Annotated in this window: 122 protein-coding genes, 1 other RNA gene and 1 riboswitch (1 of these 124 running past the window's edge); of the genes, 111 read left to right on the top strand and 12 right to left on the bottom strand. The window is 39.1% G+C overall.

Annotated elements, in window-relative coordinates:
- Positions 1 to 42 precede the first annotated feature (42 nt).
- The 5 genes from AWM68_RS12325 to AWM68_RS12305 all read left to right on the top strand — a co-directional run bounded on the left by AWM68_RS12325 (position 43) and on the right by AWM68_RS12305 (position 5,210).
- Positions 43 to 759 carry a response regulator transcription factor gene (locus tag AWM68_RS12325; RefSeq protein WP_066241957.1) on the top strand — a complete coding sequence of 239 codons (717 nt, stop codon included), beginning with the start codon at positions 43 to 45 and terminating at the stop codon, positions 757 to 759.
- Positions 756 to 2,555 (top strand): ATP-binding protein, encoded by a 1,800-nt coding sequence (locus AWM68_RS12320; protein ID WP_156488397.1) that lies wholly within the window; start codon positions 756 to 758, stop codon positions 2,553 to 2,555. The genes AWM68_RS12325 and AWM68_RS12320 overlap by 4 nt, the downstream gene beginning before the upstream one ends.
- 108 nt (positions 2,556 to 2,663) lie before the next feature.
- A riboswitch (cobalamin riboswitch) is annotated at positions 2,664 to 2,847 on the top strand.
- 378 nt (positions 2,848 to 3,225) lie between these two features.
- The gene (locus AWM68_RS12315) at positions 3,226 to 3,630 is read left to right on the top strand and encodes a DUF4430 domain-containing protein (RefSeq protein WP_156488396.1); all 405 of its coding nucleotides are present in this window, start codon (positions 3,226 to 3,228) and stop codon (positions 3,628 to 3,630) included.
- The gene (locus tag AWM68_RS12310; protein WP_082820688.1) at positions 3,623 to 4,153 is read left to right on the top strand and encodes an ECF transporter S component; all 531 of its coding nucleotides are present in this window, start codon (positions 3,623 to 3,625) and stop codon (positions 4,151 to 4,153) included. Before AWM68_RS12315 ends, AWM68_RS12310 begins: the two co-directional genes overlap by 8 nt.
- A 244-nt stretch (positions 4,154 to 4,397) precedes the next feature.
- Positions 4,398 to 5,210: a histidinol-phosphatase gene (locus AWM68_RS12305; RefSeq protein WP_066242497.1), complete on the top strand. Its 813-nt coding sequence runs from the start codon at positions 4,398 to 4,400 to the stop codon at positions 5,208 to 5,210.
- Positions 5,211 to 5,276: 66 nt separating this feature from the next.
- Here AWM68_RS12305 and serA read toward each other — a convergent pair whose 3' ends face one another.
- Both serA and AWM68_RS12295 read right to left on the bottom strand, forming a co-directional pair.
- A complete protein-coding gene (gene serA, locus AWM68_RS12300; protein ID WP_231868420.1) occupies positions 5,277 to 6,851 on the bottom strand; it encodes a phosphoglycerate dehydrogenase in 1,575 nt (524 codons plus the stop codon).
- A 192-nt stretch (positions 6,852 to 7,043) separates the two neighbouring features.
- Positions 7,044 to 7,292, bottom strand: a complete 249-nt coding sequence (locus AWM68_RS12295) for a ferredoxin (protein WP_066241951.1) — start codon at positions 7,290 to 7,292, stop codon at positions 7,044 to 7,046.
- Positions 7,293 to 7,521: 229 nt separating this feature from the next.
- Here AWM68_RS12295 and AWM68_RS12290 point away from each other — a divergent pair, with 229 nt between their 5' ends.
- From AWM68_RS12290 to AWM68_RS12270, 5 genes are all read left to right on the top strand, one after another.
- Positions 7,522 to 8,592 carry a helix-turn-helix domain-containing protein gene (locus AWM68_RS12290; protein WP_066241948.1) on the top strand — a complete coding sequence of 357 codons (1,071 nt, stop codon included), beginning with the start codon at positions 7,522 to 7,524 and terminating at the stop codon, positions 8,590 to 8,592.
- A complete protein-coding gene (locus AWM68_RS12285) occupies positions 8,570 to 10,075 on the top strand; it encodes a RecQ family ATP-dependent DNA helicase (RefSeq protein ID WP_066241946.1) in 1,506 nt (501 codons plus the stop codon). The genes AWM68_RS12290 and AWM68_RS12285 overlap by 23 nt, the downstream gene beginning before the upstream one ends.
- Positions 10,072 to 10,698: a CPBP family intramembrane glutamic endopeptidase gene (locus tag AWM68_RS12280; protein ID WP_066241944.1), complete on the top strand. Its 627-nt coding sequence runs from the start codon at positions 10,072 to 10,074 to the stop codon at positions 10,696 to 10,698. Before AWM68_RS12285 ends, AWM68_RS12280 begins: the two co-directional genes overlap by 4 nt.
- Positions 10,679 to 10,987 carry a hypothetical protein gene (locus AWM68_RS12275; protein ID WP_066241942.1) on the top strand — a complete coding sequence of 103 codons (309 nt, stop codon included), beginning with the start codon at positions 10,679 to 10,681 and terminating at the stop codon, positions 10,985 to 10,987. Before AWM68_RS12280 ends, AWM68_RS12275 begins: the two co-directional genes overlap by 20 nt.
- Before the next feature lie 181 nt (positions 10,988 to 11,168).
- Complete coding sequence (locus AWM68_RS12270; RefSeq protein WP_066241939.1) at positions 11,169 to 11,621, top strand: DUF2663 family protein; 453 nt, start codon at positions 11,169 to 11,171, stop codon at positions 11,619 to 11,621.
- Positions 11,622 to 11,624: 3 nt separating this feature from the next.
- Here the strand turns inward: AWM68_RS12270 and AWM68_RS12265 are convergent, their stop codons facing one another.
- A complete protein-coding gene (locus AWM68_RS12265) occupies positions 11,625 to 11,840 on the bottom strand; it encodes a hypothetical protein (protein ID WP_066241936.1) in 216 nt (71 codons plus the stop codon).
- A 173-nt stretch (positions 11,841 to 12,013) separates the two neighbouring features.
- Here AWM68_RS12265 and AWM68_RS12260 point away from each other — a divergent pair, with 173 nt between their 5' ends.
- The 6 genes from AWM68_RS12260 to AWM68_RS12235 all read left to right on the top strand — a co-directional run bounded on the left by AWM68_RS12260 (position 12,014) and on the right by AWM68_RS12235 (position 18,535).
- Positions 12,014 to 12,766 carry a metallophosphoesterase gene (locus AWM68_RS12260; protein WP_066241932.1) on the top strand — a complete coding sequence of 251 codons (753 nt, stop codon included), beginning with the start codon at positions 12,014 to 12,016 and terminating at the stop codon, positions 12,764 to 12,766.
- Positions 12,767 to 12,831: 65 nt separating this feature from the next.
- Positions 12,832 to 13,743 carry a MerR family transcriptional regulator gene (locus tag AWM68_RS12255; RefSeq protein WP_066241928.1) on the top strand — a complete coding sequence of 304 codons (912 nt, stop codon included), beginning with the start codon at positions 12,832 to 12,834 and terminating at the stop codon, positions 13,741 to 13,743.
- Between the two features lie 98 nt (positions 13,744 to 13,841).
- Positions 13,842 to 14,432 carry a genetic competence negative regulator gene (locus AWM68_RS12250; RefSeq protein ID WP_066241926.1) on the top strand — a complete coding sequence of 197 codons (591 nt, stop codon included), beginning with the start codon at positions 13,842 to 13,844 and terminating at the stop codon, positions 14,430 to 14,432.
- Positions 14,433 to 14,703: 271 nt separating this feature from the next.
- Positions 14,704 to 15,621: a D-alanine--D-alanine ligase family protein gene (locus AWM68_RS12245; RefSeq protein WP_066241923.1), complete on the top strand. Its 918-nt coding sequence runs from the start codon at positions 14,704 to 14,706 to the stop codon at positions 15,619 to 15,621.
- Positions 15,622 to 16,158: 537 nt separating this feature from the next.
- On the top strand, positions 16,159 to 17,442 hold the full coding sequence (locus AWM68_RS12240; RefSeq protein ID WP_066241921.1) for a Glu/Leu/Phe/Val family dehydrogenase: 1,284 nt from the start codon (positions 16,159 to 16,161) through the stop codon (positions 17,440 to 17,442).
- A gap of 100 nt (positions 17,443 to 17,542) precedes the next feature.
- Entirely contained in the window at positions 17,543 to 18,535 is a 993-nt protein-coding gene (locus tag AWM68_RS12235) for a YpdA family putative bacillithiol disulfide reductase (RefSeq protein WP_156488395.1), read from the top strand.
- Between the two features lie 107 nt (positions 18,536 to 18,642).
- On the opposite strand, the gene AWM68_RS12230 is transcribed toward AWM68_RS12235, so the two are convergent.
- Positions 18,643 to 19,611, bottom strand: coding sequence for an asparaginase (locus AWM68_RS12230; RefSeq protein ID WP_066241919.1), 969 nt, complete (start codon positions 19,609 to 19,611; stop codon positions 18,643 to 18,645).
- A 92-nt stretch (positions 19,612 to 19,703) separates the two neighbouring features.
- Here AWM68_RS12230 and prsW point away from each other — a divergent pair, with 92 nt between their 5' ends.
- From prsW to AWM68_RS12020, 43 genes are all read left to right on the top strand, one after another.
- A complete protein-coding gene (prsW, locus tag AWM68_RS12225; protein ID WP_066241915.1) occupies positions 19,704 to 20,384 on the top strand; it encodes a glutamic-type intramembrane protease PrsW in 681 nt (226 codons plus the stop codon).
- A gap of 116 nt (positions 20,385 to 20,500) precedes the next feature.
- Positions 20,501 to 21,376, top strand: coding sequence for a spore cortex-lytic enzyme (gene sleB / locus AWM68_RS12220; protein WP_066241913.1), 876 nt, complete (start codon positions 20,501 to 20,503; stop codon positions 21,374 to 21,376).
- Positions 21,377 to 21,393: 17 nt separating this feature from the next.
- A complete protein-coding gene (gene ypeB / locus AWM68_RS12215; protein ID WP_066241910.1) occupies positions 21,394 to 22,743 on the top strand; it encodes a germination protein YpeB in 1,350 nt (449 codons plus the stop codon).
- A 179-nt stretch (positions 22,744 to 22,922) separates the two neighbouring features.
- Positions 22,923 to 23,588: a flagellar brake protein gene (locus AWM68_RS12210; RefSeq protein ID WP_066241907.1), complete on the top strand. Its 666-nt coding sequence runs from the start codon at positions 22,923 to 22,925 to the stop codon at positions 23,586 to 23,588.
- Positions 23,589 to 23,646: 58 nt separating this feature from the next.
- Complete coding sequence (locus tag AWM68_RS21460) at positions 23,647 to 23,823, top strand: DUF5359 family protein (protein ID WP_156488394.1); 177 nt, start codon at positions 23,647 to 23,649, stop codon at positions 23,821 to 23,823.
- A 134-nt stretch (positions 23,824 to 23,957) separates the two neighbouring features.
- Positions 23,958 to 24,632 carry a (d)CMP kinase gene (gene cmk / locus AWM68_RS12205; RefSeq protein WP_066241904.1) on the top strand — a complete coding sequence of 225 codons (675 nt, stop codon included), beginning with the start codon at positions 23,958 to 23,960 and terminating at the stop codon, positions 24,630 to 24,632.
- A gap of 1 nt (position 24,633) precedes the next feature.
- Positions 24,634 to 25,215: a lysophospholipid acyltransferase family protein gene (locus AWM68_RS12200; RefSeq protein ID WP_066241902.1), complete on the top strand. Its 582-nt coding sequence runs from the start codon at positions 24,634 to 24,636 to the stop codon at positions 25,213 to 25,215.
- An 83-nt stretch (positions 25,216 to 25,298) separates the two neighbouring features.
- Entirely contained in the window at positions 25,299 to 26,438 is a 1,140-nt protein-coding gene (gene rpsA, locus AWM68_RS12195; protein WP_066241899.1) for a 30S ribosomal protein S1, read from the top strand.
- A gap of 95 nt (positions 26,439 to 26,533) precedes the next feature.
- A complete protein-coding gene (locus AWM68_RS12190) occupies positions 26,534 to 27,136 on the top strand; it encodes a YphA family membrane protein (RefSeq protein WP_066241896.1) in 603 nt (200 codons plus the stop codon).
- Between the two features lie 130 nt (positions 27,137 to 27,266).
- Positions 27,267 to 28,580: a ribosome biogenesis GTPase Der gene (der, locus tag AWM68_RS12185; RefSeq protein WP_066242486.1), complete on the top strand. Its 1,314-nt coding sequence runs from the start codon at positions 27,267 to 27,269 to the stop codon at positions 28,578 to 28,580.
- Positions 28,581 to 28,586: 6 nt separating this feature from the next.
- Entirely contained in the window at positions 28,587 to 29,168 is a 582-nt protein-coding gene (gene plsY, locus AWM68_RS12180) for a glycerol-3-phosphate 1-O-acyltransferase PlsY (protein WP_066241893.1), read from the top strand.
- A gap of 18 nt (positions 29,169 to 29,186) precedes the next feature.
- Complete coding sequence (locus AWM68_RS12175; RefSeq protein ID WP_066241891.1) at positions 29,187 to 30,212, top strand: NAD(P)H-dependent glycerol-3-phosphate dehydrogenase; 1,026 nt, start codon at positions 29,187 to 29,189, stop codon at positions 30,210 to 30,212.
- A 114-nt stretch (positions 30,213 to 30,326) separates the two neighbouring features.
- Entirely contained in the window at positions 30,327 to 30,587 is a 261-nt protein-coding gene (locus tag AWM68_RS12170) for a stage VI sporulation protein F (RefSeq protein ID WP_066241889.1), read from the top strand.
- Positions 30,588 to 30,843: 256 nt separating this feature from the next.
- Positions 30,844 to 31,044 carry a DUF2768 domain-containing protein gene (locus AWM68_RS12165; protein ID WP_066241886.1) on the top strand — a complete coding sequence of 67 codons (201 nt, stop codon included), beginning with the start codon at positions 30,844 to 30,846 and terminating at the stop codon, positions 31,042 to 31,044.
- 13 nt (positions 31,045 to 31,057) lie between these two features.
- The gene (locus tag AWM68_RS12160; RefSeq protein ID WP_066241883.1) at positions 31,058 to 31,768 is read left to right on the top strand and encodes a hypothetical protein; all 711 of its coding nucleotides are present in this window, start codon (positions 31,058 to 31,060) and stop codon (positions 31,766 to 31,768) included.
- Positions 31,769 to 32,030: 262 nt separating this feature from the next.
- Positions 32,031 to 33,509: a stage IV sporulation protein A gene (gene spoIVA / locus AWM68_RS12155; RefSeq protein ID WP_066241881.1), complete on the top strand. Its 1,479-nt coding sequence runs from the start codon at positions 32,031 to 32,033 to the stop codon at positions 33,507 to 33,509.
- A 342-nt stretch (positions 33,510 to 33,851) separates the two neighbouring features.
- Positions 33,852 to 34,124 carry an HU family DNA-binding protein gene (locus AWM68_RS12150; protein WP_066241877.1) on the top strand — a complete coding sequence of 91 codons (273 nt, stop codon included), beginning with the start codon at positions 33,852 to 33,854 and terminating at the stop codon, positions 34,122 to 34,124.
- 239 nt (positions 34,125 to 34,363) lie between these two features.
- A complete protein-coding gene (folE, locus tag AWM68_RS12145; RefSeq protein ID WP_066241875.1) occupies positions 34,364 to 34,930 on the top strand; it encodes a GTP cyclohydrolase I FolE in 567 nt (188 codons plus the stop codon).
- Positions 34,931 to 34,950: 20 nt separating this feature from the next.
- Positions 34,951 to 35,169: a trp RNA-binding attenuation protein MtrB gene (mtrB, locus tag AWM68_RS12140; RefSeq protein ID WP_066241872.1), complete on the top strand. Its 219-nt coding sequence runs from the start codon at positions 34,951 to 34,953 to the stop codon at positions 35,167 to 35,169.
- Positions 35,170 to 35,318: 149 nt separating this feature from the next.
- On the top strand, positions 35,319 to 36,026 hold the full coding sequence (locus AWM68_RS12135; protein ID WP_066241870.1) for a heptaprenyl diphosphate synthase component 1: 708 nt from the start codon (positions 35,319 to 35,321) through the stop codon (positions 36,024 to 36,026).
- Between the two features lie 4 nt (positions 36,027 to 36,030).
- Positions 36,031 to 36,735 carry a demethylmenaquinone methyltransferase gene (locus AWM68_RS12130; RefSeq protein ID WP_066241866.1) on the top strand — a complete coding sequence of 235 codons (705 nt, stop codon included), beginning with the start codon at positions 36,031 to 36,033 and terminating at the stop codon, positions 36,733 to 36,735.
- A gap of 16 nt (positions 36,736 to 36,751) precedes the next feature.
- Complete coding sequence (locus tag AWM68_RS12125) at positions 36,752 to 37,615, top strand: UbiA-like polyprenyltransferase (protein WP_082820686.1); 864 nt, start codon at positions 36,752 to 36,754, stop codon at positions 37,613 to 37,615.
- On the top strand, positions 37,612 to 38,202 hold the full coding sequence (locus tag AWM68_RS12120; RefSeq protein ID WP_066241863.1) for a UbiX family flavin prenyltransferase: 591 nt from the start codon (positions 37,612 to 37,614) through the stop codon (positions 38,200 to 38,202). Before AWM68_RS12125 ends, AWM68_RS12120 begins: the two co-directional genes overlap by 4 nt.
- 6 nt (positions 38,203 to 38,208) lie before the next feature.
- The gene (locus AWM68_RS12115; protein ID WP_066241861.1) at positions 38,209 to 39,036 is read left to right on the top strand and encodes a menaquinone biosynthetic enzyme MqnA/MqnD family protein; all 828 of its coding nucleotides are present in this window, start codon (positions 38,209 to 38,211) and stop codon (positions 39,034 to 39,036) included.
- A 22-nt stretch (positions 39,037 to 39,058) separates the two neighbouring features.
- The gene (locus AWM68_RS12110; RefSeq protein WP_066241856.1) at positions 39,059 to 40,024 is read left to right on the top strand and encodes a polyprenyl synthetase family protein; all 966 of its coding nucleotides are present in this window, start codon (positions 39,059 to 39,061) and stop codon (positions 40,022 to 40,024) included.
- 84 nt (positions 40,025 to 40,108) lie between these two features.
- The gene (gene ndk, locus AWM68_RS12105; protein ID WP_066241851.1) at positions 40,109 to 40,552 is read left to right on the top strand and encodes a nucleoside-diphosphate kinase; all 444 of its coding nucleotides are present in this window, start codon (positions 40,109 to 40,111) and stop codon (positions 40,550 to 40,552) included.
- Positions 40,553 to 40,859: 307 nt separating this feature from the next.
- On the top strand, positions 40,860 to 41,639 hold the full coding sequence (locus AWM68_RS12100; RefSeq protein ID WP_066241848.1) for a CheR family methyltransferase: 780 nt from the start codon (positions 40,860 to 40,862) through the stop codon (positions 41,637 to 41,639).
- A gap of 353 nt (positions 41,640 to 41,992) precedes the next feature.
- Complete coding sequence (trpD, locus tag AWM68_RS12095) at positions 41,993 to 43,021, top strand: anthranilate phosphoribosyltransferase (protein ID WP_066241846.1); 1,029 nt, start codon at positions 41,993 to 41,995, stop codon at positions 43,019 to 43,021.
- On the top strand, positions 43,011 to 43,787 hold the full coding sequence (gene trpC / locus AWM68_RS12090) for an indole-3-glycerol phosphate synthase TrpC (protein ID WP_066241844.1): 777 nt from the start codon (positions 43,011 to 43,013) through the stop codon (positions 43,785 to 43,787). Before trpD ends, trpC begins: the two co-directional genes overlap by 11 nt.
- Entirely contained in the window at positions 43,771 to 44,421 is a 651-nt protein-coding gene (locus tag AWM68_RS12085; RefSeq protein WP_066241840.1) for a phosphoribosylanthranilate isomerase, read from the top strand. The genes trpC and AWM68_RS12085 overlap by 17 nt, the downstream gene beginning before the upstream one ends.
- Positions 44,399 to 45,601 carry a tryptophan synthase subunit beta gene (gene trpB / locus AWM68_RS12080; protein WP_066241837.1) on the top strand — a complete coding sequence of 401 codons (1,203 nt, stop codon included), beginning with the start codon at positions 44,399 to 44,401 and terminating at the stop codon, positions 45,599 to 45,601. Before AWM68_RS12085 ends, trpB begins: the two co-directional genes overlap by 23 nt.
- Positions 45,598 to 46,404 carry a tryptophan synthase subunit alpha gene (gene trpA, locus AWM68_RS12075; protein ID WP_066241836.1) on the top strand — a complete coding sequence of 269 codons (807 nt, stop codon included), beginning with the start codon at positions 45,598 to 45,600 and terminating at the stop codon, positions 46,402 to 46,404. Before trpB ends, trpA begins: the two co-directional genes overlap by 4 nt.
- A gap of 14 nt (positions 46,405 to 46,418) precedes the next feature.
- Positions 46,419 to 47,525 carry a histidinol-phosphate transaminase gene (gene hisC / locus AWM68_RS12070; protein ID WP_066241831.1) on the top strand — a complete coding sequence of 369 codons (1,107 nt, stop codon included), beginning with the start codon at positions 46,419 to 46,421 and terminating at the stop codon, positions 47,523 to 47,525.
- A gap of 276 nt (positions 47,526 to 47,801) precedes the next feature.
- Positions 47,802 to 48,674 (top strand): hypothetical protein, encoded by an 873-nt coding sequence (locus tag AWM68_RS12065; protein ID WP_066241829.1) that lies wholly within the window; start codon positions 47,802 to 47,804, stop codon positions 48,672 to 48,674.
- A 36-nt stretch (positions 48,675 to 48,710) separates the two neighbouring features.
- Positions 48,711 to 49,964, top strand: coding sequence for a tetratricopeptide repeat protein (locus AWM68_RS12060; RefSeq protein WP_066241826.1), 1,254 nt, complete (start codon positions 48,711 to 48,713; stop codon positions 49,962 to 49,964).
- Positions 49,965 to 50,055: 91 nt separating this feature from the next.
- Complete coding sequence (locus tag AWM68_RS12055) at positions 50,056 to 50,607, top strand: ReoY family proteolytic degradation factor (RefSeq protein ID WP_066241823.1); 552 nt, start codon at positions 50,056 to 50,058, stop codon at positions 50,605 to 50,607.
- 273 nt (positions 50,608 to 50,880) lie between these two features.
- Positions 50,881 to 51,345, top strand: coding sequence for a YpiF family protein (locus tag AWM68_RS12050; protein WP_066241820.1), 465 nt, complete (start codon positions 50,881 to 50,883; stop codon positions 51,343 to 51,345).
- Positions 51,346 to 51,464: 119 nt separating this feature from the next.
- A complete protein-coding gene (locus AWM68_RS12045; RefSeq protein WP_066241817.1) occupies positions 51,465 to 51,968 on the top strand; it encodes a ubiquinol-cytochrome c reductase iron-sulfur subunit in 504 nt (167 codons plus the stop codon).
- Positions 51,969 to 51,971: 3 nt separating this feature from the next.
- Complete coding sequence (gene qcrB, locus AWM68_RS12040; RefSeq protein ID WP_066241815.1) at positions 51,972 to 52,643, top strand: menaquinol-cytochrome c reductase cytochrome b subunit; 672 nt, start codon at positions 51,972 to 51,974, stop codon at positions 52,641 to 52,643.
- Positions 52,644 to 52,691: 48 nt separating this feature from the next.
- Entirely contained in the window at positions 52,692 to 53,459 is a 768-nt protein-coding gene (locus AWM68_RS12035) for a menaquinol-cytochrome c reductase cytochrome b/c subunit (RefSeq protein ID WP_066241812.1), read from the top strand.
- A gap of 61 nt (positions 53,460 to 53,520) precedes the next feature.
- Complete coding sequence (locus AWM68_RS12030; protein WP_066241810.1) at positions 53,521 to 54,087, top strand: DUF1405 domain-containing protein; 567 nt, start codon at positions 53,521 to 53,523, stop codon at positions 54,085 to 54,087.
- Positions 54,088 to 54,170: 83 nt separating this feature from the next.
- Complete coding sequence (locus AWM68_RS12025; protein ID WP_066241808.1) at positions 54,171 to 54,962, top strand: sporulation protein YpjB; 792 nt, start codon at positions 54,171 to 54,173, stop codon at positions 54,960 to 54,962.
- Between the two features lie 84 nt (positions 54,963 to 55,046).
- Positions 55,047 to 55,727 carry a zinc metallopeptidase gene (locus AWM68_RS12020; protein WP_066241807.1) on the top strand — a complete coding sequence of 227 codons (681 nt, stop codon included), beginning with the start codon at positions 55,047 to 55,049 and terminating at the stop codon, positions 55,725 to 55,727.
- 398 nt (positions 55,728 to 56,125) lie between these two features.
- Here AWM68_RS12020 and AWM68_RS12015 read toward each other — a convergent pair whose 3' ends face one another.
- Entirely contained in the window at positions 56,126 to 56,998 is an 873-nt protein-coding gene (locus tag AWM68_RS12015; protein WP_066241804.1) for a YitT family protein, read from the bottom strand.
- Between the two features lie 142 nt (positions 56,999 to 57,140).
- On the opposite strand from AWM68_RS12015, the gene AWM68_RS12010 reads away from it, so the two are divergent.
- The 12 genes from AWM68_RS12010 (at position 57,141) to AWM68_RS11955 (ending at position 68,961) form a co-directional block, all read left to right on the top strand.
- Positions 57,141 to 57,482 (top strand): nucleotide pyrophosphohydrolase, encoded by a 342-nt coding sequence (locus tag AWM68_RS12010; protein WP_066241802.1) that lies wholly within the window; start codon positions 57,141 to 57,143, stop codon positions 57,480 to 57,482.
- Positions 57,479 to 58,282 (top strand): 4-hydroxy-tetrahydrodipicolinate reductase, encoded by an 804-nt coding sequence (dapB, locus tag AWM68_RS12005; protein ID WP_066241799.1) that lies wholly within the window; start codon positions 57,479 to 57,481, stop codon positions 58,280 to 58,282. The genes AWM68_RS12010 and dapB overlap by 4 nt, the downstream gene beginning before the upstream one ends.
- An 11-nt stretch (positions 58,283 to 58,293) precedes the next feature.
- Complete coding sequence (gene mgsA, locus AWM68_RS12000) at positions 58,294 to 58,710, top strand: methylglyoxal synthase (protein WP_066241796.1); 417 nt, start codon at positions 58,294 to 58,296, stop codon at positions 58,708 to 58,710.
- Positions 58,707 to 59,399, top strand: coding sequence for a bacillithiol biosynthesis deacetylase BshB1 (gene bshB1, locus AWM68_RS11995; RefSeq protein ID WP_066241794.1), 693 nt, complete (start codon positions 58,707 to 58,709; stop codon positions 59,397 to 59,399). Before mgsA ends, bshB1 begins: the two co-directional genes overlap by 4 nt.
- 10 nt (positions 59,400 to 59,409) lie before the next feature.
- Entirely contained in the window at positions 59,410 to 60,549 is a 1,140-nt protein-coding gene (gene bshA / locus AWM68_RS11990) for an N-acetyl-alpha-D-glucosaminyl L-malate synthase BshA (RefSeq protein WP_066241791.1), read from the top strand.
- Positions 60,546 to 61,727 carry a CCA tRNA nucleotidyltransferase gene (locus AWM68_RS11985; protein ID WP_066241788.1) on the top strand — a complete coding sequence of 394 codons (1,182 nt, stop codon included), beginning with the start codon at positions 60,546 to 60,548 and terminating at the stop codon, positions 61,725 to 61,727. The genes bshA and AWM68_RS11985 overlap by 4 nt, the downstream gene beginning before the upstream one ends.
- Positions 61,715 to 62,701 carry a biotin--[acetyl-CoA-carboxylase] ligase gene (locus AWM68_RS11980; RefSeq protein ID WP_066241785.1) on the top strand — a complete coding sequence of 329 codons (987 nt, stop codon included), beginning with the start codon at positions 61,715 to 61,717 and terminating at the stop codon, positions 62,699 to 62,701. Before AWM68_RS11985 ends, AWM68_RS11980 begins: the two co-directional genes overlap by 13 nt.
- Before the next feature lie 454 nt (positions 62,702 to 63,155).
- Entirely contained in the window at positions 63,156 to 63,995 is an 840-nt protein-coding gene (gene panB / locus AWM68_RS11975) for a 3-methyl-2-oxobutanoate hydroxymethyltransferase (protein WP_066241781.1), read from the top strand.
- Positions 63,992 to 64,876, top strand: a complete 885-nt coding sequence (gene panC / locus AWM68_RS11970) for a pantoate--beta-alanine ligase (RefSeq protein WP_066241779.1) — start codon at positions 63,992 to 63,994, stop codon at positions 64,874 to 64,876. The genes panB and panC overlap by 4 nt, the downstream gene beginning before the upstream one ends.
- A complete protein-coding gene (panD, locus tag AWM68_RS11965; protein ID WP_066241776.1) occupies positions 64,861 to 65,244 on the top strand; it encodes an aspartate 1-decarboxylase in 384 nt (127 codons plus the stop codon). The genes panC and panD overlap by 16 nt, the downstream gene beginning before the upstream one ends.
- A 39-nt stretch (positions 65,245 to 65,283) precedes the next feature.
- Positions 65,284 to 68,091 carry an ATP-dependent DNA helicase DinG gene (gene dinG / locus AWM68_RS11960; RefSeq protein WP_066241773.1) on the top strand — a complete coding sequence of 936 codons (2,808 nt, stop codon included), beginning with the start codon at positions 65,284 to 65,286 and terminating at the stop codon, positions 68,089 to 68,091.
- Positions 68,092 to 68,685: 594 nt separating this feature from the next.
- Positions 68,686 to 68,961 (top strand): AbrB/MazE/SpoVT family DNA-binding domain-containing protein, encoded by a 276-nt coding sequence (locus AWM68_RS11955; RefSeq protein WP_066241771.1) that lies wholly within the window; start codon positions 68,686 to 68,688, stop codon positions 68,959 to 68,961.
- Positions 68,962 to 69,104: 143 nt separating this feature from the next.
- On the opposite strand, the gene AWM68_RS11950 is transcribed toward AWM68_RS11955, so the two are convergent.
- Positions 69,105 to 69,683 carry a DUF421 domain-containing protein gene (locus tag AWM68_RS11950; RefSeq protein WP_066241768.1) on the bottom strand — a complete coding sequence of 193 codons (579 nt, stop codon included), beginning with the start codon at positions 69,681 to 69,683 and terminating at the stop codon, positions 69,105 to 69,107.
- Between the two features lie 368 nt (positions 69,684 to 70,051).
- Here AWM68_RS11950 and AWM68_RS11945 point away from each other — a divergent pair, with 368 nt between their 5' ends.
- From AWM68_RS11945 to AWM68_RS11905, 10 genes are all read left to right on the top strand, one after another.
- Positions 70,052 to 70,594: an AAA family ATPase gene (locus AWM68_RS11945; protein ID WP_066241765.1), complete on the top strand. Its 543-nt coding sequence runs from the start codon at positions 70,052 to 70,054 to the stop codon at positions 70,592 to 70,594.
- 310 nt (positions 70,595 to 70,904) lie between these two features.
- Positions 70,905 to 73,430, top strand: a complete 2,526-nt coding sequence (locus tag AWM68_RS11940) for a cyanophycinase (protein WP_066241762.1) — start codon at positions 70,905 to 70,907, stop codon at positions 73,428 to 73,430.
- Positions 73,431 to 73,895: 465 nt separating this feature from the next.
- A complete protein-coding gene (locus AWM68_RS21065) occupies positions 73,896 to 74,066 on the top strand; it encodes a YpmA family protein (RefSeq protein ID WP_082820684.1) in 171 nt (56 codons plus the stop codon).
- A gap of 12 nt (positions 74,067 to 74,078) precedes the next feature.
- A complete protein-coding gene (locus AWM68_RS11935; RefSeq protein WP_066241759.1) occupies positions 74,079 to 74,564 on the top strand; it encodes a DUF5590 domain-containing protein in 486 nt (161 codons plus the stop codon).
- Positions 74,565 to 74,588: 24 nt separating this feature from the next.
- The gene (locus tag AWM68_RS11930) at positions 74,589 to 75,779 is read left to right on the top strand and encodes a pyridoxal phosphate-dependent aminotransferase (protein WP_066241756.1); all 1,191 of its coding nucleotides are present in this window, start codon (positions 74,589 to 74,591) and stop codon (positions 75,777 to 75,779) included.
- A 68-nt stretch (positions 75,780 to 75,847) separates the two neighbouring features.
- On the top strand, positions 75,848 to 77,140 hold the full coding sequence (asnS, locus tag AWM68_RS11925; protein ID WP_066241752.1) for an asparagine--tRNA ligase: 1,293 nt from the start codon (positions 75,848 to 75,850) through the stop codon (positions 77,138 to 77,140).
- A gap of 321 nt (positions 77,141 to 77,461) precedes the next feature.
- Positions 77,462 to 78,175 carry a DnaD domain-containing protein gene (locus AWM68_RS11920; protein WP_066241748.1) on the top strand — a complete coding sequence of 238 codons (714 nt, stop codon included), beginning with the start codon at positions 77,462 to 77,464 and terminating at the stop codon, positions 78,173 to 78,175.
- 58 nt (positions 78,176 to 78,233) lie between these two features.
- Entirely contained in the window at positions 78,234 to 78,905 is a 672-nt protein-coding gene (gene nth / locus AWM68_RS11915) for an endonuclease III (protein WP_066241745.1), read from the top strand.
- 156 nt (positions 78,906 to 79,061) lie between these two features.
- Positions 79,062 to 79,415 (top strand): YpoC family protein, encoded by a 354-nt coding sequence (locus AWM68_RS11910; RefSeq protein WP_066241742.1) that lies wholly within the window; start codon positions 79,062 to 79,064, stop codon positions 79,413 to 79,415.
- A gap of 55 nt (positions 79,416 to 79,470) precedes the next feature.
- On the top strand, positions 79,471 to 80,733 hold the full coding sequence (locus AWM68_RS11905; RefSeq protein WP_066241739.1) for a glycosyl hydrolase family 18 protein: 1,263 nt from the start codon (positions 79,471 to 79,473) through the stop codon (positions 80,731 to 80,733).
- 65 nt (positions 80,734 to 80,798) lie between these two features.
- Here AWM68_RS11905 and AWM68_RS11900 read toward each other — a convergent pair whose 3' ends face one another.
- From AWM68_RS11900 to AWM68_RS11890, 3 genes are all read right to left on the bottom strand, one after another.
- Entirely contained in the window at positions 80,799 to 83,393 is a 2,595-nt protein-coding gene (locus AWM68_RS11900; protein ID WP_066241736.1) for a transglycosylase domain-containing protein, read from the bottom strand.
- Positions 83,394 to 83,482: 89 nt separating this feature from the next.
- Positions 83,483 to 84,088: a Holliday junction resolvase RecU gene (gene recU / locus AWM68_RS11895; RefSeq protein ID WP_066241733.1), complete on the bottom strand. Its 606-nt coding sequence runs from the start codon at positions 84,086 to 84,088 to the stop codon at positions 83,483 to 83,485.
- A 69-nt stretch (positions 84,089 to 84,157) separates the two neighbouring features.
- A complete protein-coding gene (locus AWM68_RS11890) occupies positions 84,158 to 84,403 on the bottom strand; it encodes a glutaredoxin family protein (protein WP_156488392.1) in 246 nt (81 codons plus the stop codon).
- Between the two features lie 131 nt (positions 84,404 to 84,534).
- On the opposite strand from AWM68_RS11890, the gene AWM68_RS11885 reads away from it, so the two are divergent.
- A complete protein-coding gene (locus AWM68_RS11885; protein WP_066241730.1) occupies positions 84,535 to 85,491 on the top strand; it encodes a DUF2515 domain-containing protein in 957 nt (318 codons plus the stop codon).
- Between the two features lie 35 nt (positions 85,492 to 85,526).
- Here AWM68_RS11885 and AWM68_RS21455 read toward each other — a convergent pair whose 3' ends face one another.
- Complete coding sequence (locus AWM68_RS21455) at positions 85,527 to 85,667, bottom strand: hypothetical protein (RefSeq protein ID WP_156488391.1); 141 nt, start codon at positions 85,665 to 85,667, stop codon at positions 85,527 to 85,529.
- 213 nt (positions 85,668 to 85,880) lie between these two features.
- Here AWM68_RS21455 and racA point away from each other — a divergent pair, with 213 nt between their 5' ends.
- From racA to AWM68_RS11850, 7 genes are all read left to right on the top strand, one after another.
- Positions 85,881 to 86,396, top strand: a complete 516-nt coding sequence (racA, locus tag AWM68_RS11880; RefSeq protein WP_082820683.1) for a chromosome-anchoring protein RacA — start codon at positions 85,881 to 85,883, stop codon at positions 86,394 to 86,396.
- Positions 86,397 to 86,620: 224 nt separating this feature from the next.
- Positions 86,621 to 86,983, top strand: a complete 363-nt coding sequence (locus AWM68_RS11875; RefSeq protein WP_066241723.1) for a YppE family protein — start codon at positions 86,621 to 86,623, stop codon at positions 86,981 to 86,983.
- A 57-nt stretch (positions 86,984 to 87,040) separates the two neighbouring features.
- Positions 87,041 to 87,580, top strand: a complete 540-nt coding sequence (locus AWM68_RS11870; protein WP_066241720.1) for a hypothetical protein — start codon at positions 87,041 to 87,043, stop codon at positions 87,578 to 87,580.
- Positions 87,577 to 88,800 carry a DEAD/DEAH box helicase gene (locus tag AWM68_RS11865; RefSeq protein ID WP_066241717.1) on the top strand — a complete coding sequence of 408 codons (1,224 nt, stop codon included), beginning with the start codon at positions 87,577 to 87,579 and terminating at the stop codon, positions 88,798 to 88,800. The genes AWM68_RS11870 and AWM68_RS11865 overlap by 4 nt, the downstream gene beginning before the upstream one ends.
- A gap of 62 nt (positions 88,801 to 88,862) precedes the next feature.
- Positions 88,863 to 89,159, top strand: a complete 297-nt coding sequence (locus AWM68_RS11860; protein WP_066241714.1) for a YciI family protein — start codon at positions 88,863 to 88,865, stop codon at positions 89,157 to 89,159.
- Positions 89,160 to 89,378: 219 nt separating this feature from the next.
- Complete coding sequence (locus AWM68_RS11855; protein ID WP_066241710.1) at positions 89,379 to 90,158, top strand: TerC family protein; 780 nt, start codon at positions 89,379 to 89,381, stop codon at positions 90,156 to 90,158.
- Between the two features lie 202 nt (positions 90,159 to 90,360).
- A complete protein-coding gene (locus tag AWM68_RS11850; RefSeq protein WP_066241707.1) occupies positions 90,361 to 92,409 on the top strand; it encodes a molybdopterin-containing oxidoreductase family protein in 2,049 nt (682 codons plus the stop codon).
- A gap of 4 nt (positions 92,410 to 92,413) precedes the next feature.
- On the opposite strand, the gene AWM68_RS11845 is transcribed toward AWM68_RS11850, so the two are convergent.
- Together AWM68_RS11845 and AWM68_RS11840 are read right to left on the bottom strand one after the other, a co-directional pair.
- Positions 92,414 to 92,620, bottom strand: coding sequence for a hypothetical protein (locus tag AWM68_RS11845; protein WP_066241704.1), 207 nt, complete (start codon positions 92,618 to 92,620; stop codon positions 92,414 to 92,416).
- Between the two features lie 207 nt (positions 92,621 to 92,827).
- Complete coding sequence (locus AWM68_RS11840; protein WP_231868418.1) at positions 92,828 to 93,604, bottom strand: LysM peptidoglycan-binding domain-containing protein; 777 nt, start codon at positions 93,602 to 93,604, stop codon at positions 92,828 to 92,830.
- 147 nt (positions 93,605 to 93,751) lie between these two features.
- Between AWM68_RS11840 and AWM68_RS11835 the strand changes: the two genes are divergently transcribed.
- The 22 genes from AWM68_RS11835 to AWM68_RS11730 all read left to right on the top strand — a co-directional run.
- Complete coding sequence (locus tag AWM68_RS11835) at positions 93,752 to 94,270, top strand: ankyrin repeat domain-containing protein (protein ID WP_066241702.1); 519 nt, start codon at positions 93,752 to 93,754, stop codon at positions 94,268 to 94,270.
- A gap of 94 nt (positions 94,271 to 94,364) precedes the next feature.
- Entirely contained in the window at positions 94,365 to 95,288 is a 924-nt protein-coding gene (locus AWM68_RS11830; protein WP_066241698.1) for a rhodanese-related sulfurtransferase, read from the top strand.
- 274 nt (positions 95,289 to 95,562) lie between these two features.
- Positions 95,563 to 96,198, top strand: a complete 636-nt coding sequence (locus tag AWM68_RS11825) for a phosphatase PAP2 family protein (RefSeq protein WP_066241695.1) — start codon at positions 95,563 to 95,565, stop codon at positions 96,196 to 96,198.
- A gap of 65 nt (positions 96,199 to 96,263) precedes the next feature.
- Positions 96,264 to 96,452 (top strand): hypothetical protein, encoded by a 189-nt coding sequence (locus tag AWM68_RS11820; protein WP_066241693.1) that lies wholly within the window; start codon positions 96,264 to 96,266, stop codon positions 96,450 to 96,452.
- Positions 96,453 to 96,580: 128 nt separating this feature from the next.
- Positions 96,581 to 96,772 (top strand): alpha/beta-type small acid-soluble spore protein, encoded by a 192-nt coding sequence (locus AWM68_RS11815; RefSeq protein WP_066241690.1) that lies wholly within the window; start codon positions 96,581 to 96,583, stop codon positions 96,770 to 96,772.
- A 154-nt stretch (positions 96,773 to 96,926) separates the two neighbouring features.
- Positions 96,927 to 97,709, top strand: coding sequence for a metalloregulator ArsR/SmtB family transcription factor (locus AWM68_RS11810; RefSeq protein ID WP_066241687.1), 783 nt, complete (start codon positions 96,927 to 96,929; stop codon positions 97,707 to 97,709).
- A 10-nt stretch (positions 97,710 to 97,719) separates the two neighbouring features.
- Positions 97,720 to 98,157, top strand: a complete 438-nt coding sequence (locus AWM68_RS11805) for an SRPBCC family protein (RefSeq protein ID WP_066241684.1) — start codon at positions 97,720 to 97,722, stop codon at positions 98,155 to 98,157.
- A gap of 125 nt (positions 98,158 to 98,282) precedes the next feature.
- Positions 98,283 to 99,131 carry a tryptophan 2,3-dioxygenase gene (gene kynA, locus AWM68_RS11800; protein WP_066241682.1) on the top strand — a complete coding sequence of 283 codons (849 nt, stop codon included), beginning with the start codon at positions 98,283 to 98,285 and terminating at the stop codon, positions 99,129 to 99,131.
- A gap of 91 nt (positions 99,132 to 99,222) precedes the next feature.
- Positions 99,223 to 100,026 (top strand): DNA-formamidopyrimidine glycosylase, encoded by an 804-nt coding sequence (gene mutM / locus AWM68_RS11795; RefSeq protein WP_066241679.1) that lies wholly within the window; start codon positions 99,223 to 99,225, stop codon positions 100,024 to 100,026.
- Positions 100,027 to 100,204: 178 nt separating this feature from the next.
- Positions 100,205 to 102,487 (top strand): DEAD/DEAH box helicase, encoded by a 2,283-nt coding sequence (locus tag AWM68_RS11790; protein ID WP_066241676.1) that lies wholly within the window; start codon positions 100,205 to 100,207, stop codon positions 102,485 to 102,487.
- On the top strand, positions 102,471 to 103,736 hold the full coding sequence (locus AWM68_RS11785) for a ribonuclease H-like domain-containing protein (RefSeq protein WP_066241673.1): 1,266 nt from the start codon (positions 102,471 to 102,473) through the stop codon (positions 103,734 to 103,736). Before AWM68_RS11790 ends, AWM68_RS11785 begins: the two co-directional genes overlap by 17 nt.
- 417 nt (positions 103,737 to 104,153) lie before the next feature.
- Positions 104,154 to 104,717 (top strand): DUF1273 domain-containing protein, encoded by a 564-nt coding sequence (locus AWM68_RS11780; RefSeq protein WP_066242474.1) that lies wholly within the window; start codon positions 104,154 to 104,156, stop codon positions 104,715 to 104,717.
- Between the two features lie 78 nt (positions 104,718 to 104,795).
- On the top strand, positions 104,796 to 105,110 hold the full coding sequence (gpsB, locus tag AWM68_RS11775; protein ID WP_066241670.1) for a cell division regulator GpsB: 315 nt from the start codon (positions 104,796 to 104,798) through the stop codon (positions 105,108 to 105,110).
- 77 nt (positions 105,111 to 105,187) lie between these two features.
- Positions 105,188 to 105,592, top strand: an RNA gene (rnpB, locus tag AWM68_RS11770) — RNase P RNA component class B.
- 137 nt (positions 105,593 to 105,729) lie between these two features.
- Positions 105,730 to 106,878 (top strand): THUMP domain-containing class I SAM-dependent RNA methyltransferase, encoded by a 1,149-nt coding sequence (locus AWM68_RS11765; RefSeq protein WP_066241668.1) that lies wholly within the window; start codon positions 105,730 to 105,732, stop codon positions 106,876 to 106,878.
- Positions 106,879 to 107,276: 398 nt separating this feature from the next.
- Positions 107,277 to 107,456, top strand: a complete 180-nt coding sequence (locus AWM68_RS11760) for a hypothetical protein (protein WP_066241665.1) — start codon at positions 107,277 to 107,279, stop codon at positions 107,454 to 107,456.
- Between the two features lie 96 nt (positions 107,457 to 107,552).
- Complete coding sequence (locus AWM68_RS11755) at positions 107,553 to 109,073, top strand: carboxypeptidase M32 (protein ID WP_066241660.1); 1,521 nt, start codon at positions 107,553 to 107,555, stop codon at positions 109,071 to 109,073.
- 119 nt (positions 109,074 to 109,192) lie between these two features.
- Positions 109,193 to 109,600 carry a CoA-binding protein gene (locus AWM68_RS11750; RefSeq protein ID WP_066241658.1) on the top strand — a complete coding sequence of 136 codons (408 nt, stop codon included), beginning with the start codon at positions 109,193 to 109,195 and terminating at the stop codon, positions 109,598 to 109,600.
- 226 nt (positions 109,601 to 109,826) lie between these two features.
- Positions 109,827 to 111,767: a DNA topoisomerase IV subunit B gene (gene parE, locus AWM68_RS11745; protein ID WP_066242472.1), complete on the top strand. Its 1,941-nt coding sequence runs from the start codon at positions 109,827 to 109,829 to the stop codon at positions 111,765 to 111,767.
- 13 nt (positions 111,768 to 111,780) lie between these two features.
- On the top strand, positions 111,781 to 114,225 hold the full coding sequence (gene parC / locus AWM68_RS11740) for a DNA topoisomerase IV subunit A (RefSeq protein WP_066241656.1): 2,445 nt from the start codon (positions 111,781 to 111,783) through the stop codon (positions 114,223 to 114,225).
- A gap of 334 nt (positions 114,226 to 114,559) precedes the next feature.
- Positions 114,560 to 115,066: a metal-dependent hydrolase gene (locus AWM68_RS11735; protein WP_066241652.1), complete on the top strand. Its 507-nt coding sequence runs from the start codon at positions 114,560 to 114,562 to the stop codon at positions 115,064 to 115,066.
- 85 nt (positions 115,067 to 115,151) lie between these two features.
- On the top strand, positions 115,152 to 115,343 hold the 5' end (the start) of the coding sequence (locus AWM68_RS11730) for a type 1 glutamine amidotransferase domain-containing protein (protein ID WP_066241649.1). The gene runs 318 nt beyond the window's last position; only the first 192 of its 510 coding nucleotides appear in the window; the start codon lies at positions 115,152 to 115,154; its stop codon lies off the right edge, out of view.

The following is a 115,343-nucleotide window of genomic DNA, read 5'->3' as shown; positions in this document are numbered from 1 at the left end:
TATAAAAGACGTGGTTATCAGATTTGATATGGAGGATTGAATATGGATACAGAAGCTAAAATTCTGGTAGTTGATGATGAAGAAAGAATTCGCAAACTATTAACGATGTATCTGGAACGGGAAAACTATGAAGTACATGAAGCAGAAAATGGTGAGGATGCTCTTCAGATGGCAGTATCTATTAACTTTGATCTTATCTTGCTTGACCTCATGCTTCCAGGAATGGATGGCATCGAAGTGTGCGAGAAGTTAAGAGAAAAGAAAGCTACACCGGTCATCATGTTAACAGCAAAGGGTGAAGAACTTAACCGTATTCAAGGGTTTGAAGCAGGTACGGACGATTACATCGCAAAGCCTTTCAGCCCGAGGGAAGTCATCTTACGCGTGAAAGCACTTTTAAGAAGGTCTTCCCCTACTAAGTTTCTTCAAACAGAAACGGTTGCTAAGAATGTAGTCGTATTTAAACACCTTACGATCGATCATGATGCACACCGTGTAACAGCAGGAGGCAAAGAGGTGAATCTAACACCTAAAGAATACGAGCTTTTGTATTATTTAGCAAAAACACCTGACAAAGTATATGCACGTGAGCAATTATTAAAAGACGTTTGGAATTATGAGTTTTTTGGAGATCTTAGAACAGTCGATACACATGTCAAAAGACTTCGAGAAAAACTTAACAAGGTTTCTCCTGATGCAGCCTCAATGATTGCAACTGTATGGGGAGTAGGCTACAAATTTGAGGCGGGCAATGAATGATTTGGAGAAGTGTAGTTGGTAAGCTATGGATAACGATTTTATTGTTAGTATCTGTTGTACTAACGCTATTAACCATCCTGCTCACACAGTTCTTTGAAACGTTTTACGATGACCAGGCACGTGAACAGTTGACGAAGATGGCAGACCGGCTGGTACTCATTATGGAAAGTGATGAAAATAGGGAAGAAGCAATCCGCATTACAAGCGAGATGGCTGAAGCCTATTCGATGTCCATCATGATCATTGATGAAAACCAAGATTCTTTCATGTCTAAAAACGTGTATGATAATTCGCCATACATCCCAGTCTCCGTATTTAACCAAAATGATCAGCTGTCTGCCGTTACGGAAAATGAAAAGAAGATCTATGTGAATGGAGAGTTTCCAGTACTTGACCAAAATGATGAGTCTATGCAGACGATGATCATTTACGGGGAACCGTACGGAGCCGGAAATACAAAAGGCGGCGTATATGTTTATCAGTCGATTGAAAATGTGAAAAAGACAACCAATCATACAAAATATTTAATCTTCTTAGCTGCAGGAATAGCGATCATCTTAACTACCGTTTTTGCGTTCTTCCTATCAACCCGGATTACAGCGCCATTAAGAAGAATGCGAGAAGCCGCAACATCTGTAGCCAAAGGTGAATTTGATATGAAAGTGCCGATCTTAACACATGATGAGATCGGGGAACTCGGAATGACGTTCAATCGTATGGGGCGTCAATTAAAAAACAACATCACAGCACTGAATCAAGAAAAAGAACAGCTAACAAGCGTGCTAAGTTCTATGGCAGACGGTGTGATTACCTTTGACAGGAAGATGAACATTTTAGTTACTAACCCACCTGCAGATCGTTTTTTACAAGCATTTTACTATGAATCAGGGATGAAGACTGAAGTAAAAGGAAATGTTCCTGAAGCTGTCAGACAGCTATTTCAGCAAGTTGTCTCACTTGAGAGTGAGCAGATGACAGAGATTGCGATCCAAGGCCGGTCATGGGTAGTTGTGATGACACCTTTATATGATCAATCACTTATCAGAGGTGCTGTTGCCGTACTTCGTGATATGACCGAAGAACGCCGAATGGATAAATTGAGAGAAGATTTTGTTGCCAATGTTTCACATGAGCTGAAAACACCGATTGCGATGCTGCAAGGATATAGTGAAGCGATCGTAGACGATATCGCCGAATCAGAAGAAGAGAAAAAAGAACTTGCCGGCATCATTTTAGATGAATCAAAACGAATGGGAAGGCTTGTTAACGAGCTGCTCGATCTCGCAAGGCTAGAAGCTGGACACATGAAGCTTCACTATGCTTCTCTTGCCATTGTACCTTTTGCCGAAAGAATTGTCCGTAAGTTTCAAGGACCTGCCAAAGAAAGAGATATTCAATTAAATCTTTCTATAAGAGGTAACCTGGACGCTGATCAAGATCAAATAGAAGTAGATCCTGATAGAATTGAACAGGTGTTAACCAACTTAATCGACAATGCGATTCGCCATACGGCACAAGGTGGATTTGTAAATCTGTCGATCGATGTGAATGAACAAAACGTTAAGTTTTACGTGAGTGACAATGGTTCGGGTATCAAAGAAGAAGATCTGCCGTTTGTATTTGAACGCTTCTATAAAGGCGATAAAGCGAGAACGCGAGGGAAATCTGGTGGTACTGGTCTGGGACTAGCCATAGCTAGAAATATCGTTGAAGCACATGGCGGGCAGATCAGTGTTCACAGTAAAAATAATGAAGGTACGACATTTTCCTTTGTTATTCCGCGAATGTTGAAATAAATTAGCAATACATCCCGATTAATCTTGTTTCATAAGGAACAATAAGTGAAGTAAATAAAGATTTCACAAATTTCTCCATTAGGCTATAATAAGAATTGTGATTTCAAATTTCATAAGTGTTAAACAGGTGCAGTCCATTTTTGGATGAGCTTAATAGGGAAAACGGTTAAATGCCGTTGCGGTCCCGCCACTGTAATTGTGAGAATCCTAAAGTATCGCCACTGTGAAAACGGGAAGGTGTTAGGAGACGATGATCAAGAGCCAGGAAACCTGCCTGTTTGTTACATGACATGACCTACGAGGATAGGGGGATGTTTAACAGTGCCGGAGGGCCGGCTGCTGTTGACTGCCTGTATACTATTAATCTCCTTCGTAGACGAAGGGGATTTTTTTAGTTGTACGAAAATTTACTTGAATATATGGCTTTTTTTCTAAAACAACTGTTGCTTTAATTTTTAATTTATCACCTTCATTGAAAAGTTGATTGTAGTGGAAGGTGCGAGACTCCTGCAAGACGAGTGGGGCAGGTGAGACTCCTAGGGTGCAAAGCGGCAGGAGGCTCACCGCACGCCCTGCCGAAAGCGAAGCACCTGAAACGGAAATCTACTCTTTCAAAAGCAACATAGACTTGAGGAAAGCCTTGATTCAAGAAAGACAAGAAAGAGGTAAAATGATGAAAAAACTACTCTTAGTATTAACCACAATGATTATGATGCTCGTAGGCTGTGGAACGAGTGAAGTAAAGGAAACAGCGGATCAGCCAAAACAAGAGGAAACAAAAAAAGAACAAGTAACGGTTCAAATTACGAAAGACAATGGAAAAGAAAAGGTAACAGAAAAGAAAGTTGATATAACAGATGGTGCTACAATAATGGACGTTATGCAAGATAACTTTGACATCGAAACTCAATATGATGGTGCTTTTATCAGCAGCATTGAAGGAATTGAAGGAAATGAAAAGGATAAAACATCATGGTTCTTTTCTGTCAATGGAGAAGAAGCAATGAAGGGTGCAAAGGAAATCACTTTAAAGCCGGGAGATTCATTAGAGTTCGATTTCCATAAATATGAATAACCTCAGTATAAGAAGAATGACGATCATTGCCCTGTTAGCAGCTCTTTTAACTGTAGGACGAATCTGGTTTGCAATGATACCAAACGTTCAGCCAAACACAACGATACTCATTCTGGCTTCATTTGTACTGGGTCCTATTCACGGACTGCTGCTTGCTATCTTGAGTACACTAACAACAAACCTAGTGTTAGGTCATGGCTTATGGTCGTTCGGCCAGATGATGGCTTGGGGGCTTATTGCCGTGATGAGCGGTCTGATCGGTCGATACCGTCACAAAATACCGTGGATGGTCTTGCCTATATATGCTGGTTTCTGCGGATTTTTATTTGGCTTCATCATGTCAGTGTTAATGGGCGGAATACTCACGCAAAAATTTTGGCCGTATTATATAGCTGGTCTGCCGTTCGATTTAAATCATGCGATTGGGAATGTTGTATTCTTTGTCGTACTATACAAACCGCTTCTCTACGTAATGGAAAAACAAATAAATAAAGATATGAACAAGAAAGCTGCCTATGAATAGGGAGCTTTTTTTTCTGAAAAAAATGGTTCAAAAAAAATCAGATTTGAATAGGATGATAAAGTTGATTTAACTTTTCTTAAGGAGGACAAAATGAGAGACTATTTAAACCGTTTTTTTGCAGTGATGTTTTTAATGATGTGCCTTAGCGTATTATTTATTGGAGTTAAATTAGGAGCATAAACTCTTGATTGAAACAGCTATTCATGATACATATGGTAAAACGTTTTTAAAAAAGGAGATTAATATGTTAACGGATTACCATTCTCATCTGGAAAAAGGCACTTTAACGATTGACTATCTAAAGCAGTTTGTAGACAACGCAAGAGAAAAAGGGATACAAGAGTTTGGGATATCAGAACACGCTTATCACTTTTATGAAACAAAGAACATTGTATCAAAACCTTGGATGGAAGAAAGACGTTATTACAAGATGGACGATTATGTCAACTTGTTTAAACAAGCTGATCAACGTGGGATGGACGTGAGAATGTCAATTGAAATGGACTATACTCCTGGTCGTCATGACGAAATGGCTGCGTTCATCAAATCCTATCCATTTGATTATGTGATTGGTTCTGTTCACTGGGTAGATGATTTTGGAATAGATCTGGCAGAGTACCGAAAAGAATGGGACCGACGTGATCTTCATGAAACGTATCGTGCTTATTATGATCAAATCGTTACACTTGCAGAGAGTAACTTATTTGATATCGTGGGGCACCTTGATCTTGTGAAGATATTTAACTATGTTCCTAAAGATCAGGAATTTTTACTCGAACAATACGACCGTGTAACAGATGCTTTAAGCCGTTCAAAGACATGTGTGGAAATCTCATCTGCAGGGCTGCGGAAACCAGTTGGCAGGCTGTATCCTGAACCTGAACTCCTTTCTCTCTGCTACAAGAAAGGAATACCGATCGTGCTATCTTCAGACGCCCACGAACCTCATCAAGTTGGAGAAAACTATGAAGCATCGATTCAGTTAGCAAAAGAGACAGGATACACGAAACTAATGACGTTTAAAGGCGGAGAGAGGAAAGTAGTAGAGTTAGGGTAACAGAGTTTTCAAAGAAACAACTAAAAATAAAAGCTCTGCATGAAGCAGAGCTTTTATCATGTGAATTTATAGATCAAGTGGTTTACATACGAGAAGATCATCAATACTTGCAAGTTCTTTTTGAGTAGATTCCGGGAGCTGAGTGTCAAATGTTAAGACCATCATTGCTTCTCCGCCAGCGGATTTTCTTCCAACGTGCATCGTTGCAATGTTAATATTCCTTTCACCTAAAAACGCTCCAACTTTACCTATGATTCCTGGAGTGTCTCTGTGTTCAATATATAGAAGTGAACCTTGAGGAACAAAGTCTACCGTGTAGCCGTTCAATTGGATAATACGGCCGCCAAAACCTTTAACGAGTGTTGCAGAAAGGGTAAACGTTTTGTTGACACCTGTTACTTTTACATGAATGATGTTTGGATAACCATGATCAGCAGTTCCGTGTTTTTCACCAACAACAATGCCTTGCTCTTTTGCTGCAACCATACTGTTAACATCATTAACTGGACGGTCTAGCCTCTTCTTTAAAAACCCGCAGAGAAAGCTGCGTGTGAGCGAAGTTGTGTCAGCATCAGCTAAAGAGCCTCCATATCCTAAGGAAATCTCTGAAACAGGTTCTTTGAAGAATTGAGTAGTGAACGAGCCTAGCAGGTTGGAGAAATCATAATAAGCAATCAGCTTTTCATAAGTATCTTTAGATAATGATGGAAAATTAACAGCGTGTTTTAAGGGTTGGTTTAAGAGATAAGATTTAATTTCGTCACTAGCCATATATGCAACATTTTTTTGTGCCTGTACCGTTGAAGCTGCAATATGCGGGGTTACAATGACATTCGGATGATCAATCAACGAACGGCTTACTGGCGGTTCTTGTTCAAAAACATCCAGTGCACAGCCAGAAAGGTGATCGCTATCTAGATAATGAAGAAGTGCTTCTTCGTCAATAATGCCACCGCGTGCGCAGTTTAGAACAAATGCACCTTTTTTAGCATGTTTTAAGTTATCATAATTTAGTAGTTTACGGGTATCGTTTGTAAGCGGGGTATGAACGGTCATGATGTCGCTTTGTTGGATAAGTGTATCAAGATCAACCGAAGTAACAGATAGCTCTTTTTGCTTTTCCGCAGAAAAATACGGGTCAAAAACAAGAACGTTCATGGAGAAGCTTTTCGCACGTTTTGCAAGTTCTGAACCGATCCGTCCCATACCAATTATACCGAGTGTTTTTTGGTACAGTTCCTGTCCGGTATACTTCTTGCGATTCCATTCACCTTGTTTAACGGATTGATTTGCTTGAGGAATATTTCGTACTAAAGACATCATCATTGCCCAAGTGTGTTCAGCAGTTGAAATCGTGTTTCCTTCAGGTGCGTTTACGACAAGAACACCCCTTGAAGTAGCAGCGTTAATATCAATGTTATCTACTCCTACACCAGCGCGAGCAACGATCTGAAGTCCAGGTAATTTTTCTAAGACTTCCTCAGTGACCTTTGTTGCACTTCTTACCATAATGCCTTGAATGTTCTCAGGATGCTCGATATCTTCAAGCTTTCCAAATATAAGTTCTACGCCTTCAAGTTTTACTAATGGTTCAACTCCATCACTCGTAATGCCATCACATACTAATATGGTTGCTGTCACAGTTCCACCCCTTGATTATTCGTATATAAGTAGTATCAATATTTTGATAATTTAACACATTCTGAAGAAGGGCACAACCATGTTTTTTAAGATAGCGGTTTCATAATCAATAAAACTAATTGACAATGAGAATCATCCTTAATAAAATATAGAAAAAACCCTCTAAAAAGAGGGTTTGATGGAAACTTATAACTATTCGTATTTTAAAGCATCACCATCGAATGGATCTTCAGCAACTTTGATGGAGTCTGTAGGACAACCTTCAAAAGCGTCTTGCATGTCTTCTAACAATACATCTGGAATTTCAACGATTCCTTGGTTATCGTCTAGAGTAACAAACGCAATTCCTTCATCGTCATAATCGTAAATGTCTGGTGCTGCAGCTCCGCATGCTCCACATGCGATGCACGTTTCTTTGTCAACAATCGTATACTTTGGCATAATGAATACCTCCTAAGGAATTGAAAAATATCCGCTAATACAAAATTAACCATTTTAAATTAAGGGTCTACTAATCATATTGTAATAAGTATCCCTCTACTTTTCAATAGAAAATTAGTATCCTCATCTTATCTTTTATTCCCAACCTTCCTCAAAATATAACACTTTTACTCTTAAATTACCTTAAATCTGATAAGATAGATTATATGATATTGCGTGGTGATTTATTATGGATATTTGTCATGTTGTTATCTTAGATGTATTGCATAAAGTAAACGGCAGCAGAAGAAGTTCAGGCATTTATTACATCCTTACAGGAAAGAAAACCTCTCAATCTTTGTCAGATAGTCAATGGTTTGGTGTTGAACACTATTACGCAGCATTAAAAGGGTTAACGTATGCTGATTTTACAGAAAAGATAGAGAATCTTTTGAACGAAAAATGGGTTACTTCAATTGAAGATCAAGTATATAAAGTTTCAAGACAAGGGGAACAAGTCCTTTTAATTGAAAAGAAGAAACTTTCATTCTTAAAAAATTTGAATGGCTTAAAATACACTTCTATAGAGTCTCTATGCTGGCATGTACTTACTCTATATGTGCAGGCACTCTCAAATTCTTTATATGGCAATTTAGAATACTCTCCAATCGTTCGGGATCATAGGGCTGTCCAAAAGGTAAAAAGTATATTTCCACGATCAAAAACGGAGAGAAAAGAAAAAGCGGAATCACTTTATCGGGAAATGTCTCAATTACTCTTAAATCTTGACCGTCTTTCTGTAGATGTTTTTGTGAGGAAGCTGTCCGGATACAATCGGATCGGAAGCACTTTTGAACAAATAGCTCGCGAGACAGACATCAGTCAAAGAGAAACGATTCTTCGTTTTCGTTCCGTACTGCATGCTATTATTTATAACTCTGTTGTAAAACATCAGGAATTTCCAGTATTCCATTCCTTGTTTTGTTCATTTACAGACCTTCCAGCACTTACGAAATCTGCGTTGCGTACATATGAAATGCTGAACAATGGAAAGACACTTCAACAAATCATGGAGTTAAGAAACATTAAGGCCAGTACAATTGAAGATCACCTTGTTGAGTTTGCGCGTGAGATTTCCGAATTTTCCATTCATCCTTTTATAGATGAAGAAGAGATTCAAGAAGTAAAAAAGTTTTATAATTCAACTAAAGAAAATAGACTCCGGCCGTTTAAAGATGCATTTCCTCATCTCTCGTACTTGCAAATAAGGCTGGTATTGGCTAAAGAAGGTGGAAACTATGCAGCTGGAAGCAGCGCTTAAACAACTATACGACTTTTCAGAGTTTAGAACTGGACAAAGAGAGATCATTTCGGACTTGCTTAAAGGTCACGATGTGTTAGGGATGCTTCCAACAGGTACTGGGAAAACACTGATCTATCAGATGGCAGCCCATCTATTAAAAGGAAGGGCGCTCGTTGTATCCCCGCTCGTATCGCTCATGCAAGACCAAGTTGATCAGTTTAAACAAGCGGGCTTTAAAAGGACGGTTGCTCTGAACAGTTTTTTAACTCACGATGAGAAACAAGCAATCTTAAAACAAATAAAAGACTACCAATTTGTGTTTGTAAGTCCGGAGATTATCCAAAATCCTTTTATCCGCTCCATCCTGTTATCGGTAGAATGGTCATTATTTGTAGTTGACGAGGCACACTGTATTTCACAATGGGGGCATGAGTTTCGTCCCTTTTATCTGGACTTGGCTGGTATGAAAAAAGAGATGGGAAAACCTCTCTGTCTTGCGCTAACAGCAACTGCTACACCAAAAGTCCGAACTGATATCCTACACCATTTAGACATGAATGATGCGAAGATACATGTTCATAGTATCAATCGTCCTAACATATCAATCTTTGTTGAGTATTTTGAAGAATATGAACAAAAATTTGAACGTGCTATGAAACTTGTAGAAAAACTAAAAGGACCTGGAATTATCTACACGAATACGAGGAATGCAGCTGAACAGCTCGTTATGCTATTGCAAGAGCATGGAGTGAACGATGTTGCATATTATCATGGTGGCATGGATCCAGATGAAAGGCTGCTTGTGCAAAAGCAGTTTCTTCAATCTCAATTGAATTTAATTGCTTGTACAAATGCATTTGGAATGGGAATAAATAAAGCTGACATTCGTTTTGTTATTCATTTTCACACTCCTTCTTCAATAGAAGGTTATATACAAGAGATCGGAAGAGCAGGAAGGGACTCAAAACAATCTGTTGCAATACTTTTATATCATCCAGCAGATCTTGAAATTCCGTTTCATTTTATTGATCATGAATTGCCAGATGCTGCACAGATTGATTATCTGTTTTCAGATCACATGCAAAAGGATCATCATACATTTTCAGAAAAATTGCAGCTTGCGGGACTATCAGAAACAGGTTACCGCTTTATGGAGTATCATTTGAATAAAAACGGCCTTTTGAACAAATCAGGCATCTCAGTCGATGAGAAAACAGCTTTCAAGTTAAGACTGAAACAGAAGATCGAACAAAGAAAAGCCGAAAAAATAAAGTCCCTGCGAATGATTGAAACGTGGGTAACAGATATCGATTGCAAACGAAAGGGATTGCTCAATTATTTCGGTGAGAATGAGTTTGAACAAACAGATTTTTGCTGCAGCAATTGTGAAGCTGAAATCTCTTTCTTTTATGGAAGCCATGATCAACGAAACACTTTCTATGAACATTGGGAAGAAGAATTAAAACGATTATTCAGACAGGAAGTGTACAAACAAGCATGAGCAAACCTGCAAAGAACAACTGGATCGATCAGATCACACATAAAGAGCTTGTACTGAATGTTTATCTTTCACAGAGTTTATTCATAGCGGCCTCATTAGGCGCAGCCTATTTATTTAACGTACCGTTTCCTTGGGACTTTAACCAGCTTTCACTTTCTCTAAACGAGTGGTTAATCGCTTTTGGAACAGGTTTGTTTTTACCTTTTCTATCGATCCAACTAAAAAAACGGCTTCCCCCTGAAGCTTTAGATGACGGTGGAATAAACGAAAAAATATTCAGTTCACTTTCTTATCTGCATATTCTGATTCTGACAGGAATTATCGCTTTTGCTGAAGAATGGTTATTTCGTGGAGTCCTACAACCTTTAGTCGGCTTGACTTTCACAAGTATTATATTCGCTCTATTGCATGTCAGGTATATAAAAAAACCGATTCTATTTAGCATCGTTACGGGTCTTAGTTTTTGGCTTGGGATCCTCTATGAATGGACAGAAAATATTTGGGTTCCTTTTTTTGCACATTTTTTAATTGATTTTATATCAGGTTGCTGGATTGCGAGACAAAGTAAAAACAATGACAGCGAGATATGGAGTGTGAATCAGGATGACGAAGGATCAGGCTGAAAACTTAAGGGGAAAAGTGGAGAAAAGTCAACTTGCAGGTAAACAAAACACTGAACCATTGCCGTCTAGGAGTGAAGTGCACGGGAAAAGAAGGGAAAGTCTAAAAAACCAAAAGGGAGCCAAAAGAGAAAAAAGAAAAACCATATTTTGGACCACACGTCTCCTTCTAGGAGCGTTTATCCTTTTGATCGGAATTACATTAACTTATAAACTGTGGTCCAAAGATATCTATATCCCTGTTCATAGTGAAGATAAAAAGGGGATCGAGGAAGTAGAGATCGAACAATAAAGACCGTCAGAAAAATGACGGTCTTTATTGTTTTTTTAGTTAATTTTATAAAGGTTCTATACTAAAGAATTTGTAATCTTGTCTCTTTTGTTCTGCATATTCCATTTATAAAGACAACCTTTTATTAAAAAAGCATGAATCTGCTTGTATAGGCATAGTTATTTTACAGGAGGTTATGCGCATGAATGCATTGAATCATTGGAAGATAAAGCCCTTTGTAAATGAGTTGACAAGTATGGTGTTAGGGCAGCTTGTGGACAAAAAAGCAGAGAAAGACAGATGGAAAAAAGCAATAAATCAATGGGGATTATCTATGATCTTTGTTGTGGTAGCTACCTTCGTTTATCTTTATTTGTATAAACTTCCCACAGCTTCAATGTTTGCAAATCCTTTAACTTTATTGTTTTCTGATGAGATGGTATGGATTTGTACAGGTTTTCTTATCTTTTCTAGCTTTTATATGATCTGGATGAAAAAGAAGTACAAAAAAGCAGACGATGATTTTGAAGCGATCAGAAAAGATTTTATAGATCGTAATGAAGAATGGTGGAGTGATGAGGATCAATGGGATCAGAGGCATGTTGTTTTTGAGTTTATGAAAAAAGAATATAATATTAATATACTTCACAAGTAATTCTTATTGACAAGGACAGCCGAAAAATAAACATGATTCTCGGTCGTGGCACTGACCTTGTATAACCACTGTCATTTCACTAAAGTGATCAATTCTCCCAAAGGCAAGTGTTTCATGTTTTTCAGTGCAGTATACTTCAATCGGAAGTCCAAGGCGCATGCTATAAGATAAATCCAGGTCTGTCACGAGAGACTTATTCTTCAATTTAGTTAATGTCATGATGTTTTTCCTCTCCTATCTTTTGGTTAATCATGTAAATTAATCATACGGTAAATTTACAATTTTTTCAACTAACATTTTTTAAATATTCAAAAAATTTAAAGGGGATTCTTCTACTTAGGAAGGTTCTAAAATAGTATGATATGATCATTTAAACCCTAAAGGAGGTCGTAATGATCTTTATATATATATTTATCTCTGCAGTTTTTCTCCTGTTACTCTATATGTATATTGAAGCGCACCGAAATCGTGTCATATTTGATTCGGTTAAGATTGACAAGCTTCCAAAACCTTTTGAGAATTTTAAAATTTTCTTTATTTCAGATATTCATAAACGAAAAATATCTAAAGACATTGTTCTTACAGCACAAAAAGCTGATCTGGTCATAATCGGAGGAGATCTTGTTGAAAAAGGAGTTCCGATGAACAGGGTAGAAGATAACATTAAGCTGCTCTCTAAATTGGGTCCTGTTTACTTTGTGTGGGGAAATAACGATTATGATGTAGAACCTCTACACCTTGCGGATACGATTATTAAACAGGGAGCGCGAATTCTAGACAACTCAAGCTTCAGCATAAAAAAGAATAATGAAGAAATAGATATCGCTGGCGTAAACGATATTTCCTTAGGCTATTCTTCATTAGAAGATGCATTGCATGATTGCAAGTCTTCGTGCAGAATTTTAGTTAGTCATAATCCTGATATATCAAAAAGTATAATAACGGATCACAAAATCCAGCTCGTTTTATCCGGCCATACACATGGTGGACAAATACGCATAGGACCTTTTGGAATAGCGAAGAGAGGCGGCTGGTATAAAGAGGATACACACATTCTTTTAGTGAGTAACGGCTATGGTGCTACCCATCTACCTCTCAGATTAGGTGCACCAAGTCAAACGCATTTACTTTCACTTACAAGGTAAAAAGTTTACAGTATAATGATTTATTAGATATACTCTTCTTAACCTATTTATTGGAGGAAGAACGGATGCCTAGTGAAGGGAAATATAACATTAAAGCGGTTTCTAAGATGCTTGGCATTCAAGCGGGTACATTAAGAGCTTGGGAAAGACGCTATTCTATTGTTAAGCCGAACCGTAACGAAGCTGGCCATAGATTATACACCGACGAACAAGTATACATATTAAAATGGCTAGTAAATAAAGTGGATCAGGGGTTTACGATCAGTCAAGCGGTTGACGTTGCGCAAAATGGGGAACTTTATAAAGAAGCTGCTCCATTTGCGGCAGAAAATACAGATCGAGCAGCTGAAATGGGTAACATGATCTTAGAAGCCCTGTTATCGTTTCAAGAAAAAAAAGCAAACGATCTTTTGAGTCAAGCGTTTAGTATGTATAATTTGGAAAAAGTCATAATTGATATTTTGGGCACATTATTAGTACGCGTAGGTCACCTATGGGAAGAACAAAAAATCACAGTAGCGCACGAACATTTTACTTCATCCTTTTTAAGGAATAAAATTGGACAACTTATTCAATGGCTTCCATCTGACCCTTATCTGCCAAAGGTGATTGCCGCATGTGGCTTAGATGAAGAACATGAATTGGGTCTTCTGATGTTTACTTTGTTTTTAAGAAGAAAAGGATTTGAAGTTATATACTTAGGTCATGGAATACCAAAAGAAGATTTTGAGGTTGTTATAAATGAAGTAGAACCTAAAATGGTGTTTTTCTCGTGTACGATTGAAAATAATTTAACAAAAACACTTCAATGGGTCGAGGGGATTAAAGAACAGTTCCCAAATATCGCATTCGGTGTAGGAGGTTCGGCTATTAGCCAATTACCTTCAGATATCCAGAAAAATTATGAAACATTTCTAATTGGGAGTACAAAATTGGAATGGGACGACTGGATTTCTGAGAAGCTGAGAAAACATTAGCTTTTAGTAATATATTCTCGGATGTTTATCACCAACTTTTTACAAACTCATATATTGATATTAAGACATAATAGCGCCGATCGTAAGGGGGACCAGAGATGCGGGTAGAACGGTTAACCTATAACAAAATAAAAATCTTCCTAACTTTTGATGACCTGAATGAACGTGGTATTTCTAAGGAAGAAATATGGCAGGATATTCCGAAAGTTCATCAGCTTTTCCGTGATATGATGACTGAAGCTGATGATGAAGTGGGATTTAAAGCTGATGGTCCTATTGCGGTTGAGGTCTTTTCACTTCCAGCTCAAGGTATGGTTGTAATTGTTACTAAAGGAATCAATGAGTATGAACTTGAAGAAGAATATGATGAAGATTATATAGAAATGCAGGTTACCTTAGATGAGAATGATGAAATTTTTTACGAGTTCTCTTCTTTTGAAGATGTCATTTTGCTTGCAAAACGTCTTCACTCACTAGAGATTAAGGGTGGAAGTCTGTATTCTTTTAATAATCACTTTTACTTAAAGTTTGAAGAAGAAGAGATCAAACCAGTAGACCTTGATCTATTCATAGCTCTTCTTGCTGAGTTCGGCAGTTCCTCAACAATTACAAGCTACAGAGTGATTGAGTATGGGAAACAGTTGATGAAAACAAATGCAATCAGTGAACTGTACCGTTATTTTAAGTAAAAAGAGGGCGCAATTTTTTGCGTCCTTATTTATTTTGGCTCTTTCTATAGGCCAGTCACAGGCTTTTAGAGCTCAAACGAACAAATAGGTACTTATTCTAGTTAATCCTTATTTCAGCAGATGACAGAATTTATTTTTATCATGTAGATATCATTGTGAAATCGAAGAGTAAACGTGTTATGATTATTAATATTTTTTCATCTTCTGAACCGTTATGACGGCAGGGAATATAATATCTACATAAACTTTTGGGCTAGGAGTGACCATAAAAATGAAAATTGCAGTCTTATATGGCGGTGTGTCTGCTGAACGTGAAGTATCATTATCAACCGGAAAACAAATCATTTCTGCGCTTGAAAGCAAAGGGCATGAGGTAGAAGGGATCGATTTCCACCCTTCGCGGTTAAATGAACTGCTAAATCTAGACGCAGATGTTGTTTTCTTAGGACTTCATGGGAAATTTGGTGAAGACGGCAGATTGCAGGGGCTGTTAGATATGCTTGAGATTCCATACGTAGGATCAGGTGCTTTAGCATCAGGTATTGCCATGGATAAAGCTAAATCCAAGCAGTTCTTCAAAGATGCTGGTATAAATATCGCTAAAGAGAAGGTTCTTTACCGAAAATCATATGATGAGAATCAATTGGAGCTTTCCTTTAATTTTCCAGCAGTAGTTAAGCCGAACAGAGAAGGATCTACAATAGGTCTGACCATTGCACAAAATCATGAAGAACTTCTAAAAGGTATTGCTGAAGCATTCCTACACGATGATACGATTCTCGTTGAGCAATTTGTAAGCGGGAAAGAGGTTACTGTAGCGGTAATGGGGGAACATGGTAACTATAAAGCTCTTCCTGTTGTCGAAATCGAACCGAAAAATGCGTATTATGATTATGAATCAAAATACGCAGAAGGTGGAAGTATCCACTATGTTCCTGCACGACTTGATGAAAAAACAACCACTTTATTGCAGAAACAGGCTGTTCTTGCTCATGAGGTGCTAGGTTGTGAAGTATATTCACGTGTTGATTTTATCGTTCCACATGACGGTTCTGAACCTGTCATCTTAGAAGTGAATACACTCCCAGGTATGACACCGACAAGTCTGTTTCCTGATGCTGCAAAAGAGATTGGTATGGATTATCCATCAATGATTGAAAAATTAATTGAATTATCACTTAAGAAATAAGAAATTTTTTAAAGTATGGAGAATCTAAGTTCCCCGTTTTCAATAGAAAGCGGGGAAACATAAAAATGGACATGCCGTTTACTCACATTTATAAAATCATTGAAGGTGAATGGCACCAAAGTCTTTTTAATAACCATTAAAGTATGTTAACGATTAAACAAAGTATACATTTTTTTGTTTTTGTTTCTTATGGAAATCATATAAAAAAGGTCATAAAAGATATGTATGGGTATACATTCTTGTCATTATGGTTCCTGTGTACGATAGCCACAATACTATCACGTAGAAACACTAGTTTAAAGCCTTAAAATTCAGTTAATTTCTATTGTTGAAAGACCATGGTTATTAATTACCTACGCAATAAAATTAATAGAGGCGTATAGATATAAAATCCTATTAAAAATTAACGAAAATAGCTTGATTTAGTTCAATTTATTCACTATAGTAAAGGTGTTTCATGGAAATGAAAGCGTTATACAAATAGGATGTAAGAAGCTTGAATAAACTCTAGAGGTGACGAATATGGGAGGTAAACAAATGACAGCCCAAAATACTACAGACCAAAAATCCGACAATCATCATGAAAATGACAATGTGCTCCAATCCACGCAATCCGTAATTGCGGATGCGCTCGATAAATTAGGATATTCTTCCGAAGTTTATGAGTTATTAAAAGAGCCGATTCGTATGTTGACTGTTCGAATTCCGGTAAAAATGGATGACGGTAGCACAAAAATTTTTACAGGATATCGTGCTCAGCACAATGATGCTGTTGGTCCAACTAAGGGCGGCGTTCGTTTTCATCCGAATGTATCAGAAACAGAAGTAAAAGCGCTCTCAATTTGGATGAGCTTAAAAGCTGGAATTGTAGATCTGCCATACGGCGGAGGAAAAGGCGGAATCATTTGTGATCCGCGAACAATGTCTTTTAGAGAACTTGAGAGATTAAGTCGTGGGTATGTAAGAGCAATCAGCCAATTAGTTGGACCTACAAAAGACATTCCTGCTCCAGATGTATTTACAAATTCACAGATTATGGCATGGATGATGGATGAATATAGCAGAATTAGAGAGTTCGATTCTCCAGGATTCATTACAGGAAAACCACTCGTTTTAGGTGGGTCTCACGGGCGTGAAACAGCAACTGCTAAAGGTGTTACAATTTGTATACGTGAAGCTGCAGCAAAAAAAGGCTTTCAACTTGAAGGTGCTCGTGTAGTTGTACAAGGATTCGGAAACGCAGGAAGTTTCCTTGCTAAATTCATGCATGATGCTGGAGCAAAAGTCATTGCTATTTCAGATGCATACGGTGGTTTATATGACCCAGAAGGCTTAGATATTGATTATCTGCTTGAACGCCGTGACAGCTTCGGAACAGTAACAAAATTATTTAAAGATACAATTACGAATCAAGAGCTATTAGAACTTGATTGTGACATTTTAGTACCGGCAGCTATTGAAAACCAAATTACAGAAAAGAACGCAAATCAGATCAAAGCGACGATTGTTGTTGAAGCTGCAAATGGACCGACGACTCTTGAAGCGACAAGGATCTTATCAGAAAGAGGAATTCTATTAGTTCCAGACGTTCTAGCTAGTGCTGGCGGTGTAACCGTTTCTTATTTCGAATGGGTTCAGAACAACCAAGGGTACTATTGGACAGAAGAAGAAGTTGAAGAAAAATTAGAAAAAGTAATGGTAAAATCCTTTGAGACGGTATATACCACTGCAATGAACAGAAAAGTAAACATGAGACTAGCTGCATATATGGTTGGTGTTCGTAAGATGGCTGAGGCTTCTCGCTTCAGAGGCTGGATTTAATTTTTTGCAAACTCATACCAAATCTCCTATCATTGATGATAGGAGATTTTTTTTGGCATGATAATAAAGAACATTAGCAGTTTTTTGGAGTGGTGAAGTAGTGAATATTGAGGTTTGTATTATTGGTGGAGGGCCTTGTGGGCTTGCTGCTGCAATGGCAATGCAAAAGAAAGGCATATCCTATTGTGTGATTGAAAAAGGTAATGTGGTAAACACCATCTATCAATATCCAACACATCAAACGTTTTTCAGTTCGAGTGAAAAGCTTGAGATTGGTGATTTTCCTTTTGTACATGAACAGAGAAAGCCAAAAAGAATACATGCTTTAACCTATTATCGTGAAGTGGTAAAAAGAAATAAACTTCATGTTCGGACATTTGAAAAAGCAGAATCCGTAATAAAGAATCCAGATGGATCGTTTACCGTACAAACGATTAATCACAAAAATGAGAAAGTATTATACGATGCTAAGTGGGTTGTTATCGCAACAGGCTATTATGATAACCCTAATTTTATGAACATAGAAGGAGAGGACCTGCCTCACGTTTATCATTATTTTAAAGAAGGTCATCCCTTTTATGACCTGGATGTTGCGGTGATCGGCGGAAAAAATTCAGCCATTGATGCAGCGCTAGAACTGGAAAAAGCAGGTGCGAGACCTCATGTTTTTTATCGGGGAAGTGAATATTCTAAAAGCATCAAACCATGGGTACTTCCTGAATTTGAAGCAGGTGTAAAAGCAGGCAGTATAAAAATGACGTTTAATGCATCTGTGAAAAAAATAACAGAAGATGGGATACTGGTTAATGATTTAGAACGTGAGACATTCCATCCGGCTCACGCTGTTTTTGCCATGACAGGATATCACCCGGATCATACGTTTATCTCAAAAATGGGTGTGACGATTGATGGTGAAACGGGTCGGCCGTTATTTTCAGAAGATACGATGGAGACAAACGTTGAAGGTCTGTTTATAGCAGGTGTTATTGCTGCAGGTAACAATGCGAATGAAATTTTTATTGAAAATGGAAGATTTCACGGTGATAGGATCGCTCAAACGATTGAAGAAAGGCAAAAAACCGATAATCTTTAAGGGATTATCGGTTTTTTATTACACTCTTTTAAAATTGTTGCTTGTGCAAGGTGTGACGCACCTGTATTAAAGAAAGCGAGTCACATAAACAAAGCTCGAAAATTATGTTATTCAAGGAAAAGCTGCTGCAGTTGATTAGGATCACTCATATTTTCTAAAGCGATCATAAGCTTTAGTCTTGCTTTTTGTCCATTTAAGCCATTTGAGAAGATGGCACCTAGTTCTTTCAGGTGTTTTCCTCCACCTTCATAAGAATATATATCTTGTGCTATTCCATTAAAGCATCTGGAAACGAGGACAACTTGTACTCCCTTTGCGATGAGTTCTTGTAATGCAGGGACAGTTGCAGGGGGCAAGTTGCCTTGTCCTAAAGCTTCGATTACGACACCGTCTGCAGCGTTTGTTGCAGCTTTGATCAAACTGCCGTCCATACCTGCATATGCTTTTAATAAGATAACGTTTTTGGAAAATTTCTTAACATGAAATGAGCTGGATTTCAGTGGTGTATGATGAAATAGGACACCTCTTTTTGTGACGATTCCGATCGGTCCGTATTGAGGACTCTGAAAAGTTGCTATGTTACTTGTATGTGTCTTCGTTACGTTTTTAGCAGCGTGTATCTCATCGTTAAAAACCACCAGTACGCCTTTTCCTAATGATTGTTCTTCACAAGCAACTCTCACAGATGAAATAAGGTTGTAAGGTCCATCAGATCCATGTTCATTGCTTGAACGCATAGCACCAGTCACGATAACGGGTATTGAGGTTTGCAGGACAAGATCTAATACATACGCTGTCTCTTCTAATGTATCAGTACCATGGGTAATCACAATTCCGTCATATTGATCTGATTCTGTTTGAACCGAAATGAAATTTGCTAACTCCAGCATATGTGATGGTGTTATGTGAGGAGAAGGCAAGTTAACATAGTTTTTTACAGTAATTTCTGCGATATCAGATAGTTCAGCAATGGTTGCTTCTAACGGGTGTATCTCTTTTGTATTAACACCGCCTGTTGCCTTGTTCTCTTCCATTGCAATAGTGCCGCCTGTATGAATCAGTAAAATCTTTTTCATGGCTGCAGCCCTCCTTATTTCTCAGTGTTCTCTATTCCACTTCTTAAAATATCATGTTACGATATAAAAAAACAGTAGAAAAGAGGCAGGACATGCTAGCTGTAATTTCTGCAGCGGTGGCTCCGGCTATTGCTCTATTATCCTTTTTTTACCTAAAAGATAAATATGAAACAGAGCCATTATCATTAGTGGTTAAAGTATATATATTTGGAGTGCTCCTTGTCTTTCCAATTATGGTGATTCAGTTTGGATTTAAAGAGGAAATGAACATTACCCCTTTTATTGATGCTTTTTTTGTAAGTGGAACGCTTGAGGAATTCTTTAAATGGTTTTTAGTATTCTATGGAGCTTATTTACATGAAGAGTTCAATGAACCTTATGATGGTATCGTTTATGCAACCGCACTATCATTAGGATTTGCATCATTAGAAAATATTTTTTATCTCTATACGTTTGGAATTGAAGAGGCCTTGGTCCGTGCGCTTCTTCCAGTAAGTGGTCACGCACTTTTTGGTGTAATCATGGGGTTTTATCTTGGTAAAGGTAAGTTCTCATCAGGCAGAAAGAAGATGGTCTACCTTTCTTTATCCCTCTTCTTGCCCGTTATTCTACATGGTACTTTTAACTTCTTATTATTATCGAGTACGAAATACATCTTCTTTTATATGTTTCCATTTATGATTTTCTTATGGTGGTTTGCTTTAAGAAAAGTAAGACTCGCTAATAGTGCGGTAACTCCCTATACAAATGCTGAAGCGAAGACCGGTATCTAGCCGGTCTTCTTTTTTGTGACAATTAGACTTTGAAAGCTGAATAAAAAATAGCAGATTACAAATGATACCTGTATAACACGAAAATGGAGATTAAATTACAGGAGGCTCACTTTCTCATGAAAAGAAATTCAGCTTACATAAAGGGAGTATTCGTTATTATCGCCCTTTGTTTTGGGCTTTTAGCTGGGTTTGGTCAGAATAATGCACAGGCATTTTCAAACCAAGTCATACAAGTAGGAGCTACGGGTGAAGATGTAGTAGAACTGCAGTCCAGGCTTCAATATCTAGGTTTTTACACGGGTAACATCGATGGTGTTTTTGGATGGAGAACCTATTGGGCATTAAGAAACTTTCAATATGAATTTGGTCTGCCTATTGATGGTTTAGCAGGGGGTACAACGAAAAATAAGTTAGCCAAAGCTTCAAAGTATGATAAGGCTTGGGTTAATAAGCAAATTGATACAGGAAAGAAGTTTTCTTATTACGGTGGGGAAAAGAAAAGTACAAAAAGCGGTGCTGCTAAAGGTGGAACAGCTACTAAAGGCGGGGCAGCAAAAGGTACAAAAGGTACAGGGCAAGGGCAAGCAAAAGCTAAGCCTGCACAAGTAAAGCCGGCAAAAAATATTCCTAACGGCTATTCACAAAATGATGTTAACTTGATGGCAAATGCGGTTTATGGAGAAGCAAGAGGTGAGCCATACATCGGACAAGTAGCAGTAGCAGCAGTAATCATCAATCGTGTAGAAAGCGCTACTTTTCCTAACACGGTTTCCGGAGTTATCTTTGAACCTGGAGCATTCACTGCTGTAGCTGATGGCCAGATATACTTAACGCCGAATGATCAAGCTAAGAAAGCAGTAATGGATGCGTTGAACGGCTGGGATCCAACCGGTGAAGCAGAATATTATTTTAACCCGGATACAGCAACATCTGGCTGGATATGGGGACGTCCTCAAATCAAAAAAATTGGAAAGCATATTTTCTGTAACTAATAAAGGGGTGAAATGATATGATACGCACAATCCTAATCGTACTGTTATTCGTTGCTGTAGCAGGAACAGGCTATTGGGGCTACAGTGAACATCAGGAAAAAAACGCTGTACTTCTTCAAGCTGAAAATAACTATCAGCGCGCTTTCCATGATTTGAACTTCCATATGGACTCACTTCATGACAAGATCGGCGAAACCATCGCGATGAATACAAGAAATCAATTATCTCCGGCATTAGCCCAAGTATGGAGACTCACATCAGAAGCTCATAATGATGTTGGTCAGCTTCCATTAGCACTGCTTCCTTTTAATAAAACGGAAGAGTTTTTAACGAAGATGGGCGAGTTTAGTTATCGAGCAGCTGTACGTGACTTAGATAAGAATCCGCTTACCGATAAAGAATATAACACGTTAAAAGAACTGTATGCTAATTCAACAGAAATTCAAAACGAATTAAGAAGAACGGAATCTCTTGCTCAAAAGAACAACCTTCGTTGGATGGACGTAGAGATGGCTCTTGCTACCAATAAGCAGCCTGAGGATAACACGATCATTGATGGATTTAAGACCGTTGATAAATCTGTTGAAGGCTATACAGATGTGGATTTTGGAACAGAAGTGTCAAATATGGAGAAAATGAAAGATCGTGATCTTAGTCAGTTAAAAGGAAAAAAGATCTCAAAAGACGAAGCCAAAAAGATAGCGATCGATTTTTTTCAATTAAAAAAGAACGTGAAAATTACAGTAGAAAGTACAGGAAAAGAAGCGAAGTATGATGCATATTCGTTAACTCTCTATAACCCTGAAACGAAGGGTACAACCTATATGGACCTTACGAAAAAGGGTGGTTATCCACTTTATGTTCTTTATGATCGTAATGTTGGAAAGCCAAAAATCTCTTTAAATGAGGCCATGATGCAAGCAGAAGACTTCCTGAAGAAGCACATGGAAAGCACGATGGAAATGGTAACAAGTGATCAGTATGATAACATTGGGGTATTCACATATGCCCGCCTACAGGACGATGTGAGAATCTATCCTGAAACTGTTTCTGTAAAAGTAGCTTTAGATAATGGTGATATTATGGGGTATGAAGGCACAGACTTCCTTCTTGCTCACGTAGACAAGAGAACTCCTGTATTTAAAATTTCCGAAAAAGAAGCAAGAACCAATCTAAACCCTAATTTCCAAGTGAAAGAAATAAGCAAGGCGCTAATTCGAAATGATATTAACGAAGAAGTGTATTGTTATGAATTCTTAGGAACGTTAGGTGATGATACGTTCCGTGTATTCATCAATGCAGAGAATGGAAACGAAGAAGAAGTGAAGAAGATGAAAGAAGCAGAACCGTCTTATAACGATATTTAAAAAACATAACTATCTAAAAAGCATCTTTATAAAAGCTTTAAGGTCAATGGAAATCTGTTTCTTACATCAACATCATAATTAAAGCGAAATTTCGTAGTTTGAAATTTTGCTTTTTCTTTTATTTTTTAACTGTCATAATAAGGGAGATAGGTAAGAAAGCTTTATATGGGGGAAGTTGAATGATTTCAATAGGTGAACTGTTATTTTTAGAACCTTTGTTTTCCGACAAAAAAGATAAATATCGCTGTAAAGTATATGACCTTAAGGGTGATCATCTTTATATTGATTATCCAAGCAATGAAAAAACGAATCGCACTGAGTATTTTTTTGATGGAACACAGTTCAAAGCATCATTTGTTGACAAAGAAAAGAACGTATATACCTTCCGTACAGAGCTATTGGGGAGAAAGATAGAGAACATACCTGTATTAATGATTACTTCTCCAAAAGAAGAAGAAATTCAAAAGATTCAACGAAGGGAATTTGTACGAGTAGAAACCATGCTCGATGTTTCTGTTATCAATAGTAACGATACTTATTCTCCGTTTAATTCAGTCGTACTAGACTTAAGTGCTGGGGGAATGCTTCTTTCACTTCCTTTAGATCATTCTGTAAAAAATGAGGATAGGTTGGATTGTCTCGTTGTTTTGCCGATGCAATCAGGTGAAAAGATTTATTTAGACCTGCCATGTAACGTATTAAGAATATTGGATGGTCACACGAATGGACGTCAAAGAGCATCGCTTCAATTTGACCAGATTACTCAAAAAGACAGACAGTATATTATTCGGTTTTGTTTTGAACAGCAGCTTCTCATGAAGAAGAAGGAAACAAAGATTTTTTAAATGGATAATTCATCTCTTTTAGGGGAAAATATTCCTGAAAAGTAGGTGAAGGATCTACATGAGACGATTCGAACGAATTTTGATTCAGCTTGCTATTGTTCATTTTATCCTTTTAGTTACAGCTCAATTTTTACTAGAAATTCCTTCGTTTAAAATGTACACCAATAAAATCATCTATTACGAGGGAGTCATTAAGAACGATAAAGGACCAGCTTTGGAAACAATAGACCGATAAACAACATATATGGTAAGATACATATAGAAAGAATCTGATATTTTAAGATTCTAACACAGAAAAAAGCAGGGGATATTCACCTGCTTTTTATTGCTATGTATGCATTGTTACATAGGAATCGGGTAGGAGGAAACATGAAAAAATTATTATCAATCGCTATTGACGGCCCAGCAGGGGCAGGCAAAAGTACGGTAGCTAAGCAAGTAGCTGAACGACTTTCTTTTATTTATATTGACACAGGTGCTATGTACAGGGCATTAACGTATAAAGCTCTTTTAAATAAAGCAGATCTTAACGATGGAAAAGCACTTGAAGCTGTATTAAATCATACTGATATCAAACTTGTTATTACTGATCAGGGACAAGCTGTTCTTCTTGATGGAAAAGATGTTTCAGAAGAAATCCGAACGAGCGAAGTAACGAATAACGTTTCCTTTGTAGCACGTCAACAAGAAGTTCGGACAGAAATGGTAAAAAGACAACAGCTTCTTGCTGAATCTGGCGGTGTTGTAATGGATGGCCGTGACATCGGAACACATGTCATGCCAAATGCCGAACTTAAAATTTTCTTAATCGCTTCTGTTGAAGAAAGAGCTCGTAGAAGATATGAGGAAAACCTTTCTAAAGGGTTCGAAGCTGATTTTGAAAAGTTAAAAAGTGAGATTTCTTTAAGAGATAAACGTGATAGTGAGAGGGAAGCTGCTCCACTTAGAAAAGCAGAAGATGCTATTGAGCTCGATACAACCAGTATGTCAATTGAAGAGGTAGTTTCAAGCATCCTTCATTATGCAAAAGAAAGGGCGCTCTAATATGAAGCTTTATTCTTTCGGTAAATGGCTGTGCGGGACTTATTTTAAAGGAACGTATAAGCCTGAAATCATTGGGGCAGAAAACATGCCAAAAACGGGTGGTGTGCTGCTCTGTTCGAATCATATCCATAATTATGATCCTCCTCTTGTTGGAGTGGCTTCACCGAGGGAAGTACATTTTATGGCGAAGGCTGAGCTTTTTTCTGTTCCCGTTCTTAAACATATACTGCCTAAAATCAACGCTTTTCCCGTTAAACGTGGGATGAGTGATAAGACGGCTTTAAAGACGGGTATGAATCTTTTAAAAGAAGGTAAAGTAGTCGGCCTATTTCCTGAAGGTACACGCAGCAAGACAGGTGAAATTGGAGAAGGATTAGCTGGGGCGGGATTTTTTGCCCTGAAATCTGAAGCACACATCGTTCCATGTGCGATTGTCGGGGAATACCAAAAAGGAAAAAGTCTAAAGATCGTATTTGGGAAACCGATAGACTTTACACATTTTCGGGAGCAAAAAGCTTCCGCTAAAGATGCGACAGAGCTTATAATGAAACAGATAGGTCAGTTGAAAAAAGAGCACGAGTAAGATTTACTTTGATCGATGTTAATGTTCTTTCATTACCGAAAGTTCAATAAATAACTTTTCTAATTTTTGAGGAGGGCACGAACATGACAGAGGAAATGAGCACAAGTTTAACAAATGCTAGCATGGCTGAAAAAGGTGAAATCATTAAAGGCACTGTTTTAAAAGTGGAAGACAAACATGCGTTAGTTGATATCAGCGCAAAGCAAGACGCGTTCTTGCCGATTAATGAAGTTTCAAGTCTTTTTATTGAGAAGGTAAGTGATGTTTTGAATGAGGGAGATCAGATCACTGTTAAAGTACTTTCTCACACAGAGGACAAGCTGCTCGTTTCAAAAAAAGCGGTAGACAGCGAAAAATCATGGAGTGAACTGCAAGAAAAATTTGACTCTAAAGAAACGTTTGAAGTCGTTGTTCATGATGTAGTTAAGGGCGGACTTGTAGTAGACCTTGGAGTTCGTGCTTTTATTCCGGCTTCTATGGTTGAGTCACATTTCGTTGAAGATTTTTCTGAATATAAAGGAAAGACGCTTTCTGTTAAAATAGTAGAACTGGATGCAGATAAAGGACGAGTTATTTTATCACATCGTGCCGTAACAGAAGAAGAAGCAGGCAATAAAAAACAAGAAATCATAGATCGTTTAGCACCAGGTGAAATTATTGAAGGAAAAGTTCAGCGTTTGACCGATTTTGGAGCTTTCGTAGATATTGGAGGCGTGGATGGATTAGTACACGTTTCACAGTTATCGCACAATCGAGTTGATAGTCCTTCCGATGTTCTCAGTGAAGGTGAAACCGTGAAAGTTAAAGTCCTTTCCGTAGATCGTGATAATGATCGAATTTCTTTATCAATTAAAGAAACACAGCCAGGACCATGGGAAGAAGCAAGTTCTTCTATTAAAGCTGGAAGCGTAATTGAAGGTACTGTAAAACGTATCGTTACATTCGGAGCGTTTGTTGAAGTAGCTCCTGGCATTGAAGGTCTAGTTCACATTTCTGAGATGGCCAACCGGCATATTGGCAATCCAAGTGAAGTTGTAAAAGAAGGTCAGCAAGTATCTGTTAAAGTTCTTGAAATAAACAGCAATGACAAGAGAATGAGCTTGAGCATGAAAGCTGTACAAGATGAGAAGGAAAAAGCAAACTTAAAAGAAAATCTTCCTAAAGAAGAAAAAGGCTTCTCCTTAGCAGATATGATTGGTGACAAGCTTAAAGGATATAAATAATTTATTATGAACAGCTCTCGATATTTAATCGAGAGCTGTTTTTTTGTGGTTAGAAGAAGGTGTAAAGTGGCAATAATGCTATCGAGGTGAATTACATGAATGATGGTACAATCTTTTATTGGTTCATGTGGATGGGATGGGTTATAACGACCTTTCTTATCAAAAGGAGTTCAGTTAGAAATTATTCTGTTTTAATACTTTTAACGGGGATAACCTTGTCAGACACCTTCATTGCGTTTTCACTAGGAAATATAAATGCTGCGTTCTTATTTTTCTTGTGTATAGGGCTGGTTTATTTAATCAAACATACCGAGCAGCTATTTTTTTACGTAACAAAGAGTTTTATTGCTGCAACATGTTATGTGTCGTTAGAACTGTTTGCTCTATACGACCCAGTTAAATTATTGTTTGATAAAAAGTATATGATCGTTATCATCCTTGCTTCTCTTCTCGTTCTGTTAACCAAAACGTATAAAGAACTTTTCTTTCTTCCTATAATCGGTCTGTTTATCGGTGATACTGTTTTTCAGTTTCTAATCTATAGACTCAGTGCCAAGATTGAAATAGGTTCATTATATGTGATGGATTTGTTGGCCTCAACTTCTATGATCCTCTTGTTTATGGTAGTATTGGTAGATATGTTCAAAAACTTAAAACGCACACCTAATAATAAGGTTACTTCTGCAAAACAGATTTAACGGATATTCAGTTGTCTAAAGTGTAAAGAGTTTGCTAAAATAAGTGGACTTGTCTATTTACAAGAAAATGATGGAACATATAAAAGAAAACTTGATGATTGACTTGATCAGAAAAAAGGGAAGTGTCTACATGACGAAACCAGTTTTAGCAATAGTAGGAAGACCGAACGTAGGGAAATCTACTATTTTTAACAGAATTGCGGGAGATCGCATCTCTATTGTTGAAGATATGCCAGGAGTTACGCGTGACCGTATCTACAGTTCAGCAGAATGGCTGAATACAGAATTCAACCTTATCGATACAGGTGGGATTGAAATTAGTGATGCACCATTTATGAGTCAGATGAAAGAACAAGCAGAACTTGCTATTGAAGAAGCAGATGTCATTCTCTTTTTAGTAGATGGCATGAACGGAATTACAGCTGCAGATGAAGAAGTAGCTAAGATGTTGTTCCGTTCAAAAAAGCCTGTTGTACTAGGTGTAAATAAGATTGATAACCCAGAACGTAAGGAGCTTCTGTATGAGTTTTATAGTCTCGGGATGGGTGAGCCGATTGGCGTATCAGGAACACATGGTATCGGCCTTGGGGATCTTTTAGATCAAGTGGTAAGCCATTTTCCTGAAACGGTTGCAGAAGAAAAAGAAGAGGACACGATTTATTTTTCATTAATCGGAAGACCGAACGTAGGGAAATCTTCACTAGTAAACGCCATTCTCGGTAAAGAACGTGTTATTGTGAGTAATATTGCAGGGACGACAAGAGATGCGATTGATTCGAGCTTTGAACGCGAAGATCAGAAGTATGTAATCATTGATACAGCAGGAATGCGTAAACGTGGAAAAGTGTACGAAACGACTGAGAAATACAGCGTTATGCGTGCGATGAAAGCGATTGAACGTTCTGATGTCGTCCTTATGGTTATAGATGCTGAAGAAGGAATCATCGAGCAGGATAAAAAAGTAGCTGGTTTCGCACACGAAGCCGGTAAAGCTGTCGTGATCGTTGTAAACAAATGGGATGCTGTTGAAAAAGATGATAAAACCATGCAAAAGTTTGAGCAGAAGATTCGTGATCATTTCCTTTACTTATCGTATGCGCCTATTGTTTTCGTCTCGGCAAAAACGAAACAGCGTCTTCACCAGCTGTATCCTGTAATCAATCAAGTTGCAGAGAATCACTCGTTAAGAGTTCAGACGAATATCTTGAACGAAGTAATCATGGATGCAGTAGCCATGAACCCAGCGCCAATGGATAACGGAAAGAGACTGAAGATCAACTATGCAACACAAGTGGCTTCAAAACCGCCTACTTTTGTTATCTTTGTTAACGATCCGGAATTATTCCATTTTTCGTATAAGCGTTTTCTGGAGAACAGAATACGTGAAACGTTTGGTTTTGTTGGAACACCGATCAAAATATTTGCGAGAAAGAAAAATGATTAAGGTTTTATGATGACGATCGTTCTCTTCGTTTTCTCCTATTTGATAGGATGTATTAGCTTTAGTTATTTGCTGACCAAAGTTTTGAAAAATGAAGATATAAGAAATCACGGCAGTGGCAACGCAGGTGCTACAAACACGTTACGAGTTCTTGGGAAGGGACCTGCTATCGCTGTCCTGCTGTTAGATTGCTTTAAAGGTGTATTGGTCGTATCAGTCGCTTTTTGGTATTCAGATTCCCCTGTAATAGCCGTTATATGTGGTTTATTGGCTGTTATTGGTCACAATTATCCCGTCTTTTATGGATTTAAAGGCGGGAAAGGAGTGGCTACCGCGATCGGCGTGTTTGCTGCAGTTGCCTTTTTGCCTTCTTTAATAGCAGGGGTCATCGCAATTATAACGATTTGGGTTTCCAGGTTTGTCTCACTGGGTTCAATTGTTTTTTTAATATTATCTCCTTTTTTTATGCTGTATCAATTTAACTTGCCTCTCGAAGCAGTATTAACTAGTTTCTGTATTTCGATCGTTTCGATATGGAAACATCGGGGAAATATGGCTAGGATCTGGAGAGGTAACGAACGTAAAATTTAATAGTGGAGTGTGACATGTATGGATAATGTTGCTGTTTTAGGTGCTGGGAGCTGGGGTACAGCTCTTGCCATCGTATTAGCTGACAATGGTCATGATGTCCGTTTGTGGGGTCGTAGAGAAGAACAAGTGGTGGAAATAAACAAAGAACATCGCAATGAAAAATATCTCCCAGGAATTGTGCTGCCTGAAAATATACAAGCGACCACTCAGTTGGAAGAATGCATAAAAGATGCTGATACAATTGTACTTGTTACGCCTACAAAAGCGATGAGAGACGTATTGAATCTCTTGAAAAACAAACTTGTATCTCCTGTTACAATTGTTCACGCTTCAAAAGGAATCGAACCTGGTACATATAAAAGAATTACGGAAATTATCGAAGAAGAACTGCCTGAGTCTGTTCTTGAATCTGTGGTGGTTCTTTCAGGACCGAGTCATGCAGAAGAAGTTTCTTTAAGACAGCCGACTACGGTTACCGTTTCTTCTGCAAACATGAAAGCTGCAGAAAAAGTTCAAGATCTTTTTATTAATCAAAACTTCCGTGTGTATACCAATCCAGATGTTATCGGTGTGGAGCTTGGTGGAGCATTAAAAAATATTATCGCTCTAGGAGCAGGTCTTTCTGATGGATTAGGATATGGTGATAATGCTAAGGCTGCCTTAATCACAAGAGGTTTAGCTGAAATTGCTCGACTTGGCACACATATGGGTGCAAATCCTCTTACTTTTTCGGGTCTTACAGGGATTGGTGATTTAATCGTAACCTGTACGAGTGTACATAGCCGTAACTGGCGTGCGGGCAATATGCTAGGAAAAGGTATGAAGCTAGAGGATGTCCTTGAGAATATGGGAATGGTAGTTGAAGGGGTTAGAACGACTCAAGCAGCTTATGAATTGAGTAAACGTGAAGAAGTAGAAATGCCGATCACACAAGTGCTTTATGATGTATTGTTTAACGGCAAGGGTGCAAAGCAAGCTGTTGATGATCTCATGCAGCGTACGAGGACACATGAAGTTGAGGATGTTTCTTCTTTAAAGAGTTGATGAAGCAAATGGGCGAATGTCTAAATTATTTTAGGCAATCGCCTTTTTTTCTTTCACGCTTCTTTTTTACCTGCATAGGATAGGGGTGAAAAGGAAGTGGGAGGAGGACTTCAGGTGGAACGTGAACAACAATTTTTTGATAAGATTGAGAAGAAAACAAGTGTAAAAAAGGATGACATTTTTAAACTTGCCCAATCCGTATCGGGCTCTAATCTTCGCGACGAGCGCACGATTCGAATGCTGATTTCCCAAGTATCTTCTATGGCTGGGGTAGCAGTTACGAAGCAAAAAGAAGATCAGATTGTTCAGGCTGTTCTTAACAACAACATCCCTTTAGATCTGGCAACACTATCCAAAATGTTTGATAATAAGTAGAAGATCGGTCTTCAAAATAAAAGGGAACACGTACCTAAATCATGAAAGTTTCCATTAAGAACAGGAAGTATTTAGTCGAACACCCGGTAACTAGCCGGGTGTTTTTTTGTTGACTATTTACCTTATAAAAACATGTTGTGACTTTCCTATGTCTAAACCAAGAGATTAGAAAATTTAAAGATTCCATGTTCTTGAAAATGTAAAGGAAATAACAAGAATTATGCTATAATGTACGCTGTGGACAAGGAGGATACATATGAGTGAAGGATTATTGAAAATGTGGGTGGCGTTGTCTGCCATCGGTTTAATGTTTATTGCTGTTTTTTCTATCATGTTCAGCCGATCAAAGTTATCAGGAATATTTCAGACGGTTGTTTCGTTATTCGCGTGGATCTGTATGATCGTAGCAGGTATTCTTATCATAATCGTTGTATTCAGCGGACCTGTTCAAGGGTAAGGAGGAATTTAAGATGACAAAGAAATGGTGGATTCCTCTATGTCTAATACTGTTGACTCTTTCAGGGTGTTTATATCCCGAAGAACGAAAAACGCAAAATCGAGTTCCTTATCAGGATCAGATTACGGCGGTTCAGCAAGCTGTTGAGAGCTTTCAGAAAGATACAGGTGTACTGCCTATAAAAACAAAAGAAGCTGACACAGATATCTATCAGAAATACTTGATTGATTTTAATAAACTAGTCCCCAAGTATATGCAGGAGCCCCCTGGGAATGCTTTTGAAAAAGGAGGAACTTTTCAGTACGTATTAATCGATGTTGAAACGAAGCCTACTGTTAAGCTTGCAGATCTCGTATTAACTGACAAGGTTCAAGATGTACAGGTCGCACTTAACATCTATATGGCAAAACATCAATATCCCCCATTCAAAAAGATAGAAGCACAGGGCAGGCACACACTTGATTTTAAAAAGTTAGGATTTAAGGAAGATCCATACGTTACCAGCCCTTTTACCGGAAAGAAACTTCCATTGATGGTTAACGGTGATGCAAAGGTATTTATAGATTACAGAAAAGATCTAAAATCTGCGGTCTCAAGCTATTCGAACGAATTAGATAAACACGAAGATATCCGTCATCTGCTAGCGATTCATTCCTTTTTTGTGCCTATCTATTCAGTACCTTATACAGTTGAAAACAATCAGCTTGTTTTTTTAATAAAATAGGCATGAACTCTCCCTTTTTCTAATACATTCATAGAAAAGGCGGAGAGATTTTTTTGGAAATCCTTTTAACGAAACAAGCTTTATAGTTTCATCGGTAGGCACTGAAGTGCGCGCCCTCCCGTTTTTATGGAACTATACAACAGAGAATTGTAAGGATCCAATAAAAATTTCCGTTCCTTTGTCATAATCAATAGGACAAAATCATACGATATATTGTCCAAGACTAGCATCCGGAACTTTATTTGGATCGGGAGGGAAACGAATGGAAAAAATCGATATTTTCAAAGATATCGCCGAAAGGACGGGCGGAGATATCTACTTAGGCGTAGTAGGAGCAGTAAGAACGGGTAAGTCCACTTTTATCAAGAAATTTATGGAACTTGTGGTGCTGCCAAACATTGAAAACGAAGCAGAACGTCAACGTGCTCAGGATGAGTTACCGCAGAGTGCAGCTGGACGCACCATTATGACCACTGAACCCAAATTTGTTCCAAACAACGCGGTAAGAATCAACGTAGGTGATGGGCTTGATGTTAACATCCGTCTGGTAGACTCTGTAGGTTATGCAGTACCGAGTGCTAAAGGGTACGAAGATGAAAACGGTCCTAGAATGATTCATACTCCTTGGTATGATGAGCCGATTCCGTTCCATGAAGCGGCAGAGATCGGCACAAGAAAAGTCATCCAGGAGCACTCTACTCTTGGAGTAGTCGTGACAACAGATGGTTCAATCGGAGAAATTCCAAGATACGATTATGTGGAATCAGAAGAGCGTGTTGTAGAAGAGTTGAAAGAAGTTGGAAAACCATTTATTATGCTGATCAACTCCACACAACCGCATCATCCAGATACACAGAAGCTACGTAATGAGCTTTGTGAAAAGTACGATATACCTGTTCTTGCAATGAGCGTTGAAAGTATGACAGAGCATGATATCAACAATGTTCTAAGAGAAGCATTATACGAATTTCCGGTGCTTGAGGTCAATGTGAATCTTCCTAGCTGGGTCATGGTGCTCCGCGAAAACCATTGGCTGCGTGAAAGCTATGAAGAAGCAGTAAGAGAAACCGTTCAGGATATTAAGCGTCTCCGTGATGTGGATAAAGTGGTAGGCTTCTTTGCAGATTACGACTTTATTGATGATGCGAGACTCGCTGGAATCGAAATGGGTCAAGGGATTGCAGAAATTGATCTCTTTGCACCAGATTACTTGTACGACCAGATTTTAAAAGAAGTAGTTGGTGTGGAGATACGAGGAAAAGATCATCTGCTTCAACTGATGCAAGAGTTTGCTTACGCTAAAACAGAGTATGATCAAGTGGCAGATGCACTAAGAATGGTGAAGCAAACAGGTTATGGAATTGCAGCGCCTGCCATCACAGATATGAGTCTTGATGAACCAGAAATCATCAGACAAGGATCAAGATTCGGTGTAAGGCTTAAGGCAATCGCACCATCCATTCATATGATTAAGGTCGATGTTGAATCAGAGTTCGCTCCAATTATCGGTACGGAAAAACAAAGTGAAGAGATGCTCAGATATTTGATGCAAGACTTTGAAGAAGATCCGTTATCAATCTGGAATTCTGATATCTTTGGAAGATCACTTAATTCTATTGTAAGAGAAGGAATACAAGGCAAGATTTCACTAATGCCAGAGAATGCTAGATATAAATTAAAAGAGACGCTTGAACGTATTATTAATGAGGGATCAGGCGGTTTAATTGCCATTATTTTATAACGTTGAGACTCCTTTAACTAAGGAGTCTTTTTTCTATTACTTTTTGCCCTCCATTATGCAACTTCTTAATTAAAATAGAACGATTGTCCCGTGCTGAGTAGAGACTTTTTTACCTCATCGAAAGGGTTTTTTGTAAAAAAAGGTCAAAAAATAAGGAATTTTAAGGGTTGAATACCGAAAAACAGCTAAAAAAGATTGAATTCTTGAAAGTAATCGTATAATATAAGGCTTGTCACAGATAAAATTAGTAAAATCCTGTATATTACCTATCAAATTAATACTGTACGAAAGTATTTTATAACCGATATAAGGTGAGTAAATCCTTGAGAGGAGGTGAATGGAATGAACAAGACTGATCTAATTAATGCGGTATCTGAGCAAGCTGAGCTTTCTAAGAAGGATGCATCAAAAGCAGTTGACGCTGTTTTCGAAGCAATCACTGGTACACTACAAAGCGGTGATAAGGTACAACTTATCGGATTTGGTAACTTTGAAGTACGTGAGCGTGCGGCTCGTAAAGGACGCAACCCACAAACTGGTCAAGAGATCGAAATCTCTGCTAGCAAAGTTCCTGCTTTCAAACCAGGGAAAGCCCTTAAGGACGCTGTTAAATAATTGATACATAGGGCAATTTTAAGGACCGTGAGTTTTTCACGGTCTTTTTTTATACCGTTTTATTGTTGGTGTAATTGAAAGTTGTTCATTTTCTTTCCTGCTGCTCTAGTTTTTTGGTTAGGCTATAAATGGATTGTCAACTCTTTCACCCTTGGTGTAAGGGGTTTCTCCTTTTGCTATTCTTCTTTCAGTATGCTAAAATTTTTCTATTGTGTTAATGGAATTGGAGGACAATTGGCGTGGCAGAAGTTCAAAAAGAAAAAATTGAAGCAGCAGTTAAAATGATATTAGAAGCAATTGGTGAAGATCCTGAACGAGAGGGTTTAATAGATACACCAAAACGTGTAGCAAAAATGTATGAAGAAGTGTTTCAAGGTTTAAATCAAGATCCAAAAGAACATTTTGCTACCATTTTTGGGGAAGATCATGAAGAATTAGTACTTGTAAAAGATATACCTTTTTATTCAATGTGTGAGCATCATCTCGTACCTTTCTTTGGAAAAGCGCATATCGGCTACATACCAAAGGGCGGAAAAGTGACGGGTCTAAGTAAACTAGCAAGAGCGGTAGAGGCTGTTACGAAGCGCCCTCAGCTCCAAGAAAGAATTACTTCGACAATCGCGAACAGCTTGCTTGAGACCTTGGAACCTCATGGAGTGATTGTTGTGATAGAAGCCGAGCATATGTGCATGACGATGCGAGGAGTAAAGAAACCAGGTTCCATGACAGTAACGTCAGCAGTACGAGGCGTTTTTGAAAAAGATCCTGCTGCTCGTGCAGAAGTCTTAAGTTTAATCAGAAACTGAAATTAAAGGAGGTTTATCCCATGAAATCAGAATTTGACTTCTTCGTAATTAAAGCAAAAGAAAACGGTGTGAATGTAATTGGGCTAACGCGCGGTACGGAAACAAGATTTCATCATTCTGAAAAACTGGATAAAGGTGAAGTGATGATCGCACAGTTTACAGAACATACTTCAGCCGTAAAAGTTAGAGGCAAAGCCGTTATCTATACGAAACATGGAGAAGTAGATACCGAATCGTAAGCAAGGACTGGCGGTAAGGTCGCCGATAAGATGTGCTAGGCCATAAGCCTAGTTTTCTTTATGTCTTTTAAAGAGGTTGAAACCTTACAATATTGGCGACTATGGTATAATAAGAAAGCACAATTTTGCTGTGTCATTGGAGGGATTTGATGAACACCATGGAACAAATTCAACGCTTAAAACAGCATACACTTTTATTGATGCAGCACAGCTATGTGGAACGTTATATTCAACCTCCAGTTTTTAGTGAATCAAAGGTATTTATCACGTACTGTCTGCTCCGTGAACTGGAACTAAATGAGGCTGTAGAAGCGGAATATTTCAGTTCTATTCTCTTAATTCAGTCTGCTTTAGACCGCCATGATGATATTCTAGAGAATCATATTACAGCCAATAAAAAGAATAGGCAGCTTGTCGTTTTATCAGGCGACTATTTCAGCAGTTTATACTATCTTCTGTTAGCGCGTTGTGAAAACTTAGATCTGATCTCCAAATTATCAAGTGCTGTGCAGAGTATTAACGAACATAAAGCAAATCTGCATAAACAAGATAAGCTGTTAAACGGCAGTGTTGAATACTTGAAGAACGTGCAGAGAATTGAAAGTCTATTATTTACAAAAGCAGCAGAATCATTTGGTCTGCATACATACATCCCTTTTATTGAGCGCTATCTTCTTGTTTCTCGGTACAGGAATACTGAAATGAGAAGACAGTTGAGTGAAGAACAATTGAATTATTTGAAAACGTGTGAAAAGGAATTGAAACACAAAGATGTTGAAATACCCCTCATGTTTCATAGAGAAGGATATAGCATCGAAACAGGCAGTGAAAATGACTTAATGTTAGGAGAGGGGTAATCCGATGTTGAGCAAAGAAGAAAGGGTTCACTCTGTATTTGAAAAGATCTCGGATCAGTACGATTATATGAACGATTTAATCTCGTTTAAACAGCATAGTAAATGGCGTAAAGATACGATGAAGAGAATGAAAGTCCAACCTGGAAATCACTGTTTGGATGTTTGCTGTGGTACGGGAGAATGGACATTTGCCCTTGCTGAAGCGGTTGGGATTAAGGGCAAAGTTATCGGATTAGACTTTAGTCAGAACATGCTAAACGTTGGGATTGAAAAGCTAAAGGTACGCACTTCACCTCAAGTCGCCTTTATTCATGGAAATGCGATGGAGCTACCATTTGAGGATAATTCGTTTGATTATGTAACGATAGGATTTGGCCTTAGAAATGTTCCTGATTACCTTCAGGCACTTAAAGAGATGGCTCGAGTTGTAAAGCCAGGCGGCAGAGTGGTTTGTCTGGAAACGTCTCACCCGACCGTGCCTGTTTTTAAGCAGCTCTTTACATTTTATTTTACGTACATCATGCCAGTGTTTGGCAAATTGTTCGCTAAAAGCTATCAGGAATACGCATGGCTTCAAGAATCAACAGAAGCGTTTTTAACAAAAGAAGAACTTAAAGAATTATTTAAAGAGGCAGGTTTGTCTAACGTTGAAGTTAAATCGTATGCTCTAGGTGCTGCCGCCATGCATACCGGGAAAAAACAGCAATAGAAGAGAGCGTTGCAGTGTGTGGAATAAATTAAAGATAATTTTAGAAATGATTAAGTTTGAGCATACCATCTTTGCTCTTCCGTTCGCTTTTTTAGGGGCAATCATGGGAAACATTGTTGAGGAAGGATCTATGCCTTTATTAATAGAATGGATTTGGATTACGCTTGCTATGGTTGGTGCAAGGAGTTCTGCGATGGCACTTAACCGTGCGATAGATTCAGAGATTGATGGAGCAAATCCAAGAACGAAAACACGGGCTATTCCGGCAAAGCTGTTAAACAGAGGTGAAGTGTACGTATTTATAGCTGCTTCTCTTGCACTATTATTCGTCAGTGCCTATCAATTAAATTTTCTTTCAGTGAAACTGCTGCCGTTGGCTGTCTTTTTTCTTGTCATTTATTCATATACGAAGCGATTTACTTATTTATGCCATATTGTTTTAGGCATTACGATTGCACTAGCACCTCTTGGTGGTTGGGTTGGTGCAACAGGGACACTGAGTCCAGAAGCTTTTTTGCTATTCTTTGGTGTTCTGTTCTGGACAGCGGGGTTTGACGTGATCTATGCTACACAAGATGCTGACTATGATAAATCACATGGCCTGTACTCTATTCCTTCTGCGTTTGGCATCTCAAACGCTTTGAAGGCAGCTAAGTGGCTGCATGTTGCTAGTTTTATAGCTTTTATTTCACTTGGTATTGTGTCAGGGATGGGGTGGGTCTATTACCTGGGTGTATTCATCTCTGGAGCGATCATGGTCTATGAACATTCACTCGTAAAACCCCATGACTTGTCCAAATTGGATGTAGCATTTTTTACAATGAACGGTATCTTAAGTGTCGTTATGTTTATTTTTTCAATAGGGGACCTTTTACTATGAAGACATTTACAATAGGAATTACAGGAGCAAGTGGTGCCGTATACGGCGTAAGGCTTGCTCAAGAAATTTTAAAAAGCGGGCATAAACTGCATCTTGTTGTAACGGAAGCAGGTTGGCAAGTGTTTAGAGAAGAATTGTTGTGGAATACAGATAATCGTGAAGAATGTATTGAAAAACATTTTGCTTCATATGGCAAAGAACGTTTTTATTACCACACATTGCGTGACTTTAATGCACCAATCGCCAGTGGTTCATATCAGAACGATGGGATGGTCATCATTCCTTGTTCAATGGGAACTCTCTCTGGTATTGCGCATGGTGCATCTGGCAATCTACTAGAACGTACGGCAGATGTTATGTTGAAAGAGAGCCGCAAACTGATAGTCGTGCCTAGAGAAACACCGCTTCATAAAATACATCTTGAAAACATGTTAAAAGTAACAGAAGCTGGAGGGAAGATTGTCCCTGCCATGCCAGGTTTTTATCACCTGCCTAAGTCGATGGATGACCTTGTAAACTTTTTAGTAGGAAAAGTTTTGGACAACTTAGGTGTGCATCACGAATTGTTTACACGCTGGGGAGACTGATAGATTATGAACATCGGGGAAATCAGCTACACAAACATAATACCCCTCTATTATTATTTAGATAGAGAACATCTGATGGATCAAGGTGTAACGATTACACATGCTGTTCCATCAAGAATAAATGCTTTAATGGAGAACCAGTTAGTGGATATCGGCGGCATTTCATCTTTTTCTTTTGGAAAAAATGCTGATCATTACAGTCTGGTTCCTGATCTTTCCGTGTCTTCTTACGGAAGAGTAAACTCTATCTTTCTATTTTCAAAATATAAAATCGAGGACTTAAGCGATAAAAAGATCGCTTTAACTTCAAGCTCGGAAACATCGGTTGCACTATTGAAAATTATTTTAGATCGTTTTTATGGTGTTCAAGTTTCGTATCAAGTGGAAACACCTCATTTCGAAAAAATGCTTGAGCATTACGATGCGTGTCTTCTTATCGGTGATGATGCAATATCCGCATATCGTAAAAGTGGGGCTTATCATGTTTATGATCTTGGGGAGATCTGGTATCAGCAAACTGGGCTACCTATGATTTTTGCCGTAATGGCTTATCGCAATGAGATGGAAACAGAAAAAGGGTCTCTTCTTTCGTATGTTGGAAAAAGTATGATCGAGAGCAAAGAACGCTGTCAAAGAGAAAAATTTGTACCTGTCATAAAGCGAGTGCTAACAGAGCATGGAGGTACTTTTCAGTTTTGGGAATCTTATTTTAATGGATTAAATTATCAGTTTAGTGGCGAACATGAAAAAGGATTAAACCTTTATTTTCAGCTAGCTGTAGAGTGCGGATTGTTAAAGACAATGCCCTCTATCTTGAAGTATTCGTATAAGTAACGGGCGATAGGGTGAAACAAAAGTGAAGTTAAAGGACTTATACTCATTTTTAAAAAAAGATTTGCAGCAAATTGAAGATCAGCTCGTACAATCTGTTCGTTCTGATCAGACATTAATTCATACAGCTGGTGTTGAACTGTTAAAAGCAGGGGGAAAGAGAATTCGCCCTGTATTTGTCCTTCTTTCTGCTCAATTTGGAACCTATAATATTCAGCAGATCAAAAAGCCAGCTGCTGCACTTGAATTGATTCATATGGCTTCCCTCGTACATGATGATGTAGTGGATGATGCTGATATGAGACGGGGAAGAGAAACGGTTAAAGCAAAATATGATAATAAAATCGCCATGTATACAGGAGATTTTATCTTCGCATCCGCTTTAAAACTTATGTCTGAAATAAATATCCCTCGTGCTCATCAAATTCTTGCACAAGGTATGAAAGAAATGTGTCTAGGCGAGATCGAGCAGATCAATGAACAGTATGATACTGATCAAAATGTAAGAAAGTATTTTAAGCGTATAAAAAGAAAAACAGCTCTTTTGATTGCTTTGAGCTGTCAGTTAGGTGCCATCACTTCAAAGGTGGATGTTTCACTACAGAAAAAATTATATGATTTTGGCTTTTGTGTTGGCATGGCCTTTCAAATTACAGATGATATTTTGGATTTTACGGCATCTGAGAAACAACTGGGCAAACCAGCAGGAAGTGATCTGAAACAAGGAAACTTAACCTTGCCCGTACTGTACACGATGAGACAGTATCCAGAGTTCAAAGAAAAATTAAATGTATACTACGAAACAAACGATCCTGATTTACTCGCAGAACTTCTAAAAGATATTAAACGTCTTGGCGGTATTGAGTACGCAACAGAGATTTCTGATAAATATTTAAAGCGTGCAAAACTAGCTGCTGCTTCTTTACCTGAAACGGATGCAAGGGATAGTCTGTTAAAAGTAGCAGATTTTATCGCTGGTCGAAAATTTTGAGTGATTGCTAATTTTTAAAATTTTTGGTACGATTTCTCTGGGGAACTTGTCCCACATATACATAGATGATAGGAGAGGGAATGCATGGAAAAAACGTTTCTAATGGTAAAACCTGATGGTGTTCAACGTGCGTTAATCGGAGAAATCGTATCCCGTTTTGAAAAGAAAGGTTTTCAGCTTGTTGGTGCTAAGCTAATGAACATTTCTGAAGATCTTGCAAAAGAACATTATGGTGAGCACAAAGAGCGTCCGTTCTTCGGAGAACTTGTTGATTTTATTACTTCCGGTCCAGTATTTGCTATGGTTTGGGAAGGTAAAGACGTTATTTTAACAGCTCGTAACATGATGGGGAAAACAAACCCAGCTGACGCTGCTCCTGGTTCAATCCGCGGAGACTATGCGGTACAAGTTAGCAACAACATTATTCATGGATCTGATTCTGCTGAAAGCGCTGTCCGTGAAATCGGTCTTTTCTTCAAAGAAGAAGAACTCGTGTCTTACGATAAGGCAGTTGCAGTCTGGATTTAATATTATTACAAAATGAAAGCGTTTAACCGGCCGCCGCGCCGGTTTTTTTATTTTAAGAAAATGCCCTTCTACGGGAAATGATTAATTTGACGAAATACACCATAATTTCACCATAATCAGTAATAATTTGACCAATTTACTAGATCATTTCACTCTTTTAGCTATTTTATTGACAAGTCGACTTCAAATGACATAAATCGACACCGCCAGCAAATGTTACCGCTTCTGCTATGTAACAATTTGTATCAGCCACCGATATATAGGGATAGAAACTATTTTTCGAAAGCAGTGAATTGGAGAGAGACATATGGATCGCGACTACGAAGATTTTAAAAAAAGCATTTATGATCAAACGGGAATTGATCTTTCATTATACAAAGAAGCACAAATGAAGCGCAGACTCATTGCACTGCGCGACAAACGTTCGTACGGTACTTTTTCTGATTATTATCAATCACTTAAAAAAAATCCGGAACTGCTTATTGAGTTTTTAGACCGGATGACGATTAATGTTTCTGAATTTTACCGAAATCCTGCAAGGTGGGATGTGCTCGAAAAAAAAATCATCCCATTGTTGGTAGAAGACAGATCATCATTAAAGGTGTGGAGTGCAGCCTGCTCCACAGGAGAAGAGCCCTACAGCCTCTCGATGATGTTATCTGATTATCAAACAAACCTATCACGCTTTTCAATCCTAGCTACAGACTTAGATCAACAAGTATTAGAGCAAGCTAAAAAAGGGTTTTATTTCGAAAAAGCATTAAAAGATGTACCCAGCGATAAAAGAGTACGACATACTGCTAAAGAGGAACTCGGAATAAGAGTTTCAGATTCCGTAAAAAAGCACGTTACCTTTAAAAAACAGAATCTGCTTTCAGATCGGTTTGAATCAGATTACGATTTAATAGTTTGCCGAAATGTAATGATCTATTTTACCGAGGAAGCAAAGGCCGTTCTGTATCAAAAGTTTAGCAAAGCGCTTCGAAAAGGTGGCGTTCTGTTTGTTGGAAGTACAGAACAGATCTTCAATCCGGGTCTGTATGATTTGGAATCGGTAGAACCTTTCTTTTATCGCAAACTTAGTTAATTGGAAAACCGTACAAATCGGTTGACAGATTTACAACAATGGTTTAATGTAACTGATAAGTTTAGAGCACATAGTTTAGAGCAATTTAGAGCCTAGTTGAGACAAGTTGAGAGAGTTTGAGTGGAGCAGAGCCGAGAATGGATATGTACATATGCCATGCGGGTTATTTCTGCATGGCTTTTTTGTATTCATCATATGAAAAATGTACATGTTCCTAAATAGATCGACCTCTTTAATCCTCCTCATTCTCCGTATTTAACGGAGGTGCAGATATATGAATATATCCTTTCAAAACCCTCCTTGAACGTTATGGTTTGCATTCACACAAACAAAACGTTAAAAGGGGTGTTCAGATGATTTCCAATATCATTCAAAAAATAATGAAACATGATACATTAACTGAAAATGAAGCATACTTTTTCATGGAGAACCTGGCGAAGGGGAATGTAACTGACGCAGAAGCGAGCTCTGTCTTAAGTATCATGAGCTTTCGTGGTGAGACAGTTGATGAAATCGCAGGTTTTGTAAAAGCGATCAGATACCTTTCTAAAGAAGCAGACCCTTCTCATCAGCAAGAACTTATGGATACTTGTGGAACGGGCGGTGATGGTGCTTCGACTTTTAATATTTCTACTGCTGTCAGCATCATATTGGCTTCTCTTGGAATAAAAGTGGCAAAGCACGGCAACAAAGCAGTCACGTCAAAAAGCGGCAGTTCGGATGTACTAGAAGCATTAGGGATTTCCGCTGCAACTAATCATTATGAAGCGAACTCACAATTGCTAAAACACGACATCGCTTTTTTACACGCACCATATTTTCATCCATCACTTAAAAAAGTAGCTTTCTTACGTCAACAGCTTCCATTTCGAACAATCTTTAATTCAATAGGGCCTTTATTGAACCCAATGTCACCTTCCTATCAGTTGATTGGAGCAAGTAATGAAAAGGTGGCGAAGAAGCTTGCAGAAGTTATAAAAGTGTTAGGCATCAAACGAGCACTCATCGTTTCTGGTAAAGAAGGTTTGGATGAATGTTCGATTACAGGTGATACAGTTATGTTCTTAGTAGAAAACAATACGATTACTAACTTTATCTTTACACCTGAAGACGCTGGATTGAAGCGGGGGAACTTGAGTGATCTAACCGTTAAAAACAAACATGAAAGTGCGGAACTAATACGCTCTATCCTACAAGGTGTTGGAAATGAATCAGCTCGAAACATCGTCATCCTAAATGCTGCTGCTGCTCTTTTTGCATCAAAACGAGTCTCAAGTATTCGGGATGGAGCAGAGATCATCAAACAGTGTTTACAAAGCAGATCCGCTTATTATCATCTTCAAGAAATGACAAAACGAGAGGCGAATGTACATGTTAACTAAAATTTTAGAGCAAAAAGAGAGGGAAATCGCGGTTTTGCCTTCATTTAGTAAAGGAGAGCTAGATTTTAGAAACAAAGATCATCGGCCGTTTGCCTCTCAGATCGAAAAGGCAGTGAACAAACCTGCATTGATTGCTGAAGTTAAGAAAGCATCTCCTTCAAAAGGTGTGATCAAGGAAAACTTCAATCCGGTAGAAATCGCCATTCAGTATGAAAAAGCAGGGGCTTCCTGTTTGTCCGTCTTAACAGATTCAAAGTTCTTTCAAGGGGACATTCAATTTTTAAAAGAAATACGAAATCACGTATCTCTTCCATTGCTGCGAAAAGATTTTATCATTGATGAAAAGCAGATCATTGAAAGTGTGGAAAACGGTGCAGATGCGATTTTACTTATTGCGGCATTTTTGACAAGCAGCCAATTGCAGAATCTGCATGCATTTGCAGAGAAATGCGGTTTAGAGTGTTTAGTAGAAGTACATTCCATAGAAGAAATACAGCAAGTCTATGATGTTTGTAATCCGTCTATGATCGGTATAAATAACCGCGATCTAAAGACGTTCACTACGAATATAGAGCATACATTTTCTCTTCTATCAGCTATAAAAAAGGAAACACTTGTAATCAGTGAGAGCGGTATTAAAACGTCCAAGGAAGTGAGAAGTCTAGTTGATCATAATGTAAACGGAATGCTGATCGGTGAAACGCTGATGAGGGCGGACTCAATAGAAAACAAGATCAGAGAGCTATACCATGACTGTTCAAATTAAATATTGCGGCAGTCAGTCAGAGGAAGATTACAGATTATTGGTAAAAACAAATGCTGACTATATCGGTTTTATTTTTGCTGAGAGTAAAAGAAAAGTGAATCCTTCTGATGTGAAGAAATGGATTGAAAAATACGGAAAACCGAAACAGCTCGTCGGAGTCTTTCAAAATGCTTCATTGAAAGAAATTCTGGATGTCATAAGTGAAGTGCCTATAGATATCATACAGTGTCATGGCGATGAATCGATAGAAATGATTGGGAAATTGAAGAACCAATTGAATGTTAAGGTTTATAAAGCACTCCCTTATCGACAACAAATTTTTGGAGATATAGAAAGATATGGATGTGCTTCTGACGCAATCATCGTTGATAGCGTATCAAAAGGACAATTTGGCGGGACAGGTGTTCCTTTTTCTTGGAAAGACGTTCCACGCATTATGGAAAAAGCTGAAGAACAAGGGGTACCTTGTTTCATAGCAGGTGGAATAACACCTGACAATGTTTCTTTGCTGCTGCCGTATCATCCACACGGAATCGACTTAAGTGGCGGTATAGAGGAAAACGGGAAAAAAAGTACGAAACGGATAGAACAGTTAGAGAGGATGTTAAATAATGACAACAGCAACTGTACCTGATCATAGAGGTAGATATGGTGTGTTCGGCGGAAAATACGTACCAGAGACGATCATGTTTGCTCTTGAAGAGCTTGAAGCGGCTTTTAATGAGGCGATAAATGACAAAGAATTCAATGAGCTGTTTCAAAAAGAACTTGCAATCTATTCTGGCAGACCAACGCCGCTAACAAAAGCAGAACGGCTAAGCGAGACAAATGGCGGTGCGTCTATTTATTTAAAAAGAGAAGATCTTAATCATACAGGGGCTCATAAAATTAACAACGCAATCGGCCAAGCTCTCCTTGCTGTAAGAATGGGAAAGAAAAAGATTATCGCTGAAACTGGAGCGGGCCAGCATGGTGTTGCAGCAGCGACTGTGGCGGCAAAATACGGGTTGTCCTGTAAAGTATATATGGGTAAAGAAGATATACGAAGACAGGCGTTAAATGTATTTCGAATGAAGCTTTTAGGGGCAGAAGTAATCGAAGTAACTAGCGGGAGTCAAACACTAAAAGATGCCACGAACGAAGCGATCAGAGAATGGGTGGCTTCTGTAGAAGACACCTTCTATCTTATAGGTTCAGCGGTCGGCCCATATCCTTACCCTAAAATGGTAAAACAGTTTCAGCAGGTAATCGGTCATGAAACACAAAGCCAGTTTACACAAGAACATGGAGGCAAACTTCCTGATGCAGTTGTAGCTTGTGTCGGTGGAGGAAGTAATGCAATAGGTATGTTCGCACCTTTTATTGAAAAAGATGTACCTTTATTTGGTGTAGAAGCGGCAGGTCTCGGTGTGGATACAGATCAGCATGCTGCAACACTATCAAAGGGATCAAAAGGTGTTATTCATGGATCACTGACAAAACTGCTTCAGACAAATGAAGGACAAATTACAGAACCCTACTCCATCTCAGCAGGTCTTGATTATCCTGGAATTGGTCCTGAACATGCTTATCTACATGAAACAGAAAGAGTAAAATATGAAGCTGTAACAGATAAAGAAGCGTTAGAAGCTTTAAAGCAGTTATGTGTAACAGAAGGTATTTTATGCGCTTTAGAGAGTGCTCATGCTGTTGCATATAGTTTGACGCTCGCTAGATCAATGAATAAAGATCAAGCTGTTGTTGTATGTTTGTCAGGACGAGGCGACAAAGATGTTCACACACTTATGGACAAAGAAGGGGGAGAATATAGATGAACAAAAGATGGGAAGTTTTTCAAAATTCTTCAGATTATCGCTTTGTGCCATACATCATGGCAGGTGACCCCAGTGAAGAAGCCACCATTGAATTGTCATTAGCACTAGAAGAGTGCGGTGCGGCTGCACTGGAACTTGGTGTTCCTTACTCAGATCCTTTAGCAGATGGTCCTGTCATTCAAAGAGCAGGCATGCGCGGTCTTGCCCAAAAGGTTAACTTAGAAAAAACAATAGAGCTTGTTTCAACGCTTAGAAAAAGAGGTTTAGAGATTCCAGTTATTATCTTTACTTATTATAATCTTTTGTTACAATTAGGAGAAAATCGCTTCCTGCAGTTAGCTGAAGAAAACGGTGTGGACGGTATTCTCGTTCCTGATCTGCCCTATGAAGAAAGCGGTTATCTGCAAGAAATGTGTTCACAGAATAACCTTGCTCTTATTTCGCTTGTTTCACCAACGACACGTGAAGAAAAGCTTGTAAAGATCTCAAGTGAAGCAGAAGGCTTTTTGTATTGTATCTCATCATTAGGCGTTACCGGAATAAGAAGCGAGTTTAGGGATGGTTTGGACGAATTCTTGCGAGCCGCAAAAGCAAACAGCCATGTTCCCGTCTTAGTAGGATTCGGACTGTCACAAAGAGAACAAATCCATCAGTTTGAGAATAGCAGTGATGGGTTTATCATAGGCAGTGCGATCGTTAAAAAGATTGAGGAACTTGAAGACGAGCTGCTAACGAACAGGGAGGAAGCGATAAAAACGTTTAAAGCATATCTTGAATCATTGCTGCCTGTCTATAGTCGTTAAAAAGGAGTGGGAAAATGCAGCCGAAACAGCAGTTGTTATCTTTAAAACCTTACAAACCAGGAAAACCAGTAGAAGAAGTAAAACGAGAATTAGGCCTTGAGAAGATTGTAAAGCTTGCATCTAACGAGAACCCTTATGGATGTTCTGCTCTTGCAAAAGAAAAGATTGCTGAAGAGCTCTCAAATCTTCATGTTTATCCAGATGGATACTCAGCAGAACTTAGAGAGAAGCTCGCAAACCAACTTCAAGTAAAACAAGATCAGCTTATCTTTGGTAATGGATCTGATGAAGTTGTACAAATTTTGTGCAGAGCTTATTTATCACCTGAGACCAATACTGTAATGGCGGCGCCGACATTCCCTCAATACAGACATAATGCTGTTATTGAAGGAGCTGAAGTTAGGGAAATTCAGTTGGTAGAAGGACATCATGATCTAGATAGCATGCTTGAGGCAATTGATAAGAATACGAAAATTGTCTGGCTTTGCAATCCGAATAATCCGACGGGTAACTATATCTCTGAAACTGAGTTTGTAAGTTTTATGAAAAAGGTGCCGCAAAACGTTATTGTGGTAAGTGACGAAGCTTATTTTGAATATGTTTCAGCTGCAGATTATCCAAACACACTAGATTACTTAAATGATTTTCCAAACCTAGTCATTTTAAGAACCTTCTCTAAAGCGCATGGCCTTGCAGCGCTGCGGATTGGATATGGAATAGCTGCAGCAGCAATCATCCAATCCATTGAGCCGGCTAGAGAACCGTTTAATACTTCGCGCATTGCTCAAGCGGCAGCGATCGGAGCTCTTGATGATAAAGATTTCATTAAGGAGTGCAAAGCGAAAAATAGAGAAGGATTAGATCTTTTCTATGCATTCTGCAAGCAAAAAGGGCTGCAGTATTATCCTTCTGAAGCAAACTTTATCTTGTTGGACGTCCAGTCAGATGCAGATGAAGCTTTTGATTATCTACTAAGAAAAGGGTATATCGTACGTTCTGGGAATGCGCTTGGTACTCCAAATATGATCCGAATTACCATTGGCGAAGAAGAACAAAACAAAGAGATTATCGAACATCTAGGAACATATATTGATTCGGTTGTACAAAAAGTGAGTAACTAAAGGATTATCATCTTACAGAAGACATCATATAAAGAAAAAATAGCCCTGGTCCAACAAGCGGACTCGGGCTATTTTCATAATTTTCAAAAAAGTGTTGCATTTTAAATAAGCTCTATTTATAATGTATGTAATATGGTTTCTCTCCACTCCTATCCATATTATACTTTCCTGACAGCGCTTACATGTCAGGACTTTTTTTGTTTTCCATACTTTTTCTTCACATAAAATCTCCATTTTTATCATAGCTTGTCTTAAGAAGAAAAAAGGAGGCGAGCTATGCGATATATTATTGAGCGCCCGTTGCAATCGCTCGGTACAGATACTGTCCTTTCCTATCTAGTAGACTCTCAAAAAATCTCCTACGTGTCACAGGGCCCTCTAAGAATGAATGTTATGAAAATGTCCATGCATGGTCTAAAGATGATACCCGGGCATATCAATCCTCTAATGTCATTGAATAGATTGCCTATCGAAACGGTAAAACAGCGTCTTGCTGAAAAAGTTAAGAGCGGTACGACTACATTACTAACTTCTGCTCAGATTAATTACCTGCATGAAGCAGAAACCGAGATAAAACGAACACGCCATCTTCTAGTGTCCAGTTCAATCGATTATTGCATTGGTCTAAGCATTTCTCCTGAAAAGATTACACCACAAACGATGAGTTTTTGCCGAAAGAATAAAATACCATTCATTGAGTTGATCTGTAAGGATTTCAAACAGTTAACAAACGTAATTTGGGAAAGAATAAGAGAAACTAATTTTGATTATGGAACAGTCATTTTCCCTTCTTTTCCAACACAAATTGAAGTGAAGTTAAAAAAGACATGGCAAAGAAAATGGAATGAACTTGCAACAAAATTTCAAATCCCAACTCTTTTTAACGAATTAAATGAGGATGAACCTATGCCGTTACCGAGTTTAAAGATGCTCGGTATCTATCCCACAAAAGGTGGATTGTTTGCAGGAAGTGATGCGGATTACTGTATCTTTGCAACTGATGGAGAGAATGAAACCTTAAAAAGCGTCATCGTTAGAGGTACAATCGTATACTCAGAAAATGTTCCCGAAAGACAGCAAGGTCATGGAAAAGAAATTATCGTTATAAAACCCCGTCGTTTTGGAGAATCTCTTCTTTCTCGTGTATAATAAGCACAAGAAACTAGGGATAAGGGAGTTTTATCATTGAATGAGATTCAAGATGCCATTAGGCTTGTAGAACACGGCGATGTAGAAAAGGGCATGACTTTATTAGATAAGCTAAAACAAAAAGCAACTGATCCAGAAAAGTTTGAGATCGCTGAAGTGTATCTAAATTGGGGACATACATCAGAAGCAATGAGCCTTTTTAATGCATTGCTTGAAAAATATCCAGGTGATGGTGAGCTGCTCGTCTCAGTAGCAGAATGCTGTTTGGACGAGGGAATGGATGAGAAGGCAATAGAGTATCTCGAACAAGTAAAAGAAAACGATGATGAATATTTAAGAGCACTTATCCTACAAGCAGATCTGTATGAAAGTCTTGGATTGACAGAAGTAGCTGAACGTAAGCTGAATGAGGCGCATCAAAAAGATGAAAACCATCCAGTTCTTTCTTACGCACTTGGTGATTTTTATTTGAGACAAGGTAAATTTGATTCAAGTCTGCCTCTCTTAAAGAAAGCGGTCGACGAAAAAGCTGAAATTGAAGATCTGACCCTTAGATATGCAGAAGCTTTGAGCCGAGCTGGGAAATTTGAAGAATCTCTTCCATTTTACAGAAAAGGCTTAGATCACCACAAAGATTTATATAGCTTGTTTGGCCATGGCGTTACTGCATTCAAAGCAGGAGAATTTAAAGAGGCCATCACAAGTTTTGAAGAATTAAAAGATATGGATCCAGATTATACCACGCTCTATAGTATCCTGTCTGAAGCCTACGAAGAAGAAGGGGCTTTGACAGAAGCCTATGAAGTTATAACAGAAGGTTTAAAAAGAGATGAGCATAATGAGAATATTTATTTGCAGGCTGCACGCTTAGCGTATAAGCTCCATAACCCCGATCAGGGAGAGAAGTGGGTCAAGCAAGCATTGGAACTCGATCCAACACGAATAGAGCCGTTATTGCGTTTAGGCGACCAATATATAAAGGAAGAAAGGTTTAATGATCTTTTAAGTCTATACAAACCACTTGCTGAGACAAAAGAGGAGATTCCGCTCATGTATTGGCATCTTGCAACAGCCAATAAAGAAGAAGAAAACTTTAGTGAAGCAGCTGAGTGGTATGAAAAAGCGTCTGAACTTTTTTCTGATGACCCAGTGTTCTTAGAAGAATATGCTTATTTTCTTCTTGAGGAGGGCGAGCAGAAGAAAGCGAAAAACATTCTGCTTAACCTGTTTAATCAAAACCCAGAACGAGTGGATATTGAAGACGTTTTAAACCGATTGGAAGAATTTTAAAACTTTCTGAAGTAAAGAAGGATTTTACAACCTGTGAGAGAATATAAATTATTATACAAATGACGTGTTTTTGAATGATGGGGGGATTGCAATGAGCAGCACCGTTTCGGTCCTTGAAAAAAAGGATTTTATCAAATGGTTCCTTAATCATTATCAGTTAAAGAAGCGCGAATGTGTTTGGTTATTAAACTATTTAGTTAGTGACGACCAACTGATGGAGAAAGTACATTTTGTAGAGAAGGCTGAGTATTGTCCAAAGGCTATAATCATGTCCACTCAATGCACAGACGGGGTTCCTTTCCGTTTTTACAAGCAAAATGTTTTAACAACTGACGCCGAAAAATCATTTCATGACATTCGCCTAAACCAAGAAGAAGAAATCTATCTTGAACTTAATTTTAATGCATCACGTCTAACACCAGAATACGCTTCTGTTTTAGAAGAAAATCCTCATTTGCCTCAAAATATGTCAATGGACAAAAAGTATGGCATATGGGCTGAAATGGTATTAGAGAAATCGATTGAAACCTATCGAAAAAACGATATTATGGCAAAGATCGATGCAGCATTAGACCAGAAGGATTATGATAGTTTTACGAAATGGACGAATGAACTTAAAAATTTCGAAAAACAGCCGTCTTAGCCGTTTAAAGGTGACTCTTTATGAGTCGCCTTTTTTGTGATTTTTTAGATGAAGATGAAAGACTTAGGTAGAGGTATGTAATTGGTGTGCTCGTCCAGCAAAATTTGCACGCTGGACGAGCGATTCCAGAGATTTATGAGCGCACCCCCTAAATTTTCTGCTCTCACACCGTCTTCTCTTCTATATCTATCATTTTTTAAAACCAATCCGTTTATGCTGAAGAAATATGGTACGATAATAGCAGTACATACCAAGTTAAGGAGAACTTCATCAATGAAATGGAAAACGAAAGACGCAGATCTATTTTTAAAGTCAGGGGAGTATGTAGATTCTCTATTAATCCCGTTAACACCTGTTAGTTTCACGCAAGATTTCAAGTCTAGTGTAACGATGGCGGAGTATACAGAACTTCTTTGCGGTGAAATAGAACGCCAGCTGCACGGCAGATTGTTTTTATCGCCTAATTTTACATATGTAAAAAGTGAGTCAGCTATAGAAAAGTTAACAAGTTTCATAGAACATGTTACAAATTCCGGACACTTTAAGCACATCTTTTTGATGACTTCAGATGTATATTGGAAGGAATTCGAACAACGTCTAAGTGGCCAGCTTTTTTGGGTACCTGCACTACCGCTTGATAACATGGATGAAAACTATAAGCTTGAAGTTGTAAAAGAACAGGTAAAACCCTTATTTCAGCTTATTTTTAAAGATTGGCAAAGAAGTATAAATTCGTAATATTTACCACATGTCATATTGACATTAAAAGACAACATAAGCTATCATGTTTATGTCCTAGTAATATGTGTGTAAAAGTCCGGATGGACCGTCATTTACAGCATAAGGGGGGGAAAACAATGTCAAAGGAAGATATTTCAAGACGTCAGTTCTTAAACTACACATTAACTGGCGTTGGCGGATTTATGGCTGCCGGCATGCTTATGCCAATGGTCCGTTTCGCCCTTGATCCGATTTTAAAAGAGGGTACAGATCAAGAAATGGTAGCGGTTACGAGCGTTGAAGAACTAGCGAACGAACCAAAGCGTTTCGATTTTAAAATCAAACAAAAAGATGGCTGGTACGAGTCTGATGTAACTCAATCTGCCTGGGTTTATAAAGCGAAGAATGGTGATATCATAGCACTTTCTCCGGTCTGTAAACATCTAGGTTGTACGGTAGACTGGAATACAGATCCATCGCACCCTAACCAATTTTTCTGTCCTTGCCACTTAGGCCGTTATACGAAGGATGGAACAAACGTTAAGGGTACGGCACCTCTTGCACCGCTTGATGTATATGACAGCCAGGTGAAAGATGGAAAGCTTTATTTAGGAAAGGCAAAACCAAGAAAGGGGGCGTAATGAATGCTACAAAAGATTTATGACTGGGTAGATGAGCGCCTGGATATTACGCCGCTTTGGAGAGATGTTGCAGACCATGAAGTACCTGAACACGTAAACCCCGCACATCATTTTTCTGCGTTTGTTTACTGTTTTGGTGGACTAACCTTCTTCATCACGGTTATCCAAATTCTTTCAGGTATGTTCTTAACCATGTACTATGTGCCTGATATCGTGAATGCTTGGGAATCCGTATATTACCTGCAAAATGAAGTGGCATTTGGAGTTATTGTACGCGGAATGCACCACTGGGGCGCAAGCCTTGTTATCGTAATGATGTTTCTACATACATTGCGCGTATTTTTCCAGGGAGCTTATAAAAAGCCAAGAGAATTAAACTGGGTTGTTGGAGTACTTATTTTCTTTGTTATGTTAGGTTTAGGTTTCACAGGTTATCTATTGCCTTGGGATATGAAAGCGCTATTCGCGACTAAAGTTGGGATTGAGATTGCTATGACAATTCCTGTAGTCGGTCCTATCGCTAAAACATTCCTTGCCGGCGGAGAGATTATCGGAGCACAGACGCTTACGCGATTCTTTGCGATTCACGTATTCTTCCTTCCTGCAGCATTGTTAGGTCTAATGGGTGCCCACTTCTTAATGATCCGTAAACAAGGTATTTCCGGACCGTTGTAAAAACAAACATAAGCATAAAAGTTTCATAAGAGCAAAGGAGGGAAATATATGCATCGCGGTAAAGGAATGAAGTTTGTCGGTGACTCTCGTGTCCCTGCTGAGCGCAAGCCGAATATCCCAAAAGACTATTCGGAGTTTCCAGGAAAAACGGAAGCGTTCTGGCCAAACTTTCTTTTAAAAGAATGGATGGTAGGAGCTGTATTCTTAATTGGATACCTTATACTTACAATCGTCCATGAATCTCCTTTGGAGAAAAAAGCTGATCCTACCGATGCTGGATATATTCCTCTACCAGACTGGTACTTCCTATTTTTATACCAGCTTCTGAAGTACAAGTATGCGGCAGGGGATTATGTTCTTATCGGTACTGTTATCATACCGGGTCTTGCATTTGGTGCGTTAATGCTCGCGCCATTCCTTGACAAAGGGTTGGAGCGACGTCCTTCTAAACGTCCGATCGCAACAGGATTAATGTTATTAGGTCTGATTTCTGTTACATATTTAACATGGGAATCCGTTGTGACACACGATTGGGAAAAAGCGAAAACACAAGGTAAGATCGTTGATGTAAGTTTTGATGAAAACGATCCTGGATATCAGATTTACCAAAAACAGAGCTGTGTAGGCTGTCACGGTAACACGTTATCAGGTGGAGCATCAGGACCATCATTGATTGGAACAGGATTAAAACCAGAAGAAATCATGAAAATCGCGAAAGAAGGTAAGCCGCCAGGCATGCCGCCTAATGCGTTTAAAGGATCTGATGATGAGCTGAAACAATTAGCTGAATTCATCTCCAAACTAGAACAGAAGTAACAGTTAGAAGCCGGCTCGGTATGGGTCGGCTTTTTTTCTGAATGAAAAGGAGTTTATGATCATGTCGTGGATACGAACAATCATTATGGAACGCTGGTTTTTAATTACTCTACTTTGGATCAACATCCTTGGCACAATATATGGATACTATTGGTATCTCTATCAGCTTCAAGAAACTCCTTGGTATTTTTTGCCTTTCGTTCCAGATAGCCCGACAGCATCATTGTTTTTTGTATTTGTAATCATCGGTTTTTTAACCAAAAAACAACATGGCTGGATAGAGGCACTCGCTGTAGCAACCCTATTCAAATACGGAATCTGGGCAGTAGGCATGAATTTAGGGGGAGCATTCGTTGGAACTCCATTGGATTTTGTTAATTACATGCTCATATTTTCTCATTTAGGTATGGCCGTTCAGGGGCTTTTATATGCGCCTTATTACAAAATCAAAGGATGGCACATTGTTCTTGCGGCATTCGTTCTGTTTCATAACGAGATCATCGACTATGTATTTGATATGATGCCAAGGTATCCCGTCCTTGACCCGTATCAAAACACAATCGGTTATTTTACGTTTTGGTTATCTGCCATTTCTATATTTATTTTATGGAAGATAAGAAGACCATAAGGTGAAGTCCATAATTTTAAATATGGTCTAACCTTGTCCCAGCTCTCATACGTTTTAGTATAAGGGTACAGGAGGGACAAAGGATGAGAAGGTTAGGATGGGCATTTATGGTTCTTTGTATGGTTTTTGGACTTTCTATGCCAGCATTTGCATCAAATCATACAAAAGTAAAAGAGTGGTCTGAAATAAATGAGCTAACGAGTGAGATTTGGGAGCTTGGTAAAATAGAACGATACGAAGAAGCAGCAAATGTCTTAAAGTTCACAACAGAAAACATTGTTCACATAGAAGAAGTCTTATCCTTAAGGCCTGAACAACAGCGTGTCGTTCAAAATACTTTGGCTGATGCTCTGTCGTCTCTTCAAAATCCTGAATGGTCCAAAGAGAAAAAACTAAACAAACTAACGGAAGTCAGATTGTTAGTAGACGCCCTTCAGACAAGTTATGAACCGTTATGGAAAAAAACTGGACTTATGATGCTAGAACCATTTATTACGATGGAAAAAGGGGTCAGTGAAGATGATTCTGTTGCGTTTCATCAAGCAGCCAATCTGTTATTGGAACGCTATGAAACGGTAAGACCGGCTTTGATGGTCGATTTGTCTGATGACGAAGTGAAACTACTAGACGAACACGTTTCCTATATTGACGCTAATCGTAATCATATAATGACAGACACTGCACACCAGAAACAGCTTGAAACAGCGGCTGCAGATTTTGAAGCACTGTTCTTCGCTAAAAAGGATAATTCAGAGCCTTCACTGTTTTGGCTAATTTTTTCGATTGGTGGAATCATTTCTTCAACATTAATTTACGTAGGTTGGAGAAAATATAAAGGTGATCAAGAACAATTGCGCGTTCCAGATAAGCGCTGATTTCATGCGTATTCTTTGACAAACGATGAGCTGAAAACGTAAAATGTTAATAACAAAAGCTTTTAATATGGAGGAATGCCAACAATGGGTGGATTTTTAATCTACTTCGCGATTTTACTTATTGTTCCCATCTGGGCACAAATGAGAGTGAAAAGCACGTACAAGAAGTATTCGAAAGTTGGAAACAGCACAGGAAAAACGGGTGCTGAAGTTGCTAGAGAGATTTTAGATCAAAATGGACTTTACAGCGTTCAAGTAGAACCTGTTAGAGGAATGCTTTCTGATCACTACGATCCTCGAAGCAAAGTTGTAAGACTATCAGAAGACAACTATTACGGAAGTTCGATTGCAGGTGCCGCTGTTGCAGCCCATGAAGTAGGGCATGCCATTCAGGATGCGGAAGGTTATGCGTTCTTACGATTCAGACACGCCCTTGTACCTGTCGCTAATATCGGTTCGAACTTTTCGTTTTTCTTAATACTTGGCGGTATGCTGTTAAGTTCAATGAACATGTTTCTTCTTGGGATCATCTTCATGTCAGTAGCGGTACTGTTCCAATTCGTAACACTGCCTGTAGAATTTAATGCAAGTTCCCGCGCGATGGACCAGATTGTTTCAACTGGATTAATTCGTAATAACGAGGAGCGAGGCGCACGTAGAGTATTAAATGCTGCTGCATTAACGTATGTTGCAGGGGCACTTGTGGCATTACTGGAACTGGCACGATTTATCTTCATGTTCATAGGTATGAACCAAGACGACTAAAATAAACTCCCGAACATTTTCGGGAGTTTTTCTTTTGTTTTGGCTGTTTTTGTATTCATTGTTGCTTTTGAAAGTAGTTGATCTCCGTTTCAGATGCTCGCTTTCCGCGGGGCAGTGTCTCACCTGCCGCTTAAAGGTTTGTTGCTCCTGTGTCTTCAAGTAAATTCTACCGTAGTATGCTTCCTCGTCGCATGCCTTGCGAGAAAACTTTCATGTGGTAGGCACGCAACTTGCACACCAATCAACTAATCATAGAAGACAAAATGTAAAAGCAACAACCTTTTAGAAAAGAGCTTTTGTTTTTTACTTAATTTACAGAATACAGATCATGGAGAAGGGGTGATTTTAGAAGCAGCCCCGACACCCAATATTTCATAAAGCTTTAGTTTAACCATTTTTTATCTGCCTAACGGGTTCTTGTCTGCATCGAGTGTGAATCCTTCGCCGATCACTTCATGCACATCGTTAACCGTTACGAAAGCATGGGGATCAATTCTTTCAATGACCTGTTTTAAACGGACGATCTCGTTCTTGGCTATTACACAATATAGCACTTCACGAAGATTTCCTGTAAACGATCCTTTACCATTTAAGATGGTTGCGCCACGATCTAATTCTTTAATAATATCTGCAGCAATCTCTGTGTTCTTCTCAGAAAAGATCATCACCGCTTTACCTGCATATGCGCCTTCTTGCATAAAATCAATCACTCGTGCACCGATGAACACCGCAACAAGTGTATACATTGCTTCAGTGTAATGAAGGTAGACAAGTGAGATTGAAATGACAACGAAGTCAAAGATAAACATCGTCTTACCCATGCTCCAACCTAAGAACTTATGACCAAGCCTCGCAATTATATCTACTCCACCTGTCGTACCACCGAATCTAAAGATGATTCCAAGACCGACTCCGATAAATACACCTGCGAAAAGTGCAGCAAGCGTCATATCTTCCTTAAGATCAATGGTTACGAAGGTGAAACGCTGGAAGATAAATAAAAACACAGATACGGCAACCGTTCCGATTACCGTATAAATAAACGCATTTTTTCCAAGAAGTCTCCATCCAACGAAAAATAGTGGAATGTTCAGTGCAAGGTTTGTATATGAGGGATCAATTGAAAATAGAAAATAGAGAATAAGCGTAATCCCCGTGAAACCGCCTTCTGCTAAGTTGTTTGCCATGTTAAAATGGACAATTCCAAATGAAAAGATAGCAGACCCCAAAAGGATAAAAAAGATATTTTTTAGTTTGATTGGATAATTCATATAATGCCTACTTTCCTAATAGATACGACTTCGATTTACAATCATGCCTTCCTATTATAATCAAAATTTCATGAAATTTGTCAAACAGAAAAATTACCGATAACATAAAGAAGAATAATATAGAATGAGGAGTGTCAACATCATGGCCAACCGTACCTTAAAAGAGAGTCAGGACGTTGTAGATCAATACATATCACAATTTAAAGAGGGCTATTTCAGTCCATTAGCTATGCTTGCAAGATTAACAGAAGAATTAGGCGAACTTGCTCGTGAAGTGAATCATCATTACGGTGAAAAACCCAAGAAATCCACAGAAGATAAAAAGACGGTTGAAGAAGAGCTCGGCGATATGTTCTTTGTTTTAATATGTCTTGCCAATTCATTAAATATAGATTTAGACGAAGCGCTTAGTACGGTAATGAAGAAGTTTGAAACGCGCGATAAAGACAGATGGACAAGAAAAGAAGGAGAGTTAGACACATGAATAAAATTAAAATAATCTTAGCTGGGCCAAGAGGGAAAATGGGACAAGAAGCACTAAAGATGATCGAGGAAACGCAGCATTTTGAACTAGTGGCAGCTGTAGATTCAAAAAATGACGGATTACAAGTAAAAGACTTATCTGGAGCTCCAGAGTCAATGGAAGCTCCTGTTTATGATGATATGGAAAACTGTATACAAGCTGTCGAGGCTGATGTAGTTGTAGATCTAACACGTCCTGACATCGGGAAGAAGCACCTTGAGCTGGCATTAAATCATGGAATTCGAACGGTAATCGGAACGACTGGTTTTTCAAATGATGACCTAAAACGACTAACAGCGCTTGCTGAAGAAAAGAGTACAGGTGCCATAATTGCTCCAAATTTTGCGATTGGTGCGATTTTAATGATGAAGTTCGCTAAAGAAGCATCAAAGTACCTGCCAGATATTGAAATCATTGAGAAACATCATGATCAGAAGCTAGATGCACCATCTGGGACTGCTTTAAAAACAGCTCAGCTTATTACGGAGGTGCGTGAAGAGAAAAGTCAAGGTCATCCTGATGAAAAGGAAGACCTAGAAGGTGCTCGAGGTGCAGAGCTAGAAGGAATTAGGATCCATAGTGTAAGATTGCCAGGACTAGTTGCACACCAAGAAGTCATTTTCGGAGGTGTTGGGCAAGTGTTGACGATCCGTCATGATTCGATAAACAGAACATCTTTCATGCCTGGAGTAAGACTAGCTGTTGAAAGTGTAATGAATATAGAAGGTCTTGTTTATGGCCTTGAAAATATTATGGAATAAGAGGGGATACTATGAAAATAGCTCTTATTGCACACGATAAGAAGAAAAACGACATGATTAATTTTACCGTCGCATATGCACCGATCTTAAAAGATCACACGTTGTTTGCGACAGGTACGACAGGCTCTAAGATTCATGAAGCTACAGGACTTGATATAAGAAGGTTCCAATCAGGTCCATTAGGTGGAGATCAGCAGATCGGTGCATTAATCGCTGAAAACGATCTAGATCTTGTTCTTTTTTTTAGAGATCCACTTACAGCACAGCCGCATGAACCTGATGTATCAGCTTTGATGCGTTTATGTGATGTATACCAAATACCGCTTGCGACAAACGTCGCATCTGCAGAACTTTTTATTCGTTCGCTTGAACGGGGAGATTTAGACTGGCGGAAAATTATAGATGAAAGAGAGTCAGAGAAAAAATGAACCTTGAAAACTGGCTTGCTTTCGGTGCTCATGCCGATGACGTAGAAATCGGCATGGCAGCCACGATTAAGCAAGAGACTGAAAGAGGCCGTGAAATTGTGATCTGTGATTTAACGGAAGCAGAACTTTCTTCAAATGGCACAGTTCATATCCGAAAAAAAGAAGCAAAAGAAGCGGCTAAACTTTTAGGTGTAACAAAAAGAATAAACTTGCAACTACCTGACCGCGGTCTTTATTTGCAGGATGATTATATTTTGAAGCTGGTCTCTGTTATTCGGAAGCATAAACCTCAATATGTTTTTGCGCCATATTGGATCGACCGTCATCCGGATCATGGCAACTGTGCTCGTCTTGTGAAGGAAGCTGTCTTTTCTGCTGGTATCAAAAATGTTAAAGATCCTGAAAATTTGTCAGCTCATAAAGTTAAAAACATTTTTTATTATCTTATTAATAGCACGGAAAAACCGCACCTTTTCGTGAATGTGAGCTCTTCGTATTTCTCTAAGATCGATGCGTTAAAAGCATATCCATCTCAGTTCATTAAAACAGCAGAAAGCGTTGATACTCCGCTCACAAACGGGTATATCGAACGAGTGGAAAATCGAGACAAGCTCTTTGGCCTTGAAGCTGGCGTATCATATGCAGAAGGCTTTATTACAGAACAAACATATATAACGAACAATTTATAAGGAGTTAGCTATGACGTTAAAAATAGGCATCACTTGCTATCCAACTGTAGGCGGATCTGGAGTGGTTGCAACTGAACTAGGAAAACTTTTAGCTGAAAAAGGACATGAGATTCATTTTATTACATCAAGCCTTCCTTTTCGATTAGGAAAATTCTATCCGAACGTCTTCTTTCATGAAGTGGAAGTGAATCATTATTCGGTGTTTAAATATCCGCCTTATGACCTTGCACTTGCAAGCAAGATGGCAGAAGTGGCGAAAAGAGAGAAGCTTGATCTTCTACATGTCCACTATGCTGTACCGCACGCGGTTTGTGCTGTATTAGCCAAACAGATGCTGAACGATAAGATTAAGATCGTTACCACTCTTCATGGGACAGATATTACGGTTCTTGGGTATGATCCGTCACTTAGCGAGATGATTAAGTTCGGTATAGAGAAATCGGATGTTGTAACATCTGTTTCTCACCAATTAAAAGCAGATACCCTAGAGCTGCTTAAAATTGATAAAGACATTATCCCTGTACATAACTTCGTGGATGAAAGAGTTTATTACAGAAGAAAAAATAATTCTGAATTACGAAAAACGTACGGAATCAGCGAAAACGAAAAAGTGATTGTTCATATTTCGAACTTTAGAAAGGTGAAAAGAATAGAAGATGTGATCAAATCGTTTGCGCTGATTCGAAAACAGCTTTCGTCAAAGCTTCTGTTGATCGGCAACGGTCCTGAACTAACGACTGCGTGTGAGTTGGTCAGTGAGTTGAGTATAGAAGATGACGTCTTGTTCTTAGGTAAACAAGAAAACGTAGGAGAATTGTTCTCCATATGTGACCTTAAACTTCTTCTATCAGAAAAAGAAAGCTTTGGACTCGTACTTCTCGAAGCGATGGCTTGCGGTGTTCCTGTTATTGGAACAAGTATCGGTGGTATCCCTGAAGTAATCGTTGATGGTGAAACAGGATATATGGTGAATGTTGGAGATCCAGAGTCGGTAGCACAAAAAGCTATTGCGCTCTTACATGATGAAGAGAAGCTGAACCTTTTTAGAAAAAATTCAGTAAGACATGTAAAAGAGAACTTCCTATCTGACAGGATTGTCTCAATCTATGAAAACATCTATTATTCTTTAATAGAGGACCCTTCCGTATGAACGAAATGTTTCAGGAAGCCTTGCCTGTTTTAAAAAAAATAGAAGATGAAGGGTTTAAAGCTTATTTTGTTGGCGGATGTGTGCGTGATTTGTGTTTAGAGCGTCCCATTAAAGATATTGATATCGCAACGAGTGCAAGACCTGAAGAAATCCAAAAAATTTTTCCGAAGACCATTCCGGTCGGCATCGAACATGGAACCGTTATTGTCAGACATAATCACGTGTCTTACGAGATAACGACTTTCAGGAAAGAAGACAAATACGAAGACTATAGAAGACCTTCAAAGGTTTGGTTTGTTGATGATCTGCAAGAAGATCTCTCAAGAAGAGATTTTACATTCAATGCGATGGCAATGGACACGGCTTTGCATTTAATTGATCACTTCGGAGGAAGAGATGATCTTAAGCTCAGACAGATCCGTACAGTTGGGGATCCTCATCTTAGATTTTCTGAAGATCCGCTCCGCGTAATGAGGGCATGCCGTTTTATGAGTGTGTATGACATGAAGATTGAAGCGGAAACAAAGAAGGCGATTGAAAAAAAAGCTCCTTTGCTTAAAAAAATTTCAACTGAACGGATCTCCATTGAATTCATCAAATTGCTCCAAGGAGTAAAAGCAGGACATGCACTTGAGTTTATGAAACAAAGCACTGTTGTGGAATACCTCCCCTATCCTTTAAAGGAACAAACGAAAGAAGGATATTTAGGTTTAGAGTGGACTAAACTTCAAACGGATGATCAACGCTGGGCAGCAATCATTTTATTATCACAAGTTAAGGATTCACGAGAATTCTTGAAAAGTTGGAAACTGCCCAACGGAACAATTAAAAAAGTTCAAGAGCTGTTAGCTGCTCTTAGCGTGAAAAAGTGGAGTAAGATTGATTTGTATCGAACCGGGATTTCTTTAGCATTAGAGAGTATGACGTTAAAAAGTACGATCGAAAAGGTAAATTATGATCAAGAAAAGGACAATCTTCACAAACTAGCTAGTGAGATTCCGATTACTTCTCTAAAAGATCTTCCGATAGACGGTGAAGAGATATTGAAAATCAAACAAAAATCACCAGGTGTCTGGTTAGGCAAACTCTTGCACGAGATGGAAGAAAAAATCGTTAACGGAGATCTTAGCACCTCAGAATCTGTGATTAAGGATTGGGTTAAAAGGTGGGAGCCATGATGAAAGAAGCATTATTGCACATGCTTTCTGAAAACGAGGGAGAGTTTGTGTCTGGTCAAGAGATCAGCAATAAACTTAACTGTTCCAGAACAGCAATATGGAAGCACATATCAGAACTTCGTAATAGCGGTTATACGATAGAAGCGGTTCAAAAGAGGGGATACCGATTGGTTACTTCACCAGACCTTGTTACCGCAGAAGAAGTTTCGTTATATACAGGTAACGGAACGTTCGGAAAGAAGATCACATATAAATCCTCTGTCAAAAGTACGCAAGAGATCGCACACAGTCTTGCAAGAGAAGGAGCACCTGAAGGAAGCATCGTTCTTGCGGATGAACAAACAGGTGGAAGAGGAAGATTAGGGAGAGCATGGCAGTCTCCTGCTGGGACTGGTGTTTGGATGAGTTTGATACTTAAACCTAACATTCCCCTTCAAAAAGCGCCGCAGCTCACTTTGCTTATTGCCGTAGCAGCTTCAAAGGCAATCGAGAAAGTTGCGGGTCTTGAAGCGGAGATCAAATGGCCGAATGATATTTTAATCAAAGGCAAAAAGACAGCAGGCATATTAACAGAGCTTCAGGCAGAAGCTGATTCCATCCATTCGGTTATCGTAGGAATCGGAATGAACGTTAATCAGCAAACGGAGCATTTTTCAGATGAAATCGCTCAAATCGCAACAAGTCTTGCGATTGAAGGCAGACAAACGTACAAGCGAGCAGAAGTGATCGGCGTTCTTCTGCAGGAGATCGAGACATTATATCGTCAATATCTTGAAAATGGTTTTGGTGTGATCAAGCTGTTATGGGAAGCAAGAGCATTCAGCTTAGGCAAACGGATAACAGCGAGGTCTGTTACAGGCTCTATAACTGGCTATGCAAAAGGAATTACAGAAGAGGGTGTACTGCTTTTAGAGGATGATAGAGGTCAAGTACATTCGATCTATTCAGCAGATATCGAAATTCCTTCTCCTTAAGAAAAGTACGTGATAAAATAAAATCGTAGGCGGTATCCGTGTGGAACTGCACTAAGTTTGTCCATTTTTACTACAAACACTATATCTGCCTAGATCCAAAATCAGGACCGGGACAGAGGGAGCAAACAACAAAAGTCTAGGGATGTTTTCCTATGCCTTCTTCCTCTTTGGAAAGAAGGTTTTTTGCACTTCTGGCCCTGTTTATTAAAGGCTTTTTCCGTAGTACTTGGCTGCTTTTGAATGAAGTTGATTTCCGTTCCAGGCGCTCGCTTTCCGGGGGGCGTGCGGTGAGCCTCTTAGCGCTTTGCGCTATTAAGAGTCTCACCTGTCCCGCTAATCCCCCAGGAGTCTCGCGCCTTGCACTTCAATCAACTTACCGATGAAGATGTTACAAACATTCCAAAAGTAAATTAATATGGAAAAAAGCCAAATGAAAAAACAGGGAGGCTAAACAATGAAAACGACGAAAAGTTTTCTCAAAATGAAAAGAGATGGCGAAAAAATTACGATGGTAACCGCCTACGATTACCCAACAGCTGTTATCTGTGAAAAAGCGGAGATGGACCTTCTGCTTGTTGGAGATTCTCTTGGCATGGTCGTACTGGGCTATGAATCAACGATCCCAGTTACGATGGAAGATATGATTCATCATACAAAAGCAGTAAAACGCGGTGCCCCAAACACGTTTATCGTGACAGATATGCCTTTTATGACCTATCACGGTTCGATTGATGAGACGCTGAACAACGCCCGACGGTTGCTGCAAGAGAGCGGTGCCTCTGCTGTCAAGGTAGAAGGCGGAAAACAGATCGTTCAGACGGTTGAACGGTTGACCGATGCAGGGGTTCCTGTGATGGGGCATCTTGGCCTCACTCCTCAGATGGTTGGCGTTATGGGTGGTTATGGTGTTCAAGCGAAAGAGGAAAGAGAAGCTGGGAGACTGATAGAAGAAAGTCTTTTGCTTGAAAAAGCAGGAGCTTTTGCCATCGTATTAGAGTGTGTTCCTCAACAGCTTGCCGAGATTGTAACAAAAAAACTTTCTATTCCTGTAATCGGTATCGGTGCAGGTAACCATACAGATGGGCAAGTACTTGTCTATCATGACATGATCGGTTATGGGTTTCACCATGTACCAAAGTTTGTGAAGACTTATGCTAACGTAAAAGATGTAATGGTCGACGGCCTTTTAAAATATAAAAACGAAGTAAAAGCAGGGCAGTTTCCAGAAGAAAAACACAGTTTTAACATGAAAGCAGAAACGCTTGACTCATTGTACGGAGGAGTTCAATCATGAAATTGATCACCCGCATCAAAGAGATGCAACATTTTATCTCAGAAGAAAAAAGATCAGGCAAAAAGGTAGGGTTCGTACCTACCATGGGATATCTGCATGAAGGCCACCTCTCGCTCATGAAACGTGCGAAAAAAGAGTCTGATGTAATAGTAGTCAGCATCTTTGTGAACCCGTTACAATTCGGGCCAAATGAAGATTTTGACAGATATCCGCGAGATCTGGAACGTGATAAACAGCTTGCTTTAGAAGCTGGTGCAGACGTGTTGTTTTTTCCAGACACGAAAGAGATGTATCCCGATGAGCCAGTTGTTACAGTTTCGGTAAATAAAAGGGTTGATGCATTATGTGGAGAGAGCCGTGTAGGGCACTTTGATGGAGTAGCGACCGTACTCACAAAACTATTTCACATTGTTTCTCCTGATTATGCTTATTTTGGACTGAAAGATGCTCAACAAGTTGCGGTCGTTCAGGGACTTGTTGATGATTTCAACTTTCCTGTAAAAGTAATCGGCTGTGAAACGAAGAGAGAATCAGACGGCCTTGCGATGAGTTCAAGAAACGTTTATTTAACGGAAATTGAAAGAAAAGAAGCTAGCCATCTAAGTCAATCACTGCTAAAGGCAAAAAACTGGCTTTTAGATGGTGATAGTGGTGAGACCGAACAAAAGATGATAAAATACTTGGAGGAACATACGAGCGGTTTTGTTGAATATAGCAAGATTCTATCGTATCCTGAACTTCTTCCTCCAAGCAAAAAATCAAAAAAATTGATCATTGCAGTTGCTGTAAAATTCAGCAAAGCACGTTTGATCGATAACATCATCATAGATAACATTTTAACGAGACAAGAAAGTGGGGAAGAAACATGTTCCGTACATTAATGAAAGCAAAAATTCACCGCGCAACGGTGACAGAATCTAACTTAAACTATGTTGGCAGCATCACGATTGATGAAGATATTATAGATGCTGTTGATATGATTCCGAACGAAAAAGTACAAATTGTAAATAATAATAATGGCGCGCGTTTTGAAACATATATCATTCCTGGTAAAAGAGGTTCTGGTGTAATGTGCTTAAACGGCGCAGCAGCAAGACTTGTTCAAGAAGGCGATACGATTATCGTTATTTCTTATGCGATGTATGATGAAACCGAAGCAAAACATCATGTACCAAAAGTAGCGATTATGGACAAAGATAACCGCGTACATGAAATGCTCGGAGTTGAACCTGAGGCTACCATATACTAAATCTATAGAAACAGCCACAGGGGAATGAGGTGAAAGGCTATGACACGGCGATATGTCGTTATCGATTTTGAAACAACAGGAAATTCAGCAGCAAAAGGAGACCGTATTATCCAGATTGGTGCGGTCGCCGTTGAGGAAGGGCAGATAACGGACAGATTCTCGACGTTCATCCAGCCAGGAGTTCCCATCCCCCCATTTATTGAACAATTGACGGGCATCAACGACGATATGGTAAAAGATGCCCCGTTGTTTGAAGAAGTGGCACCAAAGCTCCTTCAGATGTTAGAAGGAGCTTATTTTGTTGCTCATAATGTTATGTTTGATTATTCATTTCTGCAAGGCGAACTAGATCGTTCTGGTTATTCTAGATTATCTATGCCGTTGATCGATACTGTTGAGATGTCGAGGCTCCTTCTGTTAGGAGCTGATGGTTATCAGCTCGGTATGCTCGCTGATTATCTCGGGTTAGAACATTTGAACCCGCACCAGGCAGATAGCGATGCTGAGGTGACGGCTAGGCTCTTGATCCATCTCTTAGAAAAACTAGACAACTTGCCTTTAGCAACACTTGAGCGGCTTACTCCTTTTTTAAAAAAGCTGCAAAGTTCTTTAGAAAGCATTGTTGGTGACATAGTTGCTGAAAAGTCAGTTTTTTTAGCAGATGAAGAGTCGTATGATTTTTACCGAAAGCTTGCACTAAAGAGAAGACCCGATGTTGTTCAGGTGGTTGATGGCGATTTTAAAGAGTTTAAAGATGAAGAAGTGCAGGACCAGCTTCAGCAGCATATGCAGCACTATGAAGTTCGAAAAAGCCAGCAGAGAATGGTTGAGTTAGTCGACGAAGCGCTTCATACGAGTCAACATCTAGTCATTGAAGCAGGAACGGGTGTTGGAAAATCATTAGGTTATCTGATTCCAGGTATCCGTTATGCTAAAGAAAAAGACCGGCCACTTGTCGTTTCCACACATACCGTTCAGCTGCAGCAGCAGCTTTTAGAGCGAGATGTTCCGCTCTTAAAAAGGATCATGCCCTTTGACTTTACTGCAACCCTTTTAAAGGGAAGGAACCATTATCTATGCTTAAGAAAATTTGAACATACGTTAATGGACAACCATGATGATAACTATGATATGAACTTTACAAAAGCACAGTTGATCATCTGGCTTACGGAAACAGAAACAGGTGATGTTGAAGAGCTATCGATGGCATCTGGAGGCAAGCTGTTTTGGAACACGGTCAAAAGTGATGCCAATTCATGCTTGAACCACCGATGTCCTTGGTTCTCGAGATGTTATTATCATAAGCAGCGGAGAGCGGCTCATGAATCAGATCTCGTCATTACGAACCATGCGTTGCTGTTTACAGATTTAAAATCTGAAAATCAACTGCTTCCCGCTTATAAAGAAGTGGTGTTAGATGAGGCACATCACGTTGAAGAAGTCGTAAGCGATCATTTTGGAAAGGAAACGGATTATTTTACATTCGTTAAGCTGCTTGACAGACTTTCACAAACAGATGGCGACGGAATGATGAACACGTTCAGAGAGATCTGTGATTTGCTTGAAATCCCGAAGTATGAGCAACACCTTGCCAACTGGGATACTTTGTTTTCGGACGTGAAGAATGAACTGGACGAGATTTTCAAGCAGGTCAAATCCATTTGCTTGAAAAAAGCAAAATCTTCTCGAGCTACAGAGTTAACGAAACTTACCCTTCGTTATACAAAAGAAGATATTGAAACAGCGGTCTGGCAGCCTGTTTTAGAGATGGAAGAGAGAGCACGTCAGTTTATTGCGGATCTTGTAAAGCCAGTGAAACGAATATTGAAGAGTCTTGATCAATACGAAGATCATTTAACGGTGCAACAAAAAGGCTTCTTAGTTGACCTGGAAGGCATTCTAAACGACCTTCAAGATGAGATGAACAATCTGCATCACCTTCTATCTTGCCCGCTTTCAGAAGAAGTGTATTGGATGGAAGCAGAATCTAAAGGCCCTAGACATGCAGTGACACTATTTGCAAAACCCGTAGAAATCGACCAGATCTTAGCTGATAAATTCTTTGCGAAGAAAAGTTCTGTCGTACTGACTTCTGCCACCATGAGTGTAAAGAACAGTTTCCGCTATTTGTCTGAAAGACTTGGACTTCTGGACTTCGGCCCAATAAGTGCTCAGCTGCCTTCTCCATTTCAGTATGAGAGACAAGCGAAACTCATGGTGCCAACTGACATTCCGCTTATAAATGAAGTGGATCAAAAAACATTTGTTACAAAAATCTCATCTTCACTATATGAGATCGCAAAAGTAACGAAGGGGCGCATGCTTGTTCTTTTTACTTCTTATGAGATGTTAAAAGAGACGCACACAGCGTTTAAAAACTTGATGGATTCCGAAGAGTTCGTCTTAATCGCTCAAGGTGTAGACTCTGGCAGCCGTGCTCGTTTAACAAAGAACTTTCAGCGTTTTGATAACAGCATTCTATTTGGAACAAACAGTTTTTGGGAAGGAATTGACATCCCAGGTGACGATTTATCATGTCTTGTAATCATCCGATTGCCGTTTACCCCGCCTGATCAGCCTGTTATGGCCGCAAAAAGCGAGAAGCTGAAAACAGAAGGCGGAAATCCCTTCTACGATTTATCGCTTCCACAAGCGATTATTCGTTTTAAGCAAGGTTTTGGGCGATTAGTAAGAAGCAGCCGTGATAAAGGAGCCGTTTTCGTTTTTGATCGAAGAATGATTGAGACGAGATACGGTAAGTCGTTTGTGCAATCACTGCCAAAGCTTCCTGTTTCGATTAAACCGATCGATGAACTTGTTTCAGAACTAGATGAGTGGATGAATTAATACGTTTCTATAGCTGTATATTGAATTACGTAAGATGGCCTCGGTATTTTTCCTGAGGTCATCTTTTGTTTCATGAACCGACTACATAATCATTAGAAGATGGAATAAAATAATACATTCTTGAAGAAACGATTCAAGAAAACTTATTTTTTTTTAAGAGCTGAAATCATAGCTTCACAAAAAAAGGTCAATGTTTAAAGAAAGTTGGGGTAAATGAACTTTTACTCTGAATAGTAAAAAATTTAATTTTCCCCAGTTTTACGGATGACATAATGGTATATATTAACTTATCCATGAGCTTTAATAGAATTTGTTCTATTGAATTCATATGGACTAAGTAAGACATACAAACCATTTAGTACAATAACTTTTCTTTGTTATTTTCCAGCATTATTAGAAACAGAGATGGGTAAAAAAGGGATTTATGTAGGCTCTTTTTCTTATAAAATTAACCCAATTCGTAACCCCTTCCTTTCTCTTAATACTTTTGAGAATATAAATATAATCTTCAATACCACATAATTACATATATTCCTAATGTAGATAGAGAAGTCGGTGTTGACGAATAGTTGCGAATGGGAAAGGATGTCACAGATGAAAAGTACAGGCATTGTAAGAAAAGTGGATGAGTTAGGAAGGATCGTTATTCCGATTGAACTAAGACGTGTGTTGGACATTGATATAAAAGATGGTCTCGAAATCTTTGTTGAAAATGACCTGATCATATTCAAGAAATATGAAGCGAACAACACCTGCCTTGTTACAGGGGAAATTACGACTGAGAACAAGCAGTATGCAGATGGAAAATTCACACTGAGTCCTGTAGGAGCAAAAATCCTGTTAGAGGAACTTAAAGGCTACGGAATATAGCTACCATTCTAAAAAGTGCTAATGACAAAAAAAGTCCAAAGAAATCAACTCTTTGGACTTTTTTATGTTATTTACTCGTAAAAGCGAATAAAGTGATAATCAAATTTAAATAAATGTCTAGAAAAAAAGTTTAGTATCTCCTGCTACTGAAGTTGTTCTGGATTTGAATTTGAGTGACCATTGTTTACCTCGGTAAAAATATTCGGTTTTTCAGCTTCTTGTTTTGGAAAAGTGTAACCATAGGCTTGCATTAACTTCTTAAAATCACGGACTGTTAAGGGTTTAGCTTCCTTTGAAAATTCGTAACCTAGCTGCCCATTCGTTTCTATAGTACCCGTTTTTAGATCTGCAAAATTTGAGATCCCCGCTTGCCTTAATCGTTTTTCAAGTTGATCGACTGTTAATCTAAGCCGCTTTAGATTTTTTTCATTCAGTTGCCCATTTTCTATTACGACTATTGATTTTCCAGTTAACATATTCTCTAAAAAGTTAAACTTTAACTGAAAGTATTCGAGCATGATGAGAACACTCACAAATATAGAAGCTGCAATAATTGTACGAATTACACTGGTTTCGATTATAGGCTGTACGATGATCGTTCCGATAGATATCATAACAACGGTTGTTGCGAGCGTCATCTGCGAAATAGATTTTCTGCCTGATATGCGCAGTAACAAAATACCTATAAAGATTAACAAAAAAGATTGCCAGATAAAATCCATTAATTTCACCTTCCAAAATACAATTTCAATTTGTTTCCACAATTAACTTAACCTATAGCGCAAAACTAATTAAGGTAAAATTAACTAACAAATACACTCTAATAACGGTAATTTATACGTTATTTTGTGCCCCGAGCAAAAAGTTTATGTAAGAAAACTTAGTTATTTGTATAGAAATGAAGTGTATTGAGTGATAAATTTATTCACATTCTTTTTTTGCGATAGCGTAAAAATATTAGACTCATAAGTTTGAATAGAAGGTATCCATTAGGCTCTATAAAAGCCTCATGGGTGTAAGTCTTTCAGAAAATGTTCGGCATATTTTCAATAAAAAAGTTTCGTTTAATTTTAAAGAGTGAGGGATCGAGATGTTTAATCATTTTAATTTTGATTCAATTTACCGTGAATGTGAAGACTGCAACTCGTTAGTCGTAATGATGTGTGGGGTGGCAGGCTCTGGTAAGACGACATTCTCAAAACAACTTGAAAAGGAGGGGTTTGTTCGACTTTCAATCGATGAAGAAATATGGGCATCGAATGGTAGATATGGGATTGACTTCCCTATGGAAAAGATTGAGGAATATAAGAAGACCGCAGAAACAAAATTGCAAAATGCATTGTTAGAGCTAATTCATAAAAATAAGCACGTAGTCATCGACTTTAGTTTTTGGGACCGTTCAAGGAGAGATCTTTATAAACAGTTAATCGATAAAGCCGGAGGAAAGTGGAAGTTGATTTACTTGGACGTACACCCCGATGTTTTACTTGAACGGCTAAAAGAAAGAAATAAACGTTTTGATGCGAATTCTTTCCCTATTACAGAAGAAACATTAACTTCCTACCTGAGAGGTTTTGAAACGCCACAAGGTGAAGGAGAAATTATTATTAATAATGGTAGAAGTTGCTCTTAGTTAACTGTTTCTTATCTGATCATTTTATATGTTATGTTCATAACATTTTTATTAAATGGAAGATGTGTTTTTCTATTCATTAAAATTACTTTAAAACTGGTTGTTTTGGGTTATTTTTTGGCTATCGTTAACTCTCCTGATGATAACCAAATAGATTGTCTGTTTTAAAAGACCTTGATAGGACAGACTGTCGGTGCTCTGGCACACAACTTGCATGTATAAATTTGAATTTTCAAATAAAAGTGCAAGGAAGTCTTGTGCGAATTAAGTTCTTATAAGGTTATCAAAAAATATTGAAGGAGAGATGATTTTGAACAAAAAATGGATGGCTGCAACACTTTCTTTTGCTCTCGGTCTATCATTATCCACGACTTCCGTGAGCTTTGCAAATGACCCGAGGGACATAAAAGGAAATCTTATGATCGCTGGTGGTGCTTTAGGTAGCAGCAATAAAGCAGTTTTTAACGAATTTATTCAATTAGCTGGCGGTAAAGAAAAGGCGAAAATCGGAATCGTCCCTGCAGCGAGCAGTTCTCTAAAGTCCTCCCAAAGTTTTAAAAAAGACTTGGTTGCTTATGGAGTAAGTGCAGAGCAGATTGAGATTGTTCCCCTTGCAAATCGTGACTTTAGCGGGACACCAGAGGATGAATCAAAATGGAGAAAGAACGCGAACAGTGAGCAAATCGCAAAAGAAATTGAAGGGTTGAGCGCGATTTGGTTTGTTGGAGGAGATCAGCTACGCATCACAGATACTTTAGTTAAACCAAATGGAGATCAGACAAAAGCGCTTGAAGCCATTTGGAAAATGTACCATGAAGGAGGCGTCATTGGCGGTACGAGTGCAGGAGCAGCCATCATGAGCGATGTGATGATTGCTGGTGGAGACAGCTTAGGTGGTCTAAATAATGAATTTGTAAAGAAAGACAAGAGAGGAACAGATGGAGAGATTGAACCAGTTTATTTAGAAAGAGGTCTTGGCTTTTTTAAATACGGAATCGTAGATCAGCATTTTGATGAGCGTGCTCGCCTTGGCCGACTTGTTATGACTGCTCTAAAAGAAAAAGCAAGTGGTCAATACGCTTATGGAGTAGATGAGGATACGGCGCTTGTTGTGAACAACAAAGAAAAAAGGGTAAAGGTTGTAGGAAGAAGCGGTGTATCTGTAGTAGATGTGAGCAAGGCTAAAGTCACCGGTTCAAAAAGAGCACAATTTCAAGATGTTTACTTAAGTCACCTTGTTTCAGGAGATCAGCTGAATGTGGCAACAAAAGAATTTATGATAAGCGACCATAAAGATGTAACGAATGGATATGAGTATTACGAATTCAAGCCATTGGATGCAACAGGTGTTTTTACGTCTTATGGAAGATTGAAAGAATATCTCTCTTTTTCATTAGTTGATAACGCGACAACAAACGAAGTAAAAGGTTATTTATATGATTCAGCGGGAAATGGCTTTCAGCTTACGTTCAGAAAGACAGAGAACACAAAAGGCTATTGGGGCTATAAAGACGGACAAAAAGACGACTACTCGTTTACAAACGTTGCATTTGATGTAGAGCCTAAAAAGGTTAGTTTTTCAGAAAATAAGGATGCTTTCTCAGCATACAAACCTTCAGAGTTTACAGCACCCGTTATTGACCGTACAAAGCCTGTCAAAGGAAAGCTTTTGATTGCTGGTGGATCTTTAGGAAGTACAAACGCTGATGTTTTCAAGAAATTTATTGACCTCTCCAAACAAAAAGAAAATTCCAAAGTGGGAATTATTCCTGCAGCCAGCTCAAGCTTAAAGTCTTCCGAATTGTTTAAGAAAGACCTCGTTTCCTATGGTATGAAAGCAGATAATATAGAAATTCTGCCGCTGTCTGTAACGAATTACAAAGGAACATCTGAAGATGAGTCCCAATGGGCAGATCTTAATAAAAATAATGAAGAACTTGCTAGAAAAGTAGAAAAATTAGATGCCATATGGTTTGTTGGTGGAGATCAAACTCAAATTACAGCATCACTGTTAAACAAAGACGGTACAAACTCCATAGTGCTTGATGCCATCTGGGATACGTATCGCAATGGAGCAGTACTTGGCGGCACAAGTGCAGGAGCTGCCATTATGAGTGATGTTATGATTGCTGGCGGTGGAAGCTATGATACGCTTGCATCCGGTTTTACACAAACGTATGATGGAATGCTTCAGCAAGAAGGCGGTCCAGGCTATTTAGAAAGAGGGCTTGGTTTCTTCGAATTTGGCATTGTCGATCAGCATTTTGATAACAAAGCACGTCTTGGCCGATTGATCGCGGTTTCTAATGAAAAAGGCGATCACAATAAACTATCATATGGAATAGACGAGGATACAGCCTTAGTCGTATACAATGAACAGAAGAAGGCGGAAGTTGTAGGCAGAGGTGGCGTAACCCTAGTAGATCTGTCCAAACAAGCAAAGAGCGGGCTTGGACAAAGTCAGTATAAGAATATTAAGCTATCATGGATTAATCAAGGGGATGCACTTGATCTTGCAACAAAAGAGATTTCCATCAACGAGAAAAAAGCCAGCACAACAGGTTATGAATATTCCGATCACAAAGTACCCCCTCATTCTGGTGTCTTAAGTGCTCACGGCGTTTTAAACAGATTCATCTCATACAATCTCATAGATAATGCTGGTACTGCGAATGTGAAAAGTTACAGTTTCAATAATGGTAAAGGTTTTGAGCTGAACTTTAGAAAAACGGCTGAAACAGAAGGTTATTGGGGATATACGGATGGTCAGAAAGATGATTATTCTTTTGTGAATGTATCTCTTGATATAACGCCTGTATTTGTAAAGAAAGATTAATTGATCATAATTACCTTGTAAAACCGACCAGAAAAAAATTTGGTCGGTTTGATCGTGTTCAGGAACTGTTGAACAGCTTCTAAGTCAGGCAAGGACTATAATCTTAGTCCGAACCCTGCGAAATAGATCGATTCGTCAATATAAAGGCAATATTCGTCATTATAAAGTCTAAGTTTGTCAAAATAATCATGAAATTAGTGAAATTAATATTGGAATTTTTCAAATTACCAGGTGGGGACTACGTTTATCTTAAGTAGATCTCCGATATAAGTGGGTTTTAACTCATCTGTCATTTTTTTGTATGAATCATAAGATGAATCTAAATTTAAGTGTGCAAAAAGTTTACCACTACAGCCTTAAACAAAGACATTTTCCGTCTTTTTTGGGGATTCTAAAGTACCACTTTCACAAGATTTCTGCTATAGTAAACTAGGATAAGATTGTAATGTAAGAGGAGGAAGAACCGTGGAAAGCAAAATTGAAGTTCTTTCGACGCTAAAGGTGGACAAGTCCAGCGACTTGTACAAAGTAGTATCTGAACTGAACAAAACATTAAAACATCAAGATTTAATGTTTGGTCTCGCGTTAGATGATGAAAATAAAAATAAGATGATTTTTACGATCTATCGCACATAGGAAGGCTGAAATATGGGAAAAAAGTGGATACTTGTTATTATTGGAATCCTGTTCTTAGCAAGCTGGCAAGCTTACTATCTTTATAGTGGTGTTCAAGCCAAGCCTGCAAAAAAGGAAGCCGAAGCTGTTGAAATCGCCAAAAGAGAAAAAAATCTTGTCTCAATTACTAATGTGGATCACTTTTTTAAGAATGAAACTTATTATGTAGTAGAAGGCAAGAACAAAAACGGTACAGACATGATCGTTTGGGTCGGTGAAGATGAAGAAGTGACTTCTGAGATCGCTAAGAAGGGATTATCAGAGAAACAAATTCTTGATTTTGTCAGAACGAACTATGATGCAAAGGAGATCGTCGACAGCCGTTTAGGCATGGAAGATGGTATTCCATTGTGGGAAGTTGTTTATTATGATGATCAAGATCGCTACACCTATTATTATGGATATTTTGAAACGGGTAAACGTTACGAAATCTATCGTCTTAAAGAAGCTGAAGAATAATAAAAAGTGGAGGGATTTAGTAGTATGAAGCTTGCAAAACGTGTGGAGGCATTGACTCCTTCAACAACTCTGGCAATTACAGCAAAGGCAAATCAATTAAAGGCAGAAGGGCACGATGTAATCGCACTAGGGGCAGGTGAACCTGACTTTAATACACCGATACATATTATAGAAGCTGCATATGAGTCTATGAAAGAAGGGCACACAAAATATACGGCTTCTGGTGGACTTCTTTCGCTTAAAACAGCGATCGTAAACAAACTGAAGCAAGATCAGGGCCTAACATATGAAACTTCTGAAATCATTGTTAGTACTGGTGCAAAACATTCATTGTACTCTTTGTTCCAAGCGATTCTGGATGAAGGTGACGAGGTAATCATTCCGATTCCATATTGGGTGAGCTACCCAGAACAAGTGAAATTAGCTGACGGGACACCTGTTTATTTAGAAGGTAAAGAAGAGAACCAGTTTAAGATTACGGCAGAAGATTTGAAAAAAGTAATCACAGAACGAACAAAAGCATTAGTATTGAATTCTCCAAGCAACCCGACAGGATCTCTTTATTCAGCAGAAGAATTAAGCGCGATCGGTGAAGTGTGTCTAGAGAACGATATCTTGATCGTGTCTGATGAAATCTACGAAAAGCTTGTATATGGCGGAGTGAAGCATACTTCGATCGCAGAGCTTTCACCTGAACTGAAAAAGCAGACGATCATCATCAATGGTCTGTCCAAATCGCATGCGATGACAGGGTGGAGAATTGGTTTTGCTGCAGGTGATGCTAAAATTATTAAAGCGATGACAAACTTAGACAGCCATAGCACATCAAACCCAACGACAACTTCTCAACACGGTGCTCTTGCAGCATATAATGGCACGCAAGAACCTGTTGAAGAAATGCGACAAGCGTTTGAAGAGCGTATGAACAAAGTGTACGATAGATTGGTTACCATCCCTGGTATCACATGTGTTAAACCGAACGGTGCGTTCTATTTGTTCCCAAATGCAACAGAAGCGGTCAAAATGACAGGTTTCTCTTCAGTGGATGAGTGGGTAGAAGCTCTTTTAGAAGAAGAAAAAGTGGCTCTCGTTCCTGGATCAGGATTTGGAGCGCCTGACAATGTGAGACTTTCCTATGCAACAAGTCTTGATACGATCATGGAGGCGTTAGACCGAATCGAGCGTTTTATCAACTCAAGCGCAAGTAATGATTGATTTTTAGAAATTTCTCATTCATAATTTTTTGGTAGATATTGATATTTAGTACAGTGGAGGTACATGTAGTGAAAACGACGATAAACAAGCTTAGTGAACATGTGGGCAAAACCGTAACGATCGGAGCATGGCTCTCAAATAAGCGTTCTTCTGGAAAGATTGCTTTTTTACAGCTTCGCGATGGATCTGGATTTGTTCAAGGTGTTGTCGTAAAGAGTGAAGTTGGTGAAGAGATCTTCGCAAAAGCAAAAGGACTTACTCAAGAATCAAGTCTTTACGTAACAGGAACCGTTAAAGAGGATGAGCGATCAGCTCTTGGTGTTGAACTTGAAGTAACAGATGTTGAAGTGCTTCATCAAGCGGTTGACTATCCGATCACACCGAAAGAACACGGAACTGAATTTCTGATGGACCACCGTCATCTGTGGATCCGTTCTAAGCGTCAGCACGCAATCTTAAAGATCCGTAACGAGATCATCCACGCGGTGAACGAGTTCTTCTACAACAATGATTTCGTAAAAGTAGATCCGCCGATTCTTACCGGAAGCTCTGCTGAAGGAACAACATCACTGTTCCACACAAAATACTTTGAAGAAGATGCTTATCTTTCACAAAGTGGACAACTCTACATGGAAGCAGCAGCAATGGCGCTTGGAAAAGTCTATTCGTTCGGTCCTACATTCCGTGCAGAGAAATCAAAAACTCGCCGGCACTTGATCGAGTTCTGGATGATCGAGCCTGAGATGGCTTTTGTTGAACACGAAGAATCTCTTGAAATTCAAGAACAGTTTATTTCACATATTGTTCAATCTGTCATTAAACGTTGTGAGAACGAACTGAAGACACTAGGGCGCGATATCTCAAAACTAGAGAACGTAAAAGCTCCTTTCCCTCGAGTTTCTTATGATGACGCAATCAAGATGTTAAAAGAAAAAGGCTTTGATGATATCGAGTGGGGAGACGACTTCGGTGCACCTCACGAAACAGCGATCGCTGAAAGCTTCGACAAGCCGGTATTCATCACGAACTATCCGAAAGACATTAAAGCATTCTATATGAAGCCAGATCCGAACCGTGAAGATGTTGTATTGTGTGCAGATTTGATCGCTCCTGAAGGATACGGAGAAATCATCGGTGGAAGTCAGCGTATTGATGACCTTGCACTAATGGAACAGCGTTATGAGGAGCATGGTTTAACAGACGATGCCTACAAATGGTATCTTGAACTCAGAAAATACGGAAGTGTTCCTCATTCAGGATTCGGTCTTGGATTAGAGCGTACAGTAGCTTGGATCTCAGGAGCGGAACACGTTCGTGAAACCATTCCATTCCCTCGTCTATTGAACCGTTTATATCCTTAAGTTAAATTAGAAATCTCCCTGTTCATGGGAGATTTTTTATTGTTCTTAGAAGTGTTTTAAGCGTGTATAAAACCCCATTAGGCCGATTTGAAGAAAAATTAATTCATTTTCGCAGTCAATTAAGTCTTAAATAAAAAAATTAAGTCTAATTGCTGCCTAATTAAGTCTTTATAACAAAATAAAGGCGATTCTACAAATTTCGACATAAACACCATCATCTGCTTCTTCCCTTTAAACCTCGTTTTTTCTCAACATTCACCAGTTTAGTGAAAAGAAAAAAGCGAGTTTTATATGCTATAATGGAAATAGAGGTGTTTTAAAATGAACGGTACACTATTTGAACGATGGATGGCTGAAGGGTCTGTCAGTATCCCTAATATGTTAGTAAAAACGTACAAAAAGATCGGATTAACTGATAACGAATGCATGTTGTTTATCCAGCTTCATGTTTTTGTAGAATCAGGAAACTATTTTCCGACTCCAGTCGAACTTTCTGAAAGAATGTCAGCATCCAGTAACGACGTATCATCCATGCTGCGTTCGTTAATCGGAAGAGGCGTTCTTGGGATGGATCAATACGAAGATAAAGAAAAAGGCGTCTATTTTGAAGCTTATACACTTCAGCCTCTTTGGAACAGACTTCTTCAATGTTTAAAAGAAGAAGAACAGATCCAAAAAGAGGTTCAAAAGGAAAACCAGGAACAGAATGTTTTTGTATTATTTGAAAAAGAATTCGGACGTCCATTATCTCCTATGGAGCTTGAAACCTTAAAGATTTGGATGGATGAAGATCAACAATCTCCCCAGTTGATTCTATCTGCACTGAAAGAGTCAGTTCTTTCTGGAAAATTAAACTTCAGATACATAGACCGTATATTATTTGAGTGGAAGAAAAACGGTATCACAAGTCCAGAAGCTGCCAAAATGTACGGTGAAAAGTTCAGAGTCAGACAGTTGCAGCGAACAGGTCAACAAGAGCAGACGCGAAAAGATTCTGGGCTAAAAAGACCCGCTTACAATTGGCTGGAATCATAAAACAGGAAGAGGCCATAGCAATTTGGCCTTTCTTTTTATAATTGGAGGGAAGAGCTACGTGTTAAACAAAGCACAGATTCAATTTTGTTTAGAACAGATCGAGGACATGTTTCCAGATGCTCATTGTGAGCTGAATCACTCGAATCCGTTTGAGTTAACAATCGCCGTGCTTCTGTCTGCTCAATGTACAGATGCACTTGTAAATAAAGTGACGCCGAAACTATTTGATAAATATAAAACGCCACAGGATTATCTGAATGTCTCCTTAGAAGAACTGCAAGATGATATTCGGTCGATCGGACTTTATCGAAATAAAGCAAAAAACATTCAAAAACTGAGTGAACTTGTTTTAACAGAATACCGAGGCGAGATCCCAAAAGATCGTGATGAACTGACAAAACTGCCAGGTGTAGGAAGAAAAACCGCAAACGTTGTTGTGTCTGTGGCTTACGGGGTTCCTGCTATTGCTGTTGATACTCATGTTGAACGGGTATCAAAAAGGCTCGGAATCTGCAAATGGAAAGATTCTGTACTTCAAGTAGAAGAAACACTTATGAAGAAGATTCCAAAAACGCTTTGGGGAGCTACACATCACCGTTTAATCTTTTTTGGTAGATATCATTGCAAAGCTCAAAACCCGAACTGTCCAGAATGTCCGCTACTTTCAATCTGCCGTGAAGGCAAAAAAAGAATGAACCAAAAAGAAAAGAAAAAATTGACTCGGAATTGACGTAACGTCATTTTCGAGTCTTTTTTACTTATGAGATGGAAATAGTTGGCCAAGCTACTTGGAATACCCTCTTTTAAAGAGTTAGAATAGGTTTAGATAAGAGATTATCTGTGGATAAACTCTTTTTTGTACGCAGATAAATGTGGGGGCGTTAAGATGAATCAGAAAGAAATGGCAGATAAGATATTTTTAGAATGGAAAGAGAATTCAGAGGGGATAGCGCAGAACTTTAAAAATCGAGACAAAAAACGTGCGAAAGAACCGATGGTGTATTTCTTGAACCGTTTTTTACAGGCGCTTTTTGTCTGTAATGGAAGGGATGCAACGGAGCAAGAATGGATAGAGTGGAAAGATGTTATCAAGGAGTTGAAGCATCTTCCGGTAAATGCGGCAGAACGACTAAGGTTTATTGAAGAGCACCCCGATCACTATCAATCGTTTATTCAGCTTAGTGAGTTATTTTCTGAATGGGAAAAGAAAAGTGTCATACTTTTAAGACGTAGTACATAAGGACAAGGCTTTAGGACATATGATGATGACATGAGACGTTTTTAGGAGGGGTATCATGCAGATTCATGTGGTGAAAAGAGGGGATTCTCTTTGGAAACTGTCACAATATTATAAACTCCCATGGCAAGAACTAGCCGCTGTAAATAGACTTACAGAGAAAGATGTACTTTCGGTGGGTCAGACACTTTTTATACCAACCCCATTTTCATATACCGTACAGCCTGGAGATTCGCTAGAAGAGATCGGCAAAAGAATCGGGGTATCGGTCGCACAGCTTCAGCAGGCGAATCCTGGGATATCAGATGCGACCTTAAAGGCAGGAACGCAATTAAATGTTCCACAGCGCAGTAAAAGGACAATCACGACGAATGCCTTTGCAGAACCTGTGCCAAAAGCTCAGGCGAATTTTGATGCAGCTGCTAAAGGATTAAGTTATGTGACAATCTTCAGCTACGAAGTAAACGAAAAAGGTGAATTTAAACCCCTTAACGATCAGGCCTTTATAAAGGATGCAAAAAATCGTAACGTCAAGCCAATCATGGCAATTACAAACATTAAAGACGGAGAGTTCAGTGAAGAAGTTGGTACAGCGATTCTGACGAATAAAGAGATCACGAACAAAGTGATCAATGAATCAATTAGGATTATGAAACAAAAGGGCTATGAAGGAATCTCTGTTGATTTTGAGTTTCTCGGAAAGCAGAACAAAGAAGCTTATAATCAGTTTTTAAGAACATTGACAGAGAGGATGCACCAGGAAAACTATATCGTGATGACAGCGGTAGCACCAAAGATTTCTGCCACTCAGCAAGGAGAATGGTATGAATCACATGATTATAAAGCACACGGTGAGATCGTAGATTACGTGATTCTCATGACTTACGAATGGGGATATAGCGGCGGTCCGCCGATGGCTGTTAGTCCACTTCCTTCTGTGAAAAAAGTGCTAGATTATGCGGTTAGTGAGATCGATCCAAGAAAAATTTTGATGGGAATCAATTTATACGGGTATGACTGGAAACTTCCCTTTAAACCAGGCGGGGAGTTTGCAAAAGCTCTAAATCCTGTTCAAGCGACACAGCTTGCCGGAAAACGGAAAGCGGCAATCAAGTACAGCAGAAAAGATGAAGCACCGTTTTTTCGGTATTGGGACAAAGATAAAAAAGAGCATGTTGTTTGGTTTGAGGATTTGAGGAGTATGAAAGCAAAGTTTGATGTTGTAGATCAGTACAACTTTGCAGGGGTAAGTTTTTGGAATCTTTCATTCGGCTATCCTGTTTTTTGGAATTATTTAATCGACCGTTATAATATCAAGTGAGCTCTCTGTTCCAAAGACAAACAAAAAAACCGTCAGCTTAATAGGCTGACGGTTTTTTACATGTTTTATTGGTTGAATTGAGGGAGTAGTCCTCCTGTGTTTCCACCTTGTTCCCTGCCTCCATCTTGCCCTGGAGGAGGAGTGCCAGGTTCACCTTGACCAGGCGGCTGTGTGCCAGGCTCTTGTCCAGGAGGAGTACCTGGTTCACCCTCACTAGGAGGAGGAGTGCCAGGCTCACCTTGACCAGGCGGCTGTGTGCCAGGTTCTTGCCCTGGAGGAGTACCTGGTTCACCCTCGCCAGGAGGTGGACCTTCTCCTTCAGGTGCTTCTATCGTAATAGATGTTTCCGCAGGTTCACTTTGCGTGTTAGTTTCGCTGTCGACTGCTATGACTTGGAACGAATATTTACCTGGGGCAGGGGATGGAACAACAAATTTCGTATCGTTAATCGTTGCACGTTCCTGCATCGGTCCGTCGTTATAGCTCGCTAGAACTTTAAAGGTTACACCTTTTTTCTTTTCGTAGTTCCATTTAACTTCGATCTCATTTTTCTTTTCGTTGTACTTCGCTTCTAAACCTTCAATCGTTGATGGCTTTTCAAACTTATCACTCACACCAGGAAGGTTTGTTCCTTTAACGAATAGCTCAATGATTTTTTCAGAACTAGGCGTGAACTCACCAGCTCGTTTGCCTGTTCCTTTTTCCATCGCTACTTCAATGACAGATTTAGGCTTCTTGAAATCGGTGTTCTTATGGTCAAGCTGACTCATAATGTCACGGAAAATCTGTTTTGAGTAATCAGCTTCATTGTCGTTCAGATATAGGCCTTCTTTCATATCTGCGTAACCAGTCCATACCGCTGCAGTATAGGTTGGTGTATAGCCGGCCATCCAAGCATCTTTTGTTGCACCTTCAGGAAAGCCATATTTATCACGATCTTCTTTTGAATAGTTTGTCGTACCTGTTTTACCAGCTAAGTTCAATCCGCTTACGTTAGCTTCTCGTCCTGTACCGCGATCCATTACATCTTTAAGCATATCTGTAATCATATAAGCAGTGTAATCTTTCATGGCGGCTTTCGGTTCAGAATCTACTTCAATTACACGACCATCCGGGAATTCAACTTTACGGATCGTTGTTGGTTTTGAGTAGGTTCCTCCATTACCAAATGATGTATATGCACCAGCAAGTGTAAGAGGGGAGATACCTTTTTCAAAACCACCAATAGCATAAGACGGATACGTAGTGTCAGGATCCAAATCAAATCCTAACTTGTTAGCAAAATCTGTTGCTTCTTCCGGTCCAACTTCTTGGAAAGCACGAACCGCTGTCGTATTCTTTGATTCAACGAGCGCTTGACGCATTGAGATATCCCCAACGTTACGATCGTTAAAATTGTTGATCGTGATATCTTTTAGTTCAACTGGTTCATCTTTTAAGATATAACCCGTGTTCCACTTTTTATTTTCGATTGCAGGACCATAGTCTAAAATTGGCTTAATCGTAGATCCTGGCTGGCGTTTAATCTTAGAAGAGAAATAGTTACTTAACTCACCGCCACGACCACTTCCTACAGCACGAATTGCGCCTGTCTTCGTATCTACTAAAGCAACTCCTGATTGCAGGATTTTATTCTCATTTTCTAATTTAGCTTTTAATACGTCTTCGGTAGTTTGCTGTGCTTTCGGATCTAAATTTGTATAAATTTTGAGTCCGGAAGAGTAGATGTCCGCTTCTTCGAGCCCTTCAATATCTTTTAGATCGTCTATAACCTGTTTGATATATGCATCATAAGGACGCGATTCTGTATTAACGCTACCTTTATCAATCATATCTTTTACAGGAATGCTCTTAGCTTTTTCTGCTTCTTCTTTTGTGATGAACTTATGCTGTGCCATTAAATTCAACACAACATTACGTCGATGTTCTGCTTCTTTTGGATTAACAAGTGGATTATAGTAGCTCGGTGCTTTTGGCAGACCAGCTAAAAGGGCAGCTTCTTGTATTTCTAGTTCATCTACATCCTTGTTGAAATAAACTTTTGATGCTGTCGCAATTCCAAATGCCCGATTACCAAAAAAGATCTTGTTTAGATACATCTCTAGAATCTGATCTTTAGAATACTTTTGTTCTAACTGAACAGATAAATATGCTTCACGTATTTTCCGTGTAAGTGATTTTTCATTTGTTAATACCGTATTTTTAATAACCTGTTGAGAGATTGTACTCGCACCTTCTGCTCCAAAACCTTCCGTTACGTTAGCAAAAGCTGCGCCTGCGATACGTCGTACGTCAATTCCACTATGCTCTCGAAATCGCACGTCTTCTGTTGCGATAAAGGCATTTTGCACGTGCACTGGAATCTCGTTGATTTTAACACGAATTCTCTTTTCATCACCAGCAACGAGTGTTGCTTCTTCGTCGTTCATATCCATAATCTTCGAGGATACGGGAGTCTCAAGTTTTTTCGGATCTAATTTTGGTGAAGTCGCTGCAATCACACCGACAGTTAATAGTCCTAGAATTCCTAGAATAACAGCAAGCAGCAAAAGAGTCTTCTTCCAGCTGCGTCCGCGTCTAGGTTTTTTTGTTTTATTAGCCGGTTTGGAGCCATCGCTAGATTGTCTGCGTTCCATACGGCTTCGGTAATCTTTTGACATAGTTTTACCAACCTTTCAACTTCATAAAAAAATGAACATGTTCAATTATTCGACGGCTTTTGACAATTTATGAACAATGAAGGTGATGATTAAAAGTAGACTGAATCTACTACATGTAAGTAATTAAGCCGAGGCTGATACCCTATAGTAATAGAATGTCCTTTTTCCTCAATTTCACCCTTTGGAATAGATTTTCTTCCTAAACTTTGTTCTTTCCAAAATGAAATCAGGTGAGAGCTGTCGAATAAAAAGCTCTCATCTGTTGATGAGAAGCGGAGAATAACAAACGAGATGCCTCCATGATCTAAGATGTGCTGCATATGGATGAGCTGGTGCTCGTGAAAGTTCTTTAACGGAAAGCTCGTTTTATTCTTCGTTTCTTTTGCTTCAAAATCAATGTATCTTCCTTTATACACCCCATTATAATCGGTCGTAGAAGCGAGTTTGAAATACGCTTCACGAATGACGGCAGCAGACCGTTTTGGATATTCTACATTTACGATCTGAACCGGAGTAGGTTTCTTATGGATGATTGCTTGATTGGTTAAAAGATAGTACTCGTTGCTTTGATTGATATCATCCTCTAACGACATTCCTCTGTTGCTGTATGAAATTTGTTTTTTAATAGAAGATGAAGATTGTTTTTTCACGATAGAAGTCACTTTCTTACCGTTCGGATAATGGAAAGTACCCATGATTCATCCCCTTTACAACGAAAGATGGCTATGCGCATTAAGAAAAAGATACACATAGCCGTTAGATGTTTACTTTTTTAATAGTCGAGAAAGTTCATCTTCTTGAAAGCCCATAACGATCTCTTTGCTTTCCGTCGTTTCAATAACGGTCACAGGTGTAGCAGAAGCACCTAGGTCGATCACTTCTTGCATATGCGCTTTGTTTTTACGTATATCTCGTTCTTCAAAAGGAATGTCATTTGCTTTTAGCCACTCTTTTTCTGCAAAACATGGAGGGCACGTTTCTTGTGTGTATAGTATCACTTTTTTCTCCAATTGTTTATGCCTCCTTTTTCCAAATGCATCTTTCATAACCATTAGTTTACTCTTTTTTCTTATATGACACAAATATTTTATAGCATGAAAGTGAACGATAGAAAATAGGACGAAAGGCAGGGAGAATCAGTATGCAGAAGCATATAGAGGAGATTATACATAACATACGAAGCGAAACGAATTCACAAAATCGTGATAATATTTCACGTACCGTAAGCTATGCTTCTTTTTTTAAGCGCAACCCTGAAATCAGGTGGGCGATGCTTGCGAGTATGGTTTCAAGGAATGCAGGATATAGCATGTGTGACTTAAAAGGGGACTGGCTGCCAAGAATGCTGTCTAGTGATACGAGAAAGCACTTGTTCCTCACGTACGAACGGGCAAACTGGCTGATCTTTCAAGATGCATATCCTCAGCTTCTGCTGTACGAGTATTCGAAACTGCAAGGAATACCACTCTTTCATTTATTAAGTTATTTTGGCGTTTCAAGATTCATGGAGATCGAATGGAACCGATTTTGGAAAATGAGAGAGTTGAAGCGCATATGCACATCTTTGATCATCAACGAGCAGCATGTGATCGAAAAGCCTGTCATTAACGAGGGGTTTTATAAAAGAAGGGTATTTTCGAGTGTTCCGTTTCTGTTGCAAGATTATATGCATTTTAGCACTGTTCTTTTTCCTGTAGAGTCAGGAGAGATAATCGGAATCTCAGTGCATGGATTTAAAAAAACTACGAATCGAATCGAAACAGGGAAAAAATTATATACCATTCTTTTTGAATCGAAGTGGAGCAAAGCAATCTTGTCCTTCTCCAATAAAGTCACACATACCGGGTCAAGATATGATTTTGAGAAGTACATCTATCCGGACAAAAAAAGAGAAACGCCATTTTTACGCATGTCTTTTCCGGTCATTCAGCATCACGCAGCAAAGAGAAATGACTGGTACAAGAAAACCATGCCTACAGAAAAGTTCTATGGAGAAGTTAAACCGTTAGATAACATCTGTCTGACAGACTGGTATAAACAAAAACAACGACAATTAAAAATAGGAATTCTTTTAAAAGAATGGATTCAGCATGCATAAAAAAGACGGCTTAGAGTGAGCCGTCTTTTGACTATTTACGTGCTTGGGATATCTGGGCCATTCAGTTTTTTATCACCATAGCCTGTGTTTTCTTTTTGATCCTTCTTCTGAGTACCCGTTGTATCAGGGTTCGTATACTGATTTTGCTGCTGCTGTTGTTTGCTGTCTTGGTTCATGTTGGCACCTCCTTTTTGTTTCACGTGAACTTTTCTTAGTTTTGGAGTTGTTGCGACTGAATATACAAACAATCAACAAATTGAGTGTCGAATTTGAAGTGATTCCGTTATATTCCACTTTCTTTGGCGAATGAAAACTAGTTTTGTCAGGTGTGAAGGGGATGGAAGGAGAATGCTCGAAATGAGTAACCATAAGAAAACGGGGAGGGATTCATGATGGAAATGGTATTGATGAAAACCAAAACTGTCTCTGAGGAACTTGGGGTGAATCCGACAACAGTTCAACGCTGGGTTAGGCATTTTAACATTCAATGTGATAAGAATGAGCATGGACACTATCTATTCAAACAAGATGACATTGATCAGTTAAAAGAAATTAAATCGCAGCTAGACAACGGACTATTAATGAGTGACATTCAAATCCAAACCATCCAAACGACAGAGCAATCATTCGAACTGCCAACCCAATTTGAAGAGAAGTTCAATCGCTTGAATGCAGCAATTGAAGCTTTAGAGAAAAAAGTGGAAGAGAAAGCAGATGCCGTCGTGTCCTACCAAATGCTGCAGCATGCATCAGAACTTGAAGAATTGATCAAAAAGATGGAGAACATGGAAGCTCGTCTGCAAGATTTAGAAGTAGCACTTCTGAAGCAAAATTTTCCAGAAGAGCGACTATACGTGAAAGAAAAGCCAAAAAAGAACTGGTTCGTGAGTCTGTTTACTCTATAATTAGTCTATTTTAAAAGTTATAATATAGCATGTTCCTCCGCTTACTTCATTACAAGTTGATTGGTGCGTAAGAAGCTCAACGCCTGCCCGGCGGAAAGCGAGCATCTGGAGCGGAAATCAACCGCTTTCAATAACAAGAGAATATCCATAAACACACAAAAATAATCAAAAAGTGTAAGTCTCTTCATTCTTTGGTAGGATATAAAGAATGGAGGGATTTTTTTATGAGCCATTTATTAAAATTAACGAACGATCTTATTGCTGATATAGATGAAGCGTTTCATATTTATAGAACGGAAACAAAAATAAGGGAAGAAGAAGCGGACTTTTTTAAAGAAGTAAAACCTTTTGCTGATCGTGTTCATTTTCGCGTCAAAGAATGGGAGCCTCTTGCAAGGGATTGGGTCTTGTCGAATAAACCTAAATATTTATACCCGATGCAAATCAAAACAGCTGCCGAAAACATGGGATACCTCGGCGTGTATGTCTTTCAAAAGAAAATGAAAGACAAGCGTATCACGGAAATGGTAAAATCTGTTCTTTATGTGCTGAACCAGCTTAAAGTTCAAATGTCTGAGCAGCAATAATAAAAATTTCACGTACCGTAATTAAATACCGTTTTTAAAAATTAGGGAGAGAACAAGATGTATCATCCATCCGTTTATGATAATCTAAAGGTTGTGCTCGAAGGAGCTGTTTATGACCTTGATTTTTCAGGAGAAATTGAAATAGTAAACCGAAAAGATTTAATGGATCATGCAATCATGGAAAGAAACTATTCGATTGATTTCGTGGTCTCAACAATCGGGGAATCAATGAAAGGAAATATTTGCTTAACGTCAACACTTGAGGATTTGGCGATGGAGAAGTTAAATGACAACCCTGACGGAGCAGGCAGCAAGCTATCCGTAAGCATTGAAACACCGGTATACGAAATTGAAACAGACTGCAAGCAGCTTCAATCTATTTTAAAAAAATGGGGAAGCGGAGATTTAAAAAGTGACATTCAGCAAAAGCTTACTTATATATATGGAGAGCCAAGACATGTATTTCGCGATACAATCTTCATTCAATTACAAAAGCCAGCATCTGAAGAAGAACCTGAACGAATTTCACTTGTACTAGAACAATTAATCGCGTCTATGAACGAAATGAATGACTATTTTAAGGGGTATAAAAAATGACACAATCGCTACATATTTTTCCGGAATTTATCCAAAACGCTTGGGACAAGAGCGGCTTTTCAGCATTAACTGACATTCAAGAACGATCCATACCAGATCAATTAGAAAATAAGGACATGATTATTGAATCACCTACTGGTACTGGTAAGACACTTGCTTATGCGTTGCCAGCTCTTTCGAAATTAAACCCAGAAGTAAAAAATGCTCAAGTTCTCTTTTTGGCACCAACACGAGAATTAGCCATGCAGATCTATGAGGTTTGTCAAAAGTTCACAGAAAACAGCGGTCTTAGCGGTGCATCACTTATTGGTGGAGCAAACATGCAGCGCCAGTTAGATAAACTGAAAAAGAAGCCGCAATATATCGTTGGTACTCCTGGCCGTGTTAAAGAATTGATTCAAAACAAAAAATTAAAAGTACATGAAGTGAAAACGATCGTGATCGATGAAGCAGATCATATCATTGAAGCAGGTTTCAACGGAGATGTGGAACAAGTAATCGCTGCGACTTTAAAAGACCGCCAGCTTGTTTTTGTCTCAGCAACGATCAATAATAAGACAGAAGAATGGTCAAAAAAATTAGCGGTAGGTCCTGTAGTTGTTAAAGTGGAAAAAGAAGCAGTAAAGAGTGAAGTAACGCACACCTTCATGGTTTCTGATTACCGTGACAAAGTGGATAACCTGCGAAAGTTAATTAGACATACACCTGGTATTAAAGCAATGGTATTTATCAATAGTTCCATGAAGATGGATGAGTTTGCTAATAAGCTTGAGTATAAAAAAATAAAACTGGGTGTTTTAGCAGGAAATTCAACAAAACAAGATAGACAAAAAGTATTGAATGATTTTAAGATTGGAAAAATACCTGTTCTTTTAACGACAGATGTGGCGACACGTGGACTGGATATTCCAGACGTTACACATGTTGTTCATTTTGAAATGCCTGAAGATGTTAAACAATATGTGCATCGTTCGGGAAGAACTGGCCGCATGGGGAAAGAAGGAACGGTTGTCTCTCTTGTGACAAAGGCTGAATTAACATCCGTAAAAAAATGGACGGCTAAAATGAATGTTCCTCTTCAAAAGCAATTTCTTGACCATGGAGAAGTTATCATAAAAGAGGATACTGTAAAACCAAGAACGTCAGATAAACGTACAGCTGGACAAAAAAGCGGTAAGCCGGCACACCGAAAATCAGACACAAGTAAAAACAAAAGATAAAAATAACCAAAAGGATATTTCCAATCTTTATAGAATGTGAATCTATAAAGGGGAGAGATTACTTGGAAACGACAGAATTCTTATATCAAATTATACCGGTAAAAGCTCAATTTATGGAGAATCAAACGGATAACGAACAGAAGATAATGCTATCCCATTTTAAATACCTCCAAAACCTATTAGAAGAGGGGAAGTTGGTTTTAGCCGGCCCATGTTTAGATGCTTCATTTGGAATAGTCATCCTTCATAATACGATTAAAGAAGAAGCGCTAAAAATCATGGAGAATGACCCAGCCATCAAAGGTGAAATCATGACAGGGAACCTTTATCCATTCCGTGTTTCACTCATAAAGGATTAACAAGTACATTGTTAAACACTGTAACATCCATTGTTACAGTGTTTTTTGTTTACATAAGGGTTTAAAAGTCTGGCACAGGTAATAGTTTTTCTATAAAAAAACAAAATCGGATAGAAATCGTTTTGAGATAAGGATAATTAGGAGTACCTTGTGGCTATTCGGGGAATTCTATAGCTATTACTTATCATGCAGCAGGAAATATATAAGGGAGAGATGTAGATGGAATCTATTTGGCTAGAGTATGCTTGGGCATTGTTAATTTTAATCGGGTTAGAAGGTTTGTTATCAGCTGACAATGCGCTTGTACTAGCTGTTATTGCAAAACATTTACCTGAAGAACAGAAAAAAAGAGCAATTAATTATGGAATTATAATGGCTTTTGTCTTTCGATTTGGTGCGCTTTTTGCGATCTCATTTATTGCAAATGTTTGGCAGATTCAGGCGATAGGTGCAGCTTATCTTCTATACCTGGGGTTAAAGCATGTTATTAAAGCGAAATTTGGAAAAGAAAACGAGAACATTCAAGAAGAAGTGGAAGAGGAATCCGCAGGGAAAAGTTTTTGGCCGACAGTAGGAAAAATTGCTATTGCTGACCTTGCTTTTGCGATTGATTCGATTTTGGCAGCCGTTGCTCTTGCCTTGGGTCTTCCTGATTCACCACTTGATGACTTCGGGGGCATGGATGGTGGACAGTTTATTGTAGTGCTTTTAGGAGGTATCGCTGGTCTTGTTTTAATTAAATTTGCTGCCACCTGGTTTGTACAGCTGCTTGATAAACGTCCTGCATTAGAAACAACTGCGTATGCCATTGTAGCTTGGGTGGGTGTCAAGCTGGCTGTAATCACACTGGCACACAAAGATATCGGAATTTTAGACCATCATTTTCCACACAGTACCGTTTGGACGATTATTTTTTATGGGGTGCTGATTGCGATCGCATTAATAGGATGGTTTGCGCCAGCCAAGAAATCAGAAAAGAATAGTGGTTCCGTACAATAAAATTTTTAATCAGTAGTTGGAATAGTAAGCGATCAGAAGCTGTGCTCTGGTCGCTTTTTGCATTGTTTTTTAAATTCTATGTCTTCTAAGACTCCATATCTCATCGTATCTTACGCTGTGATAAAATAAAATAAATATTTCTTACCAGACAATTGATAACTTTCAAATGGATAGAAGACACGATAGGGAGAGGAGAAAAAATATGACAACTTTTATTGATCGGCCAGATGGTATTTTTCCTTCCGTTTGTTCACTAGACTGCCCTGATCAATGCGGTCTGCTTCTACATAAAAAGAACGGTAAAATTACGAAGGTTGAGGGTGATCCAAATCACCCGGTGACAAAAGGGTTTATTTGCAATAAAGTACGTAACATAACAGAACGAATGTATGACGAAAAAAGACTCAAATATCCGATGAAACGCATTGGTACTAAAGGTGATGGTGAGTTTGTTCGAATTAGCTGGGATGAAGCGATAGAAGTGATTTCTACTCGGTGGAAAGAACTTCTGAAAAGTGATGGTGCAGAAAGTATTCTACCATACAGCTTTTACGGAAATATGGGGAACCTTAGTGCGGAAGGAATGGATCGCCGTTTTTTTAACCGTTTGGGTGCGTCTCAACTTGATAGGAGTATCTGCAATTCTGCTGGTGCAGTAGGCTATAAATATACAATGGGCGGTAGCTATGGAATTGATCCCGAGGACACCGTTCACACCAAACTATTCATATTTTGGGGGATTAATGCGGTGAGCACGAACATGCATCAAATCGCTCTTGCCCAAAAAGCTCGAAAGCAAAATGGCGCTAAGATTATTGTAATTGATGTACATAAAAATCAAACAGCCAGATTGGCAGATTGGTTCATACCGATTTTACCTGGGACGGATACCGCTTTGGCTTTAGGATTGATGCATATTTTGTTTGGTGAAAACATCGTGAACACCTCATTCCTCGAGCAATTTACGGTAGGTCATGAGGAGCTTTGTGAGCATGTAAAACAGTATGATCCATCATCTGTTGCTGCCATTACGGGCATACCAAAGGAGGACATTGTAAAGCTAGCAAGAATGTACGGAAAGACCTCACCTAGCTTAATTCGAATTGGCAACGGACCGCAGCATCACGACAATGGCGGGATGTTTGTGAGAACAATCTCCTGTCTTCCTGCTTTAACTGGACAGTGGCAAGTAAAAGGCGGTGGAGCGATTAAAGGAAATTCCGCATACTTGTATCACAATGCGGATGCGTTACAGCGTACAGATTTGCTGAAAAACAAAGAAACGCGAAAAATCAATATGAATCTATTGGGAGAAGCGTTGCTTTCTCTAGAGCCACCCGTTAAGTCACTCTTTGTCTATGGAAGTAATCCAGCTGTTGTTGCTCCTGCAGGAAACAAAGTTCGAAAAGGTTTAAAACGAGAAGACTTGTTTACAGTTGTACATGAACTATTTTTAACAGAAACAGCGAGGTATGCAGATATTGTTTTGCCAGCTACTTCTTCCTTTGAAAATACAGATTTCTATTCATCGTATTGGCATCACTACATTCAGCTGCAGCAGCCAGTGACTGAGCCTTATGAGGAAGCTAAATCAAACACAGATGTGTTCAGGCTTTTAGCAAAAGCTATGGATTTTGATGAAACAGCTTTTATAGAAACAGATGCAGAGTTAATTGATCAAGCGCTCACAAATCCGCTGAATCCATATATATCTAAAATAAACTATGAAACTTTGGCAAAACATCAATATATGAAAGCAGAGGCTGTGTTTCCTGTCACACTCCCGACCCCGAGTGGAAAGATAGAGCTGTACTCAGAAAAAATGAAACAGGACGGTTTTCCGCCTTTGCCGACTTACACCCCTTTGCCAATGGAATCAGAACATCCCCTCCTCTTTATAGCGGGGCCAAACCATAACTTTTTGAACTCAACATTTGCGAACCAATCCAAACATGTCGAGTTGGAAAAAGAGCCAGTTATTGTTTTGAATCGATCTGATGCTGAATCATTAGGTATAAAAGATGGAGAGCAGATAAGGGTTTGGAACGAACGCGGGGAATGCATTCTTAAAGCAGATATTGGAGAAAATGTTCTTCCTGGTGTAGCAGTTACGCAAGGTCTTTGGAGCGCAAATCAAACAACTAAACATCTGGTCAACTCGCTGACTCCAGACCGTATCGCTGACATGGGCGGCGGTGCAACATTTTTTTCAGGAAGGGTTACTGTTGAACCAACAAAAGAAAAGAATTAGATCATTATACATCCCAAAAATCACTCAATTTTGCGGAGTCATCTTTCTTCTTAACATTACTTAATACGATCCGCATCGTTGTACCATCTGGCTTGTATAGGGGGTCATTTAAGAGTTTTTTAACTTGGTACGCGGGGAAGCCGCTAACATTGTGTAACCATTGTTTATCTAATTTATTTTTATGAATCCAGCTGTGCAGTTTAGATTTCATATATTTCTCTCCCATAGAGTAATTCATTCAAATATACCATTACATCAACAAAACATATACAAAATTCATATTTTAGTTGAACATTGTGATTTTTAACGATATAAGGCACACTATTTTCAAGGAGAAATATAGTTTTTTTGAAGAATGAATAAAAGCATGCGGCTAATGAGCTGCATGCTTTTATAGTGGAAGTCGTGCGGAAGATCCTTATTTTTTGAATAACTGTACCCAAGCTCCTTGGTAATAAGCAACACCAATGGAGTCATAATTAGAGCTTAAAATGTTTTGGCGGTGACCAGGACTGTTCATCCAATCCGTCATGACGGCTTGTGGAGAAGTTTGTCCTTTAGCAATGTTTTCACCTGCAGCAGTGTAATTGATTCCAAAGCTGCGCATCATTTCAAACGGCGATCCGTAAGTTGGTGAATTATGATCAAAATAGTTTTTTGCGATCATGTCTTTTGCTTTTGCCATAGCAACATTGCTTAATTCAGCATCAAGTGTTAATGGGGCAAGGCCGGCTTTTTGACGTTCTTGGTTCACGATCTGTGCAACTTGAGTCGCATAGGAACCAACAGAAGGTTGAGCTGTAGAAGGTGCCGGTGCTGCAGGTTTTTGAGCAGCAGAAGCTGGCAGGTCTATAACTTGTCCAGGATAAACCCAATTGATTTGCTTGATCTGAGGATTTACCTGTTGAATTGCCCATAAACTAACATTTGACGCCGAAGCGATTTTATAAAGTGTGTCTCCTGCTTTAACAGTATAAATTCTTGAAGAAGACGGAATGTAGATTGTTTGACCAGGATAGATTGAATAACTAGTAACCCGGTTCATACCTAGTAAATGAGAAAGGCTTACATTTTTACTTTGTGAGATCTTCCACAGTGTGTCATTTTGCTGAACCGTATAAGGTGTCGAAGCATAAGCAGCTGTACCCATCATTAAAAATGCTGCTAATGATAAAGATAATATTTTTAAACGCATAATATCCCCCAAATATCCAGTTCCCCCAACGACTTTCACTATTTAAATGTTCACATAATTCTGCACGGTAAACAACTGGGAATGGCAGAAAAATTTTGTAAATAAATGTATCTTGAAGGGTTTTTGCGCTGTTAAGAAGAAGTAGTCTTGAACCAACTATTAAGAAAGGGTGATGTTATGAGTCTGCATCAAGCAGCAATGGATGGTAAGAAAACAGAAATTGAGGACTTGTTAAAAAATGAAAATGTACAAATAGATGCTTTAAATGATGGATGGTCACCTCTACATTTAGCCGCGCATTTTGGCCATATTGATATCGTTAGACTGCTCCTTGAAAAAGGAGCAGATGTTCATGTGAAGTCAGGGAACAACATGGCAAACACCCCGCTTCATGCTGCTGCGGCAAATATGAAGAATCGTCAAGAAATGATCGGTCTCTTATTAGCGAATGGAGCGGATATTAACGAACAGCAGAGCGGGGGGTGGACGATCCTTCATCAAGCAGCACAGCACAACGACCCCGAAATGATATCCTATTTTATCGAAAGAGGAGCAGACCCCTTCCTTGTTAAAGGGGACGGGAAGACCGCACTTCAATTAGCCGAAGAAGAAGAATCGATTGAAGCAGCTTCGCTATTGCAAAATTACACGTTAAATAAAATCTAAAAATACAGGATGGCGTCCTGTATTTTTCTTTTTCTCATAATTTGTTATTATAGGAAAGGTAGTTTTTTAAGAGAAGCAGAAGCAGGTGAAATATATGAAATTTCAAGTATTGTTATATTATAAATATGTCTCAATCGAGAATCCTGAAGAATTTAAAGAAGAACATCTCGCTCTTTGTAAAGAAATTGGATTAAAAGGCAGAATCCTTGTGGCACATGAAGGTATCAATGGCACTGTTTCTGGATCGGTCGATCAGACGGAAAAGTATATGCAAGTGATGAAGAAAGACCCTCGGTTTTCAGATACGGTTTTTAAAATAGAGCAATCGAACGACCATGTCTTTAAGAAGATGAAGGTCCGTGTTCGCCCAGAACTGGTTCATCTTAACTTAGAAGATGATGTGAACCCGAATGAACTTACAGGAAAGCATCTCTCACCAAAAGAATGGCTTGAAGCAATAAAGCAAGAAGATGTTGTCATACTTGATGCACGAAACACATATGAATATGATCTTGGTCATTTCAAAAATGCGATCAGGCCAGACGTGGAAACATTTAGAGAGTTGCCTCAATGGGTGCGTGAAAATTTTAGTCAGTTTAAAGACAAAAAGGTTCTGACCTATTGCACGGGTGGGATCCGCTGTGAAAAATTCTCAGGATTTTTAGTAAAAGAAGGATTTAAAGATGTATCACAGTTAGAAGGCGGAATTATCTCCTACGGTTATGATGAAGAAGTAAAAGGCAAGCTATGGGATGGAAAATGCTATGTCTTTGATGAACGTATATCTGTGCCTGTAAACAGAAGCGGTGAAGAAACCGTGGTTGGAAAGTGTTACCATTGCGGAGAACCCGAAGAACGTTACGTTAAATGCGGCAACCCAGAATGCAACGCTCATTTATTGATGTGTGAAGAGTGCGAGCATGAACATAAGCGTTCATGCAGCAAAGAATGCAAAGAACACCCATGGAACCGATATATAAAAGAATGTGAAGCAGAAAGCGAAAGTTCTCCTTTGTAAAGGAGGGCTTTTTTGTAGGTGCTTTTTATAGGAATAGTCATGCTGCAAGAAATGAGGGAGGTGTTCTCGGAAATTGTTCGGAGATGTCGATTCGTCGATAAATGAGTGTAACTCGTCAAATTATGATCAAATTTCGCAAAAAAGCATGAATTTATCAAATTATCTCTCACAGTCTTCAAATAAACCGAGCCATTTCCTTTCAAGTTATATCTCACTGTATTTTTCTTCCTAAATATGAAGGTTTTACGTAAAATAGTTGTAGGGGGAGTGACGATTGAAAAAAAGTTACGTAGTGATGTGTTTATGTATATTTATTTTTATTAGTTTTACGTACTATGAATCGAGTTGGGTACAATCGTTTGATTCTAACATAAGAAAACATGTTATTAGTCTGCGAACAAGCTCTTTGAATGATGCTGTTCAAGTCTTTACGCATGTGGGCGATGCGAAAGTACTCGGAGGACTCAGTATTCTCGGTGCACTTGTTCTTCTCTTTATGAAACGATGGCGAAACAGCTTGTTGCTGTTCGGTAGTATCGTTGTTTCTTATGGTCTGAATGTGCTAGTGAAATCTATGTTTGAGCGGGAAAGACCGTCGGATAACCGCTTGATGGAAGAAGACGGATATAGTTTTCCGAGTGGAAACGCCATGGTCGGAACAACATTTTATTTATTTGCTGCTGTTCTTCTGTATGAACGGTATCAAAAACGCTGGATTCTAGTGGCGGGCGTAATCCTTCCATTCTTACTAGGGTTAAGTCGTGTGTATGTAGGCGTGCACTATCCATCTGACATCATTGCAGGATTTACTTTTGGCGTGTTTATTGTCCTTTGTTTCGGCAAACTAACAACGAATCATGCCAAGCAAACAGAAAGCGTTAACAGAAACAACACAAATACCAGTCTATAACTTAACAAGCCTTGTCCTTTTTTGGTATAATGAACTGTAATTGTTTACCGAAAGGGTGCAAAGAGATGCTGCCAATTGTGTTTCCTGAAAATAAACTTGAGTACATTCCGGCTTTTATAACACTTGCAATTTTTACGATTTTCGCGTGGAGAACGGTTGTCTTTTTTAAGAAACATTCTGCAAAAGAGTTAAAGAGAGCACAATTAATAGAAGAAGATTTGTTAAGTGAAGAGCTGAAGAACAAGGACTTATAACAAGTTCTTGTTTTTATTTTGGAAAAAAATTATATTTCTATGAATAGGTTTTCAGAATTTACCCATACTACCTTTAACGGAAAACAAATACGTTTTTCGTACATATTATCCCAAAGGAGGGAAATCGCATGGCACGTAACAACAACAGCAACCAAATCGTGGTTCCTGGAGCACAAGGAGCTCTTGACGCAATGAAGCAAGAGATCGCTGCTGAGTTCGGAGTACATCTTGGACCAGACACAACTTCTCGTGCAAACGGATCAGTAGGTGGCGAAATCACTAAGCGTCTTGTAGCTCAAGCGCTAGGCGGACTTCGTTAATCAGTAACCTCCTTGTAAGAAAAACCTGGGATTCGTCCCGGGTTTTATTTTTTTTGTAGACAACTCTAGCTTTTAATGTTACCTTTAGGTCACGTATTAAATATGTTACCTTTTAGTCACATTTGCAATTGAAAGTAGGTGAAACATCGGCACAATGGTTAATGAAGATTTAGTTGAGGTTTTTAAAGCATTATCTCATCCTATCCGAATTGATATTTTGGATCATTTAAAAAGCCAGCCACTAACGACGAGTGAACTAAGTGAGAAATATGATGTTTCTAGGTATGCCACTATGAAGCATCTAGCTGTATTGGTTGAAGCAAATCTTGTTTTAATCCGTCGGAAAGGTAGGCTGCGAGTAAATTACTTAAACGTTATTCCACTTCAAGAGCTGTATAACAGGTGGGTAAGTAAATATGAGGCACCGCACGCAAATTCACTTCTTACAATCAAAAAATTAGTAGAAGGAAGGGAAGGAAATAGAATGGAACAAACAAAAGAAATCAAGATGGGCACTTTTCAGATTGAACAAGATATTGTGATACAAGCGAAGATAGAAACTGTATTTAAAGCTATAACAGAGGACATAAGCAGCTGGTGGCATTTTAGAGTAGGAGACAAGGAATCTCAGTTGATTTTTGAACCTCATTTAGGTGGACGTTTTTATGAGGACTGGGGAAATGGTGAAGGAACACTTTGGGGGACTGTTACGTATTTCAAAAGAAACGATGAGATTCGATTGAATGGCTTATTAGGAATGAGTGGCGCCGTTAATAGTTCGTATTCCTACAAACTGATCGAAGACGGTGAGAAGACCATTTTGCAACTTTCTCACCAAGCAGTCGGAATCCTTGAACCTCATTGGGAAGAAGCACATCGTCACGGTTGGAACGAATTGCTGCAAGAGAATTTGAAAAAATTTATTGAACAAAAGTAGGAGACTAACTATGGTTGATGTAAAAACAGAGATATCCATTAATCGCCCGATAGATAGAGTAGCTCAATATGCAGCTGATCCAGATCATGCACCTGAATGGTACGATAACATCCATACAGTAGAATGGGTCACGGAGAAACCTATGAAATTAGGTTCGAAAATCGCATTTATCGCCTTTTTCTTAGGAAAGAAACTGGAATATGTATATGAGATCATAGAACATGTTCCTTATGAGAAATTAGTCATGAGAACAGCGAATGGACCTTTTCCGATGGAGACAACTTATACGTGGAAAAAAGGAAAGGAGGATGTGACCATAATGACGTTACGCAATCATGGTTATCCAACCGGATTTTCAGCAGTGGTCACTCCTTTTATATCGTTTATGATGAAGAAAGCAAACAAAAAAGATTTAGCTAAGATTAAAAAGATTCTCGAACTAAAATAAGTAAATCACATGACTGTGTATATGCACAGTTTTTTTTCTTGAGAATTATAAATTGTCAAACATAAAAATCATGTATAATGAAAGCGATATCAAACAAGTTACTCGTCTTAGGGGAGTGGGTTAGAATGACAGAACAGAGAAAATTGGACAGTAAAGAAACAGAAAAGGGAATTCACACGGATTTTATTCACTCGATGACTTATGGGGAATATCTGAGCCTTGATAAAATTTTATCCGGTCAGAACAGACTTTCTGGTCACCATGATGAAATGTTGTTTATCATTATCCACCAAGTATCTGAATTATGGATGAAACTCATCTTACACGAAACAAAGACAGCTATTTCTTCTATTGAAAATGGCAATCTTCATTCTGCTTTTAAAATGTTAGCACGTGTTTCAAAGATTCAATCTCAGATTATTGAATCTTGGGATGTACTTTCAACCTTAACGCCGGCAGAATACATGGAGTTCCGTGATAAACTAGGACAAGCTTCCGGATTTCAATCGTATCAATACCGTATGATTGAATTTGCTCTTGGATATAAAACTCCGCACATCTTAGAAATCTATAAAAAAGATGCAGACCTTCATGAACAACTCACAGCAGCTCTTCACACACCAAGTTTGTATGACGTATCAATTCAGGCGTTAGCAAAAGCAGGTCTTCACATTGATGAAGAAGTGCTTAACCGCGATGTGACGAAGCGCTATGAATATAACAGTTCAGTAGAAGCAGCGTGGCTTGAAGTGTACCGAAATGTTGAGAAGTACTGGGATCTCTATGAATTGGCCGAAAAGCTTGTAGATATTGAAGACTGGCTGCAGCAATGGCGATTCCGCCATATGAAGACCGTTGAACGCATCATCGGGTTTAAAGTGGGAACAGGCGGGTCTTCAGGCGTAAACTACCTAAAGAAAGTACTAGATCAGCGTTTCTTTCCAGAACTATGGGATTTGCGTACAAGTATATAAATTTTAAGGGAGGCTCATTACAGCCTTCCTTTTTGTTTACATAAAATAAAGAACCGGCTTAATACTAATGGAAGGATAAGGAGTTGAAAGTATGCCGGAACTGCCAGAAATGGAAACATACCGAGAATTTTTGCATCACAATCTATTGCATAAGCCCATAACGAACGTTGAAATTCATAGAGAAAAATCAATCAATCAACCGGTTCAAACCTTTAAAGATGCTGTTTTAGGAAAACATATCACCTCTGTAAAAAGAAGAGCGAAACACTTAATCTTCGAGTTGAGTACTGGGAATTATCTTTTACTTCATCTCATGCTTGGCGGCTTAATGTTTTTTGGGAACGCAAATAACAGTCCTGATCGAACGAAACAGATCATCCTCTCGTTTGGAGAATTGCAGCTCAATTTTATAGGATTGCGATTAGGGTATCTTCATTTATTAAAAAAGGAAGAATTAGATGAGAAACTCCAAGATTTAGGCCCGGAACCATTACAATTAACTTTCGGGCACTTTGAGAACCTTATTCAAACGAAGAAAGGATCTTTAAAACCTTTATTAGTTGATCAAAAGTTCATTTCCGGAATTGGAAACTGTTATTCGGACGAAATCTGTTTTCAGGCAAAACTAGATCCATTTCGAAAAGCAGGCGAATTGTCAGTAACAGAAATCAAACATCTATATGAATCAATTAAACCCGTTCTAACAAGAGCCATACAATACGGGGGGTATATGGATTTTCCGATGTATGAAGGAGACGTAAAGACAGGGGGGTATAACAGCAACACGCTCGTTTATGAAAGGGAAGGTGAAAATTGTAATCGTTGTGGTGCCGAGATTAAGAGAGCAGAAAGTAAGACGATCAAATCCTTTCATTGCCCAAACTGCCAAAAATAAAGAAAATCAAGACAGCATGTAACAGTTGCTGTCTTTTTTACATCCTCACAAGAGTGTTATTGAATTTTCTTTGTTTAGAATGATTCTTCCTTCAAACAATCATGTTGTCGAGAGTTTTAATCACTCTACTATTTCATTACGAACAAATATTCGTTAAAATAGGGATGAGGTGGTAGACATGTTTCGGAAAAAATCTATCCAGCAAGTCATGGATGTTTTACGTGAACCTGAAATATCAAAACAAATCGTGCACTGGAAGACGATCGAACCTAGAGAAGCGGTATCGGTTCCAATTCCAGATTCTTTGCATTCCAATATACAATCAGCTCTTCAAAAAAGAGGAATTTCTTCCCTATATATTCATCAGTTATCAGCGTATGAAGCAGCCCTTCGTAAAGAAAGCTTTGTAGCTGTAACACCAACTGCTTCTGGAAAAACGCTATGCTACAACTTACCAGTGCTGCAAGAAGTAGCAAACAATCCTGAATCTCGTGCCCTATATCTTTTTCCTACAAAAGCGCTCGCTCAAGATCAGAAATCCGAAATAAATGAACTGATCGATGAGATGGGACTTAATATTAAAAGCTATACGTATGATGGCGATACACCCGCAAATATCCGCCAAGTGGTAAGAAAAGCGGGGAACATCGTCATGACGAATCCTGATATGCTTCATGCTGCTGTTCTACCGCATCATACGAAATGGGTCTCTTTATTTGAGAACTTAAAATATGTCGTTGTAGATGAGCTGCATACATACCGAGGTGTGTTCGGAAGCCATGTCGCGAATGTAATCCGCCGTTTAAAACGCATCTGCAAGTTTTACGGAAGCAATCCAATCTTTATCTGCACCTCAGCAACGATTGCAAATCCAAAAGAGCTAGCAGAACAGCTTACAGGAAACCCGATGACACTGATCAATAACAATGGTGCCCCAGCTGGCCGTAAGCATTTTCTGTTTTATAATCCTCCAGTCGTGAACAAACCGCTTAACGTAAGGCGAAGTGCAACTTTAGAAGCCAGAAATCTCGCCAAACTATTTTTAGAAAATCACATACAAACGATCGTATTTGCGCGTAGCCGTGTAAGAGTTGAGATTCTGCTCACTTATTTACAAGAGCTCGTGAAAAAGGAGTTTGGAGTGAAGTCGATACAAGGCTACCGGGGAGGTTATCTGCCTAAGCAGAGGCGAGCGATTGAAAAAGGACTGCGAAACGGAGAGGTAATGGGAGTCGTATCGACAAATGCATTAGAACTCGGTGTCGATATCGGTCAGCTTCATGCGTGCATTTTGACTGGCTATCCAGGTTCGATTGCGAGTGCGTGGCAACAGGCTGGACGAGCAGGACGCCGTCAAGATGAAAGTGTGGTCATAATGGTAGCATCATCATCACCACTCGACCAGTATGTCATACAAAACCCGGATTACTTCTTTGAACGATCACCTGAATCAGCTAGAATGAACCCAGATAACTTAATTATCTTAGTCGATCATCTGAAATGTGCGGCATATGAACTGCCGTTTCAAGAAAACGATACATTCGGAAATCAAAAGGTTCAGGATGTTTTAGAATTTCTAGTGGATGAACAAGTCCTTCATAAGCGCGGAAAGCATTTTTATTGGATGAACGATTCGTTTCCTGCTCATAATATATCTCTTCGGTCAGCATCCCAGGAAAACGTCGTCATCATCGATCAGACGAATGTTGCTGATGTGAAAGTAATCGGTGAGATGGACCGCTTCAGTTCGATGACACTTCTTCATGAAGAAGCCATCTATCTGCATCAAGGCATACAATATCAAGTTGAGAAACTCGATTATGAAGAGAAAAAAGCTTTTGTTCGTGAAGTGGACGTAGACTATTTTACTGATGCAAATCTGGCTGTTTCATTAAATGTGCTGGAAGTGGACAAAGAAACGAAAAACGAGCAAAATGCTAAAGCATACGGAGATGTTATGGTTGTCGCAAAAGCAACAATCTTTAAAAAGATCAAATTTGAAACGCACGATAACATCGGTTCTGGACCCATTCATCTGCCAGAAGAAGAGCTTCATACTTCAGCAACGTGGTTGACGTTCCAAAATGAAGATTTGAGTGAAGAAAAGCTAGAAGCTGGTTTGCTTGGGATTGCCCACGTGCTGCGACATGTTGCACCATTATTTGTTATGTGTGATGCAAATGATTTACATGTTGTACCACAAGTAAAAGCCGTCCATAATCAGCTGCCGACAATCTTCATCTATGATCGTTATCCAGGCGGTATCGGACTGAGTGAAAAAGTGTATGGCTCTTGGGATACGGTACTCGATCAAGCACTTACCATGATCAAACGTTGTCCTTGCGAAAACGGCTGTCCGTCTTGCACAGGTACGCTAGAAGAAGGAAATAACAGCAAAGAACTTGCTGTGAAACTGATCTCTCAAATTAAAGGAGCAGCACATCATGTCGATTCAAAATAAACTGAAGCGGCTTAAAAAGCATATGGCTAATCCTGTCTCAGCACCCCCTATTCAAACAAAAGCACAACCTGATACGCAAAAGAATCCTAAAATTGATCATGCCGAATATTGGGAGAAGTTTGGCGCATCACCCTATTTTTTTGAAGATGATTATTGCATCATCCGAAAAGTGCAATATCCAATCGATCAAGTATGGGGTCGCTATCAATTTTCTGATGTGAAGAATGCAGTGGCACAATGGCAGGAGGTTAATGCCCATCATCCACTCAATGCGAAGGGTCTTGATGTCTCTGAGCTTTTGTTCTTTGATACAGAGACAACGGGTTTAAGCGGTGGCGCTGGTAATACGATCTTTATGCTTGGAATGAGCCAAATAAAAGAAGATCACGTATTGGTTCATCAGTTTTTCTTGCCTGGACCGGGATCAGAAGTGGCTCTTTATCATTATTTTTTGAATCATGTGAAAGAATTGCGAAACCTTGTAACCTATAACGGGAAATCGTTTGATTGGCCACAAGTAAAAACACGGCATACGCTAATTCGCGATTATGTTCCATCGTTACCAGAGTTTGGTCACTTCGATCTGTTACATGGTGCAAGAAGGCTTTGGAAAGAAACACTGCCCGCAGTGAAGCTTTCAGTTGTTGAAAAAGAAATACTAGGCGTAAATCGGATACATGACACTCCTGGATTTTTAGCTCCGATGCTTTATTTTCAATATTGCAACGAAGGAGATCCCTCGCTGCTTGAAGGGGTATTTCGGCATAATGAGTGGGATGTATTATCGTTAATCACACTCTTTACACACATGTCTGGCGTTGTGACGGGAAATTGTTTCCGGACAGAGAAGGAAACGTATGAAGCCGCACGATGGTTTGAATCGTTGAATGAAATAGAATGGGCTACAGCTCTTTACAATGAAGTGCTTCAAACGGGGACCTCTCATCCATTTCAATCAAAAAAATCACTTGCTGCTCTTTACAAAAAGCAAAATAAGATCGAAATTTCCGTTCGATACTGGCATGAACTGCTTCGTGAAAATGAGATGGATGAAGAGCCTGCAGTAGAGCTTTCTAAATATTATGAGCATGTACAAAAAGATTATGTAAAAGCGCTTCATTTTGCCGTTTCGGCATATAACGTCTGGAAAGGTAAAAAAAGATTAACAAAGAGGAAAGAAGACCAGGAAAAACGAGCTTTAGCAAAAAGAATCGAACGATTAGAACAACGTATCATCCAATATTCGTAAAAATTCGTCAAATTTATGAATTTGTTGAAAATATCTCTTCTCATTTACCCTTGTTTTTTGTAGAATAAGAGAGGACATGGAAATGTTCCTAAGAAAATAAATTTCCCCTCTTTTTATTCCCCGGGTAAGCGCAAAATACGCCATGAAACCTCATATTTCTACGTGGTTTTCGTCAATATTCTGTGTTGTTCGATTGTTTTCGCAAAATAACCCGAAAAGCAAAGAGGGAAATGATATATTTTATGCTATGGAGAGATGGTACGTGAAGCAGTGGATTGTCGTTCTATTTTTTGTTGTAGTTGGTTTAACGCTCATGATTGGCAATGAAATCAGTCACTCAACACAAAACTTTTAATGGAAAGCCCGGCTAAGGATGAAGCCGGGTGTTTTCATTAACAGGGGGTTACATTTAAAATGCTGCAAACGTTACTCATCAGCGGTTACAAAGCTCATGAGCTGGGTATCTTTAGTGATAAGCATGAAGGGGTATACTACATAAAAAAAGCACTTCGAAACAGAATCATTTCTTTACTAGACGAAGGGTTAGAATGGGTCATCATCAGCGGTCAGCCTGGTGTGGAAATGTGGGCAGCAGAAGTGGTGTTCGAGCTGCAGCTGGAGTACGCTGATCTGAAGCTTGCCGTTTTAACCCCGTTTTTAGAGCAAGAAGCTCGCTGGAAAGAAAATGTACAAGAAAAATATCATGAAATTTTAGCTGGAGCAGATTTTGTGGATTCTGTAAGCAGGAAGCCTTATGAGTCGCCTGGACAGCTGCGTGTGAAGAATCAGTTTCTTGTGCAGAAAAGTGACGCTATACTGCTCTTATACGACGAAGAAAAGGATGGTTCGCCGAAGTATTATCTCGATGCGGCCAAACAAAAGCAGGAAATGGACAATTCGTACGAAATATTCTATATTACTCCTTATGACTTAGATGTTCTCGTACAAGAAGAACAATATAATCGAAATATGAATAAGTAAGAGTAAAGTAGAAAGAAATTGACATTTAGGTCATGTAATGAAAAAATAATTTTAGAATCTTTGTGTGAGGTGATTCACATGAGTGAACAACGTTTTCATTTAACGGCGAAAGAAATATTAGAAAAAGACTTTAAACAAGGCTTCCGTGGCTATGATCAAGACGAAGTAGACAAATTCTTAGATCTTATCATTAAGGATTACGAAAACTTCCAAAAAGAATACGATGCAGTTGTCCAAGAAAACAATCGACTGCGCAGAGAAGCTCAGAATTCTTCTGATCATCAGCAGACACGAAGAATGCCCGCAGTAACTTCAAGCACGACGAACTCCGATATCCTTCAGCGTTTGTCTAACTTGGAAAAACATGTTTTTGGCAGCAAATTATACGATTGATTCCAGTTTTTATCCATTTGTTTTTATGAGTTTTGCATGCTATAATGAATCTTGCTTTTAAAAAACTTAAATCAATAACGTTCGGGTAATCGCTGGACCTTTTAGGTTTAGAGGAAAGTCCATGCTCGCACGGATCTGAGATGACCGTAATGATCGTGCCTGGCCAAAAAATAAGCCAGGGTATCTTGGTTTGCTCTATTGAGCTTACTGGGTTAACGGCAGGGAACGCACCTAAGTCCTTTGGATATGGTGTTAATACTTTGAAAGTGCCACAGTGACGTAGTCCCAATGGAAACAGAGGGAGTGGAACGAGGTAAACCCCACGAGCGAGAAACCCAAATTATGGTAGGGGAGTTTCCCACTTCGGAATTGAACGAATGGGAGAACAAAAAGCTAAGGCTTTTTGTAGATAGATGATTACCACCGGTGTACGAGGCGAATAGCCGCATGCAGTACTAAGGAACAGAACATGGCTTACAGAACGTTATTGGTACCTAAATTAAAGCTGAATGAGGGCCCCGTTTACCGGGGCTTTTTCTATTTTACATAAAAAAGAGACTGAGTTTAAGGGTATACTGTTAACAATACTACATGCAAGAAGAGTAAGGAGTTTTATAATATGGCACAATTACGTCTGCTCGCGACAGCTGCTATGGGACTAGAGGCCCTTGTAGCGAATGAAGTGCGTGCATTAGGTTTTGAGAACGTAAAAGTAGAAAACGGAAAAGTGTATTTTGATGGTGATGAGAAAACGCTTGTAAAAGCTAACCTATGGCTGCGTACAGCTGACCGCGTTAAGCTTGTAGTAGGTGAATTTAGAGCAGAAACGTTTGATGAATTGTTTGAAAAAACAAAAGCACTGCCTTGGGCTGATTTTATCCCTGAGGACGGAGAATTCCCTGTAATCGGCAGATCGGTGAAATCAAAGCTTTTCTCCGTATCTGACTGTCAGGCGATCGTAAAGAAAGCAGTAGTCGACAACTTAAAAACGGCATACAACCGTAAAACATGGTTTCCTGAAGACGGGGCATTGTATCGAATTGAAGTTGCGATCCATAAAGATATTGCAACATTAACGCTTGATACGAGTGGGACAGGTCTTCATAAACGCGGTTACCGTGAACTTCACAGTGGGGCACCGATTAAAGAGACAATGGCAGCAGCGCTTATCATGCTGACGAACTGGACACCAGATAAACCATTTGCTGACCCGTTCTGTGGATCAGGGACACTTCCGATTGAAGCGGCGATGATCGGGCAAAACATCGCACCAGGTCTAAACCGTGAATTTGCTTCTGAAAACTGGAACTGGATTGACAAAAAAGTGTGGTACGAAGCCGTTAGTGAAGCGCAAGATGTCGCAAAGTATGACCTTCCTCTTGATATTCAAGGCTCTGATATCGACCATAAGATGGTTGAACTATCTAAGAACAATGCGAACGAAGCTGGTTTCGAAGGTTTTATCACGTTTAAACAGATGCAAGTTCGTGATTTCACAACAAGAAAAGATTACGGCTGTCTTGTAACGAATCCACCATATGGAGAACGACTCGGGGAAAGAGAAGAAGTAGCACAGTTATATCGTGATCTAGGTCATGCGATGAAACCCTATGATACGTGGAGTGTTTATGTGATTACTTCAAATGAACAGTTTGAGGAGTATTACGGCAGATCAGCAACTAAAAAACGTAAACTGTACAACGGTGATTTAAAGACAGACTATTACCAATACTTCGGGAAGCGTCCACCTAGACAGCAGCAATCGTAAAGTTGACGAATAAATAGGCGGTGCTGGTGATAAGTATTTATGTCGTACGGTGTCGCAGAATGCAGACTCGTGGATAAAAGGCTAAAATTCGTGGATTAAGAGGCAAAACTCGTGGATTGAGATGCGGAATTTGTGGATTGTAGGGCATAACTTGTGGATTGAGTGGCAGAATTGATGGAAATGAAGCGGAAATTCATAATAAATTACAGGCTGGCTCACCCAGAGCTCGCCTTTTTTTAATGTTCACTCATATAATTTCACGTACCGTACATGTTTTCTTCATTTATTATCAACTACCCACGAAATAAGGTGTCAAAATGCGATAAAAGAATCAGTTTATTATACATAACAACCTGTACATACTATGCCTAACTACTAAACAAAGGCAGGTTAGACTAATGTACACACAATACAGCCATTTAGATAGCATCAAAAAGGCATTTCACAACCTTCAACCACACTTAGCAGATCATCATAAAGAAGAAATACAAAATGTGCTTCATCAATCAATTGGGCACGTAAACAGTATTGATCCATCCTTTGCGACATATGCTGAAATGTTTAAGGAAGATTTTTAGAAAAAATAAAATCGACCAGCAGGACTTTTTTATTGCGTCACGAATTCTTATAACGGTATGTTTTATATATGAAACCGTGAAAGGATGGAAAGTTAAATGACGCAAACTAAATTAACTGTTGAAAAAGAATTCTTAGTTTATGTAAAAAAAATGGTGCATGTAAACGAAGCGATCGGGCTAATGTATTGGGATCTTCGTACCGGAGCTCCTAAAAAAGGGGTAGAACAACGCTCTGAAGTAATCGGAACATTATCTTCCGATGTATTCGCAATGTCTACATCTGAGGAAATGAAAAATTATATTGAAGAACTATCAAAACCAGAAGTTCAGGATTCGTTGTCTGACGTTACGAAAAAGACGTTAGAAGAAGTGAAAAAGGATTATGAGCGAAATGCCAAGATTCCTCCAGCTGAATTTAAAGAATATGTGATCTTACAATCAAAGGCTGAAACCGTTTGGGAAGAAGCGAAGAACGCATCTGATTTCTCCCTATTCCAGCCTTACTTAGAAAAGCTTGTTGAATTCAACAAGAAATTTATTGAGTATTGGGGCTATGAAGGCAATAAGTACAACACGCTTTTAGATATGTATGAGCCAGGCGTAACGGTTGAGATCTTAGATGAGACATTCTCTAAGCTGCGTGACCGTATCGTCCCTCTTCTTCAAAAAGTGACTGAAGCAGGTCAGCCTGATACGAAGTTCTTGTTTGACCATTTCCCAAAAGATAAGCAAAAAGAATTCAGTCTGCATGTTTTAAAAGACATGGGCTATGACTTCGATTCTGGCCGTCTAGATGAAACGGTTCATCCGTTTGCGATCGGTTTGAACCCTGGGGATGTACGTGTTACAACAAAATATATGGAGAATGACTTCCGTACAGCTGTATTCGGAACGATCCACGAGGGCGGACACGCGCTTTATGAGCAAAATATTTCTGAAGAGCTTGTTGGAACACCTCTTGCAACGGGTACTTCGATGGGGATACATGAGTCTCAATCTCTGTTCTGGGAAAACTTTGTAGGCCGTCACTTTGGTTTCTGGAAGAATCATTATGCTATGTTAAAGAACGTTTCTGGTGCACAGTTTAACGGAGTAGAACTTGAAGATTTCTACCGTTCCATTAATGTGGTTGAGCCATCACTCATTCGTATTGAAGCAGATGAGATGACATATCCGCTTCACGTTATCGTTCGTTATGAAATTGAAAAAGGTTTGTTCAACGATGAGATTGAAGTGAAGGATCTTCCACGTATTTGGAACGAAAAAATGCAAGAATATATTGGTGTAACTCCGAAAAATGATGCTGAAGGTGTGCTTCAAGATGTTCACTGGTCAGGCGGAAGCTTCGGTTACTTCCCGTCTTACGCTTTAGGCTACATTTATGCGGCACAGCTGAAAAATGCTATGCTGAACGACATTCCTGACTTCGATGCACTTGTAGAGTCTGGTAATCTTCTGCCGATCAAAGAATGGTTAACGAAAAATGTGCATCAGTACGGTAAGATGAAGAAGCCGATTGAAATTCTAAAAGATGTAACAGGAGAAGGATTGAATCCAGATCACCTGATCGCTTATTTTGAGAAAAAGTATAGCGATATTTACCGCTTAAACGGATAATCTTCCATAAGCCGGCGGCTCTCGAAACGCATTCGAGAATGCCGGCTTTTTCATGAAAATGTTTCATTTGTATGAATTTTGTCTAAAACTATATAAAAAGATATTAGGAGGAAGAAAAGATGGGAGCTGCAACGACACAAGATATCCAGAACTTATTAAAGTTAAGAAAGCGTATTGCTGTTGTCGGTCTATCCGATCAGCCGTTTCGTACTTCCTATATGGTCTCAGAATACATGCAGAATGCAGGTTATGAGATTATTCCCGTGAATCCTAATGTCACTGAGGTTTTAGGGCAAAAAGCATATGCTTCCCTTGAGGATGTTGAAGGACATGTTGATATCGTCAACGTGTTCAGACGCAGTGAATTTCTCCCAGAAGTTGCCCAATCAGCAGTTAAAATTAAAGCAGGTTTTTTCTGGGCACAGCTTGGTTTATACAGCGCAGAAGCAGAAGAGATTTTGCAAAGTGCGACGATTCCTTATATTATGGATAAGTGCATTAAAGTGGAACATGCTATGATACGGTAGTAATGAACCACCCGCAATCAAACGGGTGGTTTTCCCATGCTTAACTACATTGTCACTTTTTTTATAAGCAATATTCTTTTTTACGCTAAAGGTTTTCGGTCGATATACCGAGAAATAAGAGGAGAATATACAGACAACAGTAGTATAGAAACAAACGTTCTGCTATTATAGTAGTACTGCAGCAACGTGAAAGGAGCAACACATTTTGGCAAGTAAGAAGTCATTTATGGAATATAACGATGATGCCATACAGGTGCTTGAAGGTTTAGAAGCCGTTCGTAAGCGTCCTGGTATGTATATTGGAAGTACGGATGCCAGAGGTTTGCATCACCTCGTTTATGAAATTGTAGATAACGCCGTTGATGAAGCTTTAGGCGGATTCGGTGATTACATACATGTGAAAATTCACAAAGATAATAGTGTGTCAGTATCCGACGATGGCCGGGGCATGCCAACTGGGATGCATAAGCTCGGAAAACCAACTCCTGAGATCATTTTCACCGTCCTCCACGCTGGAGGTAAATTCGGACAAGGTGGATATAAGACATCTGGAGGACTTCACGGTGTAGGTGCTTCAGTTGTTAATGCGCTATCAGAATGGCTTGAAGTAACAATCCATCGTGATGGAAAAACCTATCGTCAGCGTTTTGAGAATGGCGGTAAGCCCGTTACAACATTAGAAGTGATCGGAAACACACGTAAATCTGGAACGACCGTCCATTTCAAACCAGATCATTCGATGTTTTCTACGATCAACTATAACTATGAAACGTTAAGCGAGCGTCTTAGAGAAGCAGCTTTCTTGTTAAAAGGCATTAAAATTGTGCTGGAAGATGCCCGTAACGGTGAAAAAGATGAGTTTCAGTTTGATACAGGTCTAGAAGCCTTCGTAAAATATTTAAACGAAGATAAAGATTCCCTACACTCTGTCGTAAGTTTTGAAGGAACACAAAACGAGATTGAAGTTGATTTTGCGTTTCAATACAACGATGGATATGCTGAAAACGTATTGTCCTTCGTAAACAATGTTCGAACAAAAGACGGCGGAACGCATGAATCTGGTGCGAAAACCGCGATTACAAGAAGCATAAACGAATATGCCCGTAAAACGAACATGTTGAAAGAGAAAGATAAGAACCTGGATGGGTCCGATATCCGTGAAGGGTTAACAGCGGTAGTTTCCGTACGCATTCCTGAAGAATTTCTTCAGTTTGAAGGGCAAACGAAGAGTAAACTAGGTACGAGTGAAGCACGATCTAGCGTTGATGCGGTCGTAGCTGGGAAACTCGCTTATTTTCTTGAGGAAAATCCTGCAATTAGTGAAATGCTCATCCGTAAAAGTATTAAAGCCGCTCAAGCTCGTGAAGCAGCTCGTAAGGCTCGTGAAGATGCGCGTAACGGAAAGAAGAACAAGCGTAAAGATTCAATGCTGAGTGGTAAGTTAACCCCAGCTACATCAAAGAATCCTGAGCGTAACGAATTGTACCTAGTAGAGGGTGACTCTGCAGGAGGTTCTGCTAAGCAAGGACGAGACCGTAAATTCCAGGCGATTTTGCCGCTTCGTGGTAAAGTAATCAACACGGAAAAGGCAAAACTTGCAGATATTTTTAAAAACGAAGAAATCAACACAATCATCCATGCGATCGGCGCTGGAGTAGGCTCTGATTTTACACTGAAAGATGTGAACTACGATAAAATTGTCATTATGACTGATGCGGATACAGATGGTGCGCACATTCAGGTTCTTCTTTTAACGTTCTTCTATCGTTATATGAAGCCGCTTATTGAAGAAGGAAAAGTGTTTATTGCTCTTCCTCCTCTATACAAAGTGAGCAAAGGAACAGGAAAGAAAGAAGTCATCGAATATGCATGGGATGAAGATGAGTTAAAAGAAGCTCAGAAAAAGATCGGAAAAGGCTACATTATTCAGCGTTACAAAGGTCTTGGTGAGATGAACGCCGACCAGCTATGGGAAACAACGATGGATCCTGACACACGTACGCTGATCCGTGTACGTATAGATGATGCAGCCCGTGCCGAAAAACGTGTCTCTGTCTTGATGGGAGATAAAGTTGAACCACGCCGTAAGTGGATAGAAGAACATGTGGCGTTTGGCATAAATGAAGAAACAAACATACTAGATAACGAGAACTTGTCAGCATTCTGAGGAGGTTTAAAGATTGTCACTGCTTGAGAAATTTAGAGAGCTGCCGTTAGAAGACGTAATCGGCGACCGCTTCGGAAGATACAGCAAATACATCATTCAGGAGCGTGCATTACCTGATGCAAGAGACGGCCTGAAACCCGTTCAGCGCCGTATTTTATACGCAATGTTCGCAGAAGGAAACACGAACGACAAACCATACCGAAAATCGGCTAAGACGGTCGGTAACGTAATCGGTAACTATCACCCGCATGGTGATTCTTCCGTTTATGAAGCGATGGTCCGTATGAGTCAAGACTGGAAAGTAAGAAACGTCCTGATCCAAATGCACGGTAACAACGGTAGCATCGACGGCGATCCAGCAGCAGCCATGCGTTACACAGAAGCACGGCTTTCTGCGATCGCGTCTGAACTATTGCGTGATATCGATAAAGAAACTGTAGAGTTCGCACCGAACTTTGATGATACAACAGAAGAACCAATAGTGTTGCCAAGCCGTTACCCGAACCTGCTCGTAAATGGTTCGACCGGTATCTCTGCTGGTTATGCAACTGATATTCCACCACATCATCTAGGTGAAGTCATCGATGCCGTTACGATGCAAATCGATCATCCTGATGTTTCACTTGATGAATTAATGACGGTTATTAAAGGACCTGATTTCCCGACAGGCGGAATCGTTCAAGGACTCGACGGAATTAAAAAAGCATTTGAATCAGGAAAAGGCCGCTTTGTGATCCGTGCAAAAACGGAGATTGAAAGCTTAAAGGGCGGGCGCCAACAGATTGTTATTACTGAAGTACCTTTTGAAGTGAACAAAGCGAACCTCGTTAAACGTATGGACGAGCTGCGTTTAGATAAAAAGGTAGATGGTATTGCCGAGATCCGTGATGAGACGGACCGTACAGGGTTACGAATCGTAATCGAGCTTCGAAAAGACGGTAACGCAGAAGGGATTTTAAACTTCTTCTTCAAAAATACCGATCTTCAAGTCTCATATAACTACAACATGGTCGCCATTCATAACAAAACACCAAAGCTGATGGGTTTAAAAGCGATTCTTCATTCTTATATTCAGCATCAAAAAGAAGTAGTCACACGCCGTACTACTTATGATTTGAGAAAAGCAGAAGAACGCTCACACATCGTTGAAGGCTTGATCAAAGCCATTTCAATTTTAGACGAAGTGATTGAAACCATCCGAGCTTCAAAAGATAAGCGAAACGCAAAAGACAACATTATCGAAAAGTTTCAGTTTACAGAACCACAAGCTGAAGCGATTGTTACGTTGCAGCTTTATCGTTTAACAAATACCGATATCACGACGCTTCAATCTGAAGCAGAAGAATTGGCTAAAAAAATTGCGTATTTACGTTCGATTTTAGACAGTGAGAAGAAACTGTATAACGTGATTAAAAAAGAGCTGTCTGAGGTAAAGAAAAAATATGCAGATCCTCGCCGTACGGTAATTGAAGCGGAGATTGAAGAGATTAAAATCGACATGGAAGTGATGATTCCTTCTGAAGATGTGATGGTGACGGTTACGGAAGATGGCTATGTTAAACGTTCAAGCGTTCGTTCTTACAGCGCCTCAAACGGTGAACCACCAGGCATGAAGGATACGGATTCACTGCTCATGGCATTACAGCTGAACACGACAGAGACACTTCTTATGTTCACGAACAAAGGAAACTACATCTATCTCCCAGTTTATGAGATGCCTGAGATCCGCTGGAAGGACATGGGGCAGCATTTAGCAAGTCTTGTTGGACTCGATAAGGATGAGAAGCTGATCAAAGCGTACCCAATTAAAGAATTCGCGGAGGATCAATACCTCATCTTCTTTACAAAACAAGGTATGGCTAAGAAAACAGAACTTAAGGCTTACAAGGCAACGCGCTACAACCGTCCATTGATGGCAGTTAAGCTAAAGGCGGAAGATGAAGTAGTAGATGTATCGTTAACAAATGGAAAACAAGATGTCTTTATTACCACTCATTTTGGGTTGGGATTATGGTTTGCAGAAGAAGAGATCTCTATCGTTGGTCAAAGAGCGTCTGGCGTTAAAGGAATCAATTTAAAAGATGGTGACCAAGTGGTAAGCGGATTTGCGCTTCCAGAAGATCCGGAAAAAGCGCAAGTGATTATCGCCACCCAGCGCGGTGCATTGAAAAAGATGAAGGTTTCGGAGTTTGATAAAACATCACGCGCAAAACGAGGACTTGTGATGGTAAGAGAACTAAAATCAAACCCACATCGAATCGTCGGTATGAAGCTAGTTTCAGAAGATGAAACACAATTTGTGCTAGAGACGAAATCCGGTAAAGAAGAAACCATTTCAGCTTTAAACTATAAACCAGCCGATCGATACAACAACGGTTCGTTTGTTGTGGATACTGCTGAGACAGGCCCAATCACACGAATTAAGTTGTTGGTTTCAACCGAACAAACAAAAGAGTAGCGTATGCTGCTCTTTTTCTTCTTTTTACAGATAAGGTGTTATAGACAAAAGGGGTGTACTGAGGGTCTGAATGAGACGGGTGGACTCAGTTCTATTGGTTGTGGACACGAGTATTCATAATCACGGAAAAACAGTGATTATACCGAAAAAAAAGCTTTGTATCACGGGAAAAAAAGGTAAAATCACGGAAAAAAAGGTACTTATCAAGGAAAAGTTTTATGGCCGTTGAACAATGTCTGTTTCATACGGACATTGTGCATCCGAGTATACTTTTCAATTAAGCCAAACCACAATAGAATACATTACAACAAGAGAGAAATGAGAGATACATAACATGAAGAGCAACACACATCTGATTGGAGGAGTGGCAGCAGGTGCGATTTATAAGATTGTAACGGATCTGCCGCCTGACTCCCTTCAACATGAGCTGACCTTTTTGGGAGCAGCTGTTCTGGGAAGTTTGCTGCCAGACCTTTGTCATCCGGGTTCATATTTAGGCAAGAAGACTAGCTTTCTATCAAAAACGATTTCAAAGACGTTCGGACACCGGACCATTACGCACAGCTGGATCATGATTCTTGTATTGATGATGCTGCCCCAATGGATCGACTGGCGGTATGAAGATAGCGTAAGCACGGGCCTTGTCGTTGGAGTGATCTCGCATTTGATACTGGATGCCGCGACTTCAAGAGGGATTCAGCTTCTCTACCCGCTGCCTATTCGGTTTCGTTTTCCGCTATATACCAAAACAGGATCAAAAACAGAAACAAATATCGCATCCATTATTAGTTTGCTAGCTGCAGTTCTTATGGTTCATCTGTATATCATCCCTCTGTTTTAAGACGTGAACGTAAAAAAAGGGTTTAATTTACTCACTCAATGGTAATACAACAATTGTATACACAAAAATGAGGAGTGGTTAAATAATGGCTAGAATTGCGACAGTATTAGCAAATATGTTTGAAGATGTAGAATACACGGAACCAGCAAAAGCGTTTCGAGAGGCTGGCCATGAGGTAACCGTAATCGGCTCTGAAAAAGGAGCAACACTTGAAGGGAAGCAAAAAGAAGCGCAAGTGACAACAAATGCTGCCATTTCAGAAGTTTCACCCAATGAC

The sequence above is a fragment of the Fictibacillus phosphorivorans genome, assembly GCF_001619875.1.
GTDB classification, from domain to species: Bacteria; Bacillota; Bacilli; order Bacillales; family Fictibacillaceae; genus Fictibacillus; species Fictibacillus phosphorivorans_B.
Note: the sequence above shows the minus strand (reverse complement) of the source record. Positions and strands in the feature narration are given on the sequence as shown.

What these genes read in the sequence shown, in the direction of transcription:
- AWM68_RS12325 (WP_066241957.1), top strand. Translation starts at nt 43, where the DNA reads ATGGATACAGAAGCTAAAATTCTGGTAGTTGATGATGAAGAAAGAATT.
- AWM68_RS12320 (WP_156488397.1), top strand. Translation starts at nt 756, where the DNA reads ATGATTTGGAGAAGTGTAGTTGGTAAGCTATGGATAACGATTTTATTG.
- AWM68_RS12315 (WP_156488396.1), top strand. Translation starts at nt 3,226, where the DNA reads ATGATGAAAAAACTACTCTTAGTATTAACCACAATGATTATGATGCTC.
- AWM68_RS12310 (WP_082820688.1), top strand. Translation starts at nt 3,623, where the DNA reads ATGAATAACCTCAGTATAAGAAGAATGACGATCATTGCCCTGTTAGCA.
- AWM68_RS12305 (WP_066242497.1), top strand. Translation starts at nt 4,398, where the DNA reads ATGTTAACGGATTACCATTCTCATCTGGAAAAAGGCACTTTAACGATT.
- AWM68_RS12295 (WP_066241951.1), bottom strand. Translation starts at nt 7,292, where the DNA reads ATGCCAAAGTATACGATTGTTGACAAAGAAACGTGCATCGCATGTGGA.
- AWM68_RS12290 (WP_066241948.1), top strand. Translation starts at nt 7,522, where the DNA reads ATGGATATTTGTCATGTTGTTATCTTAGATGTATTGCATAAAGTAAAC.
- AWM68_RS12285 (WP_066241946.1), top strand. Translation starts at nt 8,570, where the DNA reads ATGCAGCTGGAAGCAGCGCTTAAACAACTATACGACTTTTCAGAGTTT.
- AWM68_RS12280 (WP_066241944.1), top strand. Translation starts at nt 10,072, where the DNA reads ATGAGCAAACCTGCAAAGAACAACTGGATCGATCAGATCACACATAAA.
- AWM68_RS12275 (WP_066241942.1), top strand. Translation starts at nt 10,679, where the DNA reads ATGACGAAGGATCAGGCTGAAAACTTAAGGGGAAAAGTGGAGAAAAGT.
- AWM68_RS12270 (WP_066241939.1), top strand. Translation starts at nt 11,169, where the DNA reads ATGAATGCATTGAATCATTGGAAGATAAAGCCCTTTGTAAATGAGTTG.
- AWM68_RS12265 (WP_066241936.1), bottom strand. Translation starts at nt 11,840, where the DNA reads ATGACATTAACTAAATTGAAGAATAAGTCTCTCGTGACAGACCTGGAT.
- AWM68_RS12260 (WP_066241932.1), top strand. Translation starts at nt 12,014, where the DNA reads ATGATCTTTATATATATATTTATCTCTGCAGTTTTTCTCCTGTTACTC.
- AWM68_RS12255 (WP_066241928.1), top strand. Translation starts at nt 12,832, where the DNA reads ATGCCTAGTGAAGGGAAATATAACATTAAAGCGGTTTCTAAGATGCTT.
- AWM68_RS12250 (WP_066241926.1), top strand. Translation starts at nt 13,842, where the DNA reads ATGCGGGTAGAACGGTTAACCTATAACAAAATAAAAATCTTCCTAACT.
- AWM68_RS12245 (WP_066241923.1), top strand. Translation starts at nt 14,704, where the DNA reads ATGAAAATTGCAGTCTTATATGGCGGTGTGTCTGCTGAACGTGAAGTA.
- AWM68_RS12240 (WP_066241921.1), top strand. Translation starts at nt 16,159, where the DNA reads ATGACAGCCCAAAATACTACAGACCAAAAATCCGACAATCATCATGAA.
- AWM68_RS12230 (WP_066241919.1), bottom strand. Translation starts at nt 19,611, where the DNA reads ATGAAAAAGATTTTACTGATTCATACAGGCGGCACTATTGCAATGGAA.
- prsW (WP_066241915.1), top strand. Translation starts at nt 19,704, where the DNA reads ATGCTAGCTGTAATTTCTGCAGCGGTGGCTCCGGCTATTGCTCTATTA.
- sleB (WP_066241913.1), top strand. Translation starts at nt 20,501, where the DNA reads ATGAAAAGAAATTCAGCTTACATAAAGGGAGTATTCGTTATTATCGCC.
- ypeB (WP_066241910.1), top strand. Translation starts at nt 21,394, where the DNA reads ATGATACGCACAATCCTAATCGTACTGTTATTCGTTGCTGTAGCAGGA.
- AWM68_RS12210 (WP_066241907.1), top strand. Translation starts at nt 22,923, where the DNA reads ATGATTTCAATAGGTGAACTGTTATTTTTAGAACCTTTGTTTTCCGAC.
- AWM68_RS21460 (WP_156488394.1), top strand. Translation starts at nt 23,647, where the DNA reads ATGAGACGATTCGAACGAATTTTGATTCAGCTTGCTATTGTTCATTTT.
- cmk (WP_066241904.1), top strand. Translation starts at nt 23,958, where the DNA reads ATGAAAAAATTATTATCAATCGCTATTGACGGCCCAGCAGGGGCAGGC.
- AWM68_RS12200 (WP_066241902.1), top strand. Translation starts at nt 24,634, where the DNA reads ATGAAGCTTTATTCTTTCGGTAAATGGCTGTGCGGGACTTATTTTAAA.
- rpsA (WP_066241899.1), top strand. Translation starts at nt 25,299, where the DNA reads ATGACAGAGGAAATGAGCACAAGTTTAACAAATGCTAGCATGGCTGAA.
- AWM68_RS12190 (WP_066241896.1), top strand. Translation starts at nt 26,534, where the DNA reads ATGAATGATGGTACAATCTTTTATTGGTTCATGTGGATGGGATGGGTT.
- der (WP_066242486.1), top strand. Translation starts at nt 27,267, where the DNA reads ATGACGAAACCAGTTTTAGCAATAGTAGGAAGACCGAACGTAGGGAAA.
- plsY (WP_066241893.1), top strand. Translation starts at nt 28,587, where the DNA reads ATGATGACGATCGTTCTCTTCGTTTTCTCCTATTTGATAGGATGTATT.
- AWM68_RS12175 (WP_066241891.1), top strand. Translation starts at nt 29,187, where the DNA reads ATGGATAATGTTGCTGTTTTAGGTGCTGGGAGCTGGGGTACAGCTCTT.
- AWM68_RS12165 (WP_066241886.1), top strand. Translation starts at nt 30,844, where the DNA reads ATGAGTGAAGGATTATTGAAAATGTGGGTGGCGTTGTCTGCCATCGGT.
- AWM68_RS12160 (WP_066241883.1), top strand. Translation starts at nt 31,058, where the DNA reads ATGACAAAGAAATGGTGGATTCCTCTATGTCTAATACTGTTGACTCTT.
- spoIVA (WP_066241881.1), top strand. Translation starts at nt 32,031, where the DNA reads ATGGAAAAAATCGATATTTTCAAAGATATCGCCGAAAGGACGGGCGGA.
- AWM68_RS12150 (WP_066241877.1), top strand. Translation starts at nt 33,852, where the DNA reads ATGAACAAGACTGATCTAATTAATGCGGTATCTGAGCAAGCTGAGCTT.
- mtrB (WP_066241872.1), top strand. Translation starts at nt 34,951, where the DNA reads ATGAAATCAGAATTTGACTTCTTCGTAATTAAAGCAAAAGAAAACGGT.
- AWM68_RS12135 (WP_066241870.1), top strand. Translation starts at nt 35,319, where the DNA reads ATGAACACCATGGAACAAATTCAACGCTTAAAACAGCATACACTTTTA.
- AWM68_RS12130 (WP_066241866.1), top strand. Translation starts at nt 36,031, where the DNA reads ATGTTGAGCAAAGAAGAAAGGGTTCACTCTGTATTTGAAAAGATCTCG.
- AWM68_RS12120 (WP_066241863.1), top strand. Translation starts at nt 37,612, where the DNA reads ATGAAGACATTTACAATAGGAATTACAGGAGCAAGTGGTGCCGTATAC.
- AWM68_RS12115 (WP_066241861.1), top strand. Translation starts at nt 38,209, where the DNA reads ATGAACATCGGGGAAATCAGCTACACAAACATAATACCCCTCTATTAT.
- ndk (WP_066241851.1), top strand. Translation starts at nt 40,109, where the DNA reads ATGGAAAAAACGTTTCTAATGGTAAAACCTGATGGTGTTCAACGTGCG.
- AWM68_RS12100 (WP_066241848.1), top strand. Translation starts at nt 40,860, where the DNA reads ATGGATCGCGACTACGAAGATTTTAAAAAAAGCATTTATGATCAAACG.
- trpD (WP_066241846.1), top strand. Translation starts at nt 41,993, where the DNA reads ATGATTTCCAATATCATTCAAAAAATAATGAAACATGATACATTAACT.
- trpC (WP_066241844.1), top strand. Translation starts at nt 43,011, where the DNA reads ATGTTAACTAAAATTTTAGAGCAAAAAGAGAGGGAAATCGCGGTTTTG.
- AWM68_RS12085 (WP_066241840.1), top strand. Translation starts at nt 43,771, where the DNA reads ATGACTGTTCAAATTAAATATTGCGGCAGTCAGTCAGAGGAAGATTAC.
- trpB (WP_066241837.1), top strand. Translation starts at nt 44,399, where the DNA reads ATGACAACAGCAACTGTACCTGATCATAGAGGTAGATATGGTGTGTTC.
- trpA (WP_066241836.1), top strand. Translation starts at nt 45,598, where the DNA reads ATGAACAAAAGATGGGAAGTTTTTCAAAATTCTTCAGATTATCGCTTT.
- hisC (WP_066241831.1), top strand. Translation starts at nt 46,419, where the DNA reads ATGCAGCCGAAACAGCAGTTGTTATCTTTAAAACCTTACAAACCAGGA.
- AWM68_RS12065 (WP_066241829.1), top strand. Translation starts at nt 47,802, where the DNA reads ATGCGATATATTATTGAGCGCCCGTTGCAATCGCTCGGTACAGATACT.
- AWM68_RS12055 (WP_066241823.1), top strand. Translation starts at nt 50,056, where the DNA reads ATGAGCAGCACCGTTTCGGTCCTTGAAAAAAAGGATTTTATCAAATGG.
- AWM68_RS12050 (WP_066241820.1), top strand. Translation starts at nt 50,881, where the DNA reads ATGAAATGGAAAACGAAAGACGCAGATCTATTTTTAAAGTCAGGGGAG.
- AWM68_RS12045 (WP_066241817.1), top strand. Translation starts at nt 51,465, where the DNA reads ATGTCAAAGGAAGATATTTCAAGACGTCAGTTCTTAAACTACACATTA.
- qcrB (WP_066241815.1), top strand. Translation starts at nt 51,972, where the DNA reads ATGCTACAAAAGATTTATGACTGGGTAGATGAGCGCCTGGATATTACG.
- AWM68_RS12035 (WP_066241812.1), top strand. Translation starts at nt 52,692, where the DNA reads ATGCATCGCGGTAAAGGAATGAAGTTTGTCGGTGACTCTCGTGTCCCT.
- AWM68_RS12030 (WP_066241810.1), top strand. Translation starts at nt 53,521, where the DNA reads ATGTCGTGGATACGAACAATCATTATGGAACGCTGGTTTTTAATTACT.
- AWM68_RS12025 (WP_066241808.1), top strand. Translation starts at nt 54,171, where the DNA reads ATGAGAAGGTTAGGATGGGCATTTATGGTTCTTTGTATGGTTTTTGGA.
- AWM68_RS12020 (WP_066241807.1), top strand. Translation starts at nt 55,047, where the DNA reads ATGGGTGGATTTTTAATCTACTTCGCGATTTTACTTATTGTTCCCATC.
- AWM68_RS12015 (WP_066241804.1), bottom strand. Translation starts at nt 56,998, where the DNA reads ATGAATTATCCAATCAAACTAAAAAATATCTTTTTTATCCTTTTGGGG.
- AWM68_RS12010 (WP_066241802.1), top strand. Translation starts at nt 57,141, where the DNA reads ATGGCCAACCGTACCTTAAAAGAGAGTCAGGACGTTGTAGATCAATAC.
- dapB (WP_066241799.1), top strand. Translation starts at nt 57,479, where the DNA reads ATGAATAAAATTAAAATAATCTTAGCTGGGCCAAGAGGGAAAATGGGA.
- mgsA (WP_066241796.1), top strand. Translation starts at nt 58,294, where the DNA reads ATGAAAATAGCTCTTATTGCACACGATAAGAAGAAAAACGACATGATT.
- bshB1 (WP_066241794.1), top strand. Translation starts at nt 58,707, where the DNA reads ATGAACCTTGAAAACTGGCTTGCTTTCGGTGCTCATGCCGATGACGTA.
- bshA (WP_066241791.1), top strand. Translation starts at nt 59,410, where the DNA reads ATGACGTTAAAAATAGGCATCACTTGCTATCCAACTGTAGGCGGATCT.
- AWM68_RS11985 (WP_066241788.1), top strand. Translation starts at nt 60,546, where the DNA reads ATGAACGAAATGTTTCAGGAAGCCTTGCCTGTTTTAAAAAAAATAGAA.
- panB (WP_066241781.1), top strand. Translation starts at nt 63,156, where the DNA reads ATGAAAACGACGAAAAGTTTTCTCAAAATGAAAAGAGATGGCGAAAAA.
- panC (WP_066241779.1), top strand. Translation starts at nt 63,992, where the DNA reads ATGAAATTGATCACCCGCATCAAAGAGATGCAACATTTTATCTCAGAA.
- panD (WP_066241776.1), top strand. Translation starts at nt 64,861, where the DNA reads ATGTTCCGTACATTAATGAAAGCAAAAATTCACCGCGCAACGGTGACA.
- dinG (WP_066241773.1), top strand. Translation starts at nt 65,284, where the DNA reads ATGACACGGCGATATGTCGTTATCGATTTTGAAACAACAGGAAATTCA.
- AWM68_RS11955 (WP_066241771.1), top strand. Translation starts at nt 68,686, where the DNA reads ATGAAAAGTACAGGCATTGTAAGAAAAGTGGATGAGTTAGGAAGGATC.
- AWM68_RS11950 (WP_066241768.1), bottom strand. Translation starts at nt 69,683, where the DNA reads ATGGATTTTATCTGGCAATCTTTTTTGTTAATCTTTATAGGTATTTTG.
- AWM68_RS11945 (WP_066241765.1), top strand. Translation starts at nt 70,052, where the DNA reads ATGTTTAATCATTTTAATTTTGATTCAATTTACCGTGAATGTGAAGAC.
- AWM68_RS11935 (WP_066241759.1), top strand. Translation starts at nt 74,079, where the DNA reads ATGGGAAAAAAGTGGATACTTGTTATTATTGGAATCCTGTTCTTAGCA.
- AWM68_RS11930 (WP_066241756.1), top strand. Translation starts at nt 74,589, where the DNA reads ATGAAGCTTGCAAAACGTGTGGAGGCATTGACTCCTTCAACAACTCTG.
- AWM68_RS11920 (WP_066241748.1), top strand. Translation starts at nt 77,462, where the DNA reads ATGAACGGTACACTATTTGAACGATGGATGGCTGAAGGGTCTGTCAGT.
- AWM68_RS11910 (WP_066241742.1), top strand. Translation starts at nt 79,062, where the DNA reads ATGAATCAGAAAGAAATGGCAGATAAGATATTTTTAGAATGGAAAGAG.
- AWM68_RS11905 (WP_066241739.1), top strand. Translation starts at nt 79,471, where the DNA reads ATGCAGATTCATGTGGTGAAAAGAGGGGATTCTCTTTGGAAACTGTCA.
- AWM68_RS11900 (WP_066241736.1), bottom strand. Translation starts at nt 83,393, where the DNA reads ATGTCAAAAGATTACCGAAGCCGTATGGAACGCAGACAATCTAGCGAT.
- recU (WP_066241733.1), bottom strand. Translation starts at nt 84,088, where the DNA reads ATGGGTACTTTCCATTATCCGAACGGTAAGAAAGTGACTTCTATCGTG.
- AWM68_RS11885 (WP_066241730.1), top strand. Translation starts at nt 84,535, where the DNA reads ATGCAGAAGCATATAGAGGAGATTATACATAACATACGAAGCGAAACG.
- AWM68_RS21455 (WP_156488391.1), bottom strand. Translation starts at nt 85,667, where the DNA reads ATGAACCAAGACAGCAAACAACAGCAGCAGCAAAATCAGTATACGAAC.
- racA (WP_082820683.1), top strand. Translation starts at nt 85,881, where the DNA reads ATGATGGAAATGGTATTGATGAAAACCAAAACTGTCTCTGAGGAACTT.
- AWM68_RS11875 (WP_066241723.1), top strand. Translation starts at nt 86,621, where the DNA reads ATGAGCCATTTATTAAAATTAACGAACGATCTTATTGCTGATATAGAT.
- AWM68_RS11870 (WP_066241720.1), top strand. Translation starts at nt 87,041, where the DNA reads ATGTATCATCCATCCGTTTATGATAATCTAAAGGTTGTGCTCGAAGGA.
- AWM68_RS11865 (WP_066241717.1), top strand. Translation starts at nt 87,577, where the DNA reads ATGACACAATCGCTACATATTTTTCCGGAATTTATCCAAAACGCTTGG.
- AWM68_RS11855 (WP_066241710.1), top strand. Translation starts at nt 89,379, where the DNA reads ATGGAATCTATTTGGCTAGAGTATGCTTGGGCATTGTTAATTTTAATC.
- AWM68_RS11850 (WP_066241707.1), top strand. Translation starts at nt 90,361, where the DNA reads ATGACAACTTTTATTGATCGGCCAGATGGTATTTTTCCTTCCGTTTGT.
- AWM68_RS11845 (WP_066241704.1), bottom strand. Translation starts at nt 92,620, where the DNA reads ATGAAATCTAAACTGCACAGCTGGATTCATAAAAATAAATTAGATAAA.
- AWM68_RS11840 (WP_231868418.1), bottom strand. Translation starts at nt 93,604, where the DNA reads ATGCGTTTAAAAATATTATCTTTATCATTAGCAGCATTTTTAATGATG.
- AWM68_RS11830 (WP_066241698.1), top strand. Translation starts at nt 94,365, where the DNA reads ATGAAATTTCAAGTATTGTTATATTATAAATATGTCTCAATCGAGAAT.
- AWM68_RS11820 (WP_066241693.1), top strand. Translation starts at nt 96,264, where the DNA reads ATGCTGCCAATTGTGTTTCCTGAAAATAAACTTGAGTACATTCCGGCT.
- AWM68_RS11815 (WP_066241690.1), top strand. Translation starts at nt 96,581, where the DNA reads ATGGCACGTAACAACAACAGCAACCAAATCGTGGTTCCTGGAGCACAA.
- AWM68_RS11810 (WP_066241687.1), top strand. Translation starts at nt 96,927, where the DNA reads ATGGTTAATGAAGATTTAGTTGAGGTTTTTAAAGCATTATCTCATCCT.
- AWM68_RS11805 (WP_066241684.1), top strand. Translation starts at nt 97,720, where the DNA reads ATGGTTGATGTAAAAACAGAGATATCCATTAATCGCCCGATAGATAGA.
- kynA (WP_066241682.1), top strand. Translation starts at nt 98,283, where the DNA reads ATGACAGAACAGAGAAAATTGGACAGTAAAGAAACAGAAAAGGGAATT.
- mutM (WP_066241679.1), top strand. Translation starts at nt 99,223, where the DNA reads ATGCCGGAACTGCCAGAAATGGAAACATACCGAGAATTTTTGCATCAC.
- AWM68_RS11790 (WP_066241676.1), top strand. Translation starts at nt 100,205, where the DNA reads ATGTTTCGGAAAAAATCTATCCAGCAAGTCATGGATGTTTTACGTGAA.
- AWM68_RS11785 (WP_066241673.1), top strand. Translation starts at nt 102,471, where the DNA reads ATGTCGATTCAAAATAAACTGAAGCGGCTTAAAAAGCATATGGCTAAT.
- gpsB (WP_066241670.1), top strand. Translation starts at nt 104,796, where the DNA reads ATGAGTGAACAACGTTTTCATTTAACGGCGAAAGAAATATTAGAAAAA.
- AWM68_RS11765 (WP_066241668.1), top strand. Translation starts at nt 105,730, where the DNA reads ATGGCACAATTACGTCTGCTCGCGACAGCTGCTATGGGACTAGAGGCC.
- AWM68_RS11760 (WP_066241665.1), top strand. Translation starts at nt 107,277, where the DNA reads ATGTACACACAATACAGCCATTTAGATAGCATCAAAAAGGCATTTCAC.
- AWM68_RS11755 (WP_066241660.1), top strand. Translation starts at nt 107,553, where the DNA reads ATGACGCAAACTAAATTAACTGTTGAAAAAGAATTCTTAGTTTATGTA.
- AWM68_RS11750 (WP_066241658.1), top strand. Translation starts at nt 109,193, where the DNA reads ATGGGAGCTGCAACGACACAAGATATCCAGAACTTATTAAAGTTAAGA.
- parE (WP_066242472.1), top strand. Translation starts at nt 109,827, where the DNA reads ATGGAATATAACGATGATGCCATACAGGTGCTTGAAGGTTTAGAAGCC.
- AWM68_RS11735 (WP_066241652.1), top strand. Translation starts at nt 114,560, where the DNA reads ATGAAGAGCAACACACATCTGATTGGAGGAGTGGCAGCAGGTGCGATT.